At 61.7% G+C, this 115,343-nt stretch carries 98 protein-coding genes, 1 pseudogene and 1 riboswitch (1 of these 100 only partly in view); of the genes and pseudogenes, 53 read left to right on the forward strand and 46 right to left on the reverse strand.

The window, feature by feature from the left end; translation table 11 throughout:
* From C0V73_RS05650 to C0V73_RS05685, 8 genes are all read left to right on the forward strand, one after another.
* Positions 1–258: the 3' end of a TetR family transcriptional regulator gene (locus tag C0V73_RS05650; RefSeq protein WP_102019040.1), read on the forward strand. Its footprint begins 345 nt before the window's first position; only the last 258 of its 603 coding nucleotides appear in the window; the start codon falls outside the window, past its left edge; its stop codon occupies positions 256–258.
* A 22-nt stretch (positions 259–280) separates the two neighbouring features.
* Positions 281–1,420: an efflux RND transporter periplasmic adaptor subunit gene (locus C0V73_RS05655; protein ID WP_102019041.1), complete on the forward strand. Its 1,140-nt coding sequence runs from the start codon at positions 281–283 to the stop codon at positions 1,418–1,420.
* A 34-nt stretch (positions 1,421–1,454) separates the two neighbouring features.
* Complete coding sequence (locus tag C0V73_RS05660; protein ID WP_102019042.1) at positions 1,455–4,526, forward strand: efflux RND transporter permease subunit; 3,072 nt, start codon at positions 1,455–1,457, stop codon at positions 4,524–4,526.
* A gap of 533 nt (positions 4,527–5,059) precedes the next feature.
* The gene (locus C0V73_RS05665; protein ID WP_102019043.1) at positions 5,060–6,658 is read left to right on the forward strand and encodes an ABC transporter substrate-binding protein; all 1,599 of its coding nucleotides are present in this window, start codon (positions 5,060–5,062) and stop codon (positions 6,656–6,658) included.
* A 162-nt stretch (positions 6,659–6,820) separates the two neighbouring features.
* Positions 6,821–7,825, forward strand: a complete 1,005-nt coding sequence (locus C0V73_RS05670; protein ID WP_102019044.1) for an ABC transporter permease subunit — start codon at positions 6,821–6,823, stop codon at positions 7,823–7,825.
* 14 nt (positions 7,826–7,839) lie between these two features.
* Complete coding sequence (locus C0V73_RS05675) at positions 7,840–8,748, forward strand: ABC transporter permease subunit (RefSeq protein ID WP_102019045.1); 909 nt, start codon at positions 7,840–7,842, stop codon at positions 8,746–8,748.
* A gap of 2 nt (positions 8,749–8,750) precedes the next feature.
* On the forward strand, positions 8,751–9,599 hold the full coding sequence (locus C0V73_RS05680) for an ABC transporter ATP-binding protein (RefSeq protein WP_102019046.1): 849 nt from the start codon (positions 8,751–8,753) through the stop codon (positions 9,597–9,599).
* Positions 9,596–10,447: a dipeptide ABC transporter ATP-binding protein gene (locus tag C0V73_RS05685; protein ID WP_102019047.1), complete on the forward strand. Its 852-nt coding sequence runs from the start codon at positions 9,596–9,598 to the stop codon at positions 10,445–10,447. Before C0V73_RS05680 ends, C0V73_RS05685 begins: the two co-directional genes overlap by 4 nt.
* Before the next feature lie 51 nt (positions 10,448–10,498).
* Here C0V73_RS05685 and C0V73_RS05690 read toward each other — a convergent pair whose 3' ends face one another.
* Positions 10,499–12,211 carry an alpha/beta hydrolase gene (locus C0V73_RS05690; RefSeq protein ID WP_102019048.1) on the reverse strand — a complete coding sequence of 571 codons (1,713 nt, stop codon included), beginning with the start codon at positions 12,209–12,211 and terminating at the stop codon, positions 10,499–10,501.
* Positions 12,212–12,416: 205 nt separating this feature from the next.
* Entirely contained in the window at positions 12,417–12,887 is a 471-nt protein-coding gene (locus C0V73_RS05695) for an Lrp/AsnC family transcriptional regulator (protein ID WP_102019049.1), read from the reverse strand.
* A gap of 166 nt (positions 12,888–13,053) precedes the next feature.
* Here C0V73_RS05695 and C0V73_RS05700 point away from each other — a divergent pair, with 166 nt between their 5' ends.
* Both C0V73_RS05700 and C0V73_RS05705 read left to right on the forward strand, forming a co-directional pair.
* Positions 13,054–14,226, forward strand: coding sequence for an amino acid aminotransferase (locus tag C0V73_RS05700; RefSeq protein WP_102019050.1), 1,173 nt, complete (start codon positions 13,054–13,056; stop codon positions 14,224–14,226).
* Between the two features lie 4 nt (positions 14,227–14,230).
* Positions 14,231–14,857 (forward strand): YitT family protein, encoded by a 627-nt coding sequence (locus C0V73_RS05705; protein WP_102019051.1) that lies wholly within the window; start codon positions 14,231–14,233, stop codon positions 14,855–14,857.
* A gap of 15 nt (positions 14,858–14,872) precedes the next feature.
* Here C0V73_RS05705 and C0V73_RS05710 read toward each other — a convergent pair whose 3' ends face one another.
* The 3 genes from C0V73_RS05710 to C0V73_RS05720 form a co-directional block, all read right to left on the reverse strand.
* A complete protein-coding gene (locus C0V73_RS05710) occupies positions 14,873–15,625 on the reverse strand; it encodes an ABC transporter ATP-binding protein (RefSeq protein ID WP_102019052.1) in 753 nt (250 codons plus the stop codon).
* Entirely contained in the window at positions 15,619–16,683 is a 1,065-nt protein-coding gene (locus C0V73_RS05715; protein ID WP_102019053.1) for an iron ABC transporter permease, read from the reverse strand. The genes C0V73_RS05710 and C0V73_RS05715 overlap by 7 nt, the downstream gene beginning before the upstream one ends.
* Before the next feature lie 68 nt (positions 16,684–16,751).
* Positions 16,752–17,882 carry an ABC transporter substrate-binding protein gene (locus C0V73_RS05720; protein ID WP_102019054.1) on the reverse strand — a complete coding sequence of 377 codons (1,131 nt, stop codon included), beginning with the start codon at positions 17,880–17,882 and terminating at the stop codon, positions 16,752–16,754.
* Positions 17,883–18,007: 125 nt separating this feature from the next.
* On the opposite strand from C0V73_RS05720, the gene C0V73_RS05725 reads away from it, so the two are divergent.
* The 4 genes from C0V73_RS05725 to C0V73_RS05740 all read left to right on the forward strand — a co-directional run bounded on the left by C0V73_RS05725 (position 18,008) and on the right by C0V73_RS05740 (position 21,414).
* Positions 18,008–18,811 (forward strand): class I SAM-dependent methyltransferase, encoded by an 804-nt coding sequence (locus tag C0V73_RS05725; RefSeq protein ID WP_102019055.1) that lies wholly within the window; start codon positions 18,008–18,010, stop codon positions 18,809–18,811.
* A gap of 130 nt (positions 18,812–18,941) precedes the next feature.
* Entirely contained in the window at positions 18,942–19,676 is a 735-nt protein-coding gene (locus C0V73_RS05730; protein ID WP_348627171.1) for a GntR family transcriptional regulator, read from the forward strand.
* Positions 19,677–19,712: 36 nt separating this feature from the next.
* Positions 19,713–20,468, forward strand: coding sequence for a 2-dehydro-3-deoxy-D-gluconate 5-dehydrogenase KduD (gene kduD, locus C0V73_RS05735; protein WP_102019056.1), 756 nt, complete (start codon positions 19,713–19,715; stop codon positions 20,466–20,468).
* A 31-nt stretch (positions 20,469–20,499) separates the two neighbouring features.
* Positions 20,500–21,414: a sugar kinase gene (locus C0V73_RS05740; protein ID WP_102019057.1), complete on the forward strand. Its 915-nt coding sequence runs from the start codon at positions 20,500–20,502 to the stop codon at positions 21,412–21,414.
* Positions 21,415–21,429: 15 nt separating this feature from the next.
* Here the strand turns inward: C0V73_RS05740 and C0V73_RS23045 are convergent, their stop codons facing one another.
* Positions 21,430–21,597: a hypothetical protein gene (locus tag C0V73_RS23045; RefSeq protein WP_172450072.1), complete on the reverse strand. Its 168-nt coding sequence runs from the start codon at positions 21,595–21,597 to the stop codon at positions 21,430–21,432.
* A gap of 310 nt (positions 21,598–21,907) precedes the next feature.
* On the opposite strand from C0V73_RS23045, the gene C0V73_RS05745 reads away from it, so the two are divergent.
* Complete coding sequence (locus C0V73_RS05745; RefSeq protein WP_245407892.1) at positions 21,908–22,987, forward strand: PAS domain-containing protein; 1,080 nt, start codon at positions 21,908–21,910, stop codon at positions 22,985–22,987.
* 27 nt (positions 22,988–23,014) lie between these two features.
* Here C0V73_RS05745 and C0V73_RS05750 read toward each other — a convergent pair whose 3' ends face one another.
* A complete protein-coding gene (locus C0V73_RS05750) occupies positions 23,015–24,307 on the reverse strand; it encodes a pilus assembly protein (protein ID WP_102019058.1) in 1,293 nt (430 codons plus the stop codon).
* A 94-nt stretch (positions 24,308–24,401) separates the two neighbouring features.
* Positions 24,402–24,863: a helix-turn-helix domain-containing protein gene (locus tag C0V73_RS05755; protein WP_102019059.1), complete on the reverse strand. Its 462-nt coding sequence runs from the start codon at positions 24,861–24,863 to the stop codon at positions 24,402–24,404.
* 128 nt (positions 24,864–24,991) lie between these two features.
* Between C0V73_RS05755 and C0V73_RS05760 the strand changes: the two genes are divergently transcribed.
* From C0V73_RS05760 to atzF, 8 genes and pseudogenes are all read left to right on the forward strand, one after another.
* Positions 24,992–25,891, forward strand: coding sequence for an SDR family oxidoreductase (locus C0V73_RS05760; RefSeq protein WP_102019603.1), 900 nt, complete (start codon positions 24,992–24,994; stop codon positions 25,889–25,891).
* 276 nt (positions 25,892–26,167) lie between these two features.
* Positions 26,168–26,275, forward strand: a riboswitch (guanidine-I (ykkC/yxkD leader).
* A 75-nt stretch (positions 26,276–26,350) separates the two neighbouring features.
* The gene (locus C0V73_RS05765; RefSeq protein ID WP_102019604.1) at positions 26,351–27,424 is read left to right on the forward strand and encodes a putative urea ABC transporter substrate-binding protein; all 1,074 of its coding nucleotides are present in this window, start codon (positions 26,351–26,353) and stop codon (positions 27,422–27,424) included.
* A 72-nt stretch (positions 27,425–27,496) separates the two neighbouring features.
* Positions 27,497–28,315, forward strand: a complete 819-nt coding sequence (locus tag C0V73_RS05770) for an ABC transporter permease subunit (RefSeq protein WP_102019060.1) — start codon at positions 27,497–27,499, stop codon at positions 28,313–28,315.
* A pseudogene (locus C0V73_RS05775) lies at positions 28,312–29,161 on the forward strand (ABC transporter ATP-binding protein). The gene C0V73_RS05770 and the pseudogene C0V73_RS05775 overlap by 4 nt, the downstream one beginning before the upstream one ends.
* Complete coding sequence (locus tag C0V73_RS05780; RefSeq protein WP_172450074.1) at positions 29,139–29,966, forward strand: urea amidolyase associated protein UAAP1; 828 nt, start codon at positions 29,139–29,141, stop codon at positions 29,964–29,966. Before C0V73_RS05775 ends, C0V73_RS05780 begins: the two are co-directional and overlap by 23 nt.
* Before the next feature lie 14 nt (positions 29,967–29,980).
* Entirely contained in the window at positions 29,981–30,634 is a 654-nt protein-coding gene (locus C0V73_RS05785; protein WP_102019063.1) for an urea amidolyase associated protein UAAP2, read from the forward strand.
* A complete protein-coding gene (gene uca / locus C0V73_RS05790; protein WP_102019064.1) occupies positions 30,634–34,170 on the forward strand; it encodes an urea carboxylase in 3,537 nt (1,178 codons plus the stop codon). Before C0V73_RS05785 ends, uca begins: the two co-directional genes overlap by 1 nt.
* A complete protein-coding gene (atzF, locus tag C0V73_RS05795; RefSeq protein WP_102019065.1) occupies positions 34,170–35,969 on the forward strand; it encodes an allophanate hydrolase in 1,800 nt (599 codons plus the stop codon). Before uca ends, atzF begins: the two co-directional genes overlap by 1 nt.
* Positions 35,970–36,018: 49 nt before the next feature.
* Here the strand turns inward: atzF and C0V73_RS05800 are convergent, their stop codons facing one another.
* From C0V73_RS05800 to C0V73_RS05820, 5 genes are all read right to left on the reverse strand, one after another.
* The gene (locus tag C0V73_RS05800; RefSeq protein ID WP_102019066.1) at positions 36,019–36,930 is read right to left on the reverse strand and encodes an SMP-30/gluconolactonase/LRE family protein; all 912 of its coding nucleotides are present in this window, start codon (positions 36,928–36,930) and stop codon (positions 36,019–36,021) included.
* A 20-nt stretch (positions 36,931–36,950) separates the two neighbouring features.
* Positions 36,951–37,904, reverse strand: coding sequence for an ABC transporter permease (locus tag C0V73_RS05805; RefSeq protein ID WP_102019067.1), 954 nt, complete (start codon positions 37,902–37,904; stop codon positions 36,951–36,953).
* Positions 37,901–38,848, reverse strand: coding sequence for an ABC transporter permease (locus C0V73_RS05810; RefSeq protein ID WP_102019068.1), 948 nt, complete (start codon positions 38,846–38,848; stop codon positions 37,901–37,903). Before C0V73_RS05810 ends, C0V73_RS05805 begins: the two co-directional genes overlap by 4 nt.
* Positions 38,845–40,311, reverse strand: coding sequence for a sugar ABC transporter ATP-binding protein (locus C0V73_RS05815; RefSeq protein WP_102019069.1), 1,467 nt, complete (start codon positions 40,309–40,311; stop codon positions 38,845–38,847). Before C0V73_RS05815 ends, C0V73_RS05810 begins: the two co-directional genes overlap by 4 nt.
* Before the next feature lie 87 nt (positions 40,312–40,398).
* On the reverse strand, positions 40,399–41,415 hold the full coding sequence (locus C0V73_RS05820) for an ABC transporter substrate-binding protein (protein WP_102019070.1): 1,017 nt from the start codon (positions 41,413–41,415) through the stop codon (positions 40,399–40,401).
* Positions 41,416–41,673: 258 nt separating this feature from the next.
* Between C0V73_RS05820 and C0V73_RS05825 the strand changes: the two genes are divergently transcribed.
* The 3 genes from C0V73_RS05825 to C0V73_RS05835 are packed head-to-tail and all read left to right on the forward strand — an operon-like array spanning position 41,674 to position 44,255.
* Positions 41,674–42,918, forward strand: coding sequence for a sensor histidine kinase (locus C0V73_RS05825; RefSeq protein WP_102019071.1), 1,245 nt, complete (start codon positions 41,674–41,676; stop codon positions 42,916–42,918).
* Positions 42,915–43,637: a response regulator transcription factor gene (locus C0V73_RS05830; protein WP_054149007.1), complete on the forward strand. Its 723-nt coding sequence runs from the start codon at positions 42,915–42,917 to the stop codon at positions 43,635–43,637. The genes C0V73_RS05825 and C0V73_RS05830 overlap by 4 nt, the downstream gene beginning before the upstream one ends.
* A gap of 60 nt (positions 43,638–43,697) precedes the next feature.
* The gene (locus C0V73_RS05835; RefSeq protein WP_102019072.1) at positions 43,698–44,255 is read left to right on the forward strand and encodes a regulatory protein RecX; all 558 of its coding nucleotides are present in this window, start codon (positions 43,698–43,700) and stop codon (positions 44,253–44,255) included.
* A gap of 31 nt (positions 44,256–44,286) precedes the next feature.
* Here C0V73_RS05835 and C0V73_RS05840 read toward each other — a convergent pair whose 3' ends face one another.
* From C0V73_RS05840 to C0V73_RS05880, 9 genes are all read right to left on the reverse strand, one after another.
* Positions 44,287–45,285 carry a sensor domain-containing diguanylate cyclase gene (locus tag C0V73_RS05840; protein ID WP_102019073.1) on the reverse strand — a complete coding sequence of 333 codons (999 nt, stop codon included), beginning with the start codon at positions 45,283–45,285 and terminating at the stop codon, positions 44,287–44,289.
* Positions 45,286–45,377: 92 nt separating this feature from the next.
* Complete coding sequence (locus C0V73_RS05845) at positions 45,378–46,430, reverse strand: ornithine cyclodeaminase (RefSeq protein ID WP_102019074.1); 1,053 nt, start codon at positions 46,428–46,430, stop codon at positions 45,378–45,380.
* Positions 46,431–46,618: 188 nt separating this feature from the next.
* Positions 46,619–47,899: a TRAP transporter large permease gene (locus tag C0V73_RS05850; protein ID WP_102019075.1), complete on the reverse strand. Its 1,281-nt coding sequence runs from the start codon at positions 47,897–47,899 to the stop codon at positions 46,619–46,621.
* Positions 47,899–48,426: a TRAP transporter small permease gene (locus tag C0V73_RS05855; RefSeq protein WP_102019076.1), complete on the reverse strand. Its 528-nt coding sequence runs from the start codon at positions 48,424–48,426 to the stop codon at positions 47,899–47,901. Before C0V73_RS05855 ends, C0V73_RS05850 begins: the two co-directional genes overlap by 1 nt.
* A gap of 65 nt (positions 48,427–48,491) precedes the next feature.
* Positions 48,492–49,466, reverse strand: a complete 975-nt coding sequence (locus C0V73_RS05860; RefSeq protein WP_102019077.1) for a TRAP transporter substrate-binding protein — start codon at positions 49,464–49,466, stop codon at positions 48,492–48,494.
* 62 nt (positions 49,467–49,528) lie between these two features.
* A complete protein-coding gene (locus tag C0V73_RS05865) occupies positions 49,529–50,407 on the reverse strand; it encodes an amidohydrolase family protein (RefSeq protein WP_102019078.1) in 879 nt (292 codons plus the stop codon).
* Positions 50,404–51,543: a mandelate racemase/muconate lactonizing enzyme family protein gene (locus tag C0V73_RS05870; RefSeq protein WP_102019079.1), complete on the reverse strand. Its 1,140-nt coding sequence runs from the start codon at positions 51,541–51,543 to the stop codon at positions 50,404–50,406. The genes C0V73_RS05865 and C0V73_RS05870 overlap by 4 nt, the downstream gene beginning before the upstream one ends.
* Positions 51,544–51,560: 17 nt before the next feature.
* Positions 51,561–52,466, reverse strand: a complete 906-nt coding sequence (kdgD, locus tag C0V73_RS05875; protein WP_102019080.1) for a 5-dehydro-4-deoxyglucarate dehydratase — start codon at positions 52,464–52,466, stop codon at positions 51,561–51,563.
* A 69-nt stretch (positions 52,467–52,535) separates the two neighbouring features.
* Positions 52,536–53,279 carry a FadR/GntR family transcriptional regulator gene (locus C0V73_RS05880; RefSeq protein WP_102019605.1) on the reverse strand — a complete coding sequence of 248 codons (744 nt, stop codon included), beginning with the start codon at positions 53,277–53,279 and terminating at the stop codon, positions 52,536–52,538.
* A 152-nt stretch (positions 53,280–53,431) separates the two neighbouring features.
* On the opposite strand from C0V73_RS05880, the gene C0V73_RS05885 reads away from it, so the two are divergent.
* The 6 genes from C0V73_RS05885 (at position 53,432) to C0V73_RS05910 (ending at position 69,775) form a co-directional block, all read left to right on the forward strand.
* Complete coding sequence (locus C0V73_RS05885) at positions 53,432–54,229, forward strand: NAD(P)-dependent oxidoreductase (protein WP_102019081.1); 798 nt, start codon at positions 53,432–53,434, stop codon at positions 54,227–54,229.
* A 329-nt stretch (positions 54,230–54,558) separates the two neighbouring features.
* Complete coding sequence (locus tag C0V73_RS05890; protein WP_102019082.1) at positions 54,559–63,759, forward strand: DUF5801 repeats-in-toxin domain-containing protein; 9,201 nt, start codon at positions 54,559–54,561, stop codon at positions 63,757–63,759.
* 539 nt (positions 63,760–64,298) lie between these two features.
* A complete protein-coding gene (locus tag C0V73_RS05895) occupies positions 64,299–65,651 on the forward strand; it encodes a TolC family outer membrane protein (protein ID WP_102019606.1) in 1,353 nt (450 codons plus the stop codon).
* Between the two features lie 21 nt (positions 65,652–65,672).
* The gene (locus C0V73_RS05900; protein ID WP_102019083.1) at positions 65,673–67,826 is read left to right on the forward strand and encodes a type I secretion system permease/ATPase; all 2,154 of its coding nucleotides are present in this window, start codon (positions 65,673–65,675) and stop codon (positions 67,824–67,826) included.
* Positions 67,823–69,115, forward strand: a complete 1,293-nt coding sequence (locus C0V73_RS05905) for an HlyD family type I secretion periplasmic adaptor subunit (protein ID WP_102019084.1) — start codon at positions 67,823–67,825, stop codon at positions 69,113–69,115. Before C0V73_RS05900 ends, C0V73_RS05905 begins: the two co-directional genes overlap by 4 nt.
* A gap of 3 nt (positions 69,116–69,118) precedes the next feature.
* Entirely contained in the window at positions 69,119–69,775 is a 657-nt protein-coding gene (locus tag C0V73_RS05910; protein ID WP_245407893.1) for a ribbon-helix-helix domain-containing protein, read from the forward strand.
* Between the two features lie 33 nt (positions 69,776–69,808).
* On the opposite strand, the gene C0V73_RS05915 is transcribed toward C0V73_RS05910, so the two are convergent.
* Complete coding sequence (locus C0V73_RS05915) at positions 69,809–70,771, reverse strand: transglutaminase-like cysteine peptidase (protein ID WP_102019085.1); 963 nt, start codon at positions 70,769–70,771, stop codon at positions 69,809–69,811.
* Positions 70,772–71,099: 328 nt separating this feature from the next.
* Between C0V73_RS05915 and C0V73_RS05920 the strand changes: the two genes are divergently transcribed.
* The 3 genes from C0V73_RS05920 to C0V73_RS05930 all read left to right on the forward strand — a co-directional run bounded on the left by C0V73_RS05920 (position 71,100) and on the right by C0V73_RS05930 (position 73,783).
* Positions 71,100–72,275: a hypothetical protein gene (locus C0V73_RS05920; RefSeq protein WP_102019086.1), complete on the forward strand. Its 1,176-nt coding sequence runs from the start codon at positions 71,100–71,102 to the stop codon at positions 72,273–72,275.
* A gap of 144 nt (positions 72,276–72,419) precedes the next feature.
* The gene (locus tag C0V73_RS05925) at positions 72,420–72,956 is read left to right on the forward strand and encodes a cytochrome b (RefSeq protein ID WP_102019087.1); all 537 of its coding nucleotides are present in this window, start codon (positions 72,420–72,422) and stop codon (positions 72,954–72,956) included.
* Between the two features lie 17 nt (positions 72,957–72,973).
* A complete protein-coding gene (locus tag C0V73_RS05930; RefSeq protein ID WP_102019088.1) occupies positions 72,974–73,783 on the forward strand; it encodes a RibD family protein in 810 nt (269 codons plus the stop codon).
* On the opposite strand, the gene C0V73_RS05935 is transcribed toward C0V73_RS05930, so the two are convergent.
* Genes C0V73_RS05935 through C0V73_RS05950 form a run of 4 tightly spaced genes read right to left on the reverse strand, consistent with a single transcriptional unit; the run spans position 73,736 to position 76,983 of the window.
* Positions 73,736–74,533 (reverse strand): class I SAM-dependent methyltransferase, encoded by a 798-nt coding sequence (locus tag C0V73_RS05935; RefSeq protein WP_102019089.1) that lies wholly within the window; start codon positions 74,531–74,533, stop codon positions 73,736–73,738. The genes C0V73_RS05930 and C0V73_RS05935 overlap by 48 nt on opposite strands.
* The gene (locus C0V73_RS05940) at positions 74,530–75,573 is read right to left on the reverse strand and encodes a glycosyltransferase family 4 protein (RefSeq protein WP_102019090.1); all 1,044 of its coding nucleotides are present in this window, start codon (positions 75,571–75,573) and stop codon (positions 74,530–74,532) included. Before C0V73_RS05940 ends, C0V73_RS05935 begins: the two co-directional genes overlap by 4 nt.
* Positions 75,570–75,968, reverse strand: coding sequence for a 6-carboxytetrahydropterin synthase (locus C0V73_RS05945; RefSeq protein WP_102019091.1), 399 nt, complete (start codon positions 75,966–75,968; stop codon positions 75,570–75,572). The genes C0V73_RS05940 and C0V73_RS05945 overlap by 4 nt, the downstream gene beginning before the upstream one ends.
* Before the next feature lie 13 nt (positions 75,969–75,981).
* The gene (locus tag C0V73_RS05950) at positions 75,982–76,983 is read right to left on the reverse strand and encodes a zinc-binding alcohol dehydrogenase (protein ID WP_102019092.1); all 1,002 of its coding nucleotides are present in this window, start codon (positions 76,981–76,983) and stop codon (positions 75,982–75,984) included.
* Between the two features lie 159 nt (positions 76,984–77,142).
* Between C0V73_RS05950 and ribA the strand changes: the two genes are divergently transcribed.
* Genes ribA through C0V73_RS05965 form a run of 3 tightly spaced genes read left to right on the forward strand, consistent with a single transcriptional unit; the run spans position 77,143 to position 79,842 of the window.
* Positions 77,143–78,249, forward strand: coding sequence for a GTP cyclohydrolase II RibA (gene ribA / locus C0V73_RS05955; protein WP_102019093.1), 1,107 nt, complete (start codon positions 77,143–77,145; stop codon positions 78,247–78,249).
* A 28-nt stretch (positions 78,250–78,277) separates the two neighbouring features.
* On the forward strand, positions 78,278–79,087 hold the full coding sequence (locus tag C0V73_RS05960) for a CDP-alcohol phosphatidyltransferase family protein (protein ID WP_102019094.1): 810 nt from the start codon (positions 78,278–78,280) through the stop codon (positions 79,085–79,087).
* Complete coding sequence (locus C0V73_RS05965) at positions 79,084–79,842, forward strand: FkbM family methyltransferase (protein ID WP_102019095.1); 759 nt, start codon at positions 79,084–79,086, stop codon at positions 79,840–79,842. The genes C0V73_RS05960 and C0V73_RS05965 overlap by 4 nt, the downstream gene beginning before the upstream one ends.
* Positions 79,843–79,850: 8 nt before the next feature.
* Here C0V73_RS05965 and C0V73_RS05970 read toward each other — a convergent pair whose 3' ends face one another.
* Entirely contained in the window at positions 79,851–80,771 is a 921-nt protein-coding gene (locus C0V73_RS05970; protein ID WP_102019096.1) for a lysylphosphatidylglycerol synthase transmembrane domain-containing protein, read from the reverse strand.
* Positions 80,772–80,902: 131 nt separating this feature from the next.
* On the opposite strand from C0V73_RS05970, the gene C0V73_RS05975 reads away from it, so the two are divergent.
* On the forward strand, positions 80,903–82,507 hold the full coding sequence (locus C0V73_RS05975) for a sulfatase (protein WP_102019097.1): 1,605 nt from the start codon (positions 80,903–80,905) through the stop codon (positions 82,505–82,507).
* Here the strand turns inward: C0V73_RS05975 and C0V73_RS05980 are convergent.
* On the reverse strand, positions 82,494–83,435 hold the full coding sequence (locus tag C0V73_RS05980; RefSeq protein WP_102019608.1) for a helix-turn-helix domain-containing protein: 942 nt from the start codon (positions 83,433–83,435) through the stop codon (positions 82,494–82,496). The two genes, C0V73_RS05975 and C0V73_RS05980, sit on opposite strands and share 14 nt — an antisense overlap.
* Before the next feature lie 104 nt (positions 83,436–83,539).
* Between C0V73_RS05980 and pobA the strand changes: the two genes are divergently transcribed.
* Together pobA and C0V73_RS05990 are read left to right on the forward strand one after the other, a co-directional pair.
* Positions 83,540–84,712 (forward strand): 4-hydroxybenzoate 3-monooxygenase, encoded by a 1,173-nt coding sequence (pobA, locus tag C0V73_RS05985; protein WP_102019098.1) that lies wholly within the window; start codon positions 83,540–83,542, stop codon positions 84,710–84,712.
* Positions 84,713–84,911: 199 nt separating this feature from the next.
* Positions 84,912–86,357, forward strand: a complete 1,446-nt coding sequence (locus tag C0V73_RS05990; protein ID WP_102019609.1) for an aldehyde dehydrogenase — start codon at positions 84,912–84,914, stop codon at positions 86,355–86,357.
* A 64-nt stretch (positions 86,358–86,421) separates the two neighbouring features.
* Here the strand turns inward: C0V73_RS05990 and C0V73_RS05995 are convergent, their stop codons facing one another.
* Positions 86,422–86,934, reverse strand: coding sequence for a MarR family transcriptional regulator (locus C0V73_RS05995; protein WP_102019099.1), 513 nt, complete (start codon positions 86,932–86,934; stop codon positions 86,422–86,424).
* Positions 86,935–87,096: 162 nt separating this feature from the next.
* Between C0V73_RS05995 and C0V73_RS06000 the strand changes: the two genes are divergently transcribed.
* The 3 genes from C0V73_RS06000 to C0V73_RS06010 all read left to right on the forward strand — a co-directional run bounded on the left by C0V73_RS06000 (position 87,097) and on the right by C0V73_RS06010 (position 89,900).
* Complete coding sequence (locus C0V73_RS06000) at positions 87,097–88,653, forward strand: AMP-binding protein (protein WP_102019610.1); 1,557 nt, start codon at positions 87,097–87,099, stop codon at positions 88,651–88,653.
* A gap of 51 nt (positions 88,654–88,704) precedes the next feature.
* Positions 88,705–89,532 (forward strand): p-hydroxycinnamoyl CoA hydratase/lyase, encoded by an 828-nt coding sequence (locus C0V73_RS06005; protein WP_102019100.1) that lies wholly within the window; start codon positions 88,705–88,707, stop codon positions 89,530–89,532.
* A gap of 176 nt (positions 89,533–89,708) precedes the next feature.
* Positions 89,709–89,900 carry a CsbD family protein gene (locus C0V73_RS06010; RefSeq protein ID WP_102019101.1) on the forward strand — a complete coding sequence of 64 codons (192 nt, stop codon included), beginning with the start codon at positions 89,709–89,711 and terminating at the stop codon, positions 89,898–89,900.
* 78 nt (positions 89,901–89,978) lie between these two features.
* On the opposite strand, the gene C0V73_RS06015 is transcribed toward C0V73_RS06010, so the two are convergent.
* Genes C0V73_RS06015 through C0V73_RS06035 form a run of 5 tightly spaced genes read right to left on the reverse strand, consistent with a single transcriptional unit; the run spans position 89,979 to position 96,248 of the window.
* The gene (locus C0V73_RS06015; RefSeq protein ID WP_102019102.1) at positions 89,979–91,715 is read right to left on the reverse strand and encodes a biotin carboxylase N-terminal domain-containing protein; all 1,737 of its coding nucleotides are present in this window, start codon (positions 91,713–91,715) and stop codon (positions 89,979–89,981) included.
* Between the two features lie 48 nt (positions 91,716–91,763).
* Positions 91,764–93,365 (reverse strand): 5-oxoprolinase/urea amidolyase family protein, encoded by a 1,602-nt coding sequence (locus C0V73_RS06020; RefSeq protein WP_102019103.1) that lies wholly within the window; start codon positions 93,363–93,365, stop codon positions 91,764–91,766.
* Positions 93,366–93,373: 8 nt separating this feature from the next.
* Positions 93,374–94,180, reverse strand: coding sequence for a putative hydro-lyase (locus C0V73_RS06025; RefSeq protein ID WP_102019104.1), 807 nt, complete (start codon positions 94,178–94,180; stop codon positions 93,374–93,376).
* A gap of 21 nt (positions 94,181–94,201) precedes the next feature.
* Positions 94,202–94,966: a 5-oxoprolinase subunit PxpA gene (locus C0V73_RS06030; RefSeq protein WP_102019105.1), complete on the reverse strand. Its 765-nt coding sequence runs from the start codon at positions 94,964–94,966 to the stop codon at positions 94,202–94,204.
* Between the two features lie 22 nt (positions 94,967–94,988).
* Positions 94,989–96,248 (reverse strand): NRAMP family divalent metal transporter, encoded by a 1,260-nt coding sequence (locus C0V73_RS06035; RefSeq protein WP_102019106.1) that lies wholly within the window; start codon positions 96,246–96,248, stop codon positions 94,989–94,991.
* A gap of 320 nt (positions 96,249–96,568) precedes the next feature.
* On the opposite strand from C0V73_RS06035, the gene C0V73_RS06040 reads away from it, so the two are divergent.
* Entirely contained in the window at positions 96,569–97,219 is a 651-nt protein-coding gene (locus C0V73_RS06040) for a GntR family transcriptional regulator (protein WP_102019107.1), read from the forward strand.
* A gap of 52 nt (positions 97,220–97,271) precedes the next feature.
* Here C0V73_RS06040 and C0V73_RS06045 read toward each other — a convergent pair whose 3' ends face one another.
* From C0V73_RS06045 to C0V73_RS06060, 4 genes are all read right to left on the reverse strand, one after another.
* Complete coding sequence (locus C0V73_RS06045) at positions 97,272–97,781, reverse strand: acyl-CoA thioesterase (protein ID WP_102019108.1); 510 nt, start codon at positions 97,779–97,781, stop codon at positions 97,272–97,274.
* 91 nt (positions 97,782–97,872) lie between these two features.
* Complete coding sequence (locus tag C0V73_RS06050; protein WP_102019109.1) at positions 97,873–98,154, reverse strand: hypothetical protein; 282 nt, start codon at positions 98,152–98,154, stop codon at positions 97,873–97,875.
* 25 nt (positions 98,155–98,179) lie between these two features.
* A complete protein-coding gene (locus tag C0V73_RS06055) occupies positions 98,180–98,719 on the reverse strand; it encodes a hypothetical protein (RefSeq protein WP_102019110.1) in 540 nt (179 codons plus the stop codon).
* A gap of 286 nt (positions 98,720–99,005) precedes the next feature.
* A complete protein-coding gene (locus C0V73_RS06060) occupies positions 99,006–99,575 on the reverse strand; it encodes a histidine phosphatase family protein (protein WP_102019111.1) in 570 nt (189 codons plus the stop codon).
* Positions 99,576–99,809: 234 nt separating this feature from the next.
* On the opposite strand from C0V73_RS06060, the gene C0V73_RS06065 reads away from it, so the two are divergent.
* Positions 99,810–100,898, forward strand: a complete 1,089-nt coding sequence (locus C0V73_RS06065) for a GH25 family lysozyme (protein ID WP_102019112.1) — start codon at positions 99,810–99,812, stop codon at positions 100,896–100,898.
* A gap of 18 nt (positions 100,899–100,916) precedes the next feature.
* On the opposite strand, the gene C0V73_RS06070 is transcribed toward C0V73_RS06065, so the two are convergent.
* The gene (locus C0V73_RS06070) at positions 100,917–101,096 is read right to left on the reverse strand and encodes a hypothetical protein (protein WP_143708311.1); all 180 of its coding nucleotides are present in this window, start codon (positions 101,094–101,096) and stop codon (positions 100,917–100,919) included.
* 193 nt (positions 101,097–101,289) lie between these two features.
* On the opposite strand from C0V73_RS06070, the gene treZ reads away from it, so the two are divergent.
* Together treZ and C0V73_RS06080 are read left to right on the forward strand one after the other, a co-directional pair.
* The gene (gene treZ, locus C0V73_RS06075; RefSeq protein WP_102019114.1) at positions 101,290–103,140 is read left to right on the forward strand and encodes a malto-oligosyltrehalose trehalohydrolase; all 1,851 of its coding nucleotides are present in this window, start codon (positions 101,290–101,292) and stop codon (positions 103,138–103,140) included.
* An 85-nt stretch (positions 103,141–103,225) separates the two neighbouring features.
* Positions 103,226–103,480, forward strand: coding sequence for a hypothetical protein (locus C0V73_RS06080; protein ID WP_102019115.1), 255 nt, complete (start codon positions 103,226–103,228; stop codon positions 103,478–103,480).
* A 151-nt stretch (positions 103,481–103,631) separates the two neighbouring features.
* Here the strand turns inward: C0V73_RS06080 and C0V73_RS06085 are convergent, their stop codons facing one another.
* The gene (locus C0V73_RS06085) at positions 103,632–103,985 is read right to left on the reverse strand and encodes a BON domain-containing protein (protein WP_245407894.1); all 354 of its coding nucleotides are present in this window, start codon (positions 103,983–103,985) and stop codon (positions 103,632–103,634) included.
* Positions 103,986–104,008: 23 nt separating this feature from the next.
* On the opposite strand from C0V73_RS06085, the gene C0V73_RS06090 reads away from it, so the two are divergent.
* Both C0V73_RS06090 and C0V73_RS06095 read left to right on the forward strand, forming a co-directional pair.
* A complete protein-coding gene (locus tag C0V73_RS06090; protein ID WP_102019116.1) occupies positions 104,009–105,712 on the forward strand; it encodes a sensor histidine kinase in 1,704 nt (567 codons plus the stop codon).
* A gap of 61 nt (positions 105,713–105,773) precedes the next feature.
* Entirely contained in the window at positions 105,774–106,004 is a 231-nt protein-coding gene (locus C0V73_RS06095; protein WP_102019117.1) for a hypothetical protein, read from the forward strand.
* Positions 106,005–106,087: 83 nt separating this feature from the next.
* Here the strand turns inward: C0V73_RS06095 and C0V73_RS06100 are convergent, their stop codons facing one another.
* Entirely contained in the window at positions 106,088–106,408 is a 321-nt protein-coding gene (locus tag C0V73_RS06100; RefSeq protein ID WP_102019118.1) for a hypothetical protein, read from the reverse strand.
* 91 nt (positions 106,409–106,499) lie between these two features.
* Between C0V73_RS06100 and C0V73_RS06105 the strand changes: the two genes are divergently transcribed.
* Positions 106,500–106,778 (forward strand): hypothetical protein, encoded by a 279-nt coding sequence (locus tag C0V73_RS06105; RefSeq protein WP_102019119.1) that lies wholly within the window; start codon positions 106,500–106,502, stop codon positions 106,776–106,778.
* A gap of 115 nt (positions 106,779–106,893) precedes the next feature.
* Here the strand turns inward: C0V73_RS06105 and glgA are convergent, their stop codons facing one another.
* Both glgA and C0V73_RS06115 read right to left on the reverse strand, forming a co-directional pair.
* Positions 106,894–108,345 carry a glycogen synthase GlgA gene (gene glgA, locus C0V73_RS06110; protein ID WP_172450107.1) on the reverse strand — a complete coding sequence of 484 codons (1,452 nt, stop codon included), beginning with the start codon at positions 108,343–108,345 and terminating at the stop codon, positions 106,894–106,896.
* A gap of 128 nt (positions 108,346–108,473) precedes the next feature.
* Entirely contained in the window at positions 108,474–108,737 is a 264-nt protein-coding gene (locus C0V73_RS06115; protein WP_102019121.1) for a DUF2934 domain-containing protein, read from the reverse strand.
* Between the two features lie 286 nt (positions 108,738–109,023).
* Here C0V73_RS06115 and C0V73_RS06120 point away from each other — a divergent pair, with 286 nt between their 5' ends.
* Positions 109,024–109,833 (forward strand): Ku protein, encoded by an 810-nt coding sequence (locus C0V73_RS06120; protein WP_102019122.1) that lies wholly within the window; start codon positions 109,024–109,026, stop codon positions 109,831–109,833.
* Between the two features lie 5 nt (positions 109,834–109,838).
* Here C0V73_RS06120 and ligD read toward each other — a convergent pair whose 3' ends face one another.
* Together ligD and C0V73_RS06130 are read right to left on the reverse strand one after the other, a co-directional pair.
* On the reverse strand, positions 109,839–112,418 hold the full coding sequence (gene ligD, locus C0V73_RS06125; RefSeq protein ID WP_102019123.1) for a DNA ligase D: 2,580 nt from the start codon (positions 112,416–112,418) through the stop codon (positions 109,839–109,841).
* 2 nt (positions 112,419–112,420) lie between these two features.
* The gene (locus C0V73_RS06130) at positions 112,421–113,263 is read right to left on the reverse strand and encodes a Ku protein (protein WP_102019124.1); all 843 of its coding nucleotides are present in this window, start codon (positions 113,261–113,263) and stop codon (positions 112,421–112,423) included.
* Positions 113,264–113,677: 414 nt separating this feature from the next.
* Here C0V73_RS06130 and C0V73_RS06135 point away from each other — a divergent pair, with 414 nt between their 5' ends.
* Positions 113,678–115,315, forward strand: coding sequence for a globin-coupled sensor protein (locus C0V73_RS06135; RefSeq protein ID WP_102019612.1), 1,638 nt, complete (start codon positions 113,678–113,680; stop codon positions 115,313–115,315).
* The last annotated feature ends 28 nt before the right edge of the window (positions 115,316–115,343 follow it).

The raw sequence follows: 115,343 nt of genomic DNA on the forward strand, positions 1-115,343 counted from the left end.
GTGGTTGCGATTGAGCAGAGCTGGGGCGTCATCGACAAGCACATCGATGAAATCCAGGCGATCCTCACCGGCATCATCGCCGACGGCATGGAGAACGGCGAATTCGTCAAGGGCGATCCGGCCCATGCTGCCCGGTGCTTCGGCGCCGCAACCTCGCCTCTCCATCATCCCCAGATGGTGGCCCAATGCATCGGCAAGAGCAATCGGGCCGCCCCTGAAGACCTGACCGAATTCGCCATCCGAGCCCTCAAAGTCTGAGCCCCTCCGGGGAGGAACCACCATGTCCGCCAGCGTCCGCCTTTCGTTGATTGCCCTGCCTTTGCTCGTCACCCTCGGTCTCACATCCTGTACCGAAGGAGGGGCCGAAGTTGTCCAGGAACCGAGCCTGAGGCCGGTCAAGGTGGTTGAGGTTCAGGCCCCGTCGACGGACCGGGAGCTGAAATACTCAGGCACGGTCAAGGCCCGCAGTGAAGCCGCGACCGGCTTCCGGGTTGCCGGCAAGATCATCGAACGCCTTGTCGATATCGGTGATCGCGTGGCGCCAGGCGACGTGCTCGCGCGCCTCGATGTCACCGACTATCAGCTCCAGATGCGCAGCGCCGAGGCAAGCCTGGCCGCCGCCGAGCGGCAGCTGGAGACCGCAGATTTCGCCTTGAAGCGGGCCGATGCGCTCTATCGCCAGCAGGTCACCACCAAGGCACAGCTGGAACAGGCGCAACTCACCTACAATCAGGCACTTGCCACGCGCGACAGCCAGCGCTCCTCGCTGGAACAGGCCCGCAACCAGGTTGCCTATGGCGAGCTGAAGGCTGACAAACCCGGCATCGTCACAACGATTGGCGCAGATGCCGGCCAGGTGGTCGCAGCCGGCAGCCCGGTGGTCACAGTCGCTGCGGACGGCGAGAAGGAAGTACTGATCGCCGTGCCGGAAAACGAGATCTTCGCCTTTGCCCCGGGCAAGAAGGTCGAGGTCGGTTTCTGGTCGAAGGACGGGCTTGCCCTCGATGGCACCGTCCGCGAGGTCGCCGGCAGCGCCGATGCCACGTCGCGCACCTTTGCGGTGCGTATCTCGCTATCCGACAACCCGCAAATCCTGCTGGGCATGACGGCGCGCGTGACCGCGACTGCACCGTCGGACAAGAGCTTCTTCGAGCTGCCGCTCTCAGCGCTGACCCGCGATGGGTCCAATCAGACCATCGTCTGGACGGTCGACAAGATGGCAGCCACGGTGCATGCCCGCCCGGTCACCATCGACACTTTCTCCGACACGGGAATCCAGGTCTCCGCAGGCTTGAACCCGGGTGATCTCGTGGTCGTGGCCGGTACGCAGTTCATGACGGAAGACATGAAGGTGCGGCTTGCCGATGAGAACCTGCCGCAGGCCGCCGAGGCAGCAAAGCCTGACGCCGCCACCCGCTGAGCCCAGCGACCTTTACCCTCTGGATCCAGATATCATGACACACTCTCCTGCAGAGCCGGGCTCGTTCAACCTGTCCCGCTGGGCGATCGGCCATCCGAGCATCGCGCGCTTCCTCTTCGGCCTGATCCTGCTGACGGGCCTCTTCGGGCTGATGCGCATGGGGCAGAAGGAAGATCCCGATTTCACCTTCCGTGTGATGGTGGTTCAGGCCTTCTGGCCGGGCGCTTCGCTGACCGACATGCAGGACCAGGTGGTCAACAAGATTGAGCGCAAGCTGCAGGAAACGCCTTATCTCGACTGGGTAAAGTCCTACACGCGCCCGGGCTCCGCGATCATCACCCTGCAGGTCAAGGGCAACACGGATGCCAACGATGTGGCAGATGCCTTCTACCAGGTCCGCAAGAAGGTCGGCGACATCGAGAACGAGCTGCCGGAAGGCTTGCTCGGCCCCTATTTCAACGATGAATTCGGCGATACCTATATCACGCTCTACGCCCTGACCGGCGATGGCTACACCTATCCGGAGCTGAAGCAATATGCCATCCAGGCCCGTGACGTGCTGCTCTCGACCCAGGGTGTCGAAAAGGCCGTCATCCTGGGCGACCAGCCACAGAAAATCTTCATCGAGGTCTCGTCCAAGGCGCTGGCCGAGCGTGGCCTCACCTTCGCTGATCTGCAGAACGCGCTGGCCGGACAAAATGCCATCGATGCGACAGGGTCCATCGATACCGGGTCGCGCTCCGTGCGCATCTCGGTCGACGGTGGCTTCTCGGCGGCTGAGGACATTCGTGAGCTTCGGCTGAATTCCGGCAGCCAGGTGACGCGCCTCGGCGACATCGCCACAGTGACAGAAGGTCTGGAAGATCCCTATCAGCGCAAATTCCGGTTCAACGGCAAGGATTCCGTCCAGGTCGGCGTGGTCATGGCCAAGGGCTTCAAGGTCACCGACGTCGGCGATGCCGTGGAGCAGACTTTGGAGCGCTTCGAGGGCACCCTGCCGATCGGCCTCGAGGTCTCGCAGATCTCCAATCAGCCCGAAGTCGTGCGCGAAGCGATTGGCGAGTTCATGAAAGCTCTCGGAGAGGCGCTTCTGATCGTTCTCGTCGTCTCCTTCGTGTCGATCGGCTGGCGCTCTGGTCTGGTGATCGCCATCGCCATCCCACTGGTGCTCGCTGCCACCTTCGCCGTGATGTACGAATTCGGGCTCGATCTGCAGCGCATCTCACTCGGCGCTCTGATCATTGCGCTTGGTCTGCTCGTCGACGACGCCATGATCGTTGTCGAGATGATGGAGCGAAAGCTGGAGGAGGGGCTCAACAAGCTCGATGCGGCGAGTTTTGCCTATTCGTCGACAGCCTTCCCGATGCTGACCGGCACGTTGATCACCACGGCGGGTTTTATCCCCGTGGGCTTTGCGGAATCCACCGCCGGTGAATATGTCCGCTCGCTCTTTTATGTGGTCGGCATATCGCTGGTCATCTCCTGGTTCGTCGCGGTCTATTTCACGCCCTGGCTCGGCTACATGATCCTCAAGCAGAGGACGCATACCGGCGGCCATCACGACGCTTTCGACACAGCCTTTTACCGCCGCCTGCGTTCGGTCGTGTCCTGGGCCGTCGAGCATCGCATCATCGTCATCGGCTCGACGCTCGCAATCTTTGCGGTCAGTCTGTGGTCCTTCCAGTTCATCCCGAAGAACTTCTTTCCGCAGTCCTCGCGCCCGGAAATCCTCGTCGACATGTGGTTGCCCGAGGGAACCTCGATCAAGGAGGTCGAAGCCGAGGCGAAACGCCTGGAAACCGCGATCCTCGCCGATGAGGACCAGCGTTTTGTTGCAACCTATGTCGGGGAGGGGGCGCCGCGCTTCTTCCTGCCGCTCGACCAGCAGCTGCGCAACCCGAACTATGCCCAGCTTCTGGTCATGGCGAGGGACGAAGAGGCCCGTGAAAGGCTGATCACCAAGCTCCGGATGATGCTGGCCGAAGAATTCCCCTCGGTGCGTGGCAAGGTCGATCGCCTCTTCCTCGGCCCGCCGACGGGATGGGCCGTCCAGATGCGCGTGAGCGGTCCCGAGCGTGAAGAGGTCCGCCGCATCGCCGATCAGGTGAAGGCGCGGTTCAGCCAGAACGAACTGCTGCAAGCCGTGCATGACGACTGGCTGGAGCCGGTTCCCTCGATGACGCTGGTCGTCGACCAGGATCGTGCCCGGGCACTCGGCGTGTCCTCGCAGCGCCTGCGCCAGATGCTGCAGGCGACAATGAGCGGCGCGCCGCTGGCCGATGTCCGGGCTGGTGAAGAAACGATTTCGATCGTTGCGCGCGAACCGGAGGAGAGCCGCCGCCTGCTGACGGCCGTGAATTCGATCTATGTGCCGACGGATCTGGGCGCATTCATTCCGCTGTCACAGATAGCCCGGGTCGTGCCGACGCTCGAGCAGGGCATCGAATGGCGGCGCAACCGTCTGCCGACGATTACCGTTCGTGCAACGCTGCCGGATGGCGTCCAGTCGAACGACGTGACCCTGAAGATGTTCTCGGAAATGCAGTCGCTGCGCGACAGCCTGCCCGCGGGCTATTCCATCGAGATCCAGGGTGGTGCGGAAGACAGTGCCGAGAGCCAGAACTCGATTGCGGCCAAGGCCCCGATCATGTTGCTTGTCATTGTCGTGCTGCTGATGGTTCAGCTCCAGCACTTCGGCAAGGCGATGCTGGTGCTCGCAACCGGTCCGCTCGGGATCATCGGCGCTGCCGCTGCCTTGCTGATCTCGGGCGCCCCTTTCGGCTTCGTCGCGATCCTCGGCGTCATCGCTCTGCTCGGGATCATCATCCGTAACTCGATCATCCTGATCGACCAGATCGACCAGGACATCGCGGCCGGCATGGATCGTCGAGAAGCGATCATTGGCTCCGCCGTGCGCCGCTTCCGGCCGATCATGCTGACGGCGCTCACGGCGGTTCTCGCGCTCATCCCGATCTCCCGCGGCATCTTCTGGGGTCCGCTCGCCTACGCGATGATGGGCGGTATCCTGGTTGCGACTGTGCTCACCATTCTGGTGCTGCCGGCTGCCTATGCGTTCTTCTTCGGTCGCTCTCCCCACACAGCGTGACCGAAAGAGAGGAGGAGGGGTTCCCCAAGTCCCTCCTCCTCTCCCCCTTGATTCACAGGGCGGACGCCCGTCCGATATGTTCTTTTTTTTGATCGGTTGATAAATTTTTGTCGCGTTGCTACATCGGCACCGTCAGGCAGTCATGAGTTTTCTTTTTGCGACTCGCAAAGCGTGAGGCCTTGATTCTGCGGCACTATCTTGAATCGCTAACTTTTGATGGCTTCATTAGCTGATCGCCATTCCGACAAAATTTCCGCACTGCATCGAAGCTATTGTGGCGAAAACCAGACCAATTCTGTGACGGAATTGAGCCGAATCTCTCTTTACAACGTTTCCGAAGGCGATAAGACACTGCGTCAGTGATCAGATGGATGGTCTTTGCCGCTTGTCAGTTTACGACGCGCGACTGCCGTCCTTCGATCGCCGGAAGACCGGTTGAAACCCGACCTTCTCAAAACACGGGCGCGATCCACGCGCCGCGGGACCAAAAGAACCGGCGAAGGCATCTGCCTTTCGCCTTTGGGAGACTGCTCATGAAAACCAAGTTCGCACTTGCCGCCGCAGCACTTGCCGCGGCCACCTTTCTGTCGGGTGCTGCCAGCGCCAAGACCTTTGTCTACTGCTCGGAAGGTTCGCCTGAGGGCTTCGACCCCGGCATGTACACCGCCGGCACTACCTTCGATGCCTCTGCGCATCCGATCTACAGCCGCCTGATGGAATTCAAGCCCGGCACGACCGAAGCTGAAGCCGGCCTGGCCGAGAGCTACGAAGTCAACGCTGAAGGCACCGAATACACCTTCAAGCTGCGTTCGGGCGTCAAGTTCCACACCACCGAGTTCTTCACCCCGTCGCGCGAATTCAACGCTGACGACGTCGTGTTCTCGCTGGAGCGTCAGCTGAAGGCTGATCATCCGTGGAACCAGTATGTTGCTGGCACTTCCTGGGAATATGCCGCAGGCATGGGCTTCCCCGAGCTGATCAAGTCGATCGAAAAGGTCGATGACATGACCGTCAAGATCACGCTCAACAAGCCGGAAGCACCGTTCCTCGCGAACCTCGCAATGCCGTTCGCGTCGATCGTGTCGAAGGAATACGCCGACAAGCTCGAAGCTGAAGGCAAGAAGGAACAGCTGAACCAGATGCCGGTCGGCACGGGTCCGTTCTCCTTCGTCGGTTACCAGCAGGACGCCGTCATCCGCTACAAGAAGAACGCCGACTACTGGGGTGGCGCGCCGAAGATCGACGATCTCGTCTTCGCGATCACCACGGACGCCGCTGTTCGTTACCAGAAGCTCAAGGCTGGCGAATGCCACCTGATGCCGTTCCCGAACGCTGCCGACGTTGAGACCATGAAGTCCGACCCGGCTCTGACGGTTATGGAGCAGGAAGGCCTGAACGTGGCTTACCTCGCCTACAACACGACCCAGGCTCCGTTCGACAAGCCGGAAGTCCGCAAGGCTCTGAACAAGGCGATCAACAAGGAAGCCATCGTCGATGCCGTATTCCAGGGCATGGCGACACCGGCTAAGAACCCGATCCCGCCGACAATGTGGTCCTACAACCAGTCCACCCAGGACGACGCATACGACCTGGATGCTGCCAAGAAGGAACTCGAAGCAGCTGGCGTCACCGGTCTGTCGATGAAGATCTGGGCCATGCCGGTTTCGCGTCCGTACATGCTGAACGCACGTCGCGCCGCTGAAATCATGCAGGACGACTTCGCCAAGATCGGCGTCACCGTCGAGATCGTTTCCTACGAGTGGGCCGAATACCTCGACCGTTCGAAGGCCAAGGATCGTGACGGCGCCGTCATGCTCGGCTGGACCGGCGACAACGGCGACCCGGACAACTTCCTCGACACGCTGCTCGGCTGCGAAGCTGTTGGCGGCAACAACCGCGCTCAGTGGTGCAACGAGGAGTTCAACGCCCTGGTGAAGAAGGCCAAGGTCACCTCTGACCAGGCCGAGCGCACCAAGCTCTACGAAGAAGCACAGCTCGTCTTCAAGCGCGAAGCACCCTGGGCCACGATCGACCATTCGCTCTCGATCGTCCCGATGCGCAAGGAAGTCTCTGGCTTCGTTCAGAGCCCGCTTGGCGACTTCACCTTCGAAAACGTCGACATCGCCGAGTAATCGAAACACGCAATCTTTCGCCGCGGGCCTTGGCCCGCGGCGTTTGTCGTTGATGCGAGACCAATCTCGCGTCATGCTCGAAAGCTCAGGTGAAGCATTTCGGGTAACCACAGACGGCCTTGGTGCCGTGGTTCGACCTCCCTTAAACAACAGGTCTCACACATGTTTGGCTTTCTCCTGCGACGGCTCGCCGTCTTGATCCCGACCTTTATCGGCGTCTCGATCATTGCCTTCGCCTTCATCCGGCTTCTGCCGGGCGATCCGGTCGCGCTGCTGTCTGGCGAGCGCGTCATGTCGCCCGAGCGCCATGCGCAGATCAGCGCCCAGCTCGGCCTCGACCGTCCGCTCGTGGTGCAATATTTCGATTATCTCGGCGGCGTCCTGACCGGTGACTTCGGCACTTCGATCGTCTCGAAGAGCCCGATCATCGACCAGTTCTTCGCGCTGTTTCCGGCCACCGTTGAATTGTCGCTCTGTGCGATCCTGCTGGCCGTCGCGATCGGCGTTCCCGCCGGCATCATCGCCGCCATCAAGCGTGGCTCCGTCTTCGACCAGACCATGATGGGCATTGCCCTTGTCGGCTATTCCATGCCGATCTTCTGGTGGGGCCTTCTGTTGATGATCCTGTTCTCCGGCATCCTGCAATGGACACCGGTATCGGGTCGGATCTCGCTGATGTTCTTCTTCCCGCCGGTCACGGGCTTCATGCTGATCGACAGCCTGCTGTCGGGCCAGAAGGGTGCCTTCGGCTCGGCCGTAAGCCACCTGATCCTGCCCTCGATCGTGCTCGCCACCATCCCGCTCGCTGTTATCGCGCGCCAGACCCGCTCGGCCATGCTTGAGGTGCTGTCGGAAGACTATATCCGCACGGCACGCGCCAAGGGCCTTTCGCCCTTCCGCGTCGTCGGTCTGCATGCACTGCGCAACGCCATGATCCCGGTCATCACCACGATCGGTCTGCAGATCGGCGTCATGCTCGCAGGCGCCATCCTCACCGAGACGATCTTCTCCTGGCCGGGCATCGGCAAGTGGATGGTCGACAGTGTGTTCCGCCGTGACTACCCGGTCATCCAGGGAGGCCTCCTCCTGATTGCCGGCATCATCATGGTCGTGAACCTCATCGTCGACCTGCTCTACGGCCTGATCAACCCGCGCATCCGCCACTAGAAGGATAAAGTCCCATGGCAGAGACACCAACCAGCCAGCCGGTTTCGAGCGCTCAGATGCGCCGCCAGATGCTGGCCGAATTCTGGTTCTACTTCTCCGAAAACCGCGGCGCCGTGATCGGCCTCGTCGTCTTCGTCGCCCTCGTGCTGATCGCCGTCTTCGCCGACGTGATCGCACCCCATTCGCCGTTCGAGCAGTATCGCGAAGCGGTTCTGCTTCCGCCGGCCTGGCTTGAGGGCGGCAACTGGAGCTTCGTGCTCGGCACCGATCCGGTCGGCCGCGACATTCTCTCGCGCCTGATCTACGGCTCCCAGTATTCGCTCTTCATCGGCGTCTTCGTCACGACCCTGTCGCTGACGACAGGCATCGCGATCGGCGTCATCGCCGGTTACTACGGCGGCTGGCTCGACACCGCGATCATGCGCCTGATGGACATCATCCTGGCTTTCCCGTCGCTGCTGCTGGCACTCGTGCTCGTCGCGATCCTGGGACCAGGCCTCACAAACGGCATGATCGCGATCGCGCTCGTCCTGCAGCCGCATTTCGTCCGTCTGACGCGTGCAGCCGTCATGTCGGAAAAGACTCGTGACTATGTGACGGCGGCACGGCTTGCCGGTGCAAGCCCGCTTCGCCTGATGTTCAAGACGATCCTGCCGAACTGCATGGCACCGCTGATCGTCCAGGCGACGCTTTCTTTCTCGAACGCCATCCTCGATGCAGCCGCCCTCGGCTTCCTCGGCATGGGCGCCCAGCCGCCGGCTCCGGAATGGGGCACGATGCTCGCCGAAGCGCGCGAGTTCATCCTGCGCGCCTGGTGGGTTGTCACCTTCCCGGGTCTTGCCATCCTGATCACCGTTCTCGCCATCAACCTCATGGGTGACGGCCTGCGCGATGCGCTCGATCCCAAGCTGAAGAGGTCCTGATCATGGCACTTCTCGATATCCAGAATCTCACCGTCCAGTTCGAGACGGCCAGCGGTTGGTTCAAGGCGGTCGACGGCGTCTCGCTGTCGGTCGAGCCGGGCGAAGTTCTCGCCATCGTCGGCGAGAGCGGCTCCGGCAAGTCGGTTGCCATGCTCGCCGTCATGGGCCTTCTGCCCTGGACTGCGAAGATTACCGCCGACAAGATGGAATTCCAGGGCCGCGACATCCAGAAGATCTCGGCCGCCGAACGGCGCAAGCTGATCGGCAAGGATGTAGCTATGATCTTCCAGGAGCCGGTCGCAAGCCTCAATCCTTGCTTCACCGTCGGCTTCCAGATCGAGGAAGTCCTGCGCCTGCACATGGGCCTCGGCAAGAAGGAGCGCCACAAGCGCGCCATCGAGCTGTTCAAGCTGGTCGGCCTGCCTGATCCGGCGGAGCGCCTCAACCACTTCCCGCACCAGATGTCGGGTGGTCAGTGCCAGCGCGTGATGATCGCAATCGCCATCGCCTGCAATCCGAAGCTCCTGATCGCCGACGAGCCGACCACGGCACTCGACGTGACGATCCAGAAGCAGATCCTCGATCTCTTGATGAAGCTCCAGGCCGAGACCGGCATGGGCCTCATCATGATCACCCACGACATGGGCGTGGTGGCCGAGACCGCCGACCGCGTCATCGTCCAGTACAAGGGAAAGAAGATGGAGGAAGCCGACGTGCTCTCGCTCTTCGAAAACCCGACGAACCCCTATACCCGCGCGCTGCTATCCGCACTTCCGGAAAACGCCACCGGCGACCGCCTGACCACGGTCTCCGACTTCCTGGCCGCCGCTGAAACGGGAGGTGCCGCATGACCGCCGCAATCCAAACCCCGATGCTCGAGATCCGCGGCATCAAGCGCGACTACAGCGTGCCGCAGGGCATGTTCAAGCAGGACAAGATCGTCCATGCGGTGAAGGGCGTCTCTTTCAAGCTCGACAAGGGCAAGACGCTCGCCATCGTCGGCGAAAGCGGCTGCGGCAAGTCGACCCTTGCCCGCATCCTGACCTTCATTGACGAACCGACGGCAGGTGAACTGCTGATCGATGGCCAGAAGGTGGATACCCGTCCCGGCCACCTGACAGCCGACATGCGCCAGAAGGTGCAGATCGTCTTCCAGAATCCCTATGGCTCGCTCAACCCGCGCCAGAAGATCGGCGATGTGCTCGGCGAACCGCTGCTCATCAACACCAAGATGAGCGCTGCCGAACGGCGCGAACGGGCAACCGAGATGCTGGTCAAGGTTGGCCTCGGTCCGGAGCACTACAACCGGTACCCGCACATGTTCTCTGGCGGCCAGCGTCAGCGCATCGCGATTGCCCGCGCCCTGATGCTCAATCCGAAGCTGCTGGTGCTCGACGAGCCTGTCTCGGCGCTCGACCTCTCGGTTCAGGCTCAGGTGCTCAATCTGCTCGCCGACCTGCAGGAAGAGTTTGGCCTCACTTACGTCTTCATCAGCCACGACCTCTCGGTCGTTCGCTACATCGCCGACGAGGTGATGGTAATGTATTACGGCGAGGCGGTCGAATACGGCACGCGCGATGCGGTCTTCTCCGACCCGCAGCACGAATACACCCGCACTCTCTTCACCGCGACGCCGCGTGCTGACGTGGAATCGATCCGCGCCCGCATGGCAAAGCGCAAGCTGGTCGTATCAGGCTGATTGAAATGACAAGGCTGGAGGGAGCGTCTTCGAGACGGCTCCCTCTGGCCATCAACCCCGCCTTGATGACTCCACCGCCGCCTCGGCGAGGATGTCGATGAGCTGCCGACGGATGGCGGGTGGGCTCAGCGTATGGTCGGCGTTTTCCAAGAGAATATGCTTCAAGCCCTGAAAGGCACGCTGCCCGGATAGCGACTTGCCGAAATAGAGCTGCTGTTGGTCGAGGCTGCCATCGGTGCGGCATGAGATGAAGGTGACCGGAACCTTCCGCTCCTCCAGTCGCCTCAGGATGCCGAACAACTGGCCGCGCAAGCGTCCGAGTTTGGTCAGTCCTCCGAGATAGGGGGAGACCCCGCGCGAAAGCCTGTCCTTGGCGTGGCTGGCAATGTTTCGAGCCGCCTTGGGAACGTCCACGTCACCGCTCAGAACACGTTTGTAAGTGCCGAGGCTGAAGGCGCGTCGCTTGTAGTCGCTGAGCGGACGCGCACCCGCCATCAGCAGCGATTCCACATCCTCGTCGGGATCGAGCACGAGCCGCAGCTGATTGATCGAGACGATGCCCGCCACCTCCGAATTGGCAGCCCCGGCATACAGAGCCGAATGCGCCCCGCTGCAAATGCCGGCGAGAAGGATCGGTGCCTTGCTCATGCTCCGGACATGGCGGATGACGGCCTGCACGTCGTTCAATTGCGTCTCGGAATAGACGACCTGATCGGGCTCGCGCGGGTCGGCGGGGCTTTCGCCGATATTGGAGAGATCCACCCGGAACGTTGCAAGGCCTTGATGCGCAAGCGTCCGTGCGGTGTCGACCCAGATATTGCCCCAGCCGTTATGCGGTGCATAGGCCATGTTGAGCAGAATGATCACGGCGCTTTCGGTGCCGGATGCAGGCTGGCACAAGACACCGAAGAGACGTGTATCGACGATCTCCGCCTGCTCACGGAACGAGGTTGTGCTGAGCATCATAGGCTCAGCCTCCACCGCATCGGAAGGTCTGGAAACGGCCTCGGCCGGGATGGCCCGGTTGAACCAGTCCCCAATCGTCTCGATCAGCGCCATCGGCATAGGCGATGTGACGACCCCGTCCAGCATGGCGCCATAGCCGGTGAACTCCGTGCAGGTGACGGAAGCTCCGGCAGCGCTCAGCGCCTCCGCGAGGTCCCGGTCGGCGGCATTTTCCGGCCTGGCCAGAACGAGCACAGGCAGGTTGGGCGAGACGGTATCGACCGCCACCGTGACGGCCTTCAGGTCGGCAGCCAGCTGCGGGTCCATGATGAAGGAGGCAAGCACGGTCGAACCCGGCGGATAACCGAAGTCGATGCCAATCCCGTCCTCGATAACCTTTTCCCGGAGCGCCACCTCGCGGAGATAGCGCCGTCCGCTGAGGGCTGAGGCCGCAAGCATATAGCCGGCCAGTTTATCGTCTTGCCGTCCGGCCTGGAGCGCGACCGCAGCACCGATGCCCATGCCGTAATAGAGGATCTGCGTACACCCGGTTCGGCTGCGCAGTTCCGCCGCTGCTTGGACCGCGGCGTTGACCCAGGTCGCAAAGGTCGCTCCTTCCTCGACCGGCAGTGAATCGCCTTCGCCGGGATAGTCGAAGCGGATCGAGGGAAATCCCCGGCGGGCGAGGTCGTCTGCGATCAGCCGATGAAACTTGACCGTACACAGCGCATCGAAGCCCCAGGGCGAGCAGAACACGACCCCTGTGGAACCCGACGCATGATGCAAATGCCCCATCACGCCGTCCATCGTCACCGCCATGGCAGGAGAGGGTCCGGTGCCGTGCAAGAGGCTTGGATTTCCGCGTGCGAGGTCAGATTGCGTCAAGGAGGCTACCATGGGGTCTGAAGTCAGAAACGAGCGCGCCCGTACCAGCGCTCACCATGGACAAAACCCCTTAACACATTAGCAAAGCCCGAGCGGAAATTCGCATCTCAAAGCTTCCAGATCGTGGCATTGCGTTCCTTCAGGGCAGGTAGCCATGAGAGATTTTCGGGCTGTCGAAGACCATGGTCGACCGGATGGTCTTGATCTCCGCCAGCCGATCGAACTCCTGCCAGATTAGCCGCTTGAAGTCGGCCATGTCGCGCACGGAGATCTTCAGCAGAAAATCGAAATCTCCTGCCACCGCATGGATCTCCACGACCTCCGACAGCTTGCCGACATGCTCGATGAAGCGCTCCCCGACCTGAGGCGTGGTACGGTCGAGGGTGATTTCCACATAGGCCTGCAAGCCGAGCCCCACGCGCGAAGGCTCGATGATCACAGCCTGGCGGATAATGCCGCTCGAATAGAGCCGTGCGAGGCGTCTTGACAGTGGTGCAGCTGTAAGGCCGACCTTCTCCGACAGTTCCGCATTGTTCAGGCTCGCGTCGTCGAGCAGGCAGGCAATGATCCTGCGATCGATCTTGTCCAATGTGATAGCGCCGGCTTCCATCATTTCTCTCATTTGAGCGGATGTACGCAAATTTCTATCGCATAATAACGCATAGCCGCAATAACCTAGGCATCAGCATCTGCCCGATGCCGAAATCCGCAGAGACTTTGCGCGCAATTATTGATATCTCTATCCGAGCACAATCGCTCTTCGATGAAGGTTCCCGATGTTCGACAAGCTCGCCTCCCAGCCCAATGACCCGCTGCTTGCCCTGATCGGGCTCTACAATGCCGATGAACGCAGCGACAAGATCGACCTTGGCGTCGGCGTCTATCGCGACGATCTCGGCCGCACGCCGGTGATGCGGTCGGTCAAGGCTGCGGAGAAGGAACTCCTGGAGAAACAGGAAAGTAAGTCCTACGTCGCGCCGGAAGGCGACCGCGTGTTTCTCGAGCTGCTCTGGGATCTCGTCGGCGGCAAGGGGCATGGCAAGTTTGCAGCCGGCGTCCAGACACCCGGCGGCTCCGGCGCGCTACGCCTCGCTTCTGACCTCATTGCACGCGCCGGAAGCGGCCGCCTGCATCTGGGCCTGCCGAGCTGGCCGAACCATGCCGGCATCTTCGGCGCCACCGGCCTTGCCGTCGAAACCTATCCGTATTTCGATGTGCCGACCCAGGATGTGCGTTTCGCAAGCATGATGAAGGCGCTCAGCAGCGCGCCCCGTGGTGATGCTGTGCTTATCCATGCAAGCTGCCACAACCCGACCGGTGCTGCCCTCACCGCGGCACAATGGGATGAACTTGCCGCCGTGATTGCGGAGCGGCGTCTCATACCGTTGATCGATTCCGCCTATCAGGGCTTCGGCGTCGGTATCGAGGAAGACGTCGCCGGCCTGCGCACGATCATTGCGGCCGCACCTGAAGCACTCGTCGCTGTCTCCTGCTCCAAGTCTTTCGGCATCTACCGCGAGCGCACGGGCGCGATCTTTGCCGTCGCCGAGACCCAGGAAGCGGCCGATACTGCCCGCTCCAACCTCGTGACCATGGCCCGCACCAGCTACTCGATGCCGCCTGACCATGGCGCTGCCGTTGTCCGCACGATCCTCTCGACGGAGAGCCTGCGCCAGGATTGGATCGAGGAACTGAACAGCATGCGCGACCGACTGAACGGCCTGCGCCGCGAGCTGGCGGCAGCACTCGGGGAAGGGTGGCAGCTGGCGCCGCAGATCGCCGAACAGCAGGGTATGTTCTCGCTGCTGCCTCTCAAGGAAGCCGATGTTCTGTCATTGCGCAAACATCACGGCATCTACATGCCGACCTCCGGGCGCATCAACATTGCGGGCCTGAAAAGCGCTGACATCCCGCGCGTCGCCAATGTGCTGAAACCGCTTCTGGGCTGAGATCATGGCGACCACCACCGTGAACCAGGCGGGCGCCGAGCGCCATCGCCTCTATGAAGACGTGCTTGCGATGATCTCGGGCACGATGTTCGTGTCGCTCGGCACGCTGATCTATACCGAAACCATGCTGACGGTCGGTTCGAGCGCCGGCCTTGCCCTGCTTCTGTCCTATGTCAGTGGCTGGGGCTTCGGTGTGATCTTCTTCGTCGTCAATCTGCCCTTCTACATCCTGGCCGTGAAGCGCATGGGATGGGCCTTCACGTTCAGAACCTTCACGGCCGTCGCGCTCGTGTCCGTGCTATCGAAGCTGAACAGCCAGTGGATCGACTTTTCCCATCTCGATCCGCTCTATGCCACCGTCATCGGAGGCGGGCTGATCGGCACGGGTTTGCTGATGCTCTTCCGCCACCGCACCGGCCTCGGCGGCATCAATATCCTCGCCATGTATCTGCAGGAAAAGACGGGGCTGCGCGCCGGTTACTTCCAGCTCGGCGTGGACCTGACGATCCTCGCCATAGCCTTCTTCGTGCTGCCGGCCGATCGCTTGGCGCTTTCGGTCCTCGGTGCGGCGATTGCCAACCTGATCCTGGCGATCAACCACAAGCCCGGCCGTTACATGGGGCTCAGCTGAGCGCCCGCTTCAGGTTTACGCCAGTGCTGCGTCCACGATGACGAGCGGGCGCCCTTGCGTGCAGGCTTCGATGCGGGCGTCTACGTGGTAAACGTCTCGCAGCAGGGCAGGGGTGATCACCTCGGTGGTCGGCCCGCTCGCGATCAGCCGGCCATCCGCCACCACCAGCGACTGATCGCAATAGCGCATCGCATGATTCAGGTCGTGGAGAGCGATGAGGACGGCGATCCCGCTGTCCGCTGCAAGCTTGCGCATGAACTGCAACACCTCGATCTGGCGGAAGAGATCGAGCGCTGAAGTCGGCTCGTCCATCAACAGCACTTCCGGCTTGCGAACGAGCGCCTGGGCGATCGCGACCAGCTGCCGCTGGCCACCGGAAAGTTCGCCGAGATCACGGAAGGCGAGATCGGCGATCCGCAGAGAAGCAAGAATGCGGTCGATCTCCAGAAGTTCGCTGTCAGCGACCTTCCAGCCGGAACCCTGCTTGGAGGCGAGCAGCACGCTCTCATAAACGGTGAGCACGGCATTCGCGCCGGTGTCCTGCGGCATGTAACAGATCGGCCGCAGGCTTTCCTCGCCGGTGAGATGCACGACCCCTTCGCCTTTCAGCAGTCCGGCAATCCGCTTGAACAGCGTCGACTTGCCGGCCGCATTGGGGCCGATGACCGCCGTCAGCACACCGCCTGTGATGTCGCCGGTGGTGATGTCGGCAAAGACGCGGTGCCGGCCATACTGTGCGCCGACTGCTTCGAGCCTGAGGGCTACCATGCGCGCCTCCTATTGGTGAAAATGAGGGAGAAGAAGAAGGGCACACCGACGAGTGCGGTAATCACACCGATCGGCATGATCGCGCCGGGGATGAGCATTTTGGAGACGACGGACGTCACCGAAAGCAGTAGCGCGCCGCAGAGAACGGAGCCCGGCAGGAAGAAGCGCTGGTCCTCACCAAGCAGCATGCGCGCAATATGCGGGCCGACGAGGCCGATGAAGCCGATCGTGCCGACGAAGGAGACCGGTATGGCTGCCAGCAAGCTGACGAGCAGCATGGTTTCAAGCCGAAGTGCCCGGACATTGACGCCGAAGGAGGCGGCCTTGTCGTCACCGAGCCGAAGTGCCGTGAGTGCCCATGCGCGGCGCGCAAACAGCGGTACGCAGAACACGAGAACGGCGAAGGTGACGGCGACCTTGCCCCAGGTCGCCTTCGTCAGCGATCCCATGGTCCAGAACACGACGGCGGCAAGCGCTTGTTCGGAGGCCAGATATTCGAGCAGCGAGAGCAGCGCGTTGAAGGTGAAGACCAGCGCGATACCGAGCAGCACGATGGTCTCGACCGTCACGCCACGCATGGTCGAGACGCCATAGATGAACAGCGAGGCGAGCATCGCCATCAGGAAGGCGTTGATCGGCACCATGTATTGAACCGCAGCCGGAAACACGGCGACGCCTGCGACGAGACCGAGCGCTGCGCCGAAGCCGGCCGCAGCCGAGATGCCGAGCGTAAACGGCGAGGCAAGCGGATTGGCAAGGATCGTCTGCATCTGGGCGCCCGCAAGCGACAGACAGGCGCCTACCGTCACCGCCATCAAGGCGATCGGCATGCGGATATCCCAAATGACGACGCGCAGCTGGTTACCCGCCGAGGCGGGGTCCCAGATCGTCGAAACGACTTCGGACAACGTATAGCGTGCAGGGCCATAGGCCATGTCGACGGCAATCGACAGCACCAGACAGAGTGAAAGCCCGGCAAGGATTGCCAGGCGTTTCGCCGTCAGGCTGCGATAGGTGTCGCTCGAGGCCGGAAGGGCCGTTTCGACGGTGGTAGCCATAAATCTCTTCCTGTCTTTCGTGCCCTCAAGGGCAAGCGGCCGGCGGTTTCCCGCCGGCCGGATGGGTATCAGGAGCCTGCCTTCAGCGAGGCAAAGTAGCCGGGCTGATAGTCCACCGGCAGGAAGCGCTCATGCATTTCCTTGAAGGTGGCGTCCGCATCGAGATCCTTGAACAGATCCGGGTGCAGCCACTTGGCGATCTGCTGCACGGCAACGAACTGGTAGGGGCTGTTGTAGAACTGGTGCCAGATGGCATGCACATTGCCGTCCTTCACCGCCTTGATGTCGGTGAAGCCGGGGCGCTTCATCAGCTCGGAGAGCTTGCGTTCAGCCTCTGCCTTGTCAGCACCCGGACCCACGCCGATCCATTTGCCGCCGGGAACGTAAAGCTCCCAGTTGGAGCCGGTCACGATGACCTGGTCGGGATTGGAGGCGATGATCTGCTCAGGATTGACGGTGCCGAATGTGCCTGGGATGAAGTCCTTCGCCATGTTCACGCCACCGGCGAGTTCGACCATCTTGCCGAAGTTCTCGTTGCCGAAGGACATGCAGCAATCGTCGGAATAGCCACCGGCACGTTCCATGAAGACGACAGGCTTCTTCAGGTCCGTCTGCTTGGCCAGAACGTCGGTAACCTTGGCGATCTGCTCGTCATGGAACTTCACGAATTCCTCGGCGCGTTCTTCCTCGCCGAACAGCTTGCCGATGATCCGCATGGAATCGTCGGTGTTCTCCATCGGCTTCTCGCGGAAGTCGATATAGACGAGCGGAATGCCGACAGCGGCGAGCTTCTCGATATAGCCGCTTTCCTCGGTAGCCGATTTCGCTTCCGTGTTCATGATGATGACGTCAGGCTTCAGCGCGACCGCCTGCTCGATGTCGAAGGTACCGTCCTTCATCCCGCCGAAGGTCGGGATCTTCTCCATCTCCGGATACTTCTTCAGATAGATGTTGTAGCCGTCGAGATCGGCCTTCTTGAAGTCGTCGCGCCAGCCGATGACGCGGCCAAACGGATTGTCGGTGTCGAGCGCTGCGGTGAAATAGATCTGCCGACCTTCACCCAGGATGACGCGTTCCACCGGAACGCTCACTTCGACTTCACGACCGGTGATGTCCTTGATCTTCACCGTCTCGCCGGCCAGCGCGACGCCTGAAAAAAGGGCGAGCGAAATCGCGGCGGCAGACGCCACCTTCTCCATTTTGAACACGATCAGTTCTCCTGCTTGTGATTATGACGTGATCTAGATTTTTATGACTTTAACAGTCAAGAATTATCTTTTAGAAGTATTCCAGCCTCTCAGTCCCGATCCGAAAGAACACGAAAATGCAGGCCGTTAGCTCTCTTTCCAACCATGACCTTCGCGACGAAATCAAAGCCTACTGGTCACTCCGCGCCGAGACATTCGACACCCAGCCAGGTCATGAGATCTTTTCCGAAGAGGAGAGGGCTGCCTGGCACGCCCTGTTCCGCAAGCATTTGGGAGAGGGAAAGTCGCGAGCGGCCCTCGACCTCGCCTGTGGCACGGCCGTTATTTCCCACCTGCTCGACGACCTCGGCTTCAAGGTGACTGGCCTCGATTGGGCAGAGCCCATGCTGGAGCGGGCACGTGCGAAGGCTGTGGCTCGCGGGCGAAACATCCGCTTTCTCATGGGCGATGCCGAGCGCACGATGGAGGCGGATGACTCCTATGATGTGATCACCAATCGCCACCTTGTCTGGACGCTCGTCGACCCCCTCTCATGCTTCCGGGAATGGCACCGCGTGTTGAAGCCCGGCGGCAAGCTGGTGATCGTCGACGGTGACTTCGTCAACACGTCGAGGCTCACTCGCTTGCTCAAGGCAGCGACGAGGTTCGCGAGCCGTGTCGGTCTTGCTCGCGATGCCATGCACGGCGCGCCCAATGCCGATATGGCAGAGACACACAACCGGATCTTGTCGCGCGTGCATTTCTCCGGCGGTGCCCATGCCGATGCCGTCGCAGATCTGCTCAAGGAAGCCGGCTTCTCCACGGTCACGATCGATCAGGACATGCGGGCGATCCATAAAGCCCAACGCAAGAACTTCTCCTTCTTCAAGGGGCTGGAGCGCGGCACGCAGCACCGCTACGCGATCTGCGCGGAGAAGTGATCGGCACCTTGGGTGCCTTCGACGCCGGTAGATTTAATGGTCGCCTCGGCGTAGTCGCCGGTGCCTGCCAGCGCGCGGATTTACACGCACCCGCAACTGATATACTAGTATTTCAGTTGCGGGAGGACGCATGTCGGAACAGAATGTCAGAGGCTTGAAAATGATGGCGGTTCCGCCAGAGCACCAGCGCGGCAGGACCCGCGCCGGCAGAGCTGCGACGCAAATTCATGCGACATTGCGCGACGAAATCGTCAGCATGAAATTCAAGCCGCTCGACATGCTGAACGAAAAGCAGCTGGGGCAGCGCTTCGGCGTCAGCCGCACACCGGTACGCGAAGCCCTTCTTCGTCTGGCAGACGAGGGTTTGGTGGAGATCTATCCCCAGTCGGGAACCTTCGTCTCACGCATCCCGCGCCGGGCGCTCTACGAGGCGATCCTCATCCGTCGGGCGCTCGAGGCGACCACGGTATCCCTCGCAATCGTTGCGATGAAGGAGAATGACCGGTTAGCAGAGCTTGAGGACAATCAGGCATCCCTTGTGAAGGCGGCGGAAGCCAACGACATCGCGGGCTTCCATCAGATCGATACCGAATTCCATCAGCTGATCGCCGAGATCGCCGGCTATCCCGGGATCTGGGCAGTAGTCGCGCAGGTCAAGGTCCAGATCGACCGCTATCGCTATTTCACCCTGCCGCAGAAGGGCCGCCTCGATCTCGTGATCGCCGAGCATGCGGCGATCATCGATGGCATCCGCCGCCGGGATGATGGCGCCGCCGTTCTAGCGATGAGCCAGCATGTCGGACGCCTCACCGAAGAGCTTGAAGACATCGAGCACCTCGACCCCAACCTCTTCCTCGACCTCTAGAGCGCTCACCTTGCGACATATTCCGGGAGTTGCACCATGAAGCCAAACTTCGACCTTTCCGGCCGCACGGCCATCGTCACCGGCGCCAATACGGGCATTGGCCAGGCTATTGCCGTGTCGCTGGCAAGCGCCGGGGCGGCTATTCTCGGTGTTGGTCGATCGAGCATGGCTGAAACCGAAGCGCAGATTGCTGATGTCGGCGGGCGCTTCGCGTCCTTCTCCGCCGATCTCTCGACGATCGAGCCCGTTGACGCCATTGTTGACGCTGCTGTCGAAGCGTTCGGATCCGTGGACATCCTCGTCAACAATGCCGGTATCATCCGCCGCGCCGATGCCATCGATTTCACGGAGGCGGATTGGGATGCGGTCATGGATGTCAATCTCAAGACCGCGTTCTTCCTGTCCCAGGCTGTGGCGAAGCGCATGATCCCGAACGGTGGCGGCAAGATCATCAACATCGCATCCATGCTGTCCTTCCAGGGCGGCATCCGGATTCCGTCCTACACCGCCTCCAAGAGTGGCCTTGCGGGTCTCACCCGGCTGCTTGCCTGCGAATGGGCGGGCAAGGGCATCAATGTGAACGCAATCGCCCCAGGTTATTTCGTCACCAACAACACGACGGCCCTGCGCGAGGATGCCAAGCGGTCGAGCGATATCCTGGCGCGCATCCCCGCCGGTCGCTGGGGAGACCCGCAGGAGCTGGGCGGCGCGGCCGTCTTCCTGGCATCGGATGCAGCTGCATATGTTCATGGCACGATCCTGCCCGTCGACGGCGGCTGGCTGGCGCGCTAAGCAGAATCAGAACGACAGGAGGGGGGAAGGCATGGGACGGATCGTATCGATTGGCGAATGCATGGGGGAGCTGTCGGAGACCGGCACGCCTGGAACCCTCAACATGGGCTTTGCCGGTGACACCCTCAACACGGCCTATTATCTCCGCCGCAGCCTGGGGCCTGATTGGCAGGTGGATTATGTCACAGCCATCGGCACCGACGGTCTCTCACAGAGAATGCTGGACTTTCTGAAGGCCGAAGATATCGGCACCCACCATATCGCCCAGCTCGCCGACAAGACGATCGGCCTCTACTATATCACCCTGAAGGACGGTGAGCGGAGCTTCACCTATTGGCGGAGCGACAGCGCCGCGAAGAAGCTTGCGAGCGATCCCGCAGCCCTTGCCCGCGCACTGGACGGGGCCGATCTGGCCTACTGGTCCGGCATCACGCTGGCCATCCTGTCAAACCAGGATCGCCTCGCCCTGATCGAGGCATTGAGCCAGTTCGCCGGTCGTGGGGGCACTGTCGTATTCGATCCCAATCTGCGGCCGCGGCTTTGGGACAACCCGGAGAGCATGCGCGGCTGGATCCACCGCGCAGCCGCGGTGAGCGACCTTTGCCTTCCCTCCTTCGAGGATGAGGCGACCTGGTTCGACGATGCCGATCCTGAAGCCACGATCAAACGTTATCTGGCGGAGGGTGCGCGGCGTGTGGTCGTGAAGAATGGTGCGGGTTACGTGACCTTTGCGGGCAGCAATGGCGAAATATCGACATCTGCCATCCCGCCTGTCGAGCAGGTCGTCGACACGACGGCGGCTGGCGACAGCTTCAATGCGGGCTATCTGGCTGCAGAACTCGCCGGCGCGTCGGTCGCGGATGCGATTACGGCCGGGGCGAGGTTGGCGGCGAACGTCATCGGCGCGCGCGGCGCATTGGTCCCGGACGCAGTCAGGCCGTCGTAACGGCCCGGCTATGCGTCAGAGCGGGGCTCCACCGCCGAACAGCGTGAAATAACCCCAGGCTGCCACGAGTGCTGCGGCGACGCCGACCCAGGTGAGGGCTTTCCGCGCCGTCGGCGAAACCGTCATTTTCGGCTTGGGCGGCTTGTCCTCGGGTGGACGCTCGAATTTGATGACGTTCGACATTCAGGTTTCTCTCATGCTGCTTTCGGGCGCTTCATCAGCTTCCTGCCATGATCGCGGGGCCGCGACAAGTCTGCTCAATCGGCCGCCACCGTTCTCTGCATCAAGAACAATTCGACGGCGATACACGCCCTCGCAGACGCCAGCTGTGGTGACTTGCCGCAGGGTTGCGCCTGTCTAATACCAATGTGTCAATTGGCACTTGTCGACCGCTCCTGGCGCCGTTAGCGTTCTTTTGGCAGGCGAAGAAGGCGTTGAGGCGCAGACGTCGATACCCCTTCGCAGATGGCATGATGGACGCGACTAGACTGACATGAGAAGCTTTCTTGAACCTTCCGCCCAGGCTGAAGCGAACCAAGGCCAGGATGGGGATCTGTATGCGACGGCTCGCAGAGTTTCCGGCGTCTCATCGGCCCACTTCCTGAAGCTGCTGGAAGAGCGCGGCACCACCGGATTTTGGACCTGCGATCTTCTCACTGGGCAATGCACCAGCAGCCCGGGGCTTCTGCGAGTGATGGGTCTGGAGACGCCGCAGCCCTTCCGAATGCAGGATCTTCTCGATCAGGTTCACCCCGAAGACAGATCGCGCTGCGAGGACCTCTGGCCCCTCATTCGTTCGGGCGTGCCGGTAAACCGCAATTTTCGGATCATTCGTGGCGATCGAACGGTCCGCTGGGTCGAATTCCGTTCGGAAGTCGTGCTCGATGCCGACCAGCGCCCAGTTCGGGCCATTGGCTTGCTGCAGGATGTCTCCCAGGAGCACGAGAACCGCCAGGCGCTGGATGAGAGCCTCGGGCGTTACCGAGCGCTGATCGGCTCCGTCGCGACTATGGAATGGCGCGCAACAGCCAGTGGCGAACCCGTGTTCTCGAATGGTTGGACTGCACTGACAGGCCAGCGAGAATCCGAATTTTTGAACGGCAACTGGGTGAGCGCAATTCACCCGGACGATCGGGAGCCGATGATGGCGGCATGGCAATATGCCGTAGCCAATCTCACGCCCTACGAGGCCGACCAGCGGATACGCAAGGCCGATGGCGAGTATGAGTGGTTTCACGCTCGCGCGGTGCCGATCCTGCACAAGAGTGGCCGCCCGCACGAGTGGCTGGGCATGATCATCGACCACCGCGAGTTCAAGAGACTGGCGAATGGAAAACCTGCCGTCGGCACAACCCTGACACCGATGCAGATCCGGGCCGGCCGCGCCATGCTGCAATGGACGTTGGACGATCTCTCCCGGGAATCCGGCGTGTCCGTCTCCTCGATCCGCCGTATCGAGGGCGAAGGGGAGCGCTCCACGCGCCCCACCTCGCTTTCGGCAATACGGCAGGCGCTCGAACGCCATGGCCTGATCTTTTCGGATGGCAATGGCATTTCGATGGGCCCGGCCTGATCATTCACATGAACAGGCCGGCAACCGTCAGCTCGCAAGGCGCGGTGTGGCGACGATCTTGAGGAAGAGCGCGTTCATCGCCTCGGTGATCCCCTGGCTCGGGCTGACTTCGAAGAAGAGCCCCGGCGATGCACAGGATTGCATCCGTGTCGGGATCTGGCTCTGGAACGGACTGATCCACTTGTTGTACCAGTCGTTGGTCGGCAGCGGCAGATAGGTCGTGTAAAGAACGGCGATCCGGTAGCCCTTGCTCTTCAACGCCTCGCATTGCGTGGTGTCGATCGGTTCCTGACAGCGCCCGTTCGTCGTCTTCTTGGTGCAGCTGCTGGGCTTGTAGGCATCGCCTACGCCGTCGGAGACGAAGAAAAGGATCTTCTCCGGATTGCCGGCCGACGAGCCGGTTCCTGCCGTCCCCATAAGCTCGCCGATGTTCTTCAGCGCCCGGTCGAAATCGGTCTGCTGGTCGTTGTCATACCCTTGGTACGGGATCGACATGAGCCCAATCCCGGATGCGCTCGCCTTGACCTGGTCGAGATTGTCGGTGAGGGACGCAACCTGAAGAAGCTTGGTGTCCTCGGCCTTCTCGCCGAAGGTATAGACCGCCATGCGGTATTGATTGGAGCTCTTGCGCGAGCTCTTTGCCGTCTCCATCAAGGCCGCAGTCGCCTTGGCGACGACGTCGATGCGGATGGTGACGCCCAACCTCTTGGCGAGGTAATAATAGCTGTTCTTGTCCTCCACGCCGTCTTTGACGATATGGCAGGCGAAGGCGCACTTGTCCCTGGTGTTGTCGACCATCTTGGTCACGTCGGCCGGGGTGGCCCCGACGCCCATGGATGGGGTGTTGTCGAGAAGAAGGTAGAAGTCGCGGAACGTATCCGTCTGGAACACGGCTTCCGCCCTGCCGCCTACGGTAACATCGGACTGGCCAAGGATGCGGGCAAGCGATGTAGGAACCGTCGCATCGAAGGTGAAGATCGCCTTCACCTGCGTGCCGGTTTTCACCACATCCACATCGAAGTTCTTGAGCTCGTACTCTTCAGACATCTTGGCGTGTCCGATGAAGACTTTCTTTGCGTCCTCGATAGCTGCGGACAATTGCCCATCTGACTTCATCTGCATGGCCTGCATGACACCTGCGGAGGTTTCCGCGACGGCAGCAATCGCCGCCGCATCGGCGGCAGCCTGCAGCGTGCTTCGCACTATCAGTGCATTGCTGATATCGATCGCAAAACCGGCAACGCCGATGACTGGCACCAGCATCAGCGCCGTCATCACACCAAAGTTGCCGCTGCGGTCACGGAAAAAACGCCCTAGCATAAATTACCCCCATAAAGTTACGGGTAATTTAGAGGCGTCTTGTGTCGATTTCGTTCATCTGCATGGTTACGGAAATGCTATCGGCCCTCGTCGATCAGGCGGCCGCCACCTTTTTCTTCGCAGGCGGGTTGTCCGCATCGTATGTGGCGCGCGCTTCGCGGATGCGTCCATGATGCTCAGCCGTCCACACGACCAGTGCCGCCACCGGCCCCAGCAAGGATTGTCCGAGTTCCGTCAATCGGTACTCGACGCTCGGCGGCTGTGTCGGAAATACCTCGCGATGGACAAGCCCATCACGCTGCAGGCTCCGCAAGGTGCCCGTCAGCATCGCCTGCGAGATATCGGGTATCGCCCGCTTCAACTCCCCGAAACGATGCGGCTTCAAGCCGAGTGTTTGCAGGATGAGCGACGCCCACTTGTCACCGATGTGAGAGAAGACGTCGCGGACCGGGCAGTTCGCCGCGTCGAACACTGTATTGATTGGTTCTCTCATCATGGCCATCGCCGTTCCGATCGCCGCCGTGTAATCGGGCTGTGTCTTGGCATGTGCGGTCATGGGTATCGTCCTCAGAACCTGGTTCTAAAAAACTGCCTACTTTACGGCAGAATGCTGATCTGTAATTTAGACCTACTCTGAAATTTAAACCAGCCCTAAAATTCATGGGCACATCGAACGGAACTGACATGACAGCCAAGTATCTCGTCACCGGCGCATCCGGCCAGCTCGGCCAGCGCGTTCTTCATCACCTCCTGGCCACGGAAGCCGTGCCGGCTTCCGACATCATCGCGGCAAGCCGCAAGCCTGAACAGCTGGCTGATCTCGCGGCCAAGGGAGTTCAGACGCGTCGCGTGGATTTCGACGACGCAGCCTCCATGCAGGCCGCATTTGCAGACGCACAGCGCGTGCTGATCATCAGCACGGACACGCTCGATCGCCCGGGTCACCGTCTGGTGCAGCACCGTGCAGCTGTCGCCGCTGCCGAAAAGGCTGGCGTCCAGCATCTGCTCTACACCTCGATGCCCGAGCCCAAGAATTCGCCGCTGCTCTTCGCACCCGACCATGAAGGCACAGAAGCTGCCATCGAGGCGAGCGCGCTGCCGGCCTGGACGATCCTGCGCAACAACTGGTACTTCGAAAACGTGATGATGAGCGCCGGTCCGGCACTCGCCTCGGGCCACTGGTACTCGGCGGCCGGCGAAGGCAAGGTTGCCCACATCCTGCGCGATGATATCGCCCGTGCCATCGCCGCAGCACTCGTTGCAGCCGGCAGCGAGAAGAAGGTCTACACGCTGACGGGATCCACGTCCTACACGCATCGCGAAATGGCTTCGCTGATCTCCGCCGCCGCCGGCAAGGAAATCGCAGTCATCGATGTCCCGGTCGAAGGGCTCGTGCAGGGTATGGTCGGTGCAGGCCTGCCGGAACCTGTTGCACGCGTTTTCGCCTCGATCGATACCATGGTCGGCCATGGCGGTCTGGCGCACATCACCGGTGACTTCAAGGCACTGACGGGCGTTGAACCCCAGAGCTTCGAGGCATGGGTCGAGAGCCAGTCCGGCGCTTTCAAATCCATGGTCGCCTGACATTCCCTATCGGCCTCCGCCGGGCCGATCCGGACATGTCATATCCCACACATGGCATGACCGAGGACCGCCCGTCCCCCTGGACGGGCGGTTTTCGCATGAATCAGGTATTGGGGCGAAAATCTCCTGATTGGCGTAAACGTTCGTTCTGCCTCTTTCTCAGGCATGGCTGCCTTCCACACATGCATCGGTGACGATCAGAACCGGCTGGAGAGCCGGTTTTGCCGTGTCTGGAGCCAGAAGCAGACTTGGCACGCCCCTTGCTCCTTTATTCGCAGAGTTAGCCGCTAGGGTTCCGGCGCCGCAGGGCGTGGCTGGTCCGAGAGCGGCTCCCGATGGAGAGACATCCCATCGGGTGCACGGCGGGACAAAAGCCCGGGAGACCTCGTAAGCCAAGGGATTGGCGGCGCGATGGTCCATGCCGATCCCTTTTCGAAGACGCAAAAGGGGAATTTCTACATGCAGACTGTCAAGACACTCCTGTCGATCACGGCGCTGGCTGGCGCTCTCGCCTTCAGCCAGATGACACCGGCCGAAGCCGCGCCGAAGAAGGATTTCAAGGTCGCCTGGTCGATCTATGTCGGCTGGATGCCCTGGGGCTATGCCAACGACACCGGCATCGTGAAGAAATGGGCCGACAAATACGGCATCAACATCGAGGTCACGCAGTTCAACGACTACGTGGAATCGATGAACCAGTATACCGCCGGTGCCTTTGACGCGGTGACGCTCACCAACATGGATGGCCTGTCGATCCCGGCCGCCGGCGGCGTCGACACGACAGCCGTCATCGTCGGCGACTTTTCGAACGGCAACGATGCACTGATCCTGAAGGACAAGGACAAGCTCGAGGATGTGAAGGGCCAGAACGTCAATCTCGTCGAGTTCTCGGTTTCCCACTATCTGCTCGCCCGCGCGCTAGAAAGCATCGGCTCCTCCGAGCGCGACGTGAAGGTGGTCAACACCTCGGATGCCGATATGGTCGCCGCCTACCAGACGGCTGACGTCACGGCGGTCGTCACCTGGAACCCGCTGGTCTCAACGATCCTGGAAGACGCCTCCGCCAAGAAGGTATTCGATAGCTCGCAGATCCCGGGCGAGATCATCGACCTGATGGTCGCCAATACCGATGTGCTCAAGGACAACCCTGACTTCGGCAAGGCGCTGGCCGGGATCTGGTACGACACGATGGTCGTCATGACGGCCGATACCGAAGAGGGCAAAGCAGCCCGGACCGCGATGGGAACAGCTTCCGGCACGGACCTCGCCGGCTTCGAAGCCCAGATGGCCGCCACCAAGCTCTTCGACAAGCCGGCTGATGCGGTGGCCTTCACCGCCTCCCCGGATCTGTCCAAGACCATGGATCTCGTCCGTACCTTCCTCTTCGACAAGGGCCTTCTTGGCAGCGGCGCGCCGTCTGCCGATGTCATCGGTATCGAACTGGCAGACGGCTCGGTTCTTGGCGACAAGGAGAACGTCAAGTTCCGCTTCACCACCACCTACATGGACGCGGCCGCCAAGGGCGCGCTCTGAGGCAGATCCATGCCGCCCGGTTGACCCTGTCGTCCGGGCGGCTCCCGCCTCCCTGAAATCCTGGAGTGGTCGATGCGATGGATCAATGCTCATCCCGGAAATGGCGCGCGCCTGACGCTCGTGCTTCTGCCCTTCGTGCTGGTGCTTGGCGCCTACATGATCGGCTCCGCCGAACGGCTCGCCGAGAACCCGAACGACAAGCTGCTGCCCGGTTTCGCTGCCCTCTGGGAGGGTATAAGCCGTATGGCCTTCACGGCTGACGTCAGAACCGGCGATTACCTGCTCTGGTCGGATACCTGGGCGAGCCTGGGGCGCCTTTTTGCCGGGCTTGGCATCGCCACCGCGATCGCGCTGCTCCTCGGCCTCGTCATCGGCATCCTGCCCTATGCACGGGCAACTCTCTCTCCCTTCGTTGGTGCCATCTCCATGGTCCCGCCGCTGGCGCTCCTGCCGATCCTCTTCATCGTCATGGGCCTCGGCGAGGCGTCGAAGATTGCATTGATCGTCATCGGTGTCGCACCGATCATGATCCGCGATCTGGCGCTGACGGCGACATCGCTGCCGCGCGAGATGATTGTGAAAGCCGAAACGCTTTCCGCCTCGTCCTGGCAGATCGCGTTGCGTGTGGTGCTGCCGCAAATCCTGCCGCGCCTGATCACCACGCTCCGCCTGCAGCTCGGCCCCGCCTGGCTCTTCCTGATCGCAGCCGAAGCGATCTCCTCCGACAGCGGCCTCGGCTATCGCATCTTCCTCGTCCGTCGCTATCTCTCGATGGACGTCATCTTCCCCTATGTGCTCTGGATCACGCTTCTCGCGATCCTCACCGACATCCTGCTCGATCGCTTGCGCATCGCGGTCTTCCCCTGGTCCGAACTGGAGAAGGGCAAATGAGCGCGCTCTCAGTTCAGAACCTCTGGAAGGAATATGGCGACCAGATCGTGCTGGAGAATGTCTCGATCGAGATCGAATCCAGAGCCTTCGTCGCGCTGGTCGGCCCGTCCGGTTGCGGCAAGTCCACCTTCCTGCGCCTGCTGCTCGGCCAGGAGCGCCAGACCAAGGGCGAGATCCTGCTCGATGGTTTGGCCCTGCCGCAGGAGCCAGGGCCTGACCGCGGCGTCGTCTTCCAGCGCTACTCGGTCTTCCCGCATCTGACCGTTCTCGGCAATGTCATGCTCGGCAAGGAGCTGAAAGCCTCCCGCTTCGCCGCCCGCCTGTTCGGAGCCGCGAAGCGCACGGTCAAGGACGAAGCCCGAGCGATGATCGCGGCGGTCGGGCTTGCCGGCTCCGAGGACAAGTATCCGGCCCAACTCTCCGGCGGCATGCAGCAGCGGCTGGCGCTCGCCCAGGCGCTGATCATGCGGCCCAAGGTTCTGCTGCTCGACGAACCTTTCGGCGCGCTTGATCCCGGCATTCGGGCTGAAATCCATACGCTGATGAAGACGCTCTGGCACGAAGCGCCGATGACCGTCGTCATGGTCACCCATGACATGCGCGAGGCCTTCACGCTGGCGACCCGCGTCGTTGCCTTCGAGCGTCCCCGCGACCGCCCGGAGGAAAAGCTCCGCTACGGCGCAACGATCACCCGCGACATCGCCATCTGGCCGCCCCGCAAGGCGGGCGAGGCCTCCCTCTTTCGCCCCGACCGGGACGGCCCGGTCTCTTCAAAGGGTCAATAGCCGGGACGACCCGGCCAACGAAACCACTGGAGATGACAATGCATATCCGACGTTCCCCTGAAGAGATCGCCGCCAACCGCGCGCGCTACGAGGAGCATCAGAAGAAGGGGCTGGAATTCGCACCGAAGGCGCTGCCGGCCAAGAGCGTAAAGCCCGCGCCCGCAATTGCTGCCGACAAGATCGTGCACCAGGAAAACCTGCCCGGCGGCTGGTACTGGTGGACCCGCGTCAAAGCCAACGAGACGCTGCGCATCGCGCTCGACGAAGGTTTGTCGACCGTATCGGTCGTCGCCTGGAATGCCGAAGACCCGACCGAGCGCATGAACCTGCCTGATACCGTCAAGGTGCAGTGGACCACCGGGCTTGGAAAGGGCCGTGTCATCTTCTCCGACATGGGCAAGGTCATGTTCTCGATCACCGAGGACAGCTCCGGCGCTCATGACGTGCTGATGGGCGGCTCGACAGCATCCTCGAACGCGAAGAACTATGCCGGCCAGAACGGCCCGGCACTGCGCAACACCCGCGACAACTTCGTGCTGATCGCGACTAAGGCCGGCCTCGACAAGCGCGACATTCCGGCGGCTCTCGCCCTTTTCGCACCCGTCCGCGTCGATGCCGATGGCAAATTCGAGTGGAAGCCGGAACTCGTTGCCGAAGGCGACTATGTCGATCTGCGCGCCGAGATGGACATGATCGTCGGCTTCTCGAATTGCCCGCATCCGCTCGACCCGAACCCGATCTATGCCCCCAATCCTGTGACCATCACCCGGATCGCGGCCATTGAACCGACGGCGGATGATCTGTGCCGAACGGCGACCGCTGAAGCCGTCAGGGGCTTTGAAAACAACGCCTTTGCGGCCCTGTGAGAGGAGAGGCGATCATGACCCATTTCATCCAGACTTCTCCCGCCCGCACGCTCTCCAACACCGCGCAGGATCACTACATCGCTGCCGAAGCACCCTTCTCGACCTTCATCAAAAAGGGCCAGGTGGTCCGCATCGAGGACACCTATGGCCAGCAGGCCGTCGATACGCTCTTCTACAACGCCCATAATTTCTCCGAGCGCTATTCCAGCCAGGACACCATGCGCGAACAGGGGGCGGCCTATATCTCCACTGGGACCAAGGTGATCTCCAACGAAGGCCGTGTGATGCTGACGGTCACTGCCGACAGCTGCGGCCGGCACGATACCTCAGCCGGCGCCTGTTCCTGTGAGAGCAACACGGTCCGCTTCGGCCATTACACGAAATACCTGCATGCCTGCCGGGACAACTTCGTCATCGAGGTTTCCAAACATGGCATGAGCAAGCGCGATGTGGTGCCGAACATCAACTTTTTCATGAACGTGCCGATCGAACCCTCAGGCGAAATGACCATAGTCGACGGCATTTCCGCCCCCGGCGACTATGTCGAGCTGAAGGCAGAGATGGACGTGCTGCTCGTCATCTCCAATTGCCCGCAGATCAACAACCCCTGCAACGGCTTCGATCCCACGCCGATCCGGGTGCTCGTCTGGGACGACGAGGCGGCCTGATGTTCAAGAAGGTCCTGATTGCCAATCGCGGCGAAATCGCCGTGCGCGTCATCAAGACGCTTCAGAAGATGGGGATCGCAAGCGTTGCGGTCTATTCCGATGCCGACCGCTTTTCGAAGGCTGTCCTGATGGCCGACGAGGCGGTGCGCCTCGGCCCCGCACCCGCCAGCGACAGCTATCTCAACGTCGATGCCGTGATTGCCGCCTGCCGTCAGACGGGTGCGCAAGCCGTGCATCCCGGTTATGGCTTCCTCTCCGAGAACATCGGCTTTGCCGAGCGGCTGAAGGCGGAGGGCATCACCTTTATCGGTCCAACGCCGGACAATATCTCCGCCTTCGGCCTGAAGCACACGGCCCGCGAACTGGCCAAGGCGAGCGGCGTGCCGCTTTTGCCCGGCTCCGGCCTACTCGACAGCCGGGAAGAGGCGCTCTCCGCAGCGGAGCAGATCGGCTATCCGGTGATGCTGAAATCGACAGCCGGCGGCGGCGGTATCGGCATGCAGCTCTGCGACAATGCGGAGGCGCTTGCCGCAGCCTTCGACAGCGTCCAGCGCACGGCGAAATCCAGTTTCGGCGATGCTCGCGTCTATCTCGAACGCTTCGTTTCCAAGGCCCGCCATGTCGAGGTGCAGATCTTCGGCGACGGTAAGGGCAGGGTGATTGCGCTCGGCGAACGCGACTGCTCGCTGCAGCGCCGGAATCAGAAGGTCATCGAAGAAACCCCGGCCCCGGGGCTGTCCGATGCCGTGCGCCAGCGCCTGCACGCCGCTGCCGTGTCGCTGGGCCAGCAGGTGGCGTATGCCTCCGCCGGCACGGTCGAATTCATCTATGATCCCGCCCGCGAGGAATTCTATTTCCTCGAGGTGAACACCCGTCTGCAGGTCGAGCATCCGGTCACGGAAGCCGTCTTCGGTGTGGATCTCGTCGAATGGATGATCCGCCAGGCCGCCGGCGAAGATGTGCTGACGGGCAAGGAAAATCTTGTGCCAAGGGGCGCGGCTATCGAAGCGCGCCTCTATGCCGAAATGCCCCATGCCGGCTTCCGCCCGAGTGCCGGGCTGCTGACCGAAGTGGTTTTCCCCGAGGGCGTTCGTGTCGATGGCTGGGTGGAGACGGGAACCGAAGTCACGCCTTTCTACGATCCGATGCTGGCCAAGGTGATTGTCTCGGGCGCGGATCGGGATACGGCCATTGCGGCGCTCTCCTCCGCACTGCAAAAAACCTCGCTTGCCGGCATCGAGACCAACCTCGAATATCTGAAGGCGATCGTCGCCTCCGACCTGTTCCGCAGCGGCGATGTTGCGACCACGGCCTTGAAGGATTTCGCCTTCGTGCCCGATGTCGTCGAGGTGATCTCCCCCGGCGCGCAATCGAGTCTGCAGGAGCTGCCGGGCCGCCTCGGCCTCTGGCATGTCGGCGTGCCGCCCTCGGGCCCGATGGACGAACGCTCCTTCCGCCATGCCAACCGGCTCGTCGGCAACCACGATCATACGGCGGCTCTGGAACTCACCGTCTCGGGGCCGGTGCTGAAATTCTTCTCCGACACCGTGATCGCGCTCGCTGGCGCGGTCATGCCGATGAAGCTCGACGGCGTCGAGCTGCCCCACAATCAGGCGATCCAGGTCAAGGCCGGCCAGACGTTGGCCATCGGCAGCATCACCGGTGCCGGCCAGCGCGCTTATCTGGCGGTCTCCGGCGGCTTCGATGCACCCTTGGTCATGGGCTCCCGCGCCACCTTCGGCCTCGGCCAGTTCGGCGGCAATGCCACCGGCACGCTGCGCGCAGGCCATGTCTTGCGCCTAGCACGCCGGAGCCAGGCCGATGTCCTGCCGGCAACCCAGCCGGCTGAACTGACCCGCGAATGGTTCGTCGGCGTGCTCTATGGTCCACATGGCGCGCCCGACTTCTTCCTGGAGGAAGACATAGAGACACTCTTCTCGACGCCTTACGAGGTGCATTTCAACTCGGCGCGCACGGGTGTCCGCCTGATCGGCCCGGCCCCGAAATGGGCGCGCACCGATGGCGGCGAGGCGGGGCTTCACCCCTCCAACCTGCATGACAACGCCTATGCGATCGGGGCGATCGACTTCACCGGTGACATGCCGATCATCCTCGGCCCCGACGGCCCAAGCCTCGGCGGCTTTGTCTGCCCGGCAGTGATTGCTCGCGACGAGCAGTGGAAGATGGGTCAGTTCAAGCCGGGAGATAAAATCCGGTTTCATGCCGTGGTGCGAGCAAGCGATCCGCTCGCGGGGCCGACAGTGAAGCGCATATCGGAAGCAGCGGGGTCGGCAGTTGTCGGAGCGACAGAGGCGGGCACCGTTCCCGTGGTCTATCGCCGACAGGGCGATGACAACCTGCTTGTCGAATACGGCCCGATGCAGCTCGATATCGGCATCCGTATGCGCGTCCATCTGCTGATGCAGGCGGTCAAGGAGGCGCGGCTTCAGGGCCTGATCGATCTGACGCCTGGCATCCGCTCGCTGCAGATCCATTATGACAGCACCACGCTGTCCCGCTCGAAACTCTTGGGCGCCCTCGCCGAGATCGAGAAGAGCCTCCCTCCGGTCTCCGCCGTCAAGGTGCCGAGCCGGACCGTCTGGCTGCCGCTCTCCTGGAACGATCCGGATGCAGAACTGGCCATGCGCAAGTATCAGGAGCTCGTGCGCCCGAACGCGCCCTGGTGCCCCTCCAACATCGAGTTCATCCGCCGCATCAATGGACTCCCCGACGAGCAGGCGGTGAAGGACACGATCTTCAACGCCTCCTATCTCGTGATGGGCCTCGGCGATGTTTATCTCGGCGCGCCGGTTGCCACCCCCATCGATCCCCGCCATCGACTGGTGACGACGAAGTACAATCCGGCCCGCACCTGGACGCCGGAAAACGCCGTCGGCATTGGCGGCGCCTATATGTGCATCTATGGTATGGAGGGGCCGGGCGGCTATCAGCTCTTCGGCCGCACGATCCAGGTCTGGAACACCTGGCGGCAGACGGATGTCTTTGCCAAGGACAAGCCCTGGCTGCTCGATTTTTTCGACCAGATCCGCTTCTTCCCCGTGAGCCACGAAGAACTGACGGAAGCCCGCGCCGCCTTCCCGCATGGCGGCTATCCGATCCGCATCGAGGAGGGCACCTTCTCCTATGCCGATTACGAGGCGGAGATGGCCCGCAATGCAGAGAGCATCGGCGCCTTCAAGCAGGGGCAGCAGGCGGCCTTTGAGGCAGAGCGAAAGCGCTGGAAGGACGAGGGGCTCGACTCGTTCCAGGTGGATGACGGCGCAGGCGTTAGCCTCGGCGGCGATATCCCCGAAGGCTGCTTCGGGGTGGAAAGTGCCGTGCCCGGCAATGTCTGGAAACTGCTGGTCGAGGAAGGCCAGTCCGTGCAGGCTGGGGATACGCTTGCCATCATCGAGTCGATGAAAATGGAAATCACCGTCACCGCCCATGCCCCCGGCACAGTCCGGGACCTGCGTGCCGGGCCGGGTCGCAACGTCAAGGCCGGCGATGTCCTGGTCATCTTGGAGGATTTGTAATGCTGCCGACTATTCTTGATCTCGCTTCGCTCAGGGCCGCCTATGCCAGCGGGCTGACCCCTCTCGATCTCGTCGAGGAGGTGATCGCCCGCCGCAAGGCCTCCGACGATCCGGCGGTCTTCATCACGCAGACGCCGGATGATGATTTGCGGGCAGCCGCAAGGGCCCTGATGGAGCGCGCGCCGGAGCCGAACAGTCTGCCGCTATGGGGCGTGCCCTTCGCCGTGAAGGACAATATCGATGTCTCCGGCCTGCCGACCACGGCAGCCTGCCCGGCCTTCGCCTACCAGCCGGAGAAGGATGCCACCGTCGTTGCGAGACTGAAGGCTGCGGGCGCCCTCGTCATCGGCAAGACCAATCTCGACCAGTTTGCCACTGGCCTCAACGGCACGCGGTCTCCGTATGGTGCCCCGCGCTCCGTCTTCGACAAGGCCTATGTCTCCGGTGGCTCCTCCTCCGGCTCGGCGGTCACGGTCGCGGCGGGTCTCGCAAGCTTTGCGCTCGGCACCGATACCGCAGGTTCCGGCCGCGTGCCCGCCGCCTTCAACAACCTCGTCGGCATCAAGCCGACACCCGGCCTCGTGCCGAATGTCGGCGTCGTGCCGGCCTGCCGCAGCGTCGATGTCGTCACGGTCTTTGCTGCAACGGTCGGTGATGGCGTCGCGATCCGCAGGGTGATGGATGGCTATGACGCCGGCGATCCCTATTCCCGCAAGGCGTCGCCTGTGGCCCTGCCGGGTTCAGGCCTGCGCATCGGTGTGCTCGAAGGAGCCGAGCGCGAATTCTTCGGAAACAAGGCCGTTGAAGCCCTCTACGATCAGGCGATCGAGCGGGCAAAATCGCTCGGCGCAACCATCGTCCCCTTCGACTACGCGCCGTTCCGCCAGGCGGCCGAACTGCTCTATAACGGCCCCTGGGTCGCCGAACGTCTGGCGGCAGTGAAGGGGTTCATCGGCACCAATGCCGATGATTTCGATCCGACAGTGCGCACCATCATCGAGGGTGCGAGGGGTTACGACGCGGTCGCGGCTTTCGAGGGCCAGTACAAGCTCGGCCATCTCCGCCAGAAGGCACTTGTCGAATGGGAGAAGCTCGACGTCCTCATGCTGCCGACCTCGCCGACCACCTATACAGTCGAGGCGATGCTTGCAGACCCGATCGTCAAGAACAGCCATTTCGGTCGCTACACCAACTTCGCCAATCTCTTCGGTTATGCAGCAATCGCCGTGCCGGGCGGCTTCGGCTCGGATGGCCTGCCGAGTGGCGTGACCTTCTTCGGCCCCTCCTTCTCCGACGATGCGCTGGCCCCCTTTGCCGATGCCATGCACCGCGCTTGCGCCTCCGGCATGGGCAAGGACAAGACTGCAGCCCTGCCGGAAGCCTCGAAGGTGGCCGAACCGGACGATGGCCTTGTCACCATCACGGTCGTCGGAGCGCATCTGACCGGCATGCCGCTGAACCACGAGCTGACAGGCCCCGGCGGGAAGCTGGTGAAGACCTGCCGCACAGCCGGCGACTATCGCCTCTTCGTCCTGCCGAATACCACGCCGCCCAAGCCGGGCCTGATCCGCGAGCCGGGCTTCGCCGGCAAGGGACTGGAGGTGGAGGTCTGGAAGGTGACGCCCGCTGCCTTCGGCCGCTTCGTCCAGAACATCCCTGCACCCCTCGGCATCGGCAAGGTCACGCTCGACGATGGCGCCCAGGTCTCAGGCTTCCTCTGCGAGCCCTATGCCATCCAGGGCGCGCAGGAAGTCACGGATCTCGGCGGCTGGCGCGCCTATATCGCGTCGAGGAAGTGATCGGCTGTTGACGCCTGCCTGAGCGCAGGCGCCAATACGACACTTCGACTCAGGGCACCTGCGCCCCCCGCGTCGCGGTGTAGATCGCATAAAGCGAGGTCGAGGCCGTGATGAATAGGCGGTTCTTGCGCGGTCCTCCGAAGGTCAAATTGGCGACCGCCTGCGGCACGAGGATTTTGCCGAGGAGCGTGCCGTCGGGGTGGAAGCAGTGCACGCCGTCGGCAGCGCTCGACCAGAGGTTCCCCTCGACATCCGTCCGCATGCCGTCGGGAATGCCCTTGTCGATATGGGCGAAGACCCGTCCATTCGTCAGCCGCTTCCCATCCGTCACATCGAACACCCTGATATGCCGCGGCGCGTCCGGTTTGTGGCTGGCGCCGGAATCGGCGACGTAGAGCAGTTTCTCGTCGGGCGAGAAGCAGAGCCCATTCGGCTGCAGGAAGTCGTCGACCATGACGGAAAGCTCACCAGTCGAAGGATCGAGCAGGTAGACGTTTCGGCTCGCCTGTTCCTCGTCGGCCTTGTAGCCTTCGTAGTCGGAGAGGATGCCGTAGGACGGGTCGCTGAACCAGACGCTGCCATCCGACTTGACCACCACGTCATTGGGGGAATTCAGCCGCTTGCCCTGGTAGTGATCGGCAAGCGTCGTGATCGTGCCGTCGATCTCGGTGCGGATGACGCGACGCCCGCCGTGCTCGCAGGAAACGAGCCGTCCCTCCCGGTCGCGCGTATTGCCGTTGATGAAATGCGACGGCGCGCGATAGACCGAGATGCCGGCCCCCTCGATCCAGCGCAACACGCGCTCGTTCGGAATATCGCTGAACAGCAGATAGCCGCCATCATTGAACCATACGGGACCCTCGGCCCATCGGCAACCGGTGTAAAGCTCATCCAGGCCGGCGCTGGACACAAGCAGGTCGCAGAAGCGGGGGTCACGGATCTCGTAATGCGGGTTTTCCATAGGACGATCCTGGCAGGGCTTCAAGTTTTGCCGGCGCTGCGCGTGGTCGGCAGCATGATGACGGCGATGATGATGAGACCGGTGAGAATGAGGCGGATGCCGGCTCCAAAACCGTAGGTATTCAGCATCGAAACGACAAGGAACATGAAGAGCGAGGCGCCCCATATCCCCGGAACATTCGAATTGCCGCCGGCAACCGCCGTGCCGCCGATAACGACGACGGCAATCGACATCAGGAGATATTCCGTGCCCATGTTGAGTGCTGCACCGCCGGAGAAGCTGGCGAGCAGATAGCCGCAGAGCGAAGCGAGCACGGCGCAGAGCAGGTAGGTGACCAGTCGCGTGCCGTCGATCGGGATCCCGGCCATGCGGGCGGCGCGGATGCTCTGGCCGATCGCGGCAATCGAGCGCCCATAGACGGTACGATTGATCACGTACCAGACGAGCGCGGAGAGCACCAAGGCAACGAGCGCGACATTCGGGATGCCTGCCGTCGAGGAGGTGGTGAAGTCCGCAAGCCAGCTCGGCGGCTTGATGCGCAGTCCCCGGTTTGTCCAGATCGCCGTCGACTGCACGATGAAGCTCATCGACAGCGTTGCGATGATCGGCGGAATGCGCAGCAGCTTGATCAGCGCGTAATTGCCGATCCCAATCGCGACCCCGACTCCGATAGCAACGACAAGCCCGGTCAGGATCATGCTGTTCTCGACATTCATCACCTTGAGCGAAACCGTCGCCGCAAGTGTCATGTTGGCAGGAACCGAGAGGTCGATATTGCCGGGACCGAGCGTGATCACCAGCATCTGGCCGAGGCCGACCAGCACCGAGAATGCGCCGAAGGTGAGGGCCGCCTGTGCAAGTCCGACGGTGCTCGCCCCGCCCGTGAAGACAATGGTGACAAGGAAGACGCTGGCGGCCGCGATAAAGGACCAGATCCAGGTCCGGGCGAAGAGCGTGGAGAGTGCCTGGGTCATGACTTGCCCTTCCGGCCTTCGGCGCGATTGAGGGCAAGACGCAGCGTCAGCACGAGGATCAGGATCGCGCCCTGTGCGCCGATCTGCCAGTCCGGCGAAATCCTGAGGAACGACAGGAATGAGCCGGCGAGCGTCAGGGTGAGTGCACCGATAACGGCACCGATGGGCGAGACGCGCCCGCCGACGAATTCGCCGCCGCCGAGAATGACACCGGCGATCGAGAGCAGCGTATAGCGCAGCGCGATATTGGCGTCCGCTGAGGTCGTCAGCCCCACCAGCGCCATGCCGGCGAGCACTGCAAAGAAGCCGGCGAGACCATAGACGGCCGCCCGTGCTCCGATGATCGACCATCCGGCCCGGGCAACCGAGCGGCTGTTGCCGCCGACCCCACGCAAGACGACGCCGAAGGACGAGCGCATGATGACATAGTGGCTGACAACGGCGATCAGGATGCTGGCCACGATCGCCATCGGAAGCAGCGGCGGCTTGACCGTCATGATCGTCCGGATCCAGCCGGGCGCCTCGCCGCCGGGTGCCGGCAGGATCAGGACCGCAAGTCCGCCCCAGACGAAACTCATGCCGAGCGTCACGACAATCGACGGCAGATCCCGAAGGTGGATCATCACACCGATCAGCGCATAGACGCCGATTGCTGCCATTAGAATGAGGACACCCAGCAGAGGCGAGGACTGCAGGAAGGTGGCCGTTACGCAAGCGACAAAACTGACGAAGGTGCCCATCGACAGATCGAGGTCGTTGACCGTCATGATCAGCATCTGGGCGATGGTTGCGAGCGCAATCGGCACCGCGAGATTGAACAGCAGGTTGAGGCCCGTATAGCTCATGGCCCTCGGCTGGAGATAGAAGACCGCAGCGAGCAAACCGACCAGCGAAAGGGCTGGGATCAGCAGGCGCAGGCCGTCGGCTGAGAAGAACTTCGTCATGCGGCCTCCTGGAAGGAGGCGGAGAGGATGTTTTCTTCCGTCACCTCGTCGCCCTTCAGTTCGGCAACGATCATGCCGTTGTTGAACACATAGACGCGGTCGCAGAGGCAGACCTCGTCCATCTCGGTCGAGTACCAGACGAAGGTTCGCCCGGCGTCCGCCTCCTGGCGCAATATCGCATAGACCTCCTGCTTGGTGCCGAAGTCCACCCCGCGCATCGGGTCGTCCATCAAGACCACTGGTGCACGACTTGCGAGCGCCCGGGCGAAGAGAACCTTCTGCTGGTTTCCGCCCGAGAGCGACAGGATGGGATTGTCCATGTCGGGGGTGCGGATGCCGATCCGCTCCTTCCAGGTCTGGCCCAGCGTCTCCTCCCGATCGAAGTCGAGCGTCTGTAGCCGCGATAGGTCCGGCAGGATGCCGATGCTAAGGTTTCTTAAAATACTCCACAGCGTGAAGGTGCCGTTGACGGCACGGTCGCCGGCGACGAAGGCAACTTCGGGGTCATCGGCCCGCATCCAGTTGCCGGTTCGGGATTCGAAGAGGCCAACCAGCATGTCCGTCTGGCCGTGCCCGCCGAGACCAGCGAAACCGACGATTTCACCCTTCATGGCCTCGAAGGGGAGGCCGCGTCCACGCACCGGCGCTGCGGTCAGCACACTTGCCGTGTCCGTCCTCTGCAGGTGTGTGCGGGCCTCGCGTGTCTTCACCACGCTGCCCATGGCCTCGATCAACCCGTGTTCCGAAAATTCCTCGGCCGGCCTCTGGCTGACCACTCTGCCGTCCTTCATGACGACGATGCGGCTGGAGACCGACAGGATCTCGCCGAGAATATGGGAGATGAAAAGGATCGCGCCGCCATCGCGGACGAAGCGCTCGACATAGGCGAGCAGTTGCTCGGCAAGCCGCGCATCGAGCGACGACGTCGGCTCGTCCAGAATGACGAGGCGGACAGGGCTGCCGATCTCGCAGAAGGTGATCGCGATCTCCACCATCTGCCGTTCTGCGATGGTCAATGTGCCGACGGCCTCGTGGCAATCGATCGAATGACCCGGGAAGATTTCCTGCAATTTGCTCTCGATCAGGGCCGCACCCCGCTTGCGCCAACCCCAGCCTTTCAGGCTGCGATGCATCACGCGGGTGTTTTCCACGATCGTCAGGTTCGGGCAGAGCGACAGTTCCTGGAAGACGCAGCGAATCCCGGCCTCGCGCGCAGCATTGATGCTGTGGCCTCCGCTGCCGTGACCGTATCGGATGGTCCCCTCATGCGGGCTAAGCCCGCCATTGATGACGTTGACGATGGTGGATTTGCCGGCGCCATTGTGGCCGACGAGGCCGACGCATTCTCCAGCCCCGATGTCCAGCGTGACGCCGTCAAGCGCCTTCACCGCGCCGAAACTCACTCTTGCATCGGTAACGCTGACGACGGGCCGTCCATCGCCCTTATCGAGCATGGCATTCATTCTGAACAACTCTCTCACTCATGCGCCAAGGGTTCCCCATCCCGCCCGGCCCTAAGGCCGGACGGTCCGGGGAGGTTTTCCATTCGATCACTTGGCGGACGCGATTACCTTCTGGGCGTCTTCGAGCGAATACTCGACATTGGCGACGCCGCCGGCCTGAGTGTTGGCCAGGTTGGCTTCGAGGTTGTCCTGGTCGATGCGCAGGAAGGGCACCACGAGGTCCTTCTTCACATCCTTGCCGTCGAGGATCTGCTGGGCGACCCAGAAGGCAAGCGTGGATACGCCGGGCGCAATCGAGACCGACATGGTCTCATACTTGTTGGCGTCCTTCTGTTCCTTCCACCACTTCAGCTCGTCCTCGCGGTTGCCCATGACGATGACAGGCATCGGACGGTTGGCAGCCGCAATCGCCTGGGCGGCACCATAGCCGTCACCACCCTGGGTCACGACGCCGGCCAGTTCCGGCAGGCTCGGCAGGATGCCGGCGACGGCCTTCTGCGCGACGTCCTGCGCCCAGTCGCCGTGCACAGAGCCGACGATCTTGAACTGCGGGAACTGCTCGACACCGGCATGGATGCCAGCCGAGATTTCGTCATCGACGAAGACGCCGGCGAGACCACGGATTTCAAGCAGATTGCCGCCCTGCGGCAGCTTGCCGGAGAGATATTCAACCTGGCTGCGGCCCATTTCCTTGAAGTCGACAGCGATGCGCCAGGCGCAGGGTTCGGTGACGATGCCGTCGAAGGAGACGACGGTGATACCGGCGTCACAGGCTTCCTTCACGGCGCCGTTGAGTGCCGTCGGCGAGGCGGCGTTGATGACGATGGCATCATAGCCCTGCAGGATCATGTTCTGGATCTGGGCTGCCTGCTCGGTCGCCTGGTTTTCGGCGGTCGTGAAAGCGTCGGCGGCTGCGACCTGTCCGGCCTTCACGGCTTCACCGGTCACCTTTTCCCAGCTGGTCAGCATGGCCTGACGCCAGGAATTGCCGGCATAGTTGTTCGAAAGGGCAATCTTCTTGGCCGAGGTATCGGCCATTGCGGGCATGGATGTGGCGATAAGGCACAGTGCCGCGCTCGCCAGAAGGTATCTGCTGGTCTTCATGATCTCACTCCCTGTTGTCCGGCGCTCTTGGCGCCGGTTTCCTCCAAACAGCCGGACGTGGCCCGGTCTGAATTCCCCGCCGAGTTCCTCTTCTCGGCAGGATCAGGATGGATCGAACGGCGAGGCCTGTACAGGTTGGGGACGGCAGGACGTTTGCGGGAATTACGCAAAGTCCTGCGGGATCCCGCAGGACGACCACCCTATCGAGATGTGTTATGAAGGAGATGCGGCCTTGGGAGTGGCCGCGGGGAGGACATCATGCTCAAGATCGCGCCGTCAGCGCTGCTCGATCACTATCTCGGCATTTCGCGGCTCCTGGCCGGTCAGCTCGATTTCCGGTCGGCCATCAAGGCCGTGGGCGTCGAAGTATCGCATATCGTGCCGCATGACCACCTCGATGTCTGCATTACCATGGTCAACGGCCTCTACCACACAGCCTATGAGACCGGCCTCGACACCTTCTGGGGTCAGACCACGCCCGCTCCCGTGGCGAGCAGCCCGATCCGCACCCTGCTCTGGGGCGAGATCGACTTCCTTCTGACGGATGATGCCCAGCAGGAGACGCGCTACCACGTCGATACTCCCTTCACCCGCCCAATCTTCGAGCACAATCTGCGCAGCCGTCTCCATGTGCCGCTCAAGGTGCGCGGTGAAGTCATTGGCGCGCTCAGCTGTTCGTCGCATGCGGTCGGTTTCTACACCGAGCAGGACGTGGCCAATGCCCAGTCGATCGCCGACCTGCTCGCGCCATACTTCTTTGCCCTGAGAGCCGCCGAACAGGCCAAGCAATCGGCGATCGTCGAGGCGGAGGCGCGCGCCCGCGAGGAGGGGCTGCGGGCGGGTGCCTTGAGCCTGACCGAAGCCTTGGAACGCGAGCGGCAGCGCATTGGCATGGATCTGCACGATCAGACGCTCGCCGACCTCACCCGCCTGTCGCGGCGCATCGATCGCCTGATGCAGGAAGGCGAGGTGAAGGGCGAGGCGCTGGAGCCGGTCGGACGCGGCTTGCAGCATTGCATGCAGGATCTTCGCGAAATCATCGAGGAGGCCAAGCCCTCGGTGCTGCAGCTCTTCGGTTTCGCCCACGCCATCGAGAACCATCTCGACCGCGCGGTGCGCGATCACGGCTCGCAGCTTGCCTGGAGCCTCAGCGACGACACGGATGGTCTGATCGACACCATCGACCAGTCTGTCCGGATCGCCCTGTTCCGGATTGCGCAGGAAGCCATCAACAACGCCGTGCGCCATGCGCAGGCAAATGTCCTGGAGTTGAAGTTGAAGAGTACGGCACATGCCCTGACGATCGAGGTGGCCGATGACGGGCAGGGGCTTTCCCGCTCGGATCGCAGCGCCGGCGGCGGGATCGACAATATGGTCACGCGGGCGCGACTGATCTCCGCCAAGCTGACGCTGGGGGCGGCGCGCGAGGGCAAAGGGACTGTGATGCGCGTGCAGATGCCGCTCACCCTCGCCAAGGCGGGATTGCTGGAGGACATGAAGTGAAGGTTCTCATTGTCGAAGACGATCCGCTGCACCGGTCCTATTTGCTGGAGGCGGTCTGTGCCGCCCTTCCCGAATGCGACAAGGTCATCGAGGCCGGCAATGGGGCGGAAGGCGAGCGCCTTGCCCGCGACCACAAGTCCGCCCATGTCGTCATGGACCTGCAGATGAACGCTCGCAATGGCATCGAAGCGGCGCGCACCATCTGGAAGGAACGACCCGATACCCGCATCCTCTTCTGGTCGAACTATTCCGACGAAGCCTATGTCCGCGGCGTCTCCCGTATCGTGCCGGATGGGGCAGCCTACGGCTACGTTCTCAAATCGGCCTCCGACGAGCGCCTGAAACTCGCGCTCCGCAGCATTTTCGTCGAGGCGCAATGCGTCATCGACCGTGAGGTGCGCGGCATGCAGCAGAAGAGCCTCGGCCAGGTCCGTGGCTTCAGCGACAGCGAATACGAGATCCTCGTCGACATCGCGCTCGGCCTCACCGACCGCACGATCGCGCGCCGAAGGGGCCTGTCCATCCGCAGCGTCCAGAACCGTCTTCAGCAGCTCTACGAAAAGCTCGGCGTGTACCAGATGTCTGTCGAGGACAGCGACGAGGGGCGCTTCAATCTGAGGGCAAGGGCGGTGACGGTCGCGCTTTTGCGCAAGCTGTTGAACTACAGTGCCCTGGAGCGCGCCGAAGCCGAGCTTGCGGAGTGGCTGCGGTCTCATTGATCCATCCACGGAGTCGAGATGGCTGTTGACGATCGCCCGCGAAGTTGGGAGACCGGGTCCATGGACGAACCGTCGAAAGCGCCTAAAGATCAGCCGACGCCACGCATGTTGGCCTGGGCCAAGAACTCGGCTGCCTACCGGCTCGCCAAGCGCATGATGACCGAACGCGAACTCGCCGACGCCATCAGGCGCAAGGCGCGCAGCAAATTCGAGGACATCAGCGAGGGGCAGCTGAATGCGCTGGCAGACACGGCCCTTGCCTTCGGGCGCAGCATGAAGGCGCTGGACGACCAGAACTATGCCGAGATCCGGGCGAATTCAGCGGCACGCAGCGGCCGCTCCAAGCGCGCAATCGCCCGCAAGCTGGCTGAGAAGGGTGTGGACCGCAGTATCGTCGAGGCCGTCCTTGTGGACGCGGATGATTTTCGCTCGGCCGTCGTCTATGCGCGCAAGAAGGCCTTCGGGCCCTTCCGCCGGCCGGATGTGGAAGCCGACGACGCCCGCTGGAGCAAAGAGATCGCCTCCTTCGCCCGCCAAGGTTTCGGCTTCGATCTGGCCAAGCGTGTGCTCGACATGGAGCGTGAAGAAGCCGAGGATATTCTCCTCGGCCCGGCGTGAACGGATCCCTGCCGAGAGACGACTAAATGCTTCAAGATCCCTTGCGCGTCCTACCAACACCACCGGGTATCTCCGCTGGCATGGCCCATGAACAGGTGACGCGATTTCGGCCGCTCGCCTTGGATTGATAGAGGGCTTCGTCCGCGCGCCGCAAGGGATCTGCCAGACCCTGGTCGCTCTTATCGAGCATGGTGACACCAAAACTTGCCGTGACAGCGCCGTCTACCTCTGGTCGCCGCGAACCTTCGATCGCCTGGCGCAGACGCTCGGCGACGGCAACTGCGCTCTTGGCCGTGGCCCCCGGCAAGAGAACAGCGAATTCCTCGCCTCCTATGCGCGAGAGAATATCGCCATCACGCAGAACGCCACGGCACACGTCCACAACCTCGATCAGCACACGATCCCCAGCCATATGACCAAACCGGTCGTTGATCTGTTTGAAATGGTCGATATCGAAGCTGAGCAGGCCGATCGATGGCGGCGCCATGCGTTCGACAAGCCTTTCCAAAGTACCGTGGAAGGCCATACGAGATGTGGCACCGGTGAGCCAGTCTTGATCGATCTGTCGCCGGAGCTCCATTTCCCTCATCACCAGCGCTGCAAGCGACTGAAGGATTGCAATTTGTCGCTCGTCGAAGTGTCGCGGTTCACGATCCATGAGGCAGAGTGAACCGAGGCGAGCTTTTTCCGAAGTCACCAGTGGAGCGCCTGCATAAAACGCGACGTATGGGTTTCCGATGACGAAAGGGTTTCGCGCCGTCCGACTATCCTGCCTCGTGTCGGCAATCACCAGAACGTCGTCGCTGCGAATTGTCTCGTTGCATATGGCATGCTCGCGCTCAGTTTCGCGAAGGTCCAGACCGATATTCGACTTCAACCATTGGCGATCGTCGTCGAGCAGCGAGATGAGCACGATCGGCGTATCGAAGATCAGACGCGCCAGGGCGGCGATCCGTTCGAAGGGCTCCTCATGCGGCGTATCGAGAATGCCGTACTGATGGAGTATGTTCAGGCGTTCGACTTCATTCATCCGGCCAGACTCCTTGGAGATGAGGGACACTAGGCCGCAAATATTTCCGCCAACTTAAATTCTGCACGAACCCCTAGATCTTGGGGGGGTGCTCAGTCCTTGGCCCGCTGGAGCATGCCGAACAGGTCGCGCGGATCGTCCGGATCGGCGATCAGGTCGACAGACTGGAAGAAGGCGGTCCCGCGAACCCGCTCGCGCACGTATCGCAAGGCCGAAAAGTCCTCGATCGCAAAGCCGACACTGTCGAACAGCGTGATCTGCTTGTCACTCCGCCGCCCCTCGACCTCGCCCGTCACGACCTGCCAGAGCTCGGTCACGGGATAGTCGGGATCCATCTGCTGGATCTCGCCCTCAATCCTCGTCTGCGGGGGGTATTCGACGAAGGTGTCGGCACGGTAGAGGATATCGCGATGCAGCTCGGTCTTGCCGGGGCAGTCGCCGCCGATCGCGTTGATATGCACGCCAGCGCCGACCATGTTGTCCGTCAGGATGGTGGCATACTGCTTGTCGGCGGTGCAGGTGGTGATGATCTGCGCACCTTCGATCGCAGCCTGTGACGTTGCGCAGGCCGTGACCTGCAGGCCGGAGCCCCCGAGGTTGCGCCGGGTCTTCTCCGTTGCTTTCGGATCGATATCGAAGAGCCTGATATGGGTGATCCCCAGCACCGCCTTCATCGCCAGCGCCTGGAACTCCGCCTGGGCTCCATTGCCGATCATCGCCATGGTCGTGGCACCCTTGGGTGCCAGGTGTCGCGCGGCCATGGCTGACGTTGCCGCTGTTCTCAGCGCCGTCAGCAGGGTCATTTCCGTCAATAGGACTGGATAGCCGGTCGATACATCGGCGAGCAGGCCGAAGGCGGTGACTGTCTGCAGGCCCTCAGCCATGTTCTTCGGATGGCCGTTCACATATTTGAACGAATAGATCTCGCCGTCCGAGGTCGGCATTAGCTCGATCACGCCTTCCCGCGAATGCGAGGCGACGCGCGGTGTCTTGTCAAACAGAGCCCAGCGGCGGAAATCGGCTTCGATGACATCGGTCAGCTCGGTGAGCACGCGCTCGATCCCGATGTGATGCACGAGCCGCATCATGTTCTCGACGCTGACGAAGGGGACGAGGGCTTTGTCCGAAGGGGCTGGCGCTGTCATGATCCACCGGTTGAAAAGGAAGGTGCAGCCAGTCTAGCGAGGCTCAGGCACAATCGAAACGGCGATAATCTGTCAGTTTGCGCAGCTTGATGCGCAAACTGCGATGAGACTTTGCGCATAGTGTCAGCGCAAAGAAAGACAGGGGCCGAAGCCCCTGTCGAAGGATCCTCTTCGGGGAGGACGGAGGATCACTTGAACTGCGCGGGAAGCCAGAGCGAGAGTTCCGGAATGAAGGTGACCATCAGCAGCACCGCAACGCAGGCTCCGAAGAACGGCCATATGGTCTGCATGGCTTCCCGGATCGAGATCTTGCCGACGGCGCAGCCGACGAACAGTACGGTTCCGACGGGCGGCGTAATCAGCCCGATGCCGGCATTCAGGATCATGATGACACCGAAATGCACCGGATCGATGCCGAAGGCCTGGACGATCGGCAGGAAGACCGGCGTCGTGATGATGACCAGGGGCGCCATGTCCATGAAGGTGCCGAGCACCAGAAGCGCCACCGTGATCAGGAGAAGCACGACCATCGGATTGTCCGAGATCGACTTGACCACCTGGATGAGCGTGAGTTGGACCTGCAGGAACGACATCAGCCAGGCAAAGGCGGCGGCCATGCCGATGACGAGGAGAACAAGCGAGGTCGTTTTCACGGCCCCCAGGATCGCCTCCACGAAGCCGCTCCAGTCGAGTTCGCGATAGACGAAGACAGCGACGAGGAAGGCGTAGATGACGGCGATGCACGAACTCTCGGTGGCCGTGAACACGCCAGAGCGGACGCCGCCGAAGATGATCGCGATCAGTAGCAATCCCGGCAGGGCGGCGAAGAAGAAGATCAACAGCTTGCCGAAACCCGGGAAAGGCTCGGCAGGATAGCCGCGTTTGCGTGCCACGACATAGGCCGTGATCATCAGGGCGATGGTCAGCAGGATGCCCGGAATGATGCCGGCCGTGAACAGGTCCGCGACCGAGACGGTACCACCCGCGGAGATCGAATAGAGGATCATGTTGTGCGACGGAGGGATCAACAGGGCGATCAGGGCCGAGCTGATCGTGACGTTGACGGCATAACCGCGGTCGTAGCCGCGAGCCGCCATCTGCGGCACCATCAGACCACCGATCGCCGACGCGTCGGCCACGGCCGAGCCCGAAATGCCACCGAACAGGGTCGAGGATACGATATTGACCTGTCCGAGGCCGCCGCGCATGTGGCCGACGAAACCCGACGCGAAGCGGACCAGCCGGAAGGCGATCCCGCCGCGGACCATCAGATCGCCCGCGAAGATGAAGAACGGGATCGCCATCATGGCAAACACGTTCATGCCGGAATTGAGCTGCTGGAAAATCACGATCGGCGGAATGCCGAGATAGAGCACCGTGGCAAACGATGCGATGCCGAGGCAGAACGCGATGGGCATGCCGAGGACCATCAGGATCGCGAAGGTGCCGAAAAGGATCGAATATGCCATCAGAGTACCTCGGCCTTGGCCACATCATCGGCGACCACCGCGGCGGGCGCGATCAGCGTGTCGATGAAGCGTTCCAGCGCAAAAATGGAGATCAAGGCCCCGCCGACGATGAGCGGGATGAAGTCGATCCCGCCGGGCCAACCGAGAACCGGGATCCGTGCGGTCCACGTGCCGGCCGCAAGTTGGGCGCCGTAGTAGGACATGGCGACTCCGAAGCCGGAGATGAGGCCGAGGCTGATCAGGTCCATCAGGCGCTGGACGCGGGGCGCCATGTTGTAGCGCACGATGTCGAGCCCGAGATGCACGCTTTCGCGCACACCGACGGCAGCCCCCAGCAGAATGAACCAGGACATCAACTGCAGCGAAAGCGGTTCCGACCAACTTGGCGTGTCGTTGAGGACATAGCGACCGAAGACTTGCCAACCGATGATTACGGTCATCAGGACCACGCCGATACCGGCCAGATAGAGGCAGGCGAGGCTCAGCCAGTGTAGGCCGGGCCTGATGGCTCGCATGAAACGCAACATGGATCCCTCCGAAATCCAGAATAAGAAAAAACCGGCCGCATCGTGGATGCGGCCGGTCTGTTGTCTCACTTGACGGCGCGAACGCGCTCGACGAGATCCTTCATCTTCGGATCGGTGACGAACTTGTCGTAGACCGGCTGCATGGCGGCGACGAACTCTGCCTTGTCGACGGTGATGATGTTTGCACCGGATGCACGGATCTTCTCTTCCGAGGCCTTCTCGCGGGCCTGCCACAGTTCACGCATCTTGCCGACGGATTCCTTGGCGGCTGCCCGGATGATCGTCTGGTCTTCCGGTGTCAGCTTGTCCCAGGTCACTTTCGAAATGGCGAGGATTTCCGGCGTCAGCGAATGGTCGGTGAGCGTGTAGTTCTTGGCAACCTCGAAGTGGCGCGAGGACTCGTAAGACGGCCAGTTGTTTTCGGCTGCGTCCACGACGCCGGTTTCCAGCGACGAGTAGACTTCACCGAAGGGCATCGGCGTCGGGTTGGCACCAAAGGCTTCCATCATCGCGATCCAGAGATCGGACTGCTGAACGCGGACCTTCATGCCCTTGAGGTCGGCCAGGCTCTGGATCGGCTTCTTCGTGGAGTAGAAGGAACGCGCGCCGGAATCGTAGAAGGCAAGTCCGATCAGGCCGTGCGGTTCGAAGGCTGCTAGCACTTCGTCGCCGATCTCGCCATCGACCACCTTATGCATGTGCTCGGTGTCGCGGAACAGGAAGGGCAGGCCGAAGACGACCGTTTCCGGCACGAGATTGTTGAACGGCGCGCTGTTGACGCGGTTCATATCGATGACGCCAAAGCGGGTCTGCTCGATCGTGTCCTTCTCGGTGCCGAGCGCGGCATTGTTCATCACTTGGATGGCGATGCGGCCATTGGTGCGTTCCTTCACCAGATCACCCATGAATTTCACGGCATCGACCGTCGGATAACCGTCCGGATGGATGTCGGCGGAGCGCAGGGTGATTTCCTGGGCGAAGGCAGCGCCTGCGCCGAGGGTAAGCCCTATGGCGAGGCTGAGCATTGCGGCAGTTTTCATTGGTCTTCCTCCTCTTTGATTGAGCCCGCCGAAACCTCCCGTTCCGGCGGATTGCAGTCCGGCTATCGGTCTCCTGAAGGCGCGATGCCGAAAAGTTCTGTCGGATTGTCCACGAGCGCGAGCTGGCGGGCCGCCTCGTCTGGCAGCCAGCCGAGCACGGTGTCAGCAAGAGCCGCATCGTCCGGATAGTCGGCCTGTGCGCGCGCCAGATTGTGGGGCCAGTTGGATCCCCAGACGATGCGTTCGGGCGCGTGCGCCGCGATATCGCGGGCGACGGCCGCAACGTCGGCGAAGTCGGGCCCGCCTGTCTTCGAGGACTCGTAGGCGCCGGCGAATTTGAACCAGCAACGGCCGCCGTCGATCAGCCGCTTGGTGGCCTTGACCTGCGGGCTGTCAGGTGTGACGCCACAGAAGAACTTGCCGTGGTGGTCGAGTACCCAGCGGGATTTCAGTTTCGAGAGCCGTGCCTCGTAGTCGAGGATGTCGCTACCATCGAACTGGATGGCGATCATCCAGTCGCGGCTTGCGGCGATCGCGTCCACTTCCTCGAGCTTGGTCAGATTGGCAGCACCACCCGGCAGGTTCATGATGCGCGCGCCACGGACGCGAGCCGCAGACAAGCGGTCGAGCTCGGCTTCGCTGGTGCTGGCATCGACAGCTGCGATGCCCCAGGCGATGTCCCCGAACTGCTCCAGGCATGCGACCAGATTTGCATTATCAAGCTGATGCGCCATGCCCTGCGTGACAATAACGCGATCGATCCCGATCCAGTCCATGAACTGGCGATACTGCTCCGGCGTGGGCAGATCTCCGGCTGGAAGACCGGGCCCGCCGGGCAGGGCCGGATAGCCAGGCAGATAGGCATGCATCTGCGTGTCGATCGCACCCTTGGGCAGGGTGATTGCAGGCTTGCGACCGGAGAGGGGGCGGATCAGGCTCATGCCTCGTCCTTCATCTTGAATTCCTGGAGCGCATCGCGGTTGATCTCGATGCCAAGCCCGGGAGCATTGGGAATAGTGACCACGCCATTCTCGTGTTCGATCGGCGTCTGGATAACGGCCTGGCGGAACGGGTTGTCCGTGCGGTCGAATTCCAAGATGGGCTCGATCGGATTGACGCGGACGGGATCCGGGACCATCGCCGCGATGAACTGCAGTGCCGCTGCAATATGGACGGCCGTACCCCAGACATGTGGCACGACGCGAATGCCGTGCAGTGCTGCGAGATCCGCCACGCGCTTTGCCTCGGTAAACCCGCCGACACCGGCGAGATCCGGCTGAACGATGTCGACCGCGCGGGTCTCGATCGGCTCCTTCATGCCCCAGCGGCTGTGCCAGGTTTCGCCGCCCGCGACCGGGATCGGCTGTTTGGCCCGCACTTCGCGATAGGCGGCAAGTTGTTCGGGGACGACAGGCTCTTCGAACCAGTCGAGACCGTATTCTGCGGCCCGCCGTCCGAACTCGACGGCTTCCAGCACGCCATAGCCGTGATTGGCATCAGCCATCAGACGCATGTCCGAACCCGCGGCGTCGCGGGCAGCCTTGATCACGCGCAGATCTTCCTCGATGCCGAAGCCGACTTTGATCTTGGAGGCGTGAAAACCCTGCGAACGGTAGAGCGCGATGTCATTCGCATTGTCTTCGACCCTGTCGACGCCGTCGCGCTTGAAACTGCCCGTGGCATAGGCCTTCACGCTTTCGCGGAAGCGCCCACCGAGCAGCGTCGACACAGATGCGCCGAAATGCTTGCCCTTGATATCCCAGAGCGCGATGTCGATGCCGGACAGCGCGGTCAGTGTCAGGCCACGCTGGCCCTGGTCGCGCAGGGCGTTATAGAGCACCGCCCAGATCTTTTCGGTCTCCAGAGGGTTCATGCCGATCAGCCAGTTGCGATAGGCTGCAACCACCGCAGCATTCGGCCGGGCCGGACCGAGGCATTCGCCCCAGCCCGTCAACCCGTTGTCGCAGATGATCTCCACGAGTACATGCGCTCGCCGATCAAAGCGCATGGAGGCGCTCTGGAACGGCACCGAGAGCCGGTGCTCGAGAAGATGGGTGCGAACCTCTGCGATCTTCATATCTGCGCGTCCTTTGCTCAGCGCTTCCACGGCGCGATAAGCTTGGCCATCATCTCTTCTTCTTCCGCCGTCAGGTCATCGAGGGGAGGGCGCACCCTGCCGGCGGCAAAGCCCTGCAGACGCACGCCGGCCTTCACGGCCGAGACGGCATAACCCTTGCGTCGGCTGCGGATGGCCATGAACGGGTAGAAGAAGTCCTTGAGGATCGTCTCGCAGCGCTCGCGTTCGCCGGCGCGCAATGCCTTGTAGAAGTCGACGGCGAGACCGGGCACGAAGTTGAAGACGGCGGATGAATAGGTCGTGAAGCCAGCGCCGAGATAGGCCTCTGCGAAGAGTTCGGCCGTCGGCATGCCGCCCAGATAGGTGAGCCGATCGCCCATCGTCGCGGTGATCTGGCGCACAAGGCCGATATCGCCGGTGCCATCCTTGAAACCGATCAGGTTGGGGCATTCGTCGCACAGGCGCTGCAGCGTCTCGACGCCGAGAACCGAATTGTCACGATTGTAGACCATGACGCCGATGCCGACGGACTGGCAGATGCGCTTGACGTGCTGGTACATGCCCTCTTGCGGCGCGTCGATCAGGTAATGCGGCAGGAGCAGGATGCCGTCGGCGCCGACCTTTTCGACGGAGCGAGCGATCTCGATGGCGACCTCGGTGCCATAGCCGCAGCCCGAAACGATAGCCGTCTTGCCGGCGGCCTCCTTGGCGGCGGCAACGACGCGCGGAACCTCAGATGGCGTCAGCGAGAAGAACTCTCCCGTGCCACCGGCCGCAAAAAGCACCGGCGCATCAAAACCAGACAGCCAATGCACATGCTCGGCATAACTGTCGGACTTGAAATTCCCTGCATCATCAAAATGCGTCACAGGGAAGGAGAGAAGGCCGGCGCCGAGCGCGGCCTTGATGTCTTGCGGCGTCATGTTCGAATGTCCTCTCTTGGCCTCCTCCGGCCAAGTTGTCATACGTATTCATGGCGCCTGTGTCAAATGTTATCGTACAGGTTGGCGCTGCTCTCGCAAAAGCGCGCGATAGCGACCCTGGCTGCCCCGCAGATGGCGGCGCATGGCGTCTCGCGCAGCGTCCCCGTCCCCGATCGAAATCGCCTCGACGATATCGGCATGTTCGGCGTCGATCAGGCGCAGATAAGCCGATTGATCCTCTTCGCTGTCCTCGTCGCGGAGTGCCGCGCGCGGGATGACATTCTTGCCGATCATGGCGAGAAATTCGCGGAAGCGTGGATTGTTGGTTGCCTCGGCGATCGCAAGATGCAGGGCGAAATCGGCTTCTGTGGTCGATTGGCCAGCCTCGAGACAGGCCCGAATGGCGTAATGCCGTTCAAGAATGACTTCTTCTTGGGCGGGGGAGCGTCGCAATGCGGCGAGCCCTGCGGCCTCAACCTCCACGGCCGTTCTGAGCTCCAAGAGTTCAATCATGGACGAAACGCGTGCCGGATCCACATTGCCGATCAGCAAGGGGGCAGGCGTCGGCTCCTGAGGGGTGAGCACGAAAACACCGGCGCCCTGGCGAGCTTCCACCAGCCGATCGGCCCGCAGCGACGCGATTGCCTCGCGCACGACGGTGCGCGACACGCCATGCGCTTCTGACAGCTGGGCTTCGCTCGGCAGCTTGCTGCCCGGTGGGAACTGGCCGGCACCGATTGCTTTTCTAAGCGTATCGCCAAGTCTCTGCACCAGGGTGCCCGCGCCCGCCTCGTTCCTTGCTTGCAATGCCATCCGTACTTCCCCGTCTTCGAAACGCCCCGGCTGCAGATATTCCATGCTTGCGCCAGCTTTGGCCAGCCTGTGGCCCTCAAGGTCTACGATATTGACCGGGTAAGGGCAACCTGTATGATAAGTTGACAAATCACATCAGGGAGGAGTGCGGCGTGAAGAGACTTTTGCTGACGGGAGCTGCCGGCGGATTGGGCAGCGCGATGCGTGGGCGCTTGAAGGGGCTCGCGGAGATCGTCAGGGTCTCGGATATCGTTGAACTCGGTGCAATCGCGGATCACGAGGAGGCCGTGGTTTGCGATCTCGGCGACCGCGAGACCGTGGACCGGCTCGTTGAAGGGTGCGACGCCATCATCCATCTCGGCGGCATCTCAGTGGAGGATAAGTTCTCCAAGATCATGAATGCCAATCTGCTCGGCCTCTTTAATCTCTATGAGGCGGCACGGGCTAACGGCATGCCGCGCATTCTCTTTGCCAGTTCCAATCACACGATCGGCTTTTACCGTCAGGACGAATACCTCGACCACGAAGCCGCGCTGCGACCGGACGGTCTCTATGGTGTCTCGAAATGCTTCGGCGAGGCGCTGGCGCGCATGTATTTCGAGAAGTTCGGCCAAGAGACCGCGCTGGTGCGCATCGGCAGCTGCATGGAAAAGCCGAAGAACCACCGGATGCTCTCCACCTGGATGAGCTATGACGACTTTCTATCGATGATCGAATGCATCTTCCGCGCCCCGCGTCTCGGCTGCCCGGTCATCTGGGGCTGCTCTGACAATGACACCCGTTGGTGGGACAATTCCCATGTGTCCTACCTGGGCTGGCATCCGAAGGACAATGCCGAGCGCTTCCGGGCCGAGATTGATGCAACCGTCCCCAAGCCGAAGCCCGATGATGCCGTTGCCATCTATCAGGGCGGCCCCTTCGTCAGCGATCCCATTTTCGCGGAAGACTGAGCCAAGTATAGCTCCAGTTGTCGTTGAGGCCGGGCTCCCGCAGAGCTTGGCTTTTGCGTTTATGAGGAAGGGCGCCTTCAGATTGGCCGGCGACCGGCCCATACAGGCAATGAAGCGGGGTAGATCCAGGCGGCCGAATTGGCTGCAGTCCGATCGCTAAAATTTGAGTAAATTGCAGAAATAAAAGGGTTTTTCGGCCCGAAATTAACTTCTTTTTCAATAATGGTCGCTGCAAGCATAACCGGTTATATCTTCAGGGTTAAGAAACCGTTGCGCCCGCCCCGAGACCGCGATTTAACTGCGATCAACTTGTTAAGGGGTGAGTTACCATGTCCATCGAAGATCCGCGCCTGTCCAGCATCGACAATACTTCCGCAGCTGACGATTTCGACTCTGCGGTCGAACAGCATCTGGGTTACGCCAGCGAGACCGTAGGCGGCATCGAGGTCGCTCAGGCCGAAGCGCCTGACGCCACCCGCACCGACCGCCTGCCGGCGCAGACGCCTCCGGTTGAAGTTGCGGCGGCAACCATCCCGACCGAAGTCAAGCCGAACGAACAGAACGTCGTGACGCTGCCGGCCGGCATCGAACTCGACAACCTGGAATTCGAAGTCGACGGTGAGAACCTGGTTCTCGTCCTCGCCGACGGCACCGAGATCGTCGTTCTCGGCGGTGCAGCCAACATCCCGACCTTCGTGATCGGCGATGTCGAACTTCCGCAGGTGGCTCTCTTCGCAGCCCTGGAAGGCTCCAACATCAACGTCGCAGCCGGCCCGGACGGGACATTCTCCGCCCAGGGCACGCCGAGCGCCAGCCGCAACTTCAACGACGACCCGATCGACGCAGGCCCGGAAGATCTGGCGCTCGCCGATCTGCTCGGCGACACGAGCTTCGGCGACGAGCTGCGGACCGGCGTAGTCTTGGGCGCGGAAGGTGATACGGAGCCCACGTTCTTTGGTGCAGCCGCCGGTAGCGTCGACGAGGATTATCTGGAGGGTGGCAACATCAACGACGGGCAGACCGGTGGCGCATCCAGCTTCACTGGCTCGCTCGGCATCGATTGGGGTTCGGACGACGATAACGTCGCCGGTAATACGGGTCTCTCGAACCCCTTTGATCGTGGCGTTGCCTTCACGCAGGCAACACTGAATGCTCTGATTTCGGAGGGCTATACTTCGGATGGCATCGAGCTCCGATACGAGCTCTCTGCCGATGGCACGACCATTATCGCCTACAAGCTTGTTGCTAAGGGTGGCGAGGTTGAGGTCTCCGATGAGGCGCCTGGCGACTCGGCCGAGCAGCCGCTCGTCTTCCGAGAAGACGTATTTGAGGTTTCGGTTTCCGATGCCGCAAACGGATCGTACACGTTCACGCTGAAGGGCAATCTGGACCATCCGGATGGCTCGACTGAAGACGACATCACCATCGAGTTTCCGTTCACCGCGCAGGATAGCGATGGAGATCAGGCTTCGTCGAGCTTCACGGTGACGGTGAACGACGACAGCCCGGTTATCGATGTTCCGACCGATGAGGATGGTGAGCCGGTTTACGGTGTTGTCGAAGAAGAACAGCGGGATGTGGCCGGCAACGGCAACGAAGACACCACCGGCGAGTACGACGGCGACTATTACAATCGCGGTTCGAACGAGCAGCGTTCGTTCGGCGACGGTCCGGGCAAAGGCCGGTTCGTAGACGAGACCACAAACGTCGCCAGAGGATCGCTGGGCATCTCCTGGGGTGCGGATGACGGAGATCTTGATGACAAAGCCGACTTTGGGACTGTTGCTTCTCTGGGGAATCGCTCTGTCTCGTTTGTGATCCCTGAGTCCGAAGGCGAAGGTGACGGCGTTGAAGCCGCAGCAAGGTCAGTCTCGCCCGTGCTGACTTCAGGCGGCGTGCCACTCGTTTATGAGTACAGCGCGGATGGAAAGACCCTTACCGCCTACCGCTCCTATGGCGAAAGTGTTTCCGCAGGTGACACTGAAAACGTCAGCGCCAAGATGCTCGACAATTCGCCCGTGTTTCAGGTCGTCCTTGATGACAACGGCTCTGGTTCCTACACCTTCACCCTGCTGCGCCCCCTCGACCATGCAGATGGCGCCGGCGAGAATAGCCTGAAGCTCGACTTCCAGTTCACGGCAACAGATTCGGACGGTGACACAACCGGTCCCGCGACGATCTCTATCATCGTTGTCGATGATGTACCGGTTCTCAGCGGCTGCGACCTCGTCTTCACAATCGATGAAGACGACATCAAGACTGCCCTGTCGAACGGCACGAGCCCGAACGACACCGCGTTCTGGGATAACTCCTATACAGGTGACCCAAACCTCGGCAATGACAGCGGACCGGCTTACATCAAGGGCTCGCTGGAGAGCCTTGTGAAGCCCGGCGCCGACGGCCCGGTTTCCTTCTCCTTCATCAGTGGCTCTGAGGCAGTGTTGGCACTCCAGGCGCTTGCAGGGCTTGGCCTTTCCTCGCATGGCGACACGCTTCGTTATGAGATCAATGGCAACGTCCTGACGGCAATTGCCGGCGAAGACGCCCGTGACGTCTTCTCGCTCACACTAAACTCCAACGGTTCCTTCGAATTCGAGCTCCACGATCAGCTGGACCACGATGCGCCTGGCGACGACTTCCGCGAGCGTCCGACGAACTCCGACGAAAACTTCGACCTGCAGGATAAAATTGCAGGCGACGTCACCAACATTAACTTCGGCGCGCTGATCAAGGCGACCGATGGTGACGAAGACAGCATCTCTCTCGATGGTGCTTTCTCGATCAAGATCCGCGACGACGTTCCGGAAGTTGACGCTCGTACCGGCGGCAAGCTCCTCATCGTCGATGAAACGGTTGGCTCCGACGCCGGCGATGACGAGACGAGCGCTGATGCGGTCGTGGCGCTCTTCGGCCGCGTGGCCCTGCCAGGAAATGATACTGACATGACGCCTCAGTACGCCACGCAGCAGGGCATGGTCACGGCCGTCGTCAACGAAGGTGCTGACGACGATGCCACGGTGACGTGGGCGCTGAAGCTGTCCAACGGAAATGGTACCTATTCAGGTCTGCAGACGACGGACGGTCGCGACATCTACCTGTTCATCGAAGGCGGACTGGTCGTCGGCCGTTATGACAAGCCGAACGATGGCGATAATGACGTTCGCCAGCCAGGTCAGTGGGACCCGGATCCGGCTGCCTTTGCAATCCACATTGCAAACGACGGCACGCTGTCGATGGTCCAGTATGTCTCGATCAAGCATGATGATCAGAAGGATTCGGACGAAAGCAACGACGCGTCGGATGGCGACCGCCGCACAAACGAGGAGACCCTCGCGAACAAGATCTTGGCAGAAGTCACCGTCAAAGACTTCGATGGCGACAAGGCCACCGACACTGTCGAAATTGGCAGCCGTATCGTCTTCCAGGATGACGGTCCGCAGATCGACATCGTTGCCGCAAATGACGGCGACGTGGTTCTGACAACGCAGGACGGCGAAACAATTGGCATTAATGTCAAGGATACTGCCGTCAGCAGCGCAGCATTCGGCTCCGTTTTCTCGATCGCGTCACAATCCTTCGGCGCAGATGGCGCAGGCAGGGCTTCCGTCAGCTATGCCTTGAGCGTCACCAACACCGCCTCTGGCCTGAAGAGCGATGGCCGCGACATCACGCTTGAGATGTCGCAGGGCAAGGTTGTCGGCAAAACCTCAGCGGGCGTTGTGTTCTCGATCGAAGTCGACGGCTCTGGCAAGGTCACCCTGACACAGTTCATGGAGATCGATCACGGCCGCTCCGACACTTCCGGCTACGAAACCGATCTGACGTCTTTGGCAGATAACCTGGTCAAGCTGACAGCAACCGCAACGATCACCGATGCTGATGGCGACAAGCATGTCGACAGCGCCTGGATCGATCTTGGTGGCAACATCAAGTTTGCCGATCACGGCCCGACAGTTGCGACATCGGCCTCTCTCGTCCGTGTGGTCGTCGACGAAGACGGCCTCCTGACGGCAGCGTCGGACTCAGCCGCTGCGATTGCAAACGGCACTGCGGTCGTCGGAGACGGTCTTGCAAGCAAGCCCGTTACCGTCGCGTCCCTGATGTCACTCTTCAACTTCGGTGCTGACGGCGCTCATGCTACCGAAGCGATCTCTCTGAAGGCGGCAACCAATGAGCCGACCGGTCTGACCTCGCAGAGCAAGCCGATCCTGATTTCGGTGAGCAGCGATGGCAAGACGTTGACCGGCACGGCTGATGGCCGTGAAGTCTTCACCCTCAAGCTGAACGCGGAGGGCACCTCCTATACCTTCGAACTGAAGGACCAGATCGACCACCCGACGCTGAACAATGTCGCATCGGGTTCGGATGGCGCATTCAACGATGCCGAGAACCTGCTCAGCAGCGGTACGCCGTCTTCGCTTCTTGATCTCTCACAGTTCATCGTCGGCAAGGACGGCGACGGCGACACCGTGACGCTCACGGCTGGCAAGTTCGTGATTGATGTTCGCGACGACATCCCGACGGTGACGTCCTCCGTGGTTGAGGTGAAGATCGACACGCCGCAAATCGTGGCACCGGTCGAGGCAAAGGTCGCCAACTTCGTCCTCGTCCTGGATACCTCGGGCAGCGTCAACGTCCAGCAGTTCCAGATTCAGGTAAAGAACTTCCTGGAAAATCTGGCGGCAACCGGCGCTAAGGACGTACGTGTCCATATCGTCGAGTTCAGCGGAGATGCGGAGTCTGTAGGCACCTATGATCTCATCCGAAACGGCGTGAAGGATCAGTCTGCCCTCGATGACGCTCTGAGTGATATCGCAGGCCTCTCAAGTGGTGGGAGCACCAACTACGAAGCCGGAATGCGGGAAGCGCTCGATTGGATCGAAGGTATTCCTGCTCGAGTTCTTGAAGTCGACAACCGCACCGATGATTTCGATGCAAGCGTGGGCGGCTCCCGGGACGAAGCGTACATCCTTTTCAACGGTTCTACCCAGGTCGCAATGGTGTCCGGCTGGACGTCAAGCAATGAGCTTGGCGATGCCGAGGGAAGCCTAACCTATGGATGGGGCGTTGACGGCGAAAACCTGAGCGGAAGCGAGCGCCTGCGTTTCGATTTCGGCGCGTTCAACAACTATGATGGTGCCGGCGAGTATGCGAATCTCGGCAACTTCGACGGCGTCCCAGTCACCAGCGCACAGTTCAAGCTGGAGGATAAAGTTTGGAATGGATCGACCACGTTCAGCTACACGGTTCATTTCACAGATGGAACGTCGCCGGCGAATGGCAGCCAGACCGTAAATGGCATTGGCACTCTGACAATTACCGCGCCTGCCGGTAAGCAGATCGCCTACATCGAATTCGCGGCGAATACCGGTTTCGGCGATGTGGATCTGGAGAAGGTAACCACCGCTCCTGACGGCCCTCTGGCGAATGCCAATGTCAACGAACTCATCTTCCTTTCGGATGGTGAGCCGAATGAGAACGAGACCAACAATAGCAGCAGCGCCACCGAAGCGCTGGAGCAGATTAAGAACGAGATCGCGAAGATCGAGAGCGGGGCTAATGCGCCTGGCGATCAGGCCTTCACGATCCAGGCCTATGGCATCAAGCCAACCGGCAACAACCTGACGAACCTCGGGAAGGTCGAAGGTGATGGCGGGATTGCTGAAAACCTGACTCCTGGCAACACACTGAGCGGGGAATATGCCTCCACGTTCGCCGGTCTGGCCGGCACGCCCGGCTCGGCAGCACCGACCAGCGCGAACTTCAATCTGTCTCCTCTCGTCAGCGTTGGGGCAGATGAGGGTCTGACCTTCAGCATGAAGTCCAGCACCTCAGGCCTTCCGGTCCTCCAGTCTGGCGGTTTGACTCTGGTTTACACCGTTGCGAACAATATCCTGACCGCGACAGCGGGTGAAAACGGTCCGACGGTCTTCACGCTGTCCTTGGCGGCAAATGGTTCGGGCACCTTCACGCTCAACAAGCCGATCGATGGTCAGGGCGACCGCGATGTCGACTTCTCCTCGATGATCCAGGCGCAGGACTTTGACGGCGATGCCGTGTCGCTTGCCGCAGGCAAGTTCGTGGTGACGGTTGATGGTGCGCCATCTGGTGCGCCGCAGACCTTTGAAACCACGGAAGACAAGTTCGTCAGCGGGACCATTGCGGCGATTATCGGGGATGATGGAGTTGGCCAGAATGGCTTCTCCATCTCTAGCGGTCCGGCGAACGGCTCGTTGCTGCTGAACACCAAGACGGGCGAGTTCACCTATACCCCGAATAAGAACTGGAGCGGCACCGAGACCTTCTCTGTGACGGTCACGGATGACGACGGTGACGTGTCCGCTCCGATCGTCGTGACGGTGATTGTGGCGGCAGTTGCGGATGCTCCGTCGCTGACGGTGTCTTCGGCGATTGCAGATGAAGACACGGGGATTTTCTTGTCTGTCTCTTCCAGCCTGACGGATACGGACGGCTCCGAGACCCTGAAGCTTGAGATCTCTGACATCCCGGTTGGCGCCAAGCTGACGGGTGCCTCTGGTCAGACCTTCACGGCGACGGCTGGTTCGACGACGGCAAACATCACCGGTTGGGATCTGTCGAAGCTGAAGATCACGCCTCCGGCGAACTCGGATGCCGACTTCACGCTGAAGGTTCGTGCGACCTCCACGGAAGCTGTCGGTGGCGACACGGAAGTTGTGACGAAGGATCTTGCAGTGTCGGTCACCGCCGTTGCGGATGCTCCGTCGCTGACGGTGTCTTCGGCGATTGCAGATGAAGACACGGGGATTTTCTTGTCTGTCTCTTCCAGCCTGACGGATACGGACGGCTCCGAGACGCTGAAGCTTGAGATCTCGGATATCCCGGCTGGAGCGGTTCTGACCGACGGAACCAGGACGTTCACCGCGACGGGTAGCAGCTCTGTTGCCAACATCACGGGCTGGACGCTGTCGCAGCTGAAGATCACGCCTCCGGCGAACTCGGATGCCGACTTCACGCTGAAGGTTCGTGCGACCTCCACGGAAGCTGTCGGTGGCGACACGGAAGTTGTGACGAAGGATCTTGCAGTGTCGGTCACCGCGGTTGCGGATGCTCCGTCGCTGACGGTGTCACCGGCGATTGCAGATGAAGACACGGGGATTTTCTTGTCTGTCTCTTCCAGCCTGACGGATACGGACGGCTCCGAGACGCTGAAGCTTGAGATCTCGGATATCCCGGCTGGAGCGGTTCTGACCGACGGAACCAGGACGTTCACCGCGACGGGTAGCAGCTCTGTTGCCAACATCACGGGCTGGACGCTGTCGCAGCTGAAGATCACGCCTCCGGCGAATTCGGATGCTGACTTCACACTGAAGGTTCGTGCGACGTCGACGGAAGCAAACGGTGGCGACACGGAAGTTGTGACTAAGGATCTTGCAGTGTCGGTCACCGCGGTTGCGGATGCTCCGTCGCTGACGGTGTCACCGGCGATTGCAGATGAAGACACGGGGATTTTCTTGTCTGTCTCTTCCAGCCTGACGGATACGGACGGCTCCGAGACGCTGAAGCTTGAGATCTCGGATATCCCGGCTGGAGCGGTTCTGACCGACGGAACCAGGACGTTCACCGCGACGGGTAGCAGCTCTGTTGCCAACATCACGGGCTGGACGCTGTCGCAGCTGAAGATCACGCCTCCGGCGAACTCGGATGCCGACTTCACACTGAAGGTTCATGCGACCTCGAAGGAAACAAACGGTGGCGACACGGAAGTTGTGACGAAGGATCTTGCAGTTTCGGTCACCGCCGTTGCGGATGCTCCGTCGCTGACGGTCTCTTCTGCGAGTGGAAATGAAGACACTGCGATTTCCTTGTCTGTCTCTTCCAGCCTGACGGATACGGACGGCTCCGAGACCCTGAAGCTTGAGATCTCGGATATCCCGGCTGGAGCGGTTCTAACCGACGGAACCAGGACGTTCACCGCAACGGGTAGCAGCTCGGTTGCCAACATCACGGGCTGGACGCTGTCGCAGCTGAAGATCACGCCTCCGGCGAACTCGGATGACGACTTCACGCTGAAGGTTCGTGCGACGTCGAAGGAAATAAACGGTGGCGACACGGAAGTTGTCTCGAAGGATCTCGCGGTTTCGGTCGCCGCCGTTGCGGATTCTATTACCATCGCGAGCAAGACAACTGTAGACATGAATGCCTATAGCAAGGTCATCTACACGAATGCCAACCACAATTCAGAAAACGATACATCGGCAACCATAAACAACTTTGATGTGAGTGTGCACAGAATTGCCATTACGGCAGGTCAGCCTGCTGTTCCGGTAACTGGTGGTAATTTTGTCACGGCTTCATCTTTGATAGATGTGACTGCTGCGGGTTCTGTTATCGAGATAATGACTGGCACTAATGCGTCTGCGAATGATGGTCACAACGCATCAATCGAGCAAAGGATATTTCAGACAATCGATGATATTCCTCAGGGCTTCTATACCGTCATCGTATATAGCTCGAATACTTCGAACGCTGATGCGTACTTGTTTACCATGAAGGTCGACTCGACGCAGTCCGGATACGCGACACTAAACACAGATGAGTTCTCAATTGAGCATGTAATGACGATTAAGGGTGTTGGGTATGGCAACCTGAAGCCCGAGAACTTTGTGGGCGTGAACGACCCGATCATCCTCGACCTCGACAAGAATGGCTTCGCCTTCTCGTCGATCGACAACGGTGTGACCTTCGACATCGATGCCGATGGCAACGCCGACCAGATCGCCTGGACCAGTGACGATGGCATCCTGGCCTATGACGTTGACGGCAATGGCCTGATCGACAACGGCTCGGAGATCTTCACGCCGGACTTCAATGGCGGCAAGTTTGCCAGCGGCGTGGCGGCTCTTGCTTCGCTGGACAGCAACAAGGACGGCAAGATCGACGCAAGCGACGATGCCTTCTCCAAGCTGCAGGTCTGGGTAGATGCCGACAATGACGGCATCAGCGACGAGGGCGAGCTTTCGAGCCTCTCTGCCAATGGTGTTGCCAGCATCTCGCTGACGACCGACCAGACGGGCGGCGAGGAAGATGGTCAGACGGTCTTCGCCGAGGGTGAATTCACCTTCGCCGACGGCTCGACCGGCAACTTCCTCGAAGTCGGCTTCGACACGATCTTCGGATCGGAAAACGATGGCCTGACGCTGCATGGCGGCATGGGCGAGGTGGTGATGACCGGCAGTGCCGGCGCCGACACCTTCGTCTTTGACGGTACCGCTCTCGATGAGCTCGACGTTGCCGATGTCATCACCGACTTCAGCACGGAAGAAGGCGATGTACTCGACGTGACGGCCCTGCTCGACAGCCTGCTCGGTGAGCAGCCTGACGCAACCGTGGAAACGCATCTGCGCGCCACGGTCGATGAGGGCAACACCACCGTCAGCGTCCAGACCGGTCAGGACACCTGGAAGGATGTCGTCGTGCTGCAGAACCACGACACGGCCATCAAGGTCCTCTTCGACGACAAGCATGCGGTGGTCACACCGCACGACTGATGGTTCGAAGAATATCGCGAGTGAAAAGGGCGCCGCTTCGGCGCCCTTTTTGTTTTCCTAGCGAACAAAGACATCTTTTACTGCCTTCCGACTCGGAAAGACTCGCGCCGAACGAGAACGATGCTGGCGTCTTGGCCCAGAAAGCGTGCAGCCTCTGTTGCGTCTGGGAGACAGTTCCGCCGGAACTTTAACGTTACGGCAAGGAAGTGTGGGAACATTCTCAAAGGGTTAATTGTGAAAGCGAGCAAAACAATTCGGAAAACGAGTTGTTTCAACGAGATTGCAAGCGCTTGGGTAGTGACCTTCGGGTAAAAAAATCCGGCTTTTGTTCCTCGGCGCAATTTTGTTTCAACAGATCAAAATTGGGTGCATCTTTTGGACAGGTCGATTGGACTTCCCAGCAGTCATCGCCCCGGTATATATGTTGGCCCACGGAAGATTTGGGTAGGGGCACTCAGTTGTTGACCAAAAAGACATTATTCGCAGCCTTGTATACCTCGGCAGCCTTTGCCATTGCGTCTGTGACGCCCGCGAGCGCGATGTCGCTGCAGGAAGCGATCCAGAAGGCTCTCACCACCAACCCGCAGATTTCGCAGGCGGTCGAGAACCGCGAGGCGGTCGAGTTCGAGCTGCGCCAGGCGCGCGGTCTCTATCTCCCCTCCGTCGATCTCGAGGCAAGCGTGGGAAAGCGCCGTCTGTCGAACGACAGCACGGGATCGGCAACCCAGGACTACGAGACTTTTAACAATTCCGAAGTCGGCCTGACGATCACGCAGCGTCTGCTCGATGGCGGTGGCCGCCGTGCCCAGCTCGATCAGCAGGCCTCCCGCGTTGATGGCGCCTCCTTCCGCGTTCTCGAGCGTTCGGAAACGGTCGCTCTCCAGGTCGTCCAGGACTATCTCGAATACATCCTGCAGACCAAGATCGTCGGCGTCGCCAAGCAGAATGTCGACTTCCACAATGGCATTCTCGGCGATATCAACCAGGGTATCTCCGGTGGCGCGCTGACTGAAGTCGACGCGCTGCAGGGCCGTGAGCGCCTCGAGGCTGCCCGCGCCCGTCTGCGCGAAGCACAGGAAGAACTGGAACTGACGAAGATCCGTTTCCTCAAGACCGTTGGCGAGCCGATCGCCAATGCCAAGGTTCCGGGCTCCGTTGGCAAGTTCATTCCGCGTTCGCTGCAGGATGCGATTGCGACCGCCAAGGCCAACAATCCGCGCATCTATTCGGCCCGCGCCGATATCGATGCGGCTGATGCAGCTGTGCGTGCCGCGCGCTCGAACTACGCCCCGACCGTCGACCTCGAAGGCCGCGCCAGCGTCGGCAATGATGTCGGCAGCAGCCAGGGCAACACCAACGACGTCCAGGTTCGTCTGGTCGCCCGCTGGAACCTCTATCGTGGCGGCATCGATCAGGCCCGCGAGCAGGAGCAGATCCGCCGCGCCAGCGAACAGCGTTATGCATCCGACCAGGTTCATCGCGAACTTGAGGAATCGGTTCGTTCGGCCTGGAACGAGCGCAGCAGCCGTGGCGAACTGTCTCAGATCCTGAATTCGCAGTCGTCGCAGAACGCCCAGCTCGTCTCGTCCTATAGCGAGCAGTTCAAGATCGGCCAGCGCTCGCTGCTCGACGTGCTCGATGCACAGAACACGCGCTTCAACACCAGCATCGTTGCCGAGACCGCCCGTGTGGCCGCGCTCTTCGCCGAGTACAAGATCCTGGCAGCCTCTGGCTCGCTGTTGAAGACGATGAACGTTAAGGCGGTTGGCCAGGCTGAAGGCTACGCCCGCAACGAGTTTTCCGTAAAGACGACCCCGAATGGGGCTTATGTCGAGCGGGATCCGCGGCAAAAGGCAGGAATTCCGATGGACCTCCTGGCGCCGCTCCAGTAAACGCCCATCCGATAGGATGACATGTTAAATTCGTTAATCGAACCGGCGGGCCCTCGTGCCCGCCTGAGCTTTCGTGCATCCTTCAAGGCTGTCGCCACATTTTACGGTCGGCCCAGCTCGGATACCGTCTTGTTCTCCGGATTGCCGGATGAAATCGTCGAGTCGTTGCAGCTCGACGACGTAGAGCATGTTGCCGAGCGCATCGGCCTGCAGGTCATGAACGTCGCTGAACGCGCCATTCGCGAAAACGACTTCGACTGTCCCGCGATCGTGGTCCTCAAGGATGGCGGCACGTTGCCGCTGCTCGAAGTCAGCGATGACGGGATCTACACGCTCGATATTCGCGAAGGAACGGCCGCTGCCCGCCTGACCCATCAGGAACTTCTGGCACTTGCGCCCGTGTCGGCCTTCGCCTTCACGCTTTTCTATCGCAACGATGGCGAAGAGGCGGTGATTGGTGCCGCCGACCAGATCGAGAAGCGCCACTGGCTGGTGCGCGCGCTGATGCCCTATTGGCGCACCTATCTGCGCGTCATCATCGCGGCGCTGTTCATCAACCTGATTGCGCTCGGCTCGCCGCTCTTCACGATGAACGTTTATGACCGCGTGCTGCCCAACAAGGCGATCCCGACACTCTGGGTGCTCGCTGTCGGAATCTTGCTCGCTTACCTCTTCGACTATCTGCTGAAAGAAGCGCGGGCAGCCCTGATCGATCATGCGGGGCGCAATGCCGATTTGCGCCTGTCACAGATGATCTTCGACAAGGTGCTCAATACAACGCTCGCATCGCGGCCGATGTCGACGGGTGAATACGCCAACCGGGTGATGCAATACGAGTTCGTGCGTGAATTCTTCACGTCGAACACGATCGGCCTGATGATCGATACGGCCTTCGTCTTCATCTTCCTCATTGTCATCTATCTGATCTCCGGCTGGCTCGCGATCATCCCCGCGGTAGCGCTGATCCTGTCTGTCGCCATTGGCTTCCGTGCCCAGGCCCAGATTGGCCACCGCATGGCAGCAGCCTCCAATGAGGCCTCCAAGCGCCAGTCTCTCTTGGTGGAAACCATTTCCACCATCGAGACGCTGAAGAGCCTGCGCGCCGAAGCGACGATGCTGCGCCGCTGGCAGGAACTGATGAAGCATTCCAGCCGCACCAGCGAAGAGATCAAGCATATCTCCACCAACGCGATCAACCTGACGGCGCTGATCCAGCAGATCGTCGGCGTGCTCATCGTGATCGCCGGGACCTATGAGTTCTCCGAAGGCCGCCTCGCCATGGGCGCGATCGTCGCAACCGTCATGCTGGCCAGCCGCGCTGGTGCGCCGCTTGGGCAGATCGCCATGACGCTCGCGCGCTTCCGCCAGGCAACGCTGTCGCTGCGCATCCTCGATCAGGTCATGGAGCAGCCGGAAGATCGGCCCTCGACCGTCGGTTTTGTCAACCGCGAGATCAAGCATGGTGGCTTCAGCTTCCAGGATGTGACCTTCCAGTATCCGGGATCCGACAATCCGGTGATCAACAAGCTGTCGATTTCGGTCGCTCCCGGTGAAAAGGTCGGCATTATCGGCCGTATCGGGTCGGGCAAAACGACGCTCGGCCGCCTGCTCGATGGCCTCTTCGTGCCGACAGAGGGCCGAGTGCTGATCGATGGCGTCGATATTCGCCAGTATCACATGTCGGAGGTTCGCTCGGCCGTCGCTGTCGCCGGCCAGTCCTCGGATCTCTTCTCCGGCACCGTCAAGGAAAACCTCCTGATCGGCCGCGCCGATGCAACCGATGAAGAGCTGCTCGAAGTTTCGCGCATGACCGGGGTCGAGGAGTTTGTCTCCCGTCATCCGCGCGGCTTTGACATGCCGGTCGGCGAGCGCGGGTCGAACCTCTCCAGTGGCCAGAAGCAGGCCATGACGATTGCCCGTCTGCTGCTCACCAAGCCGAAGATCGTATTCCTGGACGAGCCCTCGGGCGCCATGGACCTGGGAAGCGAGCGCCATCTCATCAATCGCCTGAGCACTGCCTTCGACAAGGATACGACCCTGCTGATCGCAACCCATCGCTTCACCATGCTTGACCTCGTCGACCGCCTGATCGTGCTCGACAAGGGCCGCATCGTGGCTGATGGGCCGAAGAAGCAGGTGATCGAAGCGATGCAGAAGAAGGGGATTAAGCCATGAGCCGCCCTGTTGCAGATACCCCGCCATTCATGGCCCGCATGATCGTCGGTCTGGTCGCGGCCTTGATCGTGATCTTCCTCGCCTGGGCTGCCATCGCAGAGATTGATGAGATTGCTCGCGGGGAGGGGAAGGTCATCCCCGTTTCGAAGACCCAGATCATCCAGTCTTCCGAAGCCGGTGTCGTGGAAACCATCTCCGTGCAGGTCGGTCAGGTCGTTCGAAAGGGCGAACTCATCGTCCAGCTCAACAACACCACGACGGAATCCTCGCTCGGCGAATCCGTCGCCAAGGCCCGGGCCCTGGGCGCGAAGATCGCCCGCCTGGCCCTGGAAGAGGTGGGTGCCTATGACACCGCCTTCATCTGCCCCGACGAAGTCAAATCAGTCGCAAGCAAGGTTTGCGAAAACGAAGAACGACTGTTTGCTGCCAACAAGGCGGCCTATCTCAACAAGGCCGGCGTGTTGGGCGAGCGCGTGCGCCAGCGCGAGAACGAATTGAGCGAGGCGCAGGCCAATATCGTCCGCCTCGAGCAGAACATCGCGCAGGCAACCCGCCAGTACGATCTCATGAGCCCTCTCGCAAAGAGAGGCCTCGTGGCCCAGACGGAGCTGATTACCCTGGAGCGTGAACTGACCGACCAGCGCGGCCAGATTACGGTCTATCAGGAAAGCCTCGAGCGTTTGCGCGGGGCGGTCGAAGAAGCGCGCCTCCAGGTGGAGGAACTGGCCTTGCAGCTGCGCCAGCAGGCCTTGACTGAGAAGGCCCAGACGCTGGCCGAGCTTTCGGTGATCGACGAGACCATTCGTGGCGCGACCGATCGCGTCAGCCGGACTGATATTCGCTCACCCGTGGACGGCATCGTTAATACGCTGGAAGTGAATACGATCGGCGCCTATGTCGATCCGGGCACTGTGGTGGCCGGTATCGTCCCGACGGCAGACACGCTGTTGATCGAGGCCAAGATTTCGCCGCGCGACGTCGCCTTCATCACCCGGGGACAAAAGGCGATCGTCAAGGTCACGGCTTATGACTTCTCGATCTTCGGCGGGTTGGAAGGCGAGGTCACCAATGTGTCGGCCGACAGCATCGTCGACAAGGAGAAGGGGGAAACCTTCTACCTGGTGCACGTCAAGACCGACCAGTCGGAGCTGATGCGCGACGGCAAGTCCTATCCGATCATTCCCGGCATGGTCGCCTCCGCTGAGATCATGACCGGTCGCAAGACGATCCTCAGCTATCTGATGAAGCCGATCAACAAGGCGCAGTCCGTCGCCCTTACTGAACGGTGAAACATGTCGCTTCCGGACCGGCATCTGTTTCAGACAGAGCAGCCCGATCTTAATCCGGCGGCGCTGCAGAAAATCGAGGAAAGTGACGCGGAGCCCAAGTTCCGCGCCATCATCGGCAAGGGTGGAGCCCGGCGCGGCATCCGTCTCGAAACCATCTATTGGGATGGCCTCTCCTGGCTCCTGAACGGCTCCAGGCAGTCGATGGGCGATGTGGTGGATCAGGCGGCAGCCCAGGTCGGGGAGAACAGCAATCTCGCATCCATGTTGCGGGTCGTTGCCTTCCGCTGGATGTGGCGTCGCCTGGCGCTCATGGAAAATGTCTACTCGCTGGATCACCTGAACACCCTGATCCAGGCCTGCCCAACGCCGGCAATCGTGCTCACGCGCGACAAGAAGATCCAGTTCTTCAATGAGCCATTCATGACCATGCTGAAGCAGCGGCTGGTGCTTGGGAACATCGCGCAGCTTTCGGCCGGTTTCCGCTTCGTCCTCGATACGCAGGTCGATGACGCGATCCAGAGCCTGTCAGCCAAGGGCAAGATGGTCACGACAGGCTTCACCGCAACCTGCGCCGGAAAACAGCTGGCCGGACAGATGAACCTCGCAATGGCCCCAACGCATCAGAAGCAGATGGTGATCGGCTACGTCGTGCGCGGCTGAGCGATCACCGTAGAGGCGCCGATTGCGCCTTGCTCAGAGTTCGCCGCCCTCGCCGGGAGCAATGCTGTCGAAACTCTTCATCGCCATGGCCTTGCCCTTGGTGCGGGTCCCATGCAGGAAGCCGCGACCATTCGAGATCGAGAACAGTGGCTGATAGTCAGGCAGGCGGCTGTCGACCAGCACCTGATCACGCATGTTGTCGAGGATGTAGTGGGCGCCCTGAACCTCGACCGAGAGCACGGCGTGGTAGAAGTGGCGCTTCTTGTCGTAGAGGATGACAACCGTCATGTCCTGCAGGGAAATACCCTGGGCTTCGAGCACGGCCATCTTCAGAAGCGCATAGTCCTCGCAGTCGCCGAAGCCGGATGCCAGCGTTTGGGAAGGCGACGACCATTTGTCGAGCTGACCATGGCTGTCAGTGTCCTTCCGATAGGTGATGCGGCTGTTGACCTCGTGATTGACGAAATTGAGCTTATCGCGAATGGACGACATGCCGCTGCCGGCTGCAGTCCGGTGCACGATGGCCTCTGCATCAAAGCAGTCTTTGCCACCGCAGCGCAGGGCCGTACCCTTGGCGATTTCGGCAAAGGTCGGCGCTGCCTTCTTCAGTGCACCCAGCTTCTTGAAGGGAATGGCGACCGACCCGAAGACATCGTCGGGCTGCGGCTTGTTGCGGCTCGATGGAGCGGTCTTTGACGTTGAGGCAACGGCGCCGGTCGACAGTGCCTTTTCGGTTGGAAGCAGAGCGATATTCTGCATCGGTGCGCTTGGCGCAAGCGTCTTTGCCGCTTGCTGCCACCGCTCGGCGATCGTCGCTTGAAGGTTCTGGCCGAAGGATGCGGCAAATGGGCTCATGCCCAGCACCAGCGTCTGCGCCACCGTGGAGTAGGCTGAGAGCGTGCCCGGCAGGATGGGCGCGGCGATCGAACTGGTCGAGAGCAGCGAAGCAACTGCGAAGACCGAGGCTGCGACAGTGTTTTTATTCTTCTTGAACATCGCTATTCTCCGATTGTTGATCGTAGAATAGCTGTATTGATTGAATTATTGGTTCCGATGCTTGGAATATATACTGTAAATATGCAAAACTATATTATAGTAAAATGCATTGGGTTGCGGCAACTCAGTTTTAACCAAGCCGCGCACAGGTCCTGCAATAAAAGGGAAATCCGCGGTTCGCTGACGTCTCCCGTCTCACCGGTGAGAAGGCCTGCTAAAGTTACCATGATCTCAATCTGCCCAGATATGGAACGCCTTCACTCTTGCGCCGCTGCGCGTCAGTGCTTACGGTCCGCAACGGGATCGGAAGCGAAACATAGCTGAAATCATGGTCGGATCAGAAATTACCACGCGGAGCTTCCTGCGCGCCGGAGCTTTGGCCTTGGCGCTCGCCGGTCTCGCTTCCTGTCAGACGGACGACTTCAAGCCTGCAAGCGGCGAAGCCGGGGCTGCCGCCTCGACAGCCGCCAGCACGACCGGGCTTTACAATCAGACACTGGGTTCCGGTCCGGTCAAGATTGCCTACCTCGGCATCCGCCGTCAGGATCAGCACAGCCGCCAGGCCGACAGCGAGTATCGCGATGGCGCGGCACTGGCCGTCAACACGCTCGGCCCCGACGTCGTCAAGCTGACAATGCTGGAGACCCTCGATAAGCCTGAGGCGATCGAGGCTGCCACCAAGACGCTCGCACGCCAGCAGGTCGCTCTCATCATCACCACCGCGCGCGGTGCGGAATTCGAGGCCATCCAGCGCGGCCTAGGTGGGCTTCAGGTCCCGATGGTCGCGTTCCAGACCAATGACGCTGTCCTGCCTCCGGATGTCTACGCATTCGTATCCAGCCCGTCCGACAGCCTGATCGAGAGCGCATCCTTCGCCATGGCCGAAGGCGCGACGCATGCCGTGATCCTGGCGTCATCGCCGGCCGAGAAGCTGGAAGCCGAGCGGATTGCCCGCCAGGTCAAGGCGTTCGGCGGCAAGGTCGAGCCGATCGTCGAGCTTGCCGGCGGCGCTCTTCCGGCAAAGGCGCTGGCTTCCTGGAGCAAGGCTGACATGGTCGTGCTGATGCCCGGCGTCAAATCGCCCGGCGAAGTCTTGAAGAAGGCCGATGCCGCCAAGCCTCCGCGCCCTGGCCGTCGCGTGGTCGCCAGTTCCGTGCTCACGCCCCAGGACCTGAACGAGCCGAAGCTGACCGGCGCCATCGTCTGTCGCTATGACCAGAATGTGCAGGCCCGGATCGGCAGCCGGTATATGGCAAGCTATGGCATGCCGGCCTCTGCCCAGGCAGGATATGGTTTCGATGCCATGGCAATGGCGATCGGTCTTGCCGGGCGTTTCGGCGAGGTCGCCTTCGCACCCGAGCGCATCATGTCTCCGGACGGGTTCTCTGGATCGCTCGGGGTCTTCCGTCTGGAAGGCGAGCGCAAGGTTCGGCGCAACTGCGATATCTTCAAAGTTGCCAAGGGCTCCTATGTCTTCTTCCAGAAAGCACCGCCAACACTGTGATCACCACAGCGTGACCTGATCTAACGACCGTCATCTTCCGTTTACATTGTCGTGGAACCGACACATTCTCTGTGCCGGAGTAACCGATGCTGTGCTGGCGAGGAGGCTGGCGGCGCTAAACGGTTTAAGGTGGAGCATGGCCCAATGAGCGAAGTACAGCTGACCGCTGAGGGCGAGCGCTATGCAGGGCGCTTGCGCGTCCTCCATTGGTTGATTGCAGGTCTCGTGCTGGCAACATGGCCGCTCGGGCTCATGATCGGCTTCGTCAAGGACGACGTGAAGCTCGACTTTTATCTGGTGCATGAGAGCCTCGGCTTCCTTGTGCTCTGGCTCATGCTGCTGCGAATAGGAACACGGCTGACGAGCGGGGCCCCCTTGGTCGAGGCGCCGCCGCTGGAGATGGCCGCCGCCCACCTCGTCCACGGTCTTCTCTACATCTTCCTGATCGTCATGCCGGTGTCGGGTTTCCTGGCAACGAACGCGCACGGATTTCCGCTGAACTGGTTTGGCCTATTCACCGTGTGGAGCCCGATCGGCAAGTCGCCGGATATTGCCGGCACTTTGTCGGCCATCCACGAATGGAGTGCATGGATCCTTTTGGCGCTCTTCGCGTTGCATTTTGCGGCGGTGATTTTCCACCACGTGATCCGCCGTGACCGAACGCTCTATCGTATTTTGTAATTCAGGACGGGATCTCGATGCGTAAGATCGACATGACGGATCAGCTGTGGGCACGCCTGCTTGCGATGCGCGGCAGCGCTGGCCATGCGATATCGGATGATGCCGACCCTGTCATGGCCCTCTATGCGCACATTGCCGCAGCCGAAGATGGCTTTGTCCTCGCCCAGGTTGGCCAATCGCTGGATGGTCGCGTGGCGACCCCGTCCGGTGACGCACGGGATATCTCGGGACCTGAAGGAATTGCGCATCTGCATCGCTGTCGCGCCTTGGTGGAGGCCGTCATCGTTGGTGTCGGAACCGTCAAATGCGATGATCCGCGCCTGTCCGTTCGGGCCGTGAAGGGCCCCAATCCCGTTCGCGTCGTCATCGATTGTGGTGCGGAACTCACCGGAGACGAACAATTGTTCGCCGATGGTGGTGCGCCCGTGATCCTCATCCAGTCAGATGATGCGCCGACCAAAGCCTACGACGCCGACGTGATCAGGGTGAAGCGGGGCGAGGGCGGACTTGATCCGCAGGATATTCTCGACGCACTCGCTGCCCGTGGTCTTAGGCGCATCCTCGTGGAAGGCGGCGCCCGGACGATCGCCCGCTTCATTGAAGCCGGGCTTGTTGACCGCCTACATGTGGCGATCGCGCCCTTGATCATCGGTTCTGGCCCTGCCGGCATCGCACTGTCACCGATTGAGCGGCTCTCCAGCGCTCATCGGCCCGCCGCCAAGGTTTATGGCCTCGGCAGCGACATTCTCTTCGACTGTGACCTCAAGGGCCCGTCACGTTCAGTTTCTCGGCAGGGCGAGGATATCCGTGTGGCCGACCACGCATGAACTGCCGGGTTCTCGCACCTTCTCCCGCCTGAACTGCAACCAGGCCTTGATCTCGTCCGTCGTCAGGCTGCCGATTTCCAGCAATGGCTTCTCCAGCCCCTCTAGAAAAGCGAGCTGAAGCGCAGCTTCGTCAGGCCCCATGACCCAGGGACTGGTGGCGACGGTAACGCGGTAGCGCAGGTTCTCGAACGCAAGCCTCAGATGCTCTGTAGCATCGGGGCCGAGCGCCGGGCCAAAGCCCTTGTCCAGACGTTGATGCTGGTTGAAGTCAATGGTCACCTGCCCGTCGAGGGGATGCCGGATCGACCATTCCATGACCCCATCATAGTTCAACGCGGCATAGACCCCGGTCTTGCTGCGGGCGAGGGTGTCGGCAAAACGATTGCAGAAGTCGGCGGAGCACAGGTCGAACAGAGCGGACGCCGTGACCATCGTCACCTCCGCAAGCGGTAGTTCTTCGATCTGGTTCAGATCAAACTGGCGAAAGGCAACGTCGCCGGCGCCGCCGGCACGACGCTCCGCTTCCGCTAGAAGCAGGGGATCGTAGTCGAGTAGCTGCCACTGCGCGGTCCGCGGCACGCGGTCGGAGAGGCTGCGCCAGGTGGAGCCTGTTCCGCAGCCGATATCGATGATCACGGATGCTTGCACCTCCTCCAGATGGCGCGAAAACCTCTCGACCATCGATGCGTCGCGCGCCCTCAGGTCGACGGGTTCGCGTAATGCCAGCCAGTCCTTGTCGAAACCGCTCATGCTATTCTGTCCAATGTGTTGGAAATGATCTTGGCCGTCTGCGCCCAGTCCGGCAGAAGCGCGCCCGCTTGCAGAGACGCGGCAGCCCGTGCCTGCCGTTCCCTCGGATCGCTGAGCAATCGGCGGAGGGCTGACGCAAATGCCGTGACATCATCGACAGGAACGAGGATGCCGGCATCCTCTGGCACGACCTCAGGCACGGCGCCGGCATGGCAGGCCACGATCGGAAGCCCATGCGAGAGCGCCTCGGCGAACACCATGCCATAGCCTTCGTAGCGGCTGGCGAGCGCAAAGATATCCGCCGTGGCGAAATAGGTTCGCGGATCCGCGACTTCGCCTGCGAGCGTCACCCGCTCGCCAAGCTCAAGCGTCTCTACTTGATGAGCCAGAGCCGCGCTCGTTGCCGGATCCAGCGTCTTGCTGCCGACGATCGTCGCCTGCCAGGGGAGATCCTCCACCGACTTCAGCGCAGCCAGAAGCACGTCATGGCCCTTGCGGCGTGACAGCGTTCCAACCGACAGGATGTGCGGCATCGAGCTGGAGGCTTGCGCCGTTGCGGCCTTCTCCGTGCCGGGAAGCGCGACTGTGATATCGGAAGCTTGGACATCATAATTTGCCGCAAGTTCGCGCGCCGTCATCGGTGAGGTGACGACCACGTGACGGACAGTGGCAAGAGCCGCCCGCTCGCGTTCGTGAAAATGGCGCTGTTCGTCGTCCGACAGGCCGGTCTCCAGCGCCAGCGGATGATGCACGAGCGCAACGATCCGCAGCCTGTCAGCCTCGACCTGAGCCCATGCATCGAGCACCCCGAAGGCCAAGCCGTCGATGACAACGAGCGCCCCGTCCGGCAGGGAGGACAAAGCCTCACCCGCGCTGCGGAGCGTGTCCTCCGTCGGCACCGGGAAGCCGTCCCCAAGCGGCAGGAGTTTCACCTGCCAGCCAAGAGCCTGAAGCCCATCGATCACCTGACGATCATAGCCATAGCCACCGGTCTTCAGCGAAAGATCACCCGGATAGGCAAAGACCAGCGAACGGCTCAAAGATCGGCCTCGTACCAGCCGCGGGCGGCGTGGGATTCGTGCAGGGTCACTTTCAGCCGGCAAATGCGGTGGCTTCCAGGGCCGAGACGCTTGTCGGAAACTGCCTGCGCCAACTGGTCGAAGATGTGCTTGGCGATGACTTCCGTCGTGCTCACCTTACCTTTGAACACCTCGACTTCGTCGAGGTTCTGGTAGTTGAGCGGCTTCAACACCTCGGACAGCACCGTCGTCGCAGCACCGATATCGACTGCCAACCCATCCTCGTCCACATCCCGGGTGAAGAACGCGGCATCCACGACGAAGGTCGCTCCGTGCATTCCCTGGGCCGGACCGAAGACCGGGCGCGGCAGGCTGTGGGCGATCATGATGTGGTCTCGAACTTCAACGGCGAACATGAGCTCTCTTTCGTCAGTAGCGGATGCGATGGCACAAGGTGTCCTGTGTGGACAAGATACGTGCGTAAGCGGCGGGCAGTTCAGAAAATGTGGTCTCTCCGGAAATGAGACGGTCGAGTTTGACGTCGAGCAGCAGATCGAGCGCCTTGGCCATCCGGCGGGCATAGCTCCAACGCGCCCGTCGGGAGGGCGGAATGGATCCCACCTGCGAGCTGACGAGCGAAAGCCGCTTGGAATGGAACGAGCCGCCGAGCGATATCGTCACCGGCCGATCGCCATACCAGCTGGCCTCGACGATTTTCGCTTCGACACCGGCGTGTGCGATGGCATTCTGCAAAGCACCCGCAGACGCCGTGGCATTCACCAGTACGTCGAATTCGCCGTCGAGACGGTCGGCTTCGGAAAATGTCAGGCCGAGATCCGCCGCCAGACCCTGCCTTTTCGTATCCAGGTCGACCAGCACAGTCTCGGTGCCCACGATACGGGACGAGAGGTAGGCAACCAGCGAGCCAACCACGCCGGCCCCAAAGACGGCCACGCGATCTCCCGGCTGGATGCCGGCATCCCAGACGATATTGAGCGCCGTCTCCATATTGGCGGCGAGCACGGCACGACGCGGCGGCAGCATGTCCGGCAGTGGCGTCACCTGGTCGACGGGAAGGATGAAGCGGTCCTGATGGGGGTGAAGCGCAAAGACCTTCTTGCCGACCAGTTCTTCCGGCCCGGCCTCAATCTGCCCCACGGCCGCATAGCCATATTTGATCGGGAAGGGGAAGGTGCCTTCCATGTGCGGTCCGCGCATCCGCTCGAATTCGCTCTCCGGCACCTCGCCTCGAAAGATCAGGGACTCGGTCCCACGGCTGATCCCGCTATAAAGCGTTCGCACGAGAACGTCGTTTGGAGAGCGTGCTGGCAGGCGCTCTTGGCGCAGCTGGCAGATTTCCTTGGCTTCAAACCAGAGCGCAGACACGGTTTCACCGTCGGATACGGTTTGTTCATTGATCTCGAACTTCAAACTGCGACCCCCACGCCCTATTTACTCATCCGACTGGAACGTATCGCGACAGCGGGCATTTTGTTCCATAGCCGTCATCAAAATAAATTTACGACGGTAGCGCAAACCGTCGCCGGAACTCCGGCGTAATGGTTGCCACTGATAGGGAGAGTATGCCTCATGTCCATTTCAAGCCAGCCCGCCTTTCATTTTCCGACCGCCGAGATCGAAGTTGAACGCGCCGTAGCCGAGTTGCGCTACGGGCGGCCCGTCGTTGTCACCGAGGGGGAGAGAAAGCTAGCGGTCGTGGCGCTGGATTGCGTAGCGCCCTCCCTCTTCGACCAGTTCGCGGAAGTCACCGAAAACCGCCATAGCCTGTTGCTGACTGCACCGCGCGCCACGCGCCTCGGTATCTCCGGCAACCGTGACGTGGTGACACCGCTCGCAGGTCTGTCCTTCGATGATGCGTCGCGTATGGCTTACGCACTCGGCGCTGAGCGTCCGGCAGTTTGGCAGCCCGCCGATACCCTGGCAACGCAGTCGACCGAACTGGCGCGTCTGGCCCTGCTGCTTCCCGCCATGGTTCTGGCTGACGTCACGGCGATCGGCGATCGCTTTGCTGCGTGCTGCGAGATTGCATCGAGCCGCCTGAAGGGCGCCGATGTCGCCCGCCAGCGCTTCGAGAAGATCGTTCGCACCCGCGTGCCGCTCAAGGATCTCGGCGATTCTGACTTCGTCGTCTTCCGCGGCGGTCTGGCCCAGAAGGATCAGGTGGCAATCATCGTCGGCAAGCCGGACGTGTCGAAGACCGTGCCGATCCGCATCCACTCCTCCTGCATCACGGGCGATCTCTGCGGCTCGCTGAAGTGCGACTGCGGCGACCAGCTGCGCAATGGTCTCACCCTGCTGAAGCAGGCCGGCGGTGGCGTTTTGCTCTATCTCGACCAGGAAGGTCGCGGCACCGGCATCGGCGCCAAGATGCGCGCCTACGGCTACCAGCATCTCGGTCTCGACACGATCGACGCTGATGCCGAACTCGGTCTGGCCGAGGATCACCGCCGTTATGAGGCGGCAGTCGCCATGCTTCGTCATCTTGGGATCGCCCGGGTCGCCGTCTACACCAACAATCCGACCAAGATCGCCGGCCTTGAACTGGGCGGCATCGAGGTAGAGGCGCGCTCACCCGTGACCGGACGCGTCACCGCGGAGAACGAAAACTACCTGCGCACGAAGACACTCCGCGCCGGCCATATGCTGGATCTGGAAACACTGGTCGCTGCAGAGTAAGCTTCGAGCGGGCAGGGAGGATTACAGGATGGCAAGCGAGCCTGAACGGCTTGGCGATGGATTTGGTCGCCCCTGGACGCATGCGCCAGTGGACTGGGCGTCGATGATGCGGCAGCGTCGCGGGCTGCTGAGGGATACCCTTGGCGGCCTCTCCGGCCTGCTCGTAGGCACTTCGGTCGTGGCGGTGGCCGTGTCGTTCCGCTTGCCGCTCGGCTGGGACTTCGTCGCCTCCGTGATCCTTTCGCTGGCATTGATCTTTGCGCTTGTCGTCTATGCGCTGCCCGATCATCCGCACCGCCGCTTTGGTCCAGCGAATCTGGTTACGGCGTTTCGGGCGTGCCTCGTCAGCCTGACAGGCGCGACCATTCTGTTTTTTGAGAGCCTGGCAGGGGCCGATGTCGCCCTCTGGACGCTTGTCGGCGTGGTGCTGATCTCGCTCGCCCTGGACGGTGTCGATGGTTATCTCGCCCGCAGCTACGGCCACGAATCCGCACTCGGTGCCCGCTTCGACATGGAAATCGATGCGCTCCTGATCCTGGTCCTGTCGGTTGCGGCAGCGCTCTTGGAAAAGGCGGGGCTCTGGGTGCTTTTGATCGGCCTGATGCGCTACGGCTTCGTCGCAGCCGGGATCATGTTGCCGCGATTGAACGGTGAGCTGTTCCCATCTTTCCGCCGAAAGCTGGTTTGTGTGATCCAGATCTCGGTGCTTTGCCTGATCCTGATCCCCTTCGTCACCCCGCCATACTCGACCGCAGCCGCCGCTTTTGCCTTGGTGGCCTTGGTCTATTCCTTCTCGGTGGATGTCCTCTACCTGTTGCGAAGGCCGGTCGCTCCATGAGTGGTGTCGTCCAGCGCCTCTCCACCTCCTTCGGTCTCGCCCGCTCTCTGGTCGTCTATTACGGCCAGCCCTGGCGGCGCTCCGCCTTGCGGCGTTTTTATGCCTCTGTCGTCAAGCCCGGCGACCTGGTCTTCGACATCGGAGCCCATGTCGGAAGCCGCAGCCGTACCTTGCTGGATCTCGGTGCGCGTGTGGTCGCGGTAGAGCCGCAGCCGGCCTTCGCGGATTTCATCGAGAGCCGGTTTTCAGGCGCGCTGACGGGCTTCGAACGGGTGGCCGTCGGGCGCAAGGCTGGCGAAATCGATCTCTTGATTTCCAGCCGTCACCCGACGGTCACCAGCATCTCCAGCAGCTTTGTGGAAACGGTGAAGCAGAGCAAGGGCTTTGCCCAGGTTGTCTGGGACCGCAAGGTCACGGTTCCCATGGTGACACTCGACCACCTGATCTCGAAATACGGCCTGCCGACCTTCTGCAAGATCGATGTCGAGGGCGCGGAGGCGGAGATCCTTCATGGCCTGTCCAAGCCGATCCCCTTGATCGCCTTCGAATACATCCCCGCCATGCCGTCGGTGGCCTCGAATGCCATTGATCGGCTGATGGGTCTCGGCGGCTATCGCTTCAATCGCGTCGTCGGCGAGCAACATCGCTTCGTCTGGGATCGCTGGAAAACGGCGGATGAAATTCTCGTCGAACTCTCGCAGATGCCGCCTGATGCGCCGTCCGGCGATGTCTACGCCCGCATAGAGGCCCCATGATGGGCGCGTCAGGCGCGCCGCGGCCGAGCTTTGATCGCCTCAAGCGAGAGAAGCGCAAGGCCAGGCAGCGCCCCGGCGAGGGAAAGCCCACCATAGATGATGCTGGCTGCCAGCCCCTCGGCCGCAGAGGCACCCATGATCGGCCACAGCGCCATCGCCGCCGCCTCGCGCGTACCCCAGCCACCGAAGCCAGCCGGGATCAGCATGGCGATCAGGCAGAGTGGCACGATGGTCAGTGCTGCCTCCCAGGGGAGCGGCGCACCCACAGCATCGCTCGCGATGAAGAAGGTCGCGACATAGGTCGAGACAATCAGCAGGCTTGTGCCCGATTGGACCAGAAGGGCTCGGTCGCGAAGGAAAACATCGGTGACATCCCCCATGATCCGGGTCACCCATGTCAGGCGGCGTCTGGCGACGAAGATACAAACTGCGATCACTGCCGCGATGAGGAAGAAGCCAAGCACCAGGTGAAAAGCCTGGCGTCCTTCAGTCTCCCCACCGAGAACGAGGGGCCAGACGAACAGGCCGACAAGAGCCAGCAGGAAAAAGGCCATCTGCCCGGAAAGCCGTTCGAAGAGCACGGCCTTGGCCGGCGCCTTCCATCCGCCGGGGCCGGCACTGCGCATGCGAAACGCGCGGATGGCGTCACCCGCCACGCCGCCGGGCAAGCTCTGGTTCAGGAAGCTCGCCACGTAGTATTCACGGATGGCCAGCGAAATGGGGAAGCTCCCGCCGAGGCGGGCAGCGGTAAACCGCCAACGGAGCGCCGAAACGACGATCTGCACTTGCACCAGGGCAAGGCCGGCGATCACATGCACAGCCGAGACCTGCGAAAACGCCGATTGCAGCGCGTCGAGGTCGATCCTGGACAACAGAAAGGCCAGAAGAGCGATCAGAGCGAGCGGCGTGAGGATGCGAAGGATGGACAAACAGGCAAATTTCCGTGGATCGTCAATGAGCAGTCACACAACTATACGCAAAAGGTAAGGCGGCAGACTTCGATGACGGCAGAAACGTCCCTGTGCGACGACCGTAAGTTCCGCGGACGGAGTGTTTGTCGATGACGCGGCCTGTCAGCACCATCCGGATCTTTGCCGGCGCCCTCATCGTGACGGCCATTGCCTGGCTTGCCTTTACCCTGCCGGATCATCCCGATGCGATCGGTGTGCAGGCCTTCGCCCGGCTGCCGCTCGAATGGCCTCTCGTCATGCTCCTGCTGCTCCTTGTGCCCAGAACCTGGCGCCGGCCGACAGCGCTGCTTTGCGGAATTCTGCTCCTCCTCATCCTTTTCCTGAAGCTCGCCGACATCGGCACCCAGGCCGCCTTCCAGCGGCCCTTTAATCCCTATCTCGACGTGAAGATGCTGGCGGACGGCTGGAACCTGATGTCCGGTACGCTCGGAACACTGGCGGCTTTCGCAGGCGTGGCAGCAGCACTTCTCGGCCTGGTGCTGCTGCTGGTCCTCTTCCTCGTCGCGGCCCGCTGGCTGGCAGATATCCCGCGTCCCGGTCGATCCTGGTTGATCCTCGGTCTCGGAGCTGTTCTGGTCCTGGGCGGAGCCGCGACCTTGCTTGGCATGCCGCGGGTCGAGGCCCGCATGCCGTCCTATCTCACAAATCGGCTCGCCCTTGTCGTCCGCTCCGTGCAGGACATGCATGTGTTCGAGGCGGCGCTTTCGAAGGGGGAGGGACCAAGCCGCGGCGAGGGTCTGTTCGAAGGTCTGGCGAACAAGGACTTCATCCTGATCTTCGTCGAATCCTACGGTCGTTCGGCTGTCGAGGATCCACGTTACGCCGATATCATGCGGCCGCGCCTGGAACAGGTGGACGCGGAGATCCGCGCGGCGGGTCTTGCCTCGGCAAGTGCCTGGGTCACATCGCCCACGGTGGGCGGCCTGAGCTGGCTTGCCCATGGCACGCTGCTCTCAGGTCTTTGGGTCGACAGCCAGGCGCGTTACGACCGCCTGATGATCAGCCGCCAGCCGAGCCTCAACCAGCTCTTCGGCCAAGCTGGCTGGAAACCTGTTGCCGCCATGCCGGCGATCACGATGGACTGGCCCGAAGCGGGTTATTACGGCTACCGACAGGTTCTGGCAGCCGCTGACCTGGATTATCGGGGCAAGCCCTTCAACTGGGTGACGATGCCGGACCAGTATACGCTCTCCGCCTTCGAACGCCTCGGTCGTGCGCCTGCCCGCGCGGCGGGAGAAAAGGTCATGGCCGAGATCGCACTGATATCGAGCCACGCGCCCTGGACGCCCGTACCTCGCCTCATCGACTGGGAAACGGTCGGTGACGGTTCGGTCTTCAACGCCCAGGCAGAAAGCGGCGATCCGCCCTCCGTGGTCTGGGCAGATCCGGAGCGTGTGCGCCGCCAGTACATCCAGACAATCGACTATTCGCTCGAAACGCTGGGCAGTTACATGGCGCGTTTCGGCAAGGATGCCGTCTTCGTCATCCTCGGCGATCACCAGCCCGCCGCCATCATCACGGGACCGAATGCGTCGCGCGCTGTCCCGATCCATGTCGTCTCCGCCGACCGGGAGCTGATCGCCCGCTTCGAGAGCGAGGGCTTCCACCCCGGAATGTTGCCTGCGGCACAAACGCGCGAATGGCCGATGAATGCCATGCGACAGGTACTGATCGACCTGTTCAGCGCGCGCTGATGCCGTCCGCATTCTCCTCGCGGGAACCGAGCCTCACCTGTTCCTGCTCACGCCATGCCCCGGGCGTCAGGCCGGTCTGACGGCTGAAGAAGCGGGAGAAATAGGCTGGATCCGAAAACCCGAGGCGGAACGCGACTTCCTTGATGCTCCCGGGTGTGAAAAGGAGCTCGCGCTGCGTTTCCTCGATCAGGCGCTGCGCCACGAGCTCCTGCGTCCCAAAGCCCGTCTTCGCCTTCAGAACGCGGTTGAGATGCGTGGGGGTGATCCCGAGCGCATCTGCATAAAACGACGCCGGACGATGGTTGCGCACCTCTCGGTGCAGAAGCGAAGAAAAAGCCTCGAGACGCCGGTCGTTGTCATCCGCCCCCTCGGTCTCCATCCGGTCCTGGGCTGCAAGCCGAGCCGTGAGGGCAAGCGCTGCAGCAAGCCCCGTCTCCATCAGGACCGTTCGTCCCGTCAGGCGACCCTGCCACTCGGCCACGACCCGTATCAGGTGAGCAAGAACGAGGTCGCCGTCCGGTTCCTGAGGCGCAAGCCGCGTGATCAGCGGCGTCGAGAGAAACCGCCCGAGCGCATTCGGTTCTCCCGGACGGACCGGCAGGCGGCTTGCCAGGAAGGTGAACACATAGCCGTCGATATCGGGGGAGAAGCGAAACCCATGACCGACCGCCGGCGGCACGGTAACGACGGAAACGGGTTCGAAACGGGCAACTTCGCCGTCGAAGACCGCGTCTCCCGACCCGCCAGTCACCAGCAGGATCTGGAAGTAGCACTCGTGCCTGTGAAGGCCGATTTCCCAGTGATGCAGGGCGCTGCGGGCCGGAATCGTTTCGCAATGCACCCAGAAGCGCGATCCCGCAGGATCGTCTTCGCCGTAGAGCTCATAGGTCGGGATTGGCGCTTTCGCCGGAGACTTGCGTTTGGTCATGTTCGATTTGTGCAACAAAAGACGCGATGCGTCCATTGTGGCGGTTCGCTCTTCGGCCGAAAACTTGGCGAAAGACAAGTTGCGTGCGCCATGGGAGGAAAGTCATGCGGACCAAAGTTGCCATCATCGGATCGGGCCCGTCAGGCCTGCTGCTCGGACAACTCCTGACCAATGCCGGCATCGACAATGTCATCATCGATCGCGTCGGCAAGGATCACATTCTGGCTCGTGTCCGTGCCGGCGTGCTGGAGGAAGGCACCGTTGGCCTCGTGGATCGTGCAGGCGTCGGCGAACGCCTTCACCGGGAAGGCCTGCCGCATGACGGCTATTCGCTGACCTTTGACAACCGCGATCACCGCATCGACCTCTTTGATCTGACCGGCGGCAAGCGTGTCATGGTCTACGGCCAGACGGAGCTGACCCGCGATCTGATCGACCGTCGCGAGCGCGATGGCGGGGTGACGATCTATGACGCCGTCAATGTCTCCCCCTCCGGTTTCGATGGGGATCATCCCTATGTAACCTTCGAGAAAGACGGCATCTCCCAGAGGATCGATTGCGACTTCATCGCGGGCTGTGACGGCTTTCATGGTGCAAGCCGCAAGGCGGTGCCGGAAGGTGCCATCAAGACCTTCGAGAAAATCTACCCCTTCGGCTGGCTCGGCATTCTCGCCGACGTGCCGCCGGTCAATCACGAACTGATCTACGCCAACCATCCGCGTGGCTTTGCGCTGTGCTCGATGCGGTCGGAAACCCGCAGCCGCTACTACGTCCAATGCTCGCTCGAAGACACGGTCGACATGTGGTCCGACGATCGGTTCTGGGATGAGATCCGTCGCCGTCTCCCGGCCCACCATGCCGAAGCCATGGTCACCGGTCCGAGCTTCGAAAAATCGATCGCGCCTCTGCGCTCCTTCGTGGCCGAACCCATGCGTTTCGGTCGGCTCTTCCTGGTCGGCGATGCCGCCCACATCGTGCCGCCCACGGGCGCCAAGGGCCTCAATCTCGCGGCTTCGGATGTGCACTATCTCATCAGTGGCCTGCTGGAGCACTATCAAGAAAAGTCCGACGCCGGCATCGATGCCTATTCGGTTCGCGCACTCAAACGTGTGTGGAAGGCCGTCCGGTTCTCCTGGTCGATGACCACATTGCTGCACCGTTTCCCTGATACGGGAGACTTCGGTCAGAAGATCCAGGAGGCGGAACTCGACTACCTGACCCATTCGAAAGCCGCGTCCACGGCCATGGCGGAAAATTACGTCGGGCTTCCCTACTAATCACCGGTCCAGCGCCACTTGTCAAAATTAAATTGTTTGTTAGACTTACAAAATAGCCGGGTGGCGGAGACGCCCGGTGCCTGAATTTGCCATTTGCCCGGGGGCTCGATGATCAATCGAGAGTGGTGATCTGGCAACGTCACCGGCTGGTGGCGTGGGTTCTGAACGTTACAACAATGGAGGAGGTATACCCATGAATATGCATATATCGCTGCTGATCAACGGAGCCGAGAAGCAGGCTTCAGGCGGAAAGACCTTTACCCGCATCAATCCCTTTACGCAGGAAGTGGCCACGACCGCTTCGGCCGCAAGCCTGGAAGACGCCGCCGCTGCGGCCGACGCTGCGGCTGCTGCCTTCCCGGCATGGTCGAAGACCGGCCCCGGCGAGCGTCGCAAGATCCTGCTCAAGGCAGCGGATGTGATGGAATCGAAAACAGCGGAGTTTTCCGCGCTGGTGATCGCGGAAACCGGCGCGACCGGCCATTGGGGCGCCTTCAACGTCATGGTTGCCGCCAGCATGCTGCGCGAGGCTGCCTCGATGACGACGCAGATCTCCGGCGAGGTCATCCCGTCCAACAAGCCAGGCTCCCTGTCCATGGGCATGCGTCAGGCCGTCGGCGTTTGCCTCGGCATCGCGCCGTGGAACGCACCGATCATTCTCGGCACCCGCGCCGTCGCCATGCCGCTCGCCTGCGGCAACACTGTCATCCTCAAGGCATCCGAGCAGTGCCCCGGCACCCATCGCCTGATTGCCCAGTGCCTCGTTGAAGCCGGTCTGCCGACGGGTGCAATCAGCGTCATCACCAATGCGCCGGAAGATGCGGGCAAGATCGTTGAAGCCCTGATCACCAACCCGGCGGTCAAGCGCGTCAACTTCACCGGCTCCACCAAGGTCGGCAAGATCATCGGCGAGCTTTGCGGCCGCAACCTGAAGCCAGCTCTTCTGGAACTCGGCGGCAAGGCACCGCTCGTCATCCTTGACGATGCCGACATCGATGCGGCGGTGAACGCTGCAGCCTTCGGCGCCTTTGCCAATATGGGCCAGATCTGCATGTCGACCGAGCGCATCATCGTCGACGAAAAGATCGCCGACGAGTTCGTCGCCAAGCTCGCAGCCAAGGCCTCCAAGCTGCCAGCCGGTGATCCGAATGGTCATGTCGTGCTCGGCTCGCTCATCAGCCTTGAATCCGCGAAGAAGATGGACGAGCTGATAGCAGACGCCGTCTCCAAGGGTGCAAAGCTTGTTGCCGGTGGTAAGCGCGAAGGCAGCGTTGTCGAAGCAACCCTGCTCGACAACGTCACGTCCGACATGCGGATGTATCAGGAAGAAAGCTTCGGCCCGGTCAAGCCGATCATCCGGGTCAGCGGCGAGGAAGAGGCGATCCGCGTCGCCAACGACACGGAATATGGCCTGTCCGGTGCCGTCTTCAGCCGTGACATCCGTCGCGCGCTGGCTGTCGCCGCTCGCATCGAGTCTGGCATTTGCCACATCAATGGCCCGACCGTCTTCGACGAGCCGCAGATGCCGTTCGGCGGGGTCAAGGGCAGCGGTTACGGCCGCTTCGGTGGCAAGGCAGCGATTGCCGAGTTCACCGAGCTGCGCTGGATCACCATCGAAGATCCGAACCAGCACTACCCCTTCTGATCCTGAAAACAGAAACGGCCGCCCTCTGGGCGGCCGTTTTGTTTGGGGATGGTGACAGACCAGATCAGTCGGTCTGGTTCGACCGGGGCATGATATCTGCGTAGATACGCTTGAGCCCGTCGATGAATTGCTCCAGCTCTTCGGCCGAAAACCGCGATGTGAAGCGCAGTTCGTGCTGTTCCTGAATGTTGCGGGCCTGTTTCAGGATCTCGATCCCATCGCCCGTCAGAAGCAATTCCTGACGCCGCCGATCGACCGGCGAGGGCTGGCGCTCCAGAAGGTTTCGCCCCTCCAGCCGGTTCACCAGCGCCATCATCGTGGCACGGTCCATACTCAGCTGATTGGCGATATCGATCTGGCTGACTTTCGGATTGGCCGCGATCAGCTCAAGTACGGCGAACTGCTTCTGGGTGAGACCGATGTCCCCCATCGCCGCCGTATAGTCCTGATAGATGGCGACATTGGCCATGCGCAGGTGGAAGCCGAGAATTTCGTCGAGACGGCCTGTGCGCAAGGGAGCGCCGACTTCGAACACGTCGTCGTCATTGGCCGGCTTCAGGTCATTGTGTCGAGTCATGGCTCCTCTTCCAATCATGCGGCATGGAACTTGCAAATCATTCATGATCACTTTCGACTGCAACAGTCAAATTCCCACTTGTCAAATGCGGAGTGCGTAATTAGTATGTTCAACATACAATTCGCCAAGGAGGCCCTTCAGGGTGGCGATGGGAGGATGAATATGCAGCCTGAATTCCAAGCGATGGCGATGGAAGTGGGATCCGTCGGACTGGAGACGGATGACCCGTTGATCTATCGCGCCATGGTCAGCCCCGAGCGGCAGGCGGTCTACGAAGTCGCAACGGGCCGCTCCGAGACCTATGCAGCACTGGACGAGGCGGTCGGCCGCGGAGCCGCGCTGATCGCCCAGTTCACGAGCGGTCTGCCGGCATCGCAGCGCATTGCCTTTCTCGGGCGCAATTCGATCGAACAGATCACCGTGTGCCTCGCCTGCCAGCGCGCGGGCCACGTTTTTGTCCCCCTGAACTGGCGTCTCGGAGCATCCGAGCTCGGACAGATCATCGCTGATTGCGAGCCTGTTCTGCTTTTGCACGACGTCGAATTCTCCGCGGTTCTCAAAGATGTCGAGCAGCAGCTGCCGCGCACCATTGCCCTCGAAGGACAAGGCGGGTGGGTCGGAAGGCTGGCCGGCACCGAGCGGGCTGAGCCTAAGCCCACCGAAGCGGATGCACCCTGCATCATGCTTTACACGTCAGGGACCACCGGCAGCCCCAAGGGCGTCATCATAACCCGTCGCAATGCCTTTGCCTCGGCTGTGAATTTTGCGCTGGTGGGGGAGGTCACAAGCCGCTCCGTGGCACTTTGCGATCTTCCCTTCTTCCACACGATCGGCCTCGTCGCGATCGGGCGCACGACCTTGATGATGGGCGGTCGCCTCGTGATTTCGGATCGCTTCCTGCCCGAGCGGACGCTCTCGGTCCTCGGTGATCCAGCCCTCGGCGTCACCCATTACTTTGCCGTTCCGCAGATGGCAGCAGCACTGCGCAATGCGCCGGCCTGGGATCCGACGGCGCTGAAAGCCCTGCAGGCGATTTTCATCGGCGGAGCACCGCTCTCTCCGGCACTGATCGAGACCTTCCTCGAAGACGGCATCCCGCTCGTCAACGGCTACGGCATGAGCGAAGCAGGCACGACGATCCATATGCCGCTGGACCGCGATGCAGTCGCACGCCACCCCGGCAGCGTCGGTTTCCCGGCACCGCTCCTCGCCGTCCGCCTCGTTGGCGACGATGGCCAGGATGTCGCTGACGGTGACGTCGGCGAAATCTGGCTGAAGGGCCCCTCGGTCACCCCCGGATACTGGAACAAGCCAGGCGAGACGGCCCGCGCCTTCGTCGGGGACTGGTATCGCACCGGCGATCTCGGGCGCCGCGCCGAAGGCGGCGTGATCCATGTCCCGGACCGCCTGAAGGACATGTATATCTCCGGTGGAGAAAACGTCTTCCCGGCCGAGATCGAAGCCGTCATCGGCGCCCATCCCAAGGTCAGGGACGTGGCCGTGCTCGGGCTGCCGGATCCCAAATGGGGCGAGTGCGGCGTGGCCTTCATCGTGGCCCATGGCGAGAGCCCGTCGGCAGATGAGATCCTCTCACACTGTGCCGAGCGCCTGGCGTCCTACAAGCGCCCGGCCCGCATTGTCTTCCTCGACCAGATCCCGCGAACGGCATCGGGCAAGGCGCAAAAGCATATCCTGCGCGAGACCCATGCCAACAGCTGAACACCATTGAACAGGCCACAGCGCCCAACGAAATGCCTCAAGGAGCCAAACATGACTGATACGAACACCACGCCAGATCCGGTTCTGGTCGAATTCGACAACGGCATCGCCTTCGTGACGCTGAACCGCCCGGAAAAGCGCAATGCGATGAACCCGAAGCTGAATGTCCGCATGCTCGAAGTGCTGGACGAACTGGAAGCCGACGACCGCTGCGGCGTGCTCGTCCTGCGCGGCGCTGGCCAGTCCTGGTCCGCCGGCATGGACCTGAAGGAATACTTCCGCGAGAACGATGGCAAGGGCCGCGCGGCCGTTCTGAAGAGCCGCCGCCAGTCGGGTGGTTGGTGGAACCGCCTGATGTATTTCGAAAAGCCGACGATCGCCATGGTCAACGGCTGGTGCTTCGGCGGCGCCTTCACGCCGCTGGTCTCTTGCGACCTCGCGATTGCGGCTGACGAAGCTACCTTCGGCCTGTCTGAGATCAACTGGGGCATCCTGCCGGGCGGCAATGTCACGCGCGCCGTAGCCGAGGTGATGAACCACCGTGACTCGCTCTACTACATCATGACGGGCGAGACCTTCGGCGGCCAGAAGGCGCGCGAGATGGGCCTCGTCAACGAATCCGTGCCGCTCGCCGATCTCGAAACCCGCGTCCGCGCCCTCTGCGCCAGCCTGCTCGAAAAGAACCCCACTGTTCTCAAGGCCGCCAAGGATACGTTCAAGCGCGTGCGCAACATGCCCTGGGAGCAGGCCGACGATTACATCTATGCCAAGCTCGAGCAGATGCTCTTCCTCGATAAGAGCAATGGACGCGCTGAAGGCCTGAAGCAGTTCCTCGACGACAAGACCTATCGCCCCGGTCTCGGCGCCTACAAGCGCTGAGGAATGGACTAAGAACCCAAAAGATCGGTGCCGCGTGAGCGCGTCACCGGAACGATCGTCTCCTTCAAGCATTGTAGATGCAAGCGGATCGTAGAGAAGCCAGAAACGGACTTACCCGGCACATGACCGGATAGCGACTTGAAAGCTGGGCGGTACCGCAAACAAGGAGAACGATTATGGGTTCCACATCCGACAAGATTTCCGGCAAGGCGAATGAACTGGCCGGCAAGGCAAAGCAGGCCGTTGGCGACGCTACCGACAATCACAGCTTGGAAGCCAAGGGCGCTGCCCAGGAAGCCAAGGGCCATGGCCAGCAGGCCAAGGGCGAGGCGAAAGAAGCCGTGAAGAACGTCGTCGACAAGGCCTAAGCCTTCTATGTCCGAACAGTTGGCCCGCCCTAGGCGGGCCTTTTGTCATTTAGGGGGCTTCTGGTGAGGCGCTTCGACTTATCCCTCGTAGCGCGCGATCTCGTGGCCCGCCTGCAGATAGGCGCCGGCCTCGGCCTTGAACCGGATACGTCCGGCGCGCGCAGCCGTCACCTGGGTTTCCATCTTCATCGCTTCCATGACGGCAATCAGATCTCCAGCCTGAACCTCGGTCCCGTCCTCCACTTTGAAGGCCTGCAGCGTCCCGGAAATGGGCGCGGTGATGCTGTCGGCATCTTCGGCTTTTACGGAGGTCTGTGCGCTCGCATTTCCACCAGCACCGGCAAGGCCGCCAAGCCCTGACAGCAAGACTGCCGGAATGCCCAGTTCATGACGTTTGCCGTCGATCTCCACATGGGTGCGGATCAGCGACGTGTCCGATACAGGTTCCGGTCGGGGAGCCGATGCCAGCGTCTCGGCAAAGTCCGTCTCGATCCAGCGCGTGTGAACGCGGAACCCGTCTTCACCGGTGAAGTCGCTAGTTTCCATCGCGGCGCGATGGAAGGGAAGAACGGTCGCCACACCTTCGATCTTGAACTCGGCCAGTGCCCGTCGAGCACGGGCGAGCGCCTGCTCGCGCGTAGCCCCGGTCACGATGAGCTTTGCCATTAGAGAATCGAAGGTCCCGGGAATGGTTGAGCCACTGACAACGCCCGTGTCCAGACGCACGCCTGGACCCGAAGGCGGGTCGAAGCGCGTGATCGCACCCGGCGTCGGCAGGAAGCCGCGACCGGGATCCTCGGCATTGATGCGGAACTCGATCGAATGGCCACGCGGGACAGGGGTCTCCAAGACTTCGAGCGCTTTGCCCTCGGCAATCCGGAACTGCTCGACGACGAGGTCGATGCCGGTCGTCTCTTCGGTCACGGGGTGCTCCACCTGCAGTCGGGTATTCACCTCAAGGAATGAGATAGTGCCATCGACGCCGAGCAGGAACTCGACCGTTCCGGCACCGGAGTAACCCGCAGCCGCGCAGATCTTCCGCGCCGCATCATGGATCGACTGGCGCTGAACTTCGCTGAGGAATGGTGCGGGGGCCTCCTCGACAAGCTTCTGGTTGCGCCGCTGCAGCGAGCAGTCACGAGTGCCGAGCACCAGCACATTGCCGTGCTTGTCGGCCAGAACCTGCGCCTCGATGTGGCGCGGCCGATCGAGGAAACGTTCGAGAAAACACTCACCACGCCCGAAGGCGGCCTCCGCCTCGCGGACGGCCGAGTGATAGAGCTCGGCCACCTCTTCCATTTTCCAGGCGACCTTGAGGCCACGCCCGCCGCCGCCATGGGCAGCCTTGATCGCAACGGGAAGCCCGTACTGCTTGGCAAAAGCCACAACCTCTTCGGCCGTCTCGACAGGCCCCTCACTGCCGGCGACCAACGGTGCGCCGACGGAAAGCGCGATCCGCCGCGCCTCGACCTTGTCGCCGAGTGCTTCGATCACATGCGGGTCCGGACCGATCCAGGTGAGGCCCGCCTCCTGCACCGCACGGGCGAATTCCGCCCGTTCGGAGAGAAATCCGTAACCCGGGTGCACGGCATCCGCGCCGGAGCGGCGAGCGATGTCGATGAGCTTCTGAATGTCGAGATAGGTCTCTGCCGGACGGCTGCCGCCAAGACCATAGGCCTCGTCTGCCAAGGTCACGAACAGCGCATCCATGTCAGGATCGGCATAGACGGCGACGGACTGGAGCCCGTAGTCGCGGCAGGCGCGGATGATGCGCACGGCAATCTCGCCGCGATTGGCAATCAGCACTTTCTTCATCGGGGTCTCCTCACTGTCTTTTTGGGCGCCATCGTCTTCGGTGCGAGATCATGCCTTGGCGGGCGTGATCTCGGCGAAGTCCGTGATGGGTCGGAAGCGGATTTTGGCATTCACCGGGATCTGCCCGGCGAGATCGAGATGATATTCGGCAACCGTGCCGATGACGGGATAGCCGCCGGTCAGCGGGTGGTCGGCCAGAAACAGAACCGGTTGCCCGCTATGCGGAACCTGAATCGCGCCGGTGGCCGTGCCCTCGCTGGGAAGCTCTGCCTTGTCCTTGCGCTCGAGTGGTTCTGGCCCTGAAAGCCGGATGCCGACCCGGTTCGACTGTGGCGTCACATCATAGACCTGGCTCGCCAGGGTCTCGATGCCTCGTTCGGTGAACCAGTCGCTGCGCGGACCCATCACGACGTCGAGCGTGACGACTTCGCCCGGTGCCGGACAGTCGAAGGCAGGGCTCTCGTCGAGTGATACGGGTGAGAGGCTGCGATCAACGGTGCGGATGGCAAGCACGGCACCGACGCCGACCGGGTCGGGACCGACGATCGCCAGCGTGTCGGTCGAAGCGCTGCCGAGGACCGGTGCAACGTCTAGGCCGCCGCGGAAGGCGAGGTAACTGCGGGCACCCTTGGGGGCAAAGCCAAGCGTGACGGTGTCGCCGGTTTCCAGCGAGACCGGCTGATAGCTCGCAGCCTCGATCACGCGACCTTTGACGTCACGGATCGTAAGCGGGCAGGGTGCGCCAGTCAGTGCCATGACAGTGGGGCCTGATACCTCGAACGCAAATCCACCGAGCGTGATCTCCAGACAGGCAGCCTCTACCGGATTGCCGACGATGCGGTTGGCCGCCCGAAACGCACCCTGGTCGAGTGCGCCTGCGGACGAGACGCCCTGGCCCGTCTGACCGAAGCGGCCGAGGTCCTGCACCAGCGCCGGCATGGGCGCCGCCGTGACCCTGATGGTGGTTGATGCTGAATGCTCGACCGCAGCGGTCGCGATTGTAGCCGGAGCAGTCTCGGCAATCGTGGTCTGTGCCCGCTTGGCCAGATCGAAGAAGCGCACCCGATAGCCTGGTTGGAAAAGGGCCGGTGGCTCGCGTGTCAGGTCCCACATCTTCACCGGCGTGGTGCCAATGATCTGCCAGCCGCCGGGGCTCGCCTGCGGATAGACGCCGGAAAAGGCGCCTGCGAGCGCTACAGATCCTGCCGGGATCTTCGTGCGCGGGCTCTGCCGGCGCGGCACCTGGAGCGCCGGATCACCGCCGACGAGATAGCCGAAGCCGGGTGCGAAACCGCAAAAGGCGACCGTGAATTCGCTCGTCGTATGGCGCTCGATCACCTCTGCAACGGATAGCCCTGTCAGCTCAGCGACATCATGCAGATCCTCACCGTCATAGGTGACGGGGATCTCGACCAGCATGTCCGAGGGCGGGATTTTGGCCGAGAGATCGCGATGGGCGATGGCCGCAGCAAGCGCTTCTGCCGTCAGCATGTCCGGACGGAAACGGATCATGAGCGTGCGCGCGGCCGGCACGATGTCGACAACGCCGTCAACCGGATCGGCTTCCAGCGAGGCAAAGAGCGCAAGCGTCTCGTCGAGGTCTTTCAATTCGACGATCAGAACGGTCAGGCTGACAGGGAGAAAGCGCATTCGAAGCCTCAGGCGTGATAGGCGGAATCGGGAATGTCGGTGATGAACATGTGCCCGGGCGCATGGGTGATGGCAAACGGGACTTTAGACGCCATCACGGCAGCCTGGGGCGTTACCCCGCAGGCCCAGAAGACAGGCACTTCGCCGGGTTCGATCCGTACGGCATCGCCGAATTCGGGTTTGCCGAGATCCGCAATTCCAAGTTCTTCCGGTGCGCCGACATGAACAGGCGCGCCATGAACCGCCGGGAAGCGGCCCGAAATAGTGGCCGCATCCGCCACGCGAGAGGCTTGGATTGGGCGCATCGAAACCACGAGATTGCCATGCAGCCGGCCTGCCGGACGGCACGCGCGGTTGGTCAGGTACATCGGCACGTTCGACTTGTCGGTGATGTGGCGGATATCGATGCCCGCCTCCATCATCGGCGTCTCGAAGGTGAAGCTGCAGCCGATCAGGAAGCTGACGAGGTCAGGATGTTCGGCCCAGGCTTCGGTCGCATCGGTTACTTCCTCTGCGAGCTTGCCATCCCGCCAGATCCGGTAGAGCGGCACATCGCGGCGCAAGTCGGCACCCTTGGCAAGCACGGTCGCATGCGAGCCCGGATCGGAAACATCGAGCACCGGGCAGGCCTTCGGATTGCGCTGCGCATAAAGCAGGAAGTCGAAGGCCCAGTCGCGCGGCAAGACGATCATGTTCGCCTGGGTAAAGCCCGGTGCCACGCCGGATGTCGGCTCGACGGCACCCGCACGATAGCGTTCGCGGGCCGTCCGTGCGGCGGTCGTATCGACATGGCGCAAGGTTTCAAGATCGATCATCGAGGTCTCTCCTTGCGGATGTCAGCGATTGAGGAACGAGCGCACCGCGATGCCGTCCTTTTCGAAGGCCTGTCGGATTCCCTGCGCGATGGCCACGGCGCCGGGGCTGTCGCCATGCACGCAGATGGACTGCGCATCGATCTTAATGGTCGAGCCATCGATCGCCTCGATCGTGCCGTCATGCGCGAGCTGCAGCATGCGCTTGGCGATGAGGCCGGCATCATGCAGCACGGCGCCAGCTTCGCGCCGGGATACGAGCGCACCTGCAGGCGTGTAGGCACGGTCGGCGAATGCTTCAGCAACCACCTTGAGCCCTGAGGCGCGCGCGAGATCGAGAATTGGCGAACCTGCGAGCCCCATCATAACCAGGTCAGGATCGATCGCCTTGATAGCGTCGATGACGGCCTGGCCCTGTTTGGCGTCATGGGCGATACGGTTGTAGAGCGCCCCATGCGGCTTCACGTATCCGACGGTGACGCCCGCTGCCGCTGCGACACCTTTGATCGCACCGATCTGGTAGATCACGTCGGCGGTCAGTTCCGCCGAAGTGACATCCATGTCGCGCCGGCCGAAGCCGACGCGATCCGGGTAGGAGACATGCGCCCCGATCGAAACACCGCGCTCCGCGGCAGCCTTTACCGTCTTCAGAATGCCGACAGGATCGCCGGCATGGAAGCCGCAGGCGACATTGGCGCTGGAGACGATTGCGAGCATCGCTTCGTCATCGCCCATGGCCCAGGCGCCATAGCTTTCGCCGAGGTCGCTGTTCAGATCGATGGCGGTCATGTCGTCCTCCCTTTTCTCGTTCTCAGGCCGCGGTCAGCAGCGCGAAGATCGGCCCGATCGACTTGTAGCCCATGTACCAGGTGAGCGCGCAAGTCAGAGCGCCGAGGATCAGCAGCCAGCGCGGATAGCGATAGCCACCCATCAGGTCAGAACGTGCCCAGGCGGCATAGATGAAGATCGACAGGCCGATCGGCAGGATGAGACCGTTCAGACCACCGACGAAGACCAGCATCTGCGCCGGCGGCGTCGTGATGATCACGTAGAAGAACAGCGAGACGGCGATGAAGATGACCGTTGCGATGTTGCGGCCACGCTCGCTGATGTCAGGCTTGAAGACGGTGACGAACGAGACCGAGGTATAGGCCGCACCGATGACCGAGGTGATCGCAGCAAACCAGAGTACGGCACCGAAGATGCGAAGACCGACATCGCCAGCCGCAGCCTGGAAGGCCTGTGCTGCCGGGTTTGCACCCTTGCCGGAGACGTCGATGACAACGCCGCTCGCAACAACGCCGAGGATCGCGAGGAAGAGAACGTAGCGCATGACGCCCGTAACGGCGATGCCGGAGAGAGCGGCGCGGTTCACGGCACCGAGGTTCTCGATGCCAACAGTGCCCTTGTCGAGCAGGCGATGCGCGCCCGAATAGGTGATGTAGCCGCCGACCGTACCGCCGACGATCGTGGTGATCGTGGCAAAATCGATCGTGGACGGCAGGAAGGTCTGGTAGAGCGCATCACCCACAGGCGGCTGCGAGACGAAGGCCACGTAGACCGTCAGGATGATCATCGCGATGCCGGCGACCACGATCAGCCGATCGATCGCGACACCCGCGCGGTGTGACAGGAAGATGCCGATCGCGATCAGCGCGCTGATCGAGCCGCCCAGCTTGGCGTCGAGGCCGAGAAGCGCGTTGAGGCCGAGACCGGCGCCACCGATATTGCCGATGTTGAAGAACAGCCCGCCAACGATGACCAGGATGGCCAGCACGTAGCCGGTGCCGGGAATGGCCGCGTTCGCGATGTCGGAGGCGCGCATCTTGGTCAGCGTCACGATCCGCCAGATGTTCAGCTGCACGACGAAGTCGATCAGGATGGACGCGAGGATTGCGAAAGCAAAGGCAGAACCCAGCTTCGTCGTGAAAGTAGCGGTCTGGGTAATAAAGCCAGGTCCGATGGCGGAGGTCGCCATAAGGAAGATTGCAGCGATCAAAGCGCCGCGACGCGTCTTGGCGGACATACCGCCCGTTGGGGCCTGATCGCCCGTAGTGGTTGTCTGTTTCATGGTTCCCTCTCGGTTGACCTGGCCCCGGCTTTGCGCGGAGCTTGTTGTTCACCTGCGAGAGTAGCGTCTCCCGGTTTCACAATTCTGTCAATATTGTTCAACGATTTTATTTGATCGTTCTACTTAGTTGCCGCAATGTTGAGCAGATTGATGCTCGGATCAGCAGTTTTCAGACAATGGGGGACAATTTTTGGCCGTATTTGGCTCCCGTCTTGCTGCGATTTCGCAACTGGAGGATAAGGCAGCGGAGCTGTGAGCCGATCGAGGTGTCGGTGATCGGCCGCAAAACATGCCGGGCGATCCGGTCACTGGGGAAACTGATGGCAGAGACGGACACGACGGCAGCCTTGGCACCACGCCTCGCGGAAGCAATCCGCGACAGACTGATCCGCGGCGAACTGAAACCGGGTCAACGTCTGTCGGAGGCCGCCCTCAGTGCCGACTTCGAGGTGTCCCGCAATTCGCTGCGCGAGGCATTTCGCCTTCTGACCAAGGAAGGCCTGCTTCAACACGAGCCGAACCGCGGCGTTTTTGTCGCGACGCCAAGCATGGCCTCGATCATCGACATATACCGTGTGCGCCGCGTGGTCGAAGGCCAGGCGCTGGCCAATGCCTACCCCAATCATCCAGCCGTTCACCGTATGCGCTCGGCTGTCGATGCAGCCCGCGCCGCGACCAGGCAAAACGACTGGACGGCTGTCGGCAGCGAGAACATGAAGTTTCATGCGGCCATTGTAGACCTTGCCGACAGCCAGCGGCTGAACGGTTTCTATGCCCAGATCGCAGCAGAACTGCGCCTGAGCTTCGGCCTCCTCAAAGAGCCCGAACTGCTGCACGCGCCGTATGTAGAAATGAACGCCGCCATTCTGGAAAAGCTAGAGGCGGGCGACCCGAAGGCGGCGGCTGTCGCGCTCGAAGCCTATCTCTTGCAATCCGAGCGCACAGTCCTGGCGGCCTTCTCGCGAATCTAGACGAGCGTCGATACCAATATCGCCGTCTACAGCGACGCGGTGATACCACCGCTCAGCCGGTCCGATGCGCTTCCTCGGCAGTTTCGCTCGCTTCCTTGAAGCGCGCCTCGAATTCCAGGCGCAGCGCACGCCGGGTTTCAGCGGCCCGCTGCCGGCGCTTGCGGACTTCGCTTTCCGGTACATAACGGGGAACAGCCGTCGGCCGACCCTCTGCATCCACGGCGACCATCGTGAAATAGCAGGAATTGGTGTGGCGCCGCTCGCCGGTCCGGATGTTCTCGGCCTTGACCCGAATGCCGATTTCCATCGAGGTTCGCCCGGCCTGGTTGATCGAGGCACGGAAGGTCACGAGTTCGCCGACATGGATCGGCTGGCGGAAAACGACCTGGTCGACGGATAGTGTCACCGCATATTGCTGCGAATAGCGCGAGGCACAGGAATAGGCGACGCGGTCGAGGAGATTGAGAAGGGCGCCGCCATGCACCTTGCCGGAAAAGTTTGCCATGTCGGGTGTCATCAGGACCACCATTTCAAGCTGGCTGGTGTCATGCGCTTCGTCCATCTGATCCCCTCTGCTTTCGTTGCTCTCGCCATCCTATTGTGCGCCGCGTCATGGCCGCAAGTCTGCGGACGGAGGCTGCAGTTGAAAACCGTCAGGCGGTGGATCGCCTGAGATTGTCGGCCTGATCGGCGCTTTCGGCGACCCAGCTCCAGAAGGCGAGATGAAATTCGCGGATATCATCCAGCATCTGCGGCGTGAGTCCCATCTGGTGGTTCCGACGATCCTGCAGGATAAAGCCGCATCCCTCTGCCCCGTTCAGCACATTGCGCAGGTGCGAATGCGAGATGCCGAGCCGCTCGGCCAGTTGCCGCGTCTCAAGCAGGAACCAGCGCGTCTCCTGCTCGCCGGGATATTCGTAATGGGCACGCAACAAGGCAAGCGCGATCCGGTCGCCGCAATCAAAACTGTCGAACCAGGACCATGCATCGCGGCGGGATGCGATATGCGTCCTGACCCTGTCCAGCATCAAGCGCGCCGCTGCGATGTAGCGCAGGGAGAAATCGTCGTCTGTCTTGAGCCTGTGGGTGCTGCCCGTCGGGAGAAGGCCCGCCACTTCGGCGCAGGTCATGTGATGGGAAAGCCAGGTCTTCAGCCCGTCGAGCAGGGGTGGTCGCGGTCAGCATTTTGGCGCGCCGGTCTTCGGCATGATCGATCGTCTCTATGAAGCGGGCGAACCGCAGCAGCGCGAAGAAGCCTGAGAGGGTGCGCGAGCGACCCATCTCTGCCTGGATCCGGGTCAGTGTCGGTCGCTCGCCGAGGCCAAGCTCTGCCTCGCAATGCATCACGGCGAGCAGGCCCGCGGCATGGGACTGGAGATTGCGGCCGAAGATCTTGTTGATCAGCTTTTCGCCGAAATGCATCGGAAGGATGCTGTTGGCGCAATAGCGGATGGCATCCTCATAGGCCTGGTCGTCCAGCCGCGCCCGCGAAACATCCATTCTCCACCGCTCTCCGGTTGCAGGGCGAAGCTAGCATGCCGCACGTGGCTCCGCCGTGACGGCGATTACACCGCGTCCATCCCCCATGGGAACGAAAACAACGCGTCTGCACTCGAAAGATGCAGATTTTAGACTCCTCGCCGATTTGATTTTGGAGAATGATGCAAACGCCGGACCCTGCCGGCCGCGTCCGCCGGGGCAAGTCCGGATTGCCGCCGCACCTAAGCTTGTTGCAATGCTTTTCATCACCGGCGGTTCTTTTTTTCGCCGCGACCTTTTTTCCCCGTCATGCCCCGGCGGACTGTCGACCGATAACGCTCACAGCACCCGACGCATCGAACGTGGCGAAGACCAGTTCCCCGCTCCGAGGGACAACGGAAGTCAGGCCGGTGATGTTGACCTGATGGGTGACGAGCACCAGCGGAAGATCCGACGGCCGGGACGTCAGCCATGTCCTCAGTGCCTCAGTCTGGGCGCTGCCGTTCTCCGGCTCGCCAAAGAAGGAATTGAGAAGCGGCTGCTGCGAGACGGACCCAAGGCCGAGCAGGTCTGCCGTATCGAGACACCGGCACCACTGGCTGGATTGGACGGATGCCTCGCGGATACCATTGTCCCGGAAGAGGTCGCCAATCCGCCCTGCCTGCTCGCGTCCTTCAGCTGACAGGTTCCGCTGTGTCTCACAGGCGCCGATCCGCATGCCCGGCGGATCGCCCGTACCCGGTGCAATCGCGTGGCGAAGGAGAACGAAGGCGTTGCCCGACCGCAAGGCCTCCCAATGATCTTCGGCCGCGACGACGAGAGTGCCGCCACTGATCGCCATGAGTGAGGTCAGAAGAAAGGATCGCCTGTGCAGCATGGGCAAGACTCTCGAAGATTGTTGATCGGGTGACTGCAACCGTTACGCCACGCCGCGCACTCGGGATTGCAGCTCAAACGCACATATCCGTGAACGGCCGCCGCCATCTTGGCCCGGCTCCACCCCGTAAAGATTGCATTCACCTTTCTCCGGTAAAGCTTTGTTAGCAATTCCCAGAAGCTCCGGGTGTCCGCCTTCGCATGCGCCCGGCCCAAGTGTTCGAGTCCGTGTACCATGCGTTCCAAGGTCCTCTCCTCGCTCCTTCTCGGCTGTCTGGTGCTCGCCGGCTGTAGCGCGCGCACCAATCCGATCGAAGTTCTGGGGCTGCAATCCCGTCCAGCACAACCGGTCCAGGCCGCGGCTGCCGCGCCCACCCCGGCCGTCGCCGTAAACGAGCAGACAGGGTCGATCGCAGCGGCATCTGCAGGCGCACAACCACAAGCGCTCGCCTGGGCTGGTGACACGTCAAACCAGGCCCACTTCGAATCCGCGACGATGACGGCGGGAATGCCGGTGCCGGATCAGCGTCCGGTCGCCATGCTTGCGCCGCCGGTTTCGCCGCTGGCCGCACCGGAACAGTCGCCCGCCCGTTCCGCAGGCCGCCACCGGGTCTACAACCAGCGTTTCAGCGATGCCAAGCCGATGAACTTCGGCAAGGTCAAGCCGAAGCACCATGCCGTTCACGGCGTGGACGTATCCCGCTGGCAGGGCAATATCGACTGGGCAACGCTGCGCAGCCAGGGCGCCAACTTCGCCTATATCAAGGCGACCGATGGTGGCGATCATCTGGATCCCATGTTCCACACCAACTGGAAGCGGGCGAAGGAAGCCGGCGTGAAGCGCGGCGCCTATCACTTCTTCTACTGGTGCCGCGTCGCCTCCGAGCAGGCCGATTGGTTCATCCGCAATGTCCCGCGCGATCCCGACGCGCTGCCGCCGGTCATCGATGTCGAATACAACGGTGAATCCAGCTGCCGCTTCCGGCTGTCTCCGGAAAAGGCCCGTGAGAAGATGCAGGTCTTTATGGACCGCCTCGAGCGTCACTACGGCAAGCGCCCCGTGATCTACACGGCCCCGGATTTCTACAAGGACAACCTCCGTGGTCAGTTCCTGGACTATCCCTTCTGGCTGCGTTCGGTCGCTGCCCATCCCTCCAAGATCTATCCGGATCGCAAGTGGGTCTTCTGGCAGTATTCCGGCTCTGGCCTCTCCCAGGGCGTCAACGGCAAGATCGACCTCAACGTCTTCTACGGCTCGGTGTCCGATTGGCAGAATTGGGTTGCCGGCAAGAAGGGCTGGGAAAGGGTTGCGGGCCTGCGCTAAGGCCCGCGCGGCCTCTGCTCAGATTCCGACGCCGGGTTCTGTCACCGGCGGGTCGCGTGTCTCGTCCGGATTGGGGTTCGGCAATTCGCCGGGCAGAAGGTCCGGCTCCGGCTCTTCGACCGGGACCTCCGGTGCCCATGTGGGGGCCGGCATCGGCGGCTGATCGCCAAACGGTGATGATGGATCATTGATGGGCATGGTCATCTCCCTTGTGGGACGCCTTTCCGCGGGATGCGGTTGAGGTCGTCCGGTAAAGACCAATTCGCCGAACCTAGGCTTTGTTCCTGAACGAACCCGGCTAACGTCGTATTCCAGGCACGTCACCTGCTTCGGAACCTTCCGCATGCCGCGTGGTTCTTTGCGCTGATGACATCAGCGGGAGGGCGAGTGGATGGACGAGCGGCGATCGGGAGCATACGCCGAGGAACGAGCCATCCAGTGCGATCATCGTGTTTCCCCGAAAAGCTGGGGAGCGGAATACACCGCGCCCGGCGAGATGCGCTTCCGGATCTGGGCGCCGGCGGTCCAGGCCCTGAGCCTTCGCCTGATCGATGAGGACGTTCCGATGTCGCCCGTGGGGGACGGCTGGTACGAACTGGTCGCCACAAACATTGCACCAGGCACCCCTTATTCCTTCGTCCTACCGGATGGGATGAGCGTTCCAGACCCGGCGGGCCGCGCTCTCGAAAGCGATGTGCATGGCCGCTCCCTTGTGGTCGACCCAACGGCCTATCGCTGGAAGACCACCGGCTGGAAGGGCCGGCCCTGGTCTGAAGCCGTCATCTACGAAATCCATGTCGGCACCTTCACGGACGAGGGGACCTTTGCCGCCGCAGCAACGAAACTGCCTCGCCTTGCCGAGCTCGGTATCACGATGATCGAGCTGATGCCGGTGGCGGCCTTCGGCGGCAGTCGCGGTTGGGGTTATGACGGCGTCCTGCTCTACACGCCACATCCTGCCTATGGTTCGCCCGACGACATGAAAGCTTTCATTGACGTAGCGCACGGCCTTGGCCTCATGGTCATCCTGGACGTTGTCTACAATCACGTCGGCTTTGACGGGAACTATCTCGCCCGCTACGCACCCGATGTCTTTACCGACGAGGGCACTCCGTGGGGGCCGAGGCTCGATGTCTCTCAGCCGGCGACCAGGGATCTCGTTCTGGAAAACGCCCTCTACTGGCTCAAGGAATTTTCCCTCGACGGTTTGCGGCTCGATGCTGTCCATCAGATCGAGGACAATGCGAGCGATCCCCACATCCTGGAGGAGATGGCGCTCCGTATCCGGGATACGCTGTCCGACCGCCACGTGCATCTCGTGGTCGAGGACGGCCGCAGCATCACGAGACTGCACGAGCGCAACGAAGACAACTCCGTCCGGCTCTACGACGGCGTCTGGAACGACGGCTATCACCACCTGATCCATGCCTGGGCCACGGGAGAACATGGTGGACATTTCAGCGTCTTCGCCGACAACTTCTGGCCCCGGATCGGAAAGACACTCGCAACTGGTTTTACCATCCAGGGCGAACGGATCGAAGGAAAGGGAGACGAGCTGGTTGGCGAGCCGAGTGGACATCTGCCTCCGGTTACCTTCGTCAACTTCCTGCAAAATCACGATCAGGTTGGCAATCGCGGTCGAGGCGAGCGGCTCTGGAGCCTCGTCGAGTCCGATCTCGGAGAAAGGTTGCTGGCACTGCTATTGCTGTCACCGCAGATCCCGCTTCTCTTCATGGGTGACGAGTTCCGCTCTCAAGGCCGGTTCTTCTTTTTTGGCGATTATCCCCCGGATCTCGACCAAAACGCACCCGAAGACCGATTGCGTCAGGCGCGTGATTTCGGCACCGAAGATCTGACCTTGGAGGAAATCCGCGATCCCAATGACGTCCAGACCTTCAACATCTCGAAACTCGATTGGCAGGAGGCGGACACCGCCGCTGGCCGAAGCGCGGCCGCCCAGTTCCGGGACTTGCTCGGCAAGCGCCGCGCCCATCTCGTGCCACTTCTTGAGAACATCGGTGGCGGTGTAGGCCACCTGCTGACCGCGGAGGAAGGGCGACTTGCCATCGACTGGCAATTGGGCGAAAGGCGCTGGCAGTTGCGCTGCAACTTCAGCGACGATCATGTCACGCTGCCCCCGGTCCGTGGCGACACCATCCACGTCATGCCGCGCGAGGCCGCGTCGGATATCCGGGATCTCGCAAGCTTTCCGCCCCATTCGCTCATCGTGGCGTGCGGATGACCAAAATTTGCAGTCAAAAATAGCGCCTCCCGGCGGGAACGTTTGCTGCACTTGGACGTTTTGGCGATATCAGGAGGAGTGCGGCATGACCCAGGTATATTGTGACATCATCCCTCAGGCCGGTGGCTGGTGCTTTTTGTCCGAGGAAGGCCAATCACCCATCTATCCGAGCCATAGGCTCGCTGTTGAAGCAGCTCGCAGCTATTCCGAGAGCCAGGTCGACAAGCGCAAGATACCTGTGCTGCGTCAGCAGGACCTGAAGGGGCGGATGCTGGAAGTTGCCGGCATCGTTCATGCCTGGGGTCAGGAGAACTCTTCCAAGATGGGTGGGCGCGCCTGACTTAAGTCCGGCCGAAAGTATCGGAATATCAGTGACTTCGATCAGCGCAGACGCGGCCCGGCGAGGCATGCATGGATGGTGTTCAGCCATCCATCTGCGTAAGCGCGGGCCTCAAAATCGTAGAGATCGAAATGCCGGACGGCGGGGGCTGTCACGGCGCCTCGTCGCTTTGCATCCGTACCGTCACCTTCTCCACGCCCGGAACCGTCAAGACCACCTCGACCGCACGATCCATTTCGTCGCGAGAGGCAACGGCACCGAAGAGAAAAATCTCTGCTCCGCTGGCCACGACCTTCAGCCCCTCCGCACCTGTCCCGGCCGTCAAGGCGAGCGCGTCTGCCACCCGTTGTTCCAGTGTGGTCTCGGGCGGATTTTCGTCCGCCACCACCGGCGTTTCGCCGTGGAAAAGTTGCGGTTTGAAGATCATGGCATCCTCCTTGTTCAGTATCAGGGACCTAACGCCGCCATGTCCATTTGGTTCGGTGTGAAAATCATCAATCTGCATCAGTCCTTCAGCAGGGGCGTCGTGTGAACCGGCTGGCCAGATCATTCCTGGGCGCCTTTCCCACCGCCTCGATCGGCTCATATCTCGCGGTCATGGCGGTGCTTTCGACGCTGCCGCTCCTCGCCTTTGTAGCCTTCCTGTTGATGCAGCTAGAGCGCTCACAGTTCGAGGCATTGCGCACCAACGTGGCAGATGATGCGCATGCGATCAGCCAGTCGGTGGAACGCAAGATCGCAGATATGGAAACCACGCTCGCCCTCTTGGCCAATTCGGTGGAGCTCCAACAGGGCGATCTCCAGGCGTTCCATACGCGGGTAGGGGAAAGCCTGAAGGCGAGCTCGCTCTACGTGATCCTGGCACGACGTGACGGAAGCCAGATCGTCAACACTCGCTTGCCTTGGGGAACGCCGCTTCGGCCCATGGCTAACCCGGAGTCCGTGCGCTCTGCTCTCAGGTCCGGCAATGTAGAAATTTCAGACGTGTTTCTGGGCGCAACCAGCGAGCGTTGGGTGGTCAATCTGACAAGGCCGCTCGGCGAGCGCGGCCCGGCCGGTGTGGACGCCGTTGTCCTGACCCAGGATGCAGCCAGTCTCGGAAGCCTCGCCTCCCGAAACGCGCTCTCACCTGGCTGGTCAGCCGCCCTTGTGGATGGCAAGGGCCGCATCGTCGTGTCGAGCGGGGCGGATAATCGGCCGTCTGGCACCGAGGTGGACCAGAGCTGGCTTGAGCTCATGTATGGATCCAACAACAGCGCCGTCTTCTACCGCGACGGCAGGCAACACTTGATGGGTTATGCCAAGGTCGCCGACTGGCCCTGGCGTGCGATCGTCTGGGGACCCGTAGACAGTCTCAACAGTTCCTTCGTCGCGCTCTGGAAAAGCCTGCTGATCGGAAGTCTTGTTTTCCTCACGCTGATACTCGGCGTTGTCATGGTTGCGGCCCATCATCTGCGCTCGGCAATCCGAAAGATCGCCTGCATGGCCGACCGGATCGGCCACGGAGACATCGTCTCACCGGAAAGGACCAAGATCGTCGAGGCAAACCAGGTCGCTGTCGCCCTGTCCAATGCCTCCTTCGACCGTGCGGAAGCCGAAGACCGCATCCATTTCATCCTGCAGGAACTCGTGCACCGGACGAAGAATATCCTCTCGCTCGTACAGGCGATGATGCGGCAGCTTGCGCGCGGCACCGACGACGTTGAGGAATTTCAACGTGCCGTCAGCGGCCGCTTGGCTGGTCTCGCCCAGTCGATCGAAGCGCTGGCCAAACAGCAATGGGGCGGCATTCCGCTCGCCTCGCTGGTCGACCTGCAATTGACGACCGTGACAGGGTCAAGTGACCGGATCTCCCGCCGCGGTCCTGATCTCCTGGTCAACGCGAATGCCGTTCAGAACCTCGGCCTCGTCTTCCACGAACTTGCCACCAATTCGGTCAAATACGGAGCCCTGTCCGTTCTCGAAGGCCGGCTCCGCATCGAGTGGGAAATTTTGGCGCCCCTGGAGGAAGGGGAGGAGCCAAGGTTGCGCCTCCTCTGGTCCGAACAGCATGGTCCGCCGGTCAATCCGCCAACCCGCCGAGGCTTCGGCTCGACGGTCATCGAGCGTCACGCGGCAAGCTCCTTCGGGGGGCAGGTCTCGGTCGACTTCGACCCGGCAGGGCTCCGCTGGACCCTCGTTGCCCCACTGTCTTCCTTCCTTGCCCAGGCATCCGCTGATGACGGTGAGTGACAGCTCGGAACCTTTGGCGTCGGTGTCGTGTTGATCACGATATCACCGGAGGAAAGATGCCATGACTGAAGATCGTCGAGATGAAGATCTAGACCGCATTCACAAGGATGCCGAAGGCCAGTTCGCGGGCACGCAGGCCGGGGGCGAAAGCGACGGCGTCGTCAGCGCCAAGCCGACTGTCATCACCGGCTCCGAAGATGCGACCGTGAACAAGTGGCCGCCCGGCAAGAAGGATCCGCCGAAGGATTGGGACGCCAATTTCGATGTGATCGACCACTCTCAGGACAAGTAACCGCAGGTGCCGCTCGGAGGGCCGTGTGTGTCCGAGCGGCCGCTCTTACAGGGAGAGCCAGGGAAAGCCTCACCCGTGACCGATCAATCGCTTTTGTTCAGCGCCTCGGTGAAGCCATTGGGTTCGCCAAGGTCGGATGAAGCCCGTCGCAGGGCCGATGCCCGTGCCTTCGCCGTCTCCAGGATATCGCGAATAGTCTCACCCTTTTCATGACCACGCCCGGTGCCGGCGGATGGCTCGGCCCCAGGATCTTCAGCGCCGTCCCTTAGCAGCACCTCCTGCTCGAGGTTGCGCAGCAGTTCCGGAGCCTGATCCGGGGTGATGAGGATGTCGCTCAACAGTGAAATCAGGATTTCACGGTGGGCGTTGAGCCTTGCCTCGAGTGTCTTCAAATCTGTTTCCATGAACCCGTCTCCTATGGTGCGAGAGGGGAACATTGGGCGGCTACAAATGTTTCCTCAGGGAGCAATTTCTTCTGTCGAAAAGGAGTGCATCATGTCCGATACGGTGCGCCCGCCACGCTGGCGCCGCTTTCCCGATCCGCGCGATCGGTTGATCATTGCGCTCTTCGCGCAACTGGAGGCGGAGCGCCAGACGCGGGAAACCCTGCGCATGGCAATCCGCGCGGGCACGATCGATCCCGCCGTCCTCGAAGCCATAGCCGATGATCCCGTTCCCGCCGTCGGCGAGGACATTGCCGCGCTGGAGCGGACCATCGCCGCGCGCGAGCGGTTCAACGCGGATGGCGATCAGCATATGGACGATTGGAGATGAGGCTCACGGCCTCTCTGATCTAGCGCGGAAACACTCCCGCGATCGACCCTGTAATAAACAAAGGGCCCGGATCAGTTCCGGGCCCTTTGTCACGACTGTCTGGCGCTGCGTCTGATCAGTGACGCAATTCCACTGCAGCTTCCGTGAGCCGTCCATAAACCTCGGCATAGCTTTCGGCGCTGCGATCCCACGAATAATCGGCCCGCATCGCCTGCAACTGAAGGCGCGCCCATTTCCGTTTGTCGCCGTAAGCGTCAGCCGCACGCCGGATTGCATGGCGAAGTCCTTCCGGGCGAACCGGATGGAACTGGAAGCCGGTCGCCGCCCGTGCCGAAATCGCCGCATCATTGGCATCGATGATCGTCTCGGAAAGACCGCCTGTCCGTGATACCACCGGCACGCAGCCATAACGCAGGCCGTAAAGCTGCGTCAGGCCACAGGGCTCGAAGCGCGATGGCTGAATGATCGCATCCGAGCCGCCATGGATCAGGTGCGCGGTCGGCTCGTTGAAGCCGATCGAGACTGCCATTCGTCCCGGGAAGCGGGCGGCGGTAGCCTTGAGCGCATCCTCGATGTCATGGTCTCCCTGGCCATGAACGATCAGTCGCCCACCCCAATGGAAGATTTCGTCCGCCACCTCGGCCAGCATGTCCATGCCCTTTTGCCAGGTGATGCGCGTGACAGCCGAGAACAGGGGGCCATCGCCCGGTTCCAGGTTGAAGCGCTCGAGCAGCAGCGCCTTGTTGTTCTTCTTGTTGCGCAGCGTCTTCATGTCGTAGCGGAACGGCAGATAGGGATCCGTGGCGGGGTTCCAGACCTCGTTGTCGATGCCGTTGACGATCCCCTGAAGCCGGTCCATGCGGGCGTTCAGCACACCGTCGAGGCCCATGCCGAAGGTCGGCGACAGGATCTCCCGCGCATAAGTGGGGCTCACGACCGTGATGTGATCGGCCGTCACAAGGCCACCCTTGAGGTAGCTGATATCGCCGAAATACTCCATCTGCTCGACCGAATAGACCTCGGGCGGCAAGCCGATATAGGGCAGCAGCGAGGCGGAATACTGCCCCTGAAAAGCAAGATTGTGGATCGTCAGAACGACGGGAACGTCAGATCCCATCTGGCGGAGATAAACGGATGTGAGTGCCGACTGCCAGTCATGGGTATGCACCAGGTCAGGCTTCCAGCCGGGCAGCGCGCCGGCCGCAATTTCGGCGCCCGCCAGCGAAAGCACGGCAAAACGTTTCCAGTTGTCGGCATGGTCGACACCGTGCTCGTCGACATAAGGGCCGCCCGGCCGCTCATAAAGCGCCGGCGCATCGAGCACGAACAGGCTGAGGCCGTCGATCTCCAGATGGCGCAGAGTTGCCTTCTCACCGAGCAGATCGTCGAACTCCATCAGGGGCGGGTGCAGCCGTGCGAGCGCAAGGATGGATGGATAGCCGGGCACCAGCGTGTGGGTTTCGATGCCATAGGTGGACAGCGCCTTCGGAAGCGCGCCGGTCACATCGGCGAGGCCGCCGGTCTTGATCAGGGGATAGATTTCCGAGGTCACCGCCAGGACGTGCAAGGGCACGCGCGTGGGGTAATTGCGGCGGGGGCGAATCTCCTCATCTTCACGATGATAGGCATCACGCACGCGTTGAATAAATTGCGCTCGGCTGAGGGCTAGGGAAAGATCGAGTCCGGCCACCTTCGTCACCCTTTCCGGCTCCTTGCCGATTTGCGGACCGGTTGAACCGGCTCCTCTGTGATCACAAGGCCTTCCTGCACTGCGGATGCCTGTGCCTCAGCAATGCGCCGGCCGGCCTTCGCCGTTGTCTCGGTCGCGGAAGCATTAAGGGTTTCCCAGTCGCTCAGAGCTGTCTGCCAATGATCTTCGTCCCGACCATCTGGGCGACCCTCTTCTTCCCAGAGCGAGTAGGCTCGCCGGGCAATCCAGTCATAATCTCGTTCAGCCATGGTAAATCTCCGTCGTCGCCGCTTTCCGTTCCACATGCCCAAACATCCGCCGAGCGCGGTCTCGTCACGCCCGCCGGCTCCCCGGTCGGATCTGTCTGCGATACCCTCATATCGACCTCAGATCCTCCGGCTCATCATTGAAGAGGAACAGGCATCAGATGAACGCCAGGAAGGGCAAACGGTTCCCGGTGCAACCGCCGATTTGAACAGTCCTCGGAACAGTTCCGTCCTGCTCGCGTTTTCCGGGGCAGCGCTGCGGATGGACCGCCACGCGAAGGAGAGAGACATGGCGCAGCGCGCGTTCTGGAAAGGCTATCTCAAGCTGTCCCTCGTCACCTGCCGCGTCGCCATGACGCCCGCTGTGACGGAAAGCGCCAAGCTCCGCTTCCACAACATCAATCGCAAGACCGGAAACCGGGTCGTCAGCCGCTATGTCGATTCCGAAACCGGCAAGCCCGTCGACGACGAGGACCAGGTCAAAGGCTACGAGCGCGCGGAGGACGACTATGTCCTGTTCGAAGACGAAGAGCTTGAGGATGTCGCGCTCGAAAGCACGCGCACCATCGACATCGAAACGTTCGTCCCGCGCAATTCGATCGGCTGGATCTGGTACGACAGCCCCCACTATCTCGCACCTGCCGACAAGGTGAGCGAGGAGGCCTTCGCCGTCATTCGCGAAGCCATGCTGAAGACCGACACCGGCGGCATTGCCCGTCTCGTTCTCTATCGCCGGGAGCATGCCGTTCTCCTCGTCCCGAGGGATCAGGGCATGGTGGTCTGGACGCTCCGCTACGGCGATGAAGTCCGGGACTCGGCCCCGTTTTTCAAGCTGTCGGAAAATGCCTCACCGGCAACCGGCGCCAAGACCATGATGAAGAAGCTCGTTGAGGCACGCCAGCGCGACTGGGACCCGAAGCTGGTGCGCGATCCGGTCGAGGAGCATCTCTACGAGATCATCGAAAACCGTACCAAGAAGTCGAAGCGGACGAAGCCCAAGAAGGCGCCCGAGCCCGAGCGCAAGGACAACGTGATCGACATCATGGAGGCGCTCCGCCGCAGCCTCGCGTCCGAGAAGAAGCCAGCCCACAGAAAGTAGAACGTTCAGCGGCGCGTCTTCGCCTTAGCCTTTCCTTGAAGCGGCGCTTCCGCCCTTCTGAAATCCTCCCAGGGGTCCCCATCGCTTTCGGCAAGCCGGGCCGGCACATTGCCGACGGTGAAGTGGTTCGGCAGGATCTGAGGACTGAGTTCGTCGAAGGATAGCGGCATGGATACCGGCGCGCCGGGCCTGGCACGCGTGGAGTAGGGTGCAACAGCCGTTGCCCCGCGACCATTGCGAAGATAGTCGATCAGGATCTTGCCCTTGCGCTTCGCCTTGCTGATCGTCGAGACATAGTCCTCCGGGCTGTCTGCACTCATGCTCTCCGCCAGCGCCTTCATCGCTGCCTTGACCTCCGGCCATTGGGCCTTCGGCTTGAGCGGTGCGACGACATGCAGGCCCTTGCCACCGGATGTCTTGACGAAGCCGGTGAGCCCGAGATCGGCAAAGCGCTGGCGCACCTCGAAAGCCGCCTCGATAACGCGCTCCCAGGTGACATCAGGACCGGGATCGAGATCGATGTTCACCATGTCAGGTCGCTCCAGGTCTCCGCCGCGTGATCCCCAAGGGTGGATCTCCAGCGCTGCGCCCTGCACGAGCGCCAAAAGCCCGTCGAGATCGCGAATGGCAACCAATGCCTCATCGTCCTTCGGGTCACGGATGGTGATGATCTCTTTGCGCATGCCGCGCCAGCCATGCTTCTGGAAGAAGCAGGTCTTCTCATGACCCTCCGGGCAGCGCAGGAGCGCAAGTGGCCGATCGACGATAAAGGGCGCAATGCGCGGCCAGACCAGCGCGTAGTGATCCGCCAGGCCTTCCTTGGTGACACCCGCCTCCGGCCAGTAGAGCCTGTCAGGATGTGTGAGGGTAATCCGCCGGCGCGCCGCCTGGACAGCCGCCTGTTCCTGCTTGGCCGCTGCCGAGCCGCCTTTGCGACTGCCGGTCTTCTTGGTGGACGTGCTCGGAGCAGGTGTCTCCAGCACGACATCACTTGCCGCCTTGTCCTCCCGCAGGCCACGGAACGAGGCGTGCCGCAGATGGGCGTCCCCGGTCCAGCCGCGAAACTCGATCTCTGCCACCACTTCCGGCTCGATGAAAACGGCATCCTTGCGCTCAAGGCCGGTCAGTTTGTCCTTGAACGGGCTCTTTTCTCGAACGAGCGGTTGAAGCCTGTCGAAGACCTGCCGCGCCAGCTTCTGCGTATAACCGGTCCCCACCCGCCCGACATGGCGCAGGCCATCCGCCTCGTTCACGCCCATGATCAGAGATCCGATCGCCCGGTCCGAGACAGAGGAGGGGACATACCCCCCGATCACCAGCTCCTGGCGCGCCGTGCATTTCGATTTCACCCAGTCGCGGCCCCGGCCAGACCGATAGGGCGCGGAAGCGACCTTGGAGATCACACCTTCCAAGCTGAGGCGGCAGGCGTGTTTCAGCACGAGCTCGCCGCTTTCGTCGAAATGGCTGGAAAACTTCAACGGTTCGCCGGCATCCGCGATCAGCGGCTCCAGCGCTGCCTTGCGATCGGTGAGAGACGCACCCGTCAGGTCCTGACCGTCGAGATGCATGAGATCGAAGACGTAATAGGTGAAGCGGTCGTCTCGTCCTTCGCTCAGATCCTGCTGGAGAAGCGAAAAATCGCTGCTGCCGTTGCCGCTTTCGACCACGATCTCCCCGTCGATCATGGCCGACTGGACGGGTAGCGCCTTGAGCGCCGAGACCAGCCGTTTCCCGAAGCGATCCGTCCAGTCCAGCCCCGTGCGCGTCAGCAATTGCACCTTGCCGTGGTCGATCCGCGCCTCGATCCGATACCCGTCCAGCTTGATTTCATGCAGCCAGCGGTCTCCCTTGGGAACCGTCTTGACCAGTGTCGCAAGGGCCGGGGGAAGAAACTCCGGCAGGCTGCCCGCTTTCGCCCCCTTGATCTTCAGATCTTCCGCCTTCGAAGACGTGCTTCGAGCAGGAGCCGTTTTCGCTGCCTTGCTGGATGTCTTGCGCGAGTTCCACACGGCAGCCTTCCCGTCACCCTTCAGGCTTTCGATCGGTCGGCCGCTCTTCACCGAAAGCGGCATTTCTTCGACGATGTCGGGATCGTCTGGCGTTCGGGCGAGTTCGTCTTCGCCCTTGATCAGTAGCCAGTTCTCGCGCGTCTCGCCTTCTTTCCCGGCCATGCGCACCAGATGCCAGTGTCCTCCGAGCTTCTCTCCATCAAGCGAAAATTCGAGATGGCCCTTCTTGTAGCCCTTCCGCACGTCGAACAGCGGTTCCCACGTGCCGCGGTCCCAGACGATAACCTCGCCCGATCCGTATTGCCCCGGCGGGATCACGCCTTCGAAGTCGCCATAGGCGAGCGGATGGTCCTCGACATGAACGGCGAGCCGCTTTTCACCCGGCACGAGGCTCGGCCCACGCGTCACCGCCCAGCTTTTCAAAACGCCGTCCATCTCCAGCCGCAGGTCGTAGTGCAAACGCCGCGCGGCATGTTTCTGAATGACGAAGCTGTTACCCTTGTTCTTGGCCTTTGCCGCCTTGGGTTCGGGTGTGGCCTTGAAGTCGCGCTTGCGGCGATATTCGGAGAGCGACATGGTCAGCCGGCCTTCTTCTGCTTCGTCCCAGAGGTCGCTGTCGTCTTGCGTCTAGCCGGAGTTTTCTCCTCGGTCGCGCCCGCACTTTTGCGCAGAGCATCGAGAAGGCTCGTGACGTTCTCGGCCTTGCGCTTCGGCAGTTTCTTCGGCTTGCGACCGGCGATCTTGGCTTTGACGAGTTCGGTGAGTGCCGCCTCGTAGCGGTCCTCATATTGGCCCGGGTCGAATTCGCCCATCTTGGTGCCGATAATGTGCTGCGCGAGTTCGAGCATCTCCTTTTCGATCTTGACCTTCGAAATGCCCTCGAAGCTTTCGGCCGGATCGCGCACCTCGTAATCATAGTTCAACGTGGTGGCGATCAGACCTTTTCCCTGGGGCCGGATGAGCACGCTGCGGACACGCCGGAACAGCACGGTGCGGGCAATGGCCGCCACGCTCTGCGTTTCCATCGTGTTGCGGATCAATTCATAGGCCTCGACCGATTGCCGATCGGCCGGCGCGAGGAAATAGGGTCGCTCCAGGTAAAGCGTATCGATCTGGTCGCAGGCGAGAAAGGCTGATAGCTCCAGCCGCTTGTCGCTCTCCGGCACGGCATCGCGGATTTCGTCGGGCTCGAGGATCACGGTCTGGCCTTCGGAGGTGTCGTAACCCTTGACCAGATCGTCCTTGTCCACCGGGCGCCCGCTGTCCCCGTCCACATATTCGCGCCGCACACGATGTCCCGTATCTCGATTGATGATGTGGAACGCGGCGCGTTCTGCACCGTTGACCGCGGAGTAAAGTGCCACCGCGCATCCCAGATCGCCGATCGAAAGGTGGCCTTTCCAGATAGCTCTCGCGTTCACGCTTCACTCCTGTTGCTTTTCGGCGCAACGAGGCAAGCGTTGGCTTTGTTCCGCGAAGCCCGAAGGCCCCTCAGGACAAATTAAAACATTATTTTCTCATATTAGAGATTGCGGCTTGATGTGGAGATTTCATTAACCTTCAAGCAAGGAATTAACCATAAAGATTGGGCGACACGTCGGAGTGGGACTCGCATCAGAGTTTCCTTCGGGCATGACGCCATCCCGTCGTACCGGTTCTGGTCCGGTCTGTATTTCACATGGAAGCAGTTCGATGAACCTGCAGACATGATGCGGACGGCGATAGGGATCGGATCCCGAGCACCTGTGCACCCGCATTTTTGACTGCACGATCGTTGGACCGATGGAAGGCCCCCTCTGGGTGGCCATAGTGCGGGACGAATGACGGGTCAGGGGATGTCCACGGAGCGGGCGACGGGATCACAGGCGGGCAGCCTGCGGGACCGACTGCGCTTTGCCGGTCTCGATGAGGCCCAGTGCGAGCTTCTGCGCCAGAACCGCCATGTCCTTTCCCAGCCCCTGAAGACAGCGCTTCGCGACCTTTTCCAGCGCCTTCAGTCATCGCCGGATGCCGCGCGTGTCTTCTCCAGCGAGCGCCAGTACGACAGGCTGCACGATCTTCTTTCGTCCCACTGGGACGTTCTCACCGATGCCCGTTTCGATGCTCTCTATGCAGAGCGGGTCAAGGTGCTTTCCGACAGCGAAAGCCGCATGGGTCTCGATCCGCGCTGGCATGTCGCTGGCCATGCAGTGGTGCTTGAGCATCTGCTGACAGCCGCCATCGGTGACGCGAATAGCGGGGGCCTCCTCCCTTCCAGCCGCCGCCGCCAGCGCGAGGTCACGGACCTCGTGGCCGCGCTCGTCCGGCTCGTCATGGTCGATGTCGAAATCGCCGTATCGCTGCGTTTCAACGAACTGCGTCTCAAACATCACCGGGATCTGGCCGCGCAGCGTGAGCATGACCGCGCCGAATTCGAAGGTATCTTCCGCCCTGTTGTCGATGGCCTTGCTGCCGGTGACCTCACCGTGCGCGCTGCCTCAGACGTTCCAGAGGCCTATGCCGATCTCGCCGGAAGCATGAACGAGGCGCTGGAACAGCTCCAGACCGCCTTTCTCTCTTCCGAAGAGAAGCTCTCCCATCTCCGCGATGCGACCGGCCAGATGGTCGAGACCGCCCGCACCTATGCGGGTCGCGCGCAGGACCAGTCCGGCGCGCTGGACGAGACCAGCCGCGCCCTCCAGGATCTGACATCGAGCGTGCGCGACAGTGCCCGCCAGACGAAGCGCGCCGAAGCGACCGTTGCCGCAACCCGCACATCCGTCGAAGCCAGTGGCGAAGTGGTCGGCCAGGCAATCTCGGCCATGGCTGATATCGAGGCCTCCGCCGAACAGATCGGCCACATCATCGGCGCGATCGACGAAATCGCCTTCCAGACAAACCTGCTGGCACTCAACGCCGGCATCGAGGCCGCCCGTGCCGGCGACAGTGGCCGAGGCTTCGCGGTCGTAGCCCAGGAAGTCCGGGCCCTTGCCCAGCGTTCCGCCGATGCTGCCCGCGAAATCAAGACGCTCGTTGCGACCACCAAGAACCAGGTCGAGGCCGGTGTCGATATGGTGGCGAAAACGCAAGGCGCCATCGCCGACATCGTTCTGCAGGTGGGCGATATCAGCGGCACCGTTTCCGATATTGCAGCCCGCACCGACCGTCAGGCGACCGAGCTCGCAGGCATCGCCGGGACCGTTGCAGGCCTGGGCGCCGAGATCGGCAGCAACGCCGTCGTGGCGCGCCAGTCCGTCGAAGGCACCGATGATCTCCACAAGGTCATTCTGGAACTCGGCGCGACGATCCGCGAGTTCCACATCGAGCGCCAGACGCGCGCTCCGAAGACGCAGACTGCGCGCATCCAGCTCTCGACCCATCGTGAGCAGCCGTCTGCGGCAGCGCCGACCGCGCAATATTCGACATCAGAAATGCTGGAAGACGAAACGGCGGATTTCGGCTTTCCGGTTCATATCGCAGGGCTTGGAGGGTGAGGGGATTGTTTACCACCATGCGCTACAA

It is taken from the genome of Rhizobium sp. TH135, from assembly GCF_002855515.1.
Taxonomy (GTDB): Bacteria; Pseudomonadota; Alphaproteobacteria; order Rhizobiales; family Rhizobiaceae; genus Allorhizobium.

Excerpts from the sequence above, each read along its gene's own strand:
- C0V73_RS05670 (WP_102019044.1), top strand. The coding sequence starts at position 6,821 with ATGTTTGGCTTTCTCCTGCGACGGCTCGCCGTCTTGATCCCGACCTTT.
- C0V73_RS05785 (WP_102019063.1), top strand. The coding sequence starts at position 29,981 with ATGACCCATTTCATCCAGACTTCTCCCGCCCGCACGCTCTCCAACACC.
- C0V73_RS06035 (WP_102019106.1), bottom strand. The coding sequence starts at position 96,248 with ATGAAACAGACAACCACTACGGGCGATCAGGCCCCAACGGGCGGTATG.
- C0V73_RS05835 (WP_102019072.1), top strand. The coding sequence starts at position 43,698 with ATGGACGAACCGTCGAAAGCGCCTAAAGATCAGCCGACGCCACGCATG.
- pobA (WP_102019098.1), top strand. The coding sequence starts at position 83,540 with ATGCGGACCAAAGTTGCCATCATCGGATCGGGCCCGTCAGGCCTGCTG.
- C0V73_RS05840 (WP_102019073.1), bottom strand. The coding sequence starts at position 45,285 with ATGAATGAAGTCGAACGCCTGAACATACTCCATCAGTACGGCATTCTC.
- C0V73_RS05895 (WP_102019606.1), top strand. The coding sequence starts at position 64,299 with ATGTCGCTGCAGGAAGCGATCCAGAAGGCTCTCACCACCAACCCGCAG.
- kdgD (WP_102019080.1), bottom strand. The coding sequence starts at position 52,466 with ATGACGCCGCAAGACATCAAGGCCGCGCTCGGCGCCGGCCTTCTCTCC.
- C0V73_RS06020 (WP_102019103.1), bottom strand. The coding sequence starts at position 93,365 with ATGCGCTTTCTCCCTGTCAGCCTGACCGTTCTGATCGTCGAATTGAAA.
- C0V73_RS05815 (WP_102019069.1), bottom strand. The coding sequence starts at position 40,311 with ATGAATGCCATGCTCGATAAGGGCGATGGACGGCCCGTCGTCAGCGTT.
- C0V73_RS05880 (WP_102019605.1), bottom strand. The coding sequence starts at position 53,279 with ATGGCATTGCAAGCAAGGAACGAGGCGGGCGCGGGCACCCTGGTGCAG.
- C0V73_RS06065 (WP_102019112.1), top strand. The coding sequence starts at position 99,810 with ATGCGTTCCAAGGTCCTCTCCTCGCTCCTTCTCGGCTGTCTGGTGCTC.
- C0V73_RS05975 (WP_102019097.1), top strand. The coding sequence starts at position 80,903 with ATGACGCGGCCTGTCAGCACCATCCGGATCTTTGCCGGCGCCCTCATC.
- C0V73_RS05715 (WP_102019053.1), bottom strand. The coding sequence starts at position 16,683 with ATGGCTACCACCGTCGAAACGGCCCTTCCGGCCTCGAGCGACACCTAT.
- ribA (WP_102019093.1), top strand. The coding sequence starts at position 77,143 with ATGTCCATTTCAAGCCAGCCCGCCTTTCATTTTCCGACCGCCGAGATC.
- C0V73_RS05855 (WP_102019076.1), bottom strand. The coding sequence starts at position 48,426 with ATGTTGCGTTTCATGCGAGCCATCAGGCCCGGCCTACACTGGCTGAGC.
- C0V73_RS05675 (WP_102019045.1), top strand. The coding sequence starts at position 7,840 with ATGGCAGAGACACCAACCAGCCAGCCGGTTTCGAGCGCTCAGATGCGC.
- C0V73_RS05960 (WP_102019094.1), top strand. The coding sequence starts at position 78,278 with ATGGCAAGCGAGCCTGAACGGCTTGGCGATGGATTTGGTCGCCCCTGG.
- C0V73_RS05720 (WP_102019054.1), bottom strand. The coding sequence starts at position 17,882 with ATGGAGAAGGTGGCGTCTGCCGCCGCGATTTCGCTCGCCCTTTTTTCA.
- C0V73_RS06055 (WP_102019110.1), bottom strand. The coding sequence starts at position 98,719 with ATGGATGTTTCGCGGGCGCGGCTGGACGACCAGGCCTATGAGGATGCC.
- C0V73_RS05740 (WP_102019057.1), top strand. The coding sequence starts at position 20,500 with ATGGGACGGATCGTATCGATTGGCGAATGCATGGGGGAGCTGTCGGAG.
- C0V73_RS06070 (WP_143708311.1), bottom strand. The coding sequence starts at position 101,096 with ATGCCCATCAATGATCCATCATCACCGTTTGGCGATCAGCCGCCGATG.
- C0V73_RS05925 (WP_102019087.1), top strand. The coding sequence starts at position 72,420 with ATGAGCGAAGTACAGCTGACCGCTGAGGGCGAGCGCTATGCAGGGCGC.
- uca (WP_102019064.1), top strand. The coding sequence starts at position 30,634 with ATGTTCAAGAAGGTCCTGATTGCCAATCGCGGCGAAATCGCCGTGCGC.
- C0V73_RS05915 (WP_102019085.1), bottom strand. The coding sequence starts at position 70,771 with ATGTTCAAGAAGAATAAAAACACTGTCGCAGCCTCGGTCTTCGCAGTT.
- ligD (WP_102019123.1), bottom strand. The coding sequence starts at position 112,418 with ATGTCGCTCTCCGAATATCGCCGCAAGCGCGACTTCAAGGCCACACCC.
- C0V73_RS05995 (WP_102019099.1), bottom strand. The coding sequence starts at position 86,934 with ATGACTCGACACAATGACCTGAAGCCGGCCAATGACGACGACGTGTTC.
- C0V73_RS06060 (WP_102019111.1), bottom strand. The coding sequence starts at position 99,575 with ATGCTGCACAGGCGATCCTTTCTTCTGACCTCACTCATGGCGATCAGT.
- C0V73_RS06005 (WP_102019100.1), top strand. The coding sequence starts at position 88,705 with ATGACTGATACGAACACCACGCCAGATCCGGTTCTGGTCGAATTCGAC.
- C0V73_RS05865 (WP_102019078.1), bottom strand. The coding sequence starts at position 50,407 with ATGAGCCTGATCCGCCCCCTCTCCGGTCGCAAGCCTGCAATCACCCTG.
- C0V73_RS05870 (WP_102019079.1), bottom strand. The coding sequence starts at position 51,543 with ATGAAGATCGCAGAGGTTCGCACCCATCTTCTCGAGCACCGGCTCTCG.
- C0V73_RS05750 (WP_102019058.1), bottom strand. The coding sequence starts at position 24,307 with ATGCTAGGGCGTTTTTTCCGTGACCGCAGCGGCAACTTTGGTGTGATG.
- C0V73_RS05850 (WP_102019075.1), bottom strand. The coding sequence starts at position 47,899 with ATGGCATATTCGATCCTTTTCGGCACCTTCGCGATCCTGATGGTCCTC.
- C0V73_RS05900 (WP_102019083.1), top strand. The coding sequence starts at position 65,673 with ATGTTAAATTCGTTAATCGAACCGGCGGGCCCTCGTGCCCGCCTGAGC.
- C0V73_RS06000 (WP_102019610.1), top strand. The coding sequence starts at position 87,097 with ATGCAGCCTGAATTCCAAGCGATGGCGATGGAAGTGGGATCCGTCGGA.
- C0V73_RS05745 (WP_245407892.1), top strand. The coding sequence starts at position 21,908 with ATGAGAAGCTTTCTTGAACCTTCCGCCCAGGCTGAAGCGAACCAAGGC.
- treZ (WP_102019114.1), top strand. The coding sequence starts at position 101,290 with ATGGACGAGCGGCGATCGGGAGCATACGCCGAGGAACGAGCCATCCAG.
- C0V73_RS05705 (WP_102019051.1), top strand. The coding sequence starts at position 14,231 with ATGGCGACCACCACCGTGAACCAGGCGGGCGCCGAGCGCCATCGCCTC.
- C0V73_RS05780 (WP_172450074.1), top strand. The coding sequence starts at position 29,139 with ATGCATATCCGACGTTCCCCTGAAGAGATCGCCGCCAACCGCGCGCGC.
- C0V73_RS05905 (WP_102019084.1), top strand. The coding sequence starts at position 67,823 with ATGAGCCGCCCTGTTGCAGATACCCCGCCATTCATGGCCCGCATGATC.
- C0V73_RS05800 (WP_102019066.1), bottom strand. The coding sequence starts at position 36,930 with ATGGAAAACCCGCATTACGAGATCCGTGACCCCCGCTTCTGCGACCTG.
- C0V73_RS23045 (WP_172450072.1), bottom strand. The coding sequence starts at position 21,597 with ATGTCGAACGTCATCAAATTCGAGCGTCCACCCGAGGACAAGCCGCCC.
- C0V73_RS06080 (WP_102019115.1), top strand. The coding sequence starts at position 103,226 with ATGACCCAGGTATATTGTGACATCATCCCTCAGGCCGGTGGCTGGTGC.
- C0V73_RS05685 (WP_102019047.1), top strand. The coding sequence starts at position 9,596 with ATGACCGCCGCAATCCAAACCCCGATGCTCGAGATCCGCGGCATCAAG.
- kduD (WP_102019056.1), top strand. The coding sequence starts at position 19,713 with ATGAAGCCAAACTTCGACCTTTCCGGCCGCACGGCCATCGTCACCGGC.
- C0V73_RS05860 (WP_102019077.1), bottom strand. The coding sequence starts at position 49,466 with ATGAAAACTGCCGCAATGCTCAGCCTCGCCATAGGGCTTACCCTCGGC.
- C0V73_RS06040 (WP_102019107.1), top strand. The coding sequence starts at position 96,569 with ATGGCAGAGACGGACACGACGGCAGCCTTGGCACCACGCCTCGCGGAA.
- C0V73_RS05755 (WP_102019059.1), bottom strand. The coding sequence starts at position 24,863 with ATGACCGCACATGCCAAGACACAGCCCGATTACACGGCGGCGATCGGA.
- C0V73_RS06120 (WP_102019122.1), top strand. The coding sequence starts at position 109,024 with ATGGCGCAGCGCGCGTTCTGGAAAGGCTATCTCAAGCTGTCCCTCGTC.
- C0V73_RS05700 (WP_102019050.1), top strand. The coding sequence starts at position 13,054 with ATGTTCGACAAGCTCGCCTCCCAGCCCAATGACCCGCTGCTTGCCCTG.
- C0V73_RS05725 (WP_102019055.1), top strand. The coding sequence starts at position 18,008 with ATGCAGGCCGTTAGCTCTCTTTCCAACCATGACCTTCGCGACGAAATC.
- C0V73_RS05760 (WP_102019603.1), top strand. The coding sequence starts at position 24,992 with ATGACAGCCAAGTATCTCGTCACCGGCGCATCCGGCCAGCTCGGCCAG.
- C0V73_RS05710 (WP_102019052.1), bottom strand. The coding sequence starts at position 15,625 with ATGGTAGCCCTCAGGCTCGAAGCAGTCGGCGCACAGTATGGCCGGCAC.
- C0V73_RS06025 (WP_102019104.1), bottom strand. The coding sequence starts at position 94,180 with ATGATCGATCTTGAAACCTTGCGCCATGTCGATACGACCGCCGCACGG.
- C0V73_RS05690 (WP_102019048.1), bottom strand. The coding sequence starts at position 12,211 with ATGGCGGTGACGATGGACGGCGTGATGGGGCATTTGCATCATGCGTCG.
- C0V73_RS06105 (WP_102019119.1), top strand. The coding sequence starts at position 106,500 with ATGTCCGATACGGTGCGCCCGCCACGCTGGCGCCGCTTTCCCGATCCG.
- C0V73_RS05935 (WP_102019089.1), bottom strand. The coding sequence starts at position 74,533 with ATGAGCGGTTTCGACAAGGACTGGCTGGCATTACGCGAACCCGTCGAC.
- C0V73_RS05770 (WP_102019060.1), top strand. The coding sequence starts at position 27,497 with ATGCGATGGATCAATGCTCATCCCGGAAATGGCGCGCGCCTGACGCTC.
- C0V73_RS06135 (WP_102019612.1), top strand. The coding sequence starts at position 113,678 with ATGTCCACGGAGCGGGCGACGGGATCACAGGCGGGCAGCCTGCGGGAC.
- C0V73_RS06100 (WP_102019118.1), bottom strand. The coding sequence starts at position 106,408 with ATGGAAACAGATTTGAAGACACTCGAGGCAAGGCTCAACGCCCACCGT.
- C0V73_RS05890 (WP_102019082.1), top strand. The coding sequence starts at position 54,559 with ATGTCCATCGAAGATCCGCGCCTGTCCAGCATCGACAATACTTCCGCA.
- C0V73_RS06095 (WP_102019117.1), top strand. The coding sequence starts at position 105,774 with ATGACTGAAGATCGTCGAGATGAAGATCTAGACCGCATTCACAAGGAT.
- C0V73_RS05845 (WP_102019074.1), bottom strand. The coding sequence starts at position 46,430 with ATGACAGCGCCAGCCCCTTCGGACAAAGCCCTCGTCCCCTTCGTCAGC.
- C0V73_RS05660 (WP_102019042.1), top strand. The coding sequence starts at position 1,455 with ATGACACACTCTCCTGCAGAGCCGGGCTCGTTCAACCTGTCCCGCTGG.
- C0V73_RS05930 (WP_102019088.1), top strand. The coding sequence starts at position 72,974 with ATGCGTAAGATCGACATGACGGATCAGCTGTGGGCACGCCTGCTTGCG.
- C0V73_RS06010 (WP_102019101.1), top strand. The coding sequence starts at position 89,709 with ATGGGTTCCACATCCGACAAGATTTCCGGCAAGGCGAATGAACTGGCC.
- C0V73_RS06045 (WP_102019108.1), bottom strand. The coding sequence starts at position 97,781 with ATGGACGAAGCGCATGACACCAGCCAGCTTGAAATGGTGGTCCTGATG.
- C0V73_RS05655 (WP_102019041.1), top strand. The coding sequence starts at position 281 with ATGTCCGCCAGCGTCCGCCTTTCGTTGATTGCCCTGCCTTTGCTCGTC.
- C0V73_RS05765 (WP_102019604.1), top strand. The coding sequence starts at position 26,351 with ATGCAGACTGTCAAGACACTCCTGTCGATCACGGCGCTGGCTGGCGCT.
- C0V73_RS05730 (WP_348627171.1), top strand. The coding sequence starts at position 18,942 with ATGTCGGAACAGAATGTCAGAGGCTTGAAAATGATGGCGGTTCCGCCA.
- C0V73_RS05910 (WP_245407893.1), top strand. The coding sequence starts at position 69,119 with ATGTCGCTTCCGGACCGGCATCTGTTTCAGACAGAGCAGCCCGATCTT.
- C0V73_RS05945 (WP_102019091.1), bottom strand. The coding sequence starts at position 75,968 with ATGTTCGCCGTTGAAGTTCGAGACCACATCATGATCGCCCACAGCCTG.
- C0V73_RS05810 (WP_102019068.1), bottom strand. The coding sequence starts at position 38,848 with ATGACGAAGTTCTTCTCAGCCGACGGCCTGCGCCTGCTGATCCCAGCC.
- C0V73_RS05805 (WP_102019067.1), bottom strand. The coding sequence starts at position 37,904 with ATGACCCAGGCACTCTCCACGCTCTTCGCCCGGACCTGGATCTGGTCC.
- C0V73_RS05665 (WP_102019043.1), top strand. The coding sequence starts at position 5,060 with ATGAAAACCAAGTTCGCACTTGCCGCCGCAGCACTTGCCGCGGCCACC.
- C0V73_RS05825 (WP_102019071.1), top strand. The coding sequence starts at position 41,674 with ATGCTCAAGATCGCGCCGTCAGCGCTGCTCGATCACTATCTCGGCATT.
- C0V73_RS05680 (WP_102019046.1), top strand. The coding sequence starts at position 8,751 with ATGGCACTTCTCGATATCCAGAATCTCACCGTCCAGTTCGAGACGGCC.
- atzF (WP_102019065.1), top strand. The coding sequence starts at position 34,170 with ATGCTGCCGACTATTCTTGATCTCGCTTCGCTCAGGGCCGCCTATGCC.
- C0V73_RS05980 (WP_102019608.1), bottom strand. The coding sequence starts at position 83,435 with ATGACCAAACGCAAGTCTCCGGCGAAAGCGCCAATCCCGACCTATGAG.
- C0V73_RS06115 (WP_102019121.1), bottom strand. The coding sequence starts at position 108,737 with ATGGCTGAACGAGATTATGACTGGATTGCCCGGCGAGCCTACTCGCTC.
- C0V73_RS06085 (WP_245407894.1), bottom strand. The coding sequence starts at position 103,985 with ATGCAGATTGATGATTTTCACACCGAACCAAATGGACATGGCGGCGTT.
- C0V73_RS06030 (WP_102019105.1), bottom strand. The coding sequence starts at position 94,966 with ATGACCGCCATCGATCTGAACAGCGACCTCGGCGAAAGCTATGGCGCC.
- C0V73_RS05820 (WP_102019070.1), bottom strand. The coding sequence starts at position 41,415 with ATGAAGACCAGCAGATACCTTCTGGCGAGCGCGGCACTGTGCCTTATC.
- C0V73_RS05695 (WP_102019049.1), bottom strand. The coding sequence starts at position 12,887 with ATGGAAGCCGGCGCTATCACATTGGACAAGATCGATCGCAGGATCATT.
- C0V73_RS06015 (WP_102019102.1), bottom strand. The coding sequence starts at position 91,715 with ATGAAGAAAGTGCTGATTGCCAATCGCGGCGAGATTGCCGTGCGCATC.
- C0V73_RS05990 (WP_102019609.1), top strand. The coding sequence starts at position 84,912 with ATGCATATATCGCTGCTGATCAACGGAGCCGAGAAGCAGGCTTCAGGC.
- C0V73_RS05965 (WP_102019095.1), top strand. The coding sequence starts at position 79,084 with ATGAGTGGTGTCGTCCAGCGCCTCTCCACCTCCTTCGGTCTCGCCCGC.
- C0V73_RS05920 (WP_102019086.1), top strand. The coding sequence starts at position 71,100 with ATGGTCGGATCAGAAATTACCACGCGGAGCTTCCTGCGCGCCGGAGCT.